This window comes from Candidatus Nitrosopumilus sp. bin_68KS (assembly GCF_054095825.1).
Window position 1 is genome coordinate 53,314 of sequence record NZ_JBSWSP010000009.1, and the last position, 109,264, is coordinate 162,577.

At 32.4% G+C, this 109,264-nt stretch carries 151 protein-coding genes and 2 tRNA genes (2 of these 153 running past the window's edge); 58 read left to right on the top strand and 95 right to left on the bottom strand.

The window, feature by feature from the left end; genetic code table 11:
- Window positions 1-1,138, bottom strand: partial view of a potassium transporter TrkG gene (locus tag ACW9W3_RS03455; protein ID WP_457764769.1) — the 5' portion only. 677 nt of this gene lie to the left of the window's left edge; only the first 1,138 of its 1,815 coding nucleotides appear in the window; it begins with the start codon at window positions 1,136-1,138; its stop codon lies off the left edge, out of view.
- A gap of 151 nt (window positions 1,139-1,289) precedes the next feature.
- On the opposite strand from ACW9W3_RS03455, the gene ACW9W3_RS03460 reads away from it, so the two are divergent.
- The gene (locus tag ACW9W3_RS03460; RefSeq protein ID WP_182128700.1) at window positions 1,290-1,715 is read left to right on the top strand and encodes a bifunctional nuclease family protein; all 426 of its coding nucleotides are present in this window, start codon (window positions 1,290-1,292) and stop codon (window positions 1,713-1,715) included.
- A gap of 58 nt (window positions 1,716-1,773) precedes the next feature.
- Window positions 1,774-1,992, top strand: a complete 219-nt coding sequence (locus ACW9W3_RS03465; protein WP_457764770.1) for a hypothetical protein — start codon at window positions 1,774-1,776, stop codon at window positions 1,990-1,992.
- Here ACW9W3_RS03465 and ACW9W3_RS03470 read toward each other — a convergent pair whose 3' ends face one another.
- On the bottom strand, window positions 1,993-2,193 hold the full coding sequence (locus tag ACW9W3_RS03470; RefSeq protein WP_457764771.1) for a hypothetical protein: 201 nt from the start codon (window positions 2,191-2,193) through the stop codon (window positions 1,993-1,995).
- A 36-nt stretch (window positions 2,194-2,229) separates the two neighbouring features.
- Between ACW9W3_RS03470 and ACW9W3_RS03475 the strand changes: the two genes are divergently transcribed.
- On the top strand, window positions 2,230-2,622 hold the full coding sequence (locus tag ACW9W3_RS03475; protein WP_457764772.1) for a hypothetical protein: 393 nt from the start codon (window positions 2,230-2,232) through the stop codon (window positions 2,620-2,622).
- 164 nt (window positions 2,623-2,786) lie between these two features.
- Window positions 2,787-3,173: a hypothetical protein gene (locus ACW9W3_RS03480; RefSeq protein WP_457764773.1), complete on the top strand. Its 387-nt coding sequence runs from the start codon at window positions 2,787-2,789 to the stop codon at window positions 3,171-3,173.
- Window positions 3,174-3,187: 14 nt separating this feature from the next.
- Here the strand turns inward: ACW9W3_RS03480 and ACW9W3_RS03485 are convergent, their stop codons facing one another.
- From ACW9W3_RS03485 to ACW9W3_RS03495, 3 genes are all read right to left on the bottom strand, one after another.
- On the bottom strand, window positions 3,188-3,448 hold the full coding sequence (locus ACW9W3_RS03485; protein WP_457764774.1) for a hypothetical protein: 261 nt from the start codon (window positions 3,446-3,448) through the stop codon (window positions 3,188-3,190).
- A gap of 181 nt (window positions 3,449-3,629) precedes the next feature.
- Window positions 3,630-3,770 (bottom strand): hypothetical protein, encoded by a 141-nt coding sequence (locus tag ACW9W3_RS03490; RefSeq protein WP_457764775.1) that lies wholly within the window; start codon window positions 3,768-3,770, stop codon window positions 3,630-3,632.
- A 381-nt stretch (window positions 3,771-4,151) separates the two neighbouring features.
- On the bottom strand, window positions 4,152-5,243 hold the full coding sequence (locus tag ACW9W3_RS03495; RefSeq protein WP_457764776.1) for a DUF1297 domain-containing protein: 1,092 nt from the start codon (window positions 5,241-5,243) through the stop codon (window positions 4,152-4,154).
- A 91-nt stretch (window positions 5,244-5,334) separates the two neighbouring features.
- Between ACW9W3_RS03495 and ACW9W3_RS03500 the strand changes: the two genes are divergently transcribed.
- The 3 genes from ACW9W3_RS03500 to ACW9W3_RS03510 are packed head-to-tail and all read left to right on the top strand — an operon-like array spanning window position 5,335 to window position 6,532.
- Window positions 5,335-5,481: a hypothetical protein gene (locus ACW9W3_RS03500; RefSeq protein WP_457764777.1), complete on the top strand. Its 147-nt coding sequence runs from the start codon at window positions 5,335-5,337 to the stop codon at window positions 5,479-5,481.
- A gap of 57 nt (window positions 5,482-5,538) precedes the next feature.
- Window positions 5,539-6,096: a UbiX family flavin prenyltransferase gene (locus ACW9W3_RS03505; protein ID WP_457764778.1), complete on the top strand. Its 558-nt coding sequence runs from the start codon at window positions 5,539-5,541 to the stop codon at window positions 6,094-6,096.
- A 7-nt stretch (window positions 6,097-6,103) separates the two neighbouring features.
- Window positions 6,104-6,532, top strand: a complete 429-nt coding sequence (locus ACW9W3_RS03510) for an SRPBCC family protein (protein WP_457764779.1) — start codon at window positions 6,104-6,106, stop codon at window positions 6,530-6,532.
- Here ACW9W3_RS03510 and ACW9W3_RS03515 read toward each other — a convergent pair.
- From ACW9W3_RS03515 to ACW9W3_RS03525, 3 genes are read right to left on the bottom strand one after another with little or no spacing between them, the layout of a single operon-like run.
- Window positions 6,529-6,759: a Sec-independent protein translocase subunit TatA/TatB gene (locus tag ACW9W3_RS03515; protein ID WP_457764780.1), complete on the bottom strand. Its 231-nt coding sequence runs from the start codon at window positions 6,757-6,759 to the stop codon at window positions 6,529-6,531. The genes ACW9W3_RS03510 and ACW9W3_RS03515 overlap by 4 nt on opposite strands.
- A 27-nt stretch (window positions 6,760-6,786) precedes the next feature.
- Window positions 6,787-7,578 (bottom strand): twin-arginine translocase subunit TatC, encoded by a 792-nt coding sequence (tatC, locus tag ACW9W3_RS03520; RefSeq protein WP_457764781.1) that lies wholly within the window; start codon window positions 7,576-7,578, stop codon window positions 6,787-6,789.
- A gap of 30 nt (window positions 7,579-7,608) precedes the next feature.
- Complete coding sequence (locus ACW9W3_RS03525; protein ID WP_457764782.1) at window positions 7,609-8,076, bottom strand: hypothetical protein; 468 nt, start codon at window positions 8,074-8,076, stop codon at window positions 7,609-7,611.
- Window positions 8,077-8,170: 94 nt separating this feature from the next.
- On the opposite strand from ACW9W3_RS03525, the gene ACW9W3_RS03530 reads away from it, so the two are divergent.
- From ACW9W3_RS03530 to ACW9W3_RS03585, 12 genes are all read left to right on the top strand, one after another.
- The gene (locus ACW9W3_RS03530; protein WP_457764783.1) at window positions 8,171-8,326 is read left to right on the top strand and encodes a hypothetical protein; all 156 of its coding nucleotides are present in this window, start codon (window positions 8,171-8,173) and stop codon (window positions 8,324-8,326) included.
- A gap of 130 nt (window positions 8,327-8,456) precedes the next feature.
- Window positions 8,457-8,648 (top strand): hypothetical protein, encoded by a 192-nt coding sequence (locus tag ACW9W3_RS03535; protein ID WP_457764784.1) that lies wholly within the window; start codon window positions 8,457-8,459, stop codon window positions 8,646-8,648.
- A 246-nt stretch (window positions 8,649-8,894) separates the two neighbouring features.
- Window positions 8,895-9,155 carry a phosphoribosylformylglycinamidine synthase subunit PurS gene (purS, locus tag ACW9W3_RS03540; RefSeq protein ID WP_457764785.1) on the top strand — a complete coding sequence of 87 codons (261 nt, stop codon included), beginning with the start codon at window positions 8,895-8,897 and terminating at the stop codon, window positions 9,153-9,155.
- Window positions 9,156-9,410: 255 nt separating this feature from the next.
- Entirely contained in the window at window positions 9,411-10,091 is a 681-nt protein-coding gene (gene purQ, locus ACW9W3_RS03545) for a phosphoribosylformylglycinamidine synthase subunit PurQ (RefSeq protein WP_457764786.1), read from the top strand.
- A complete protein-coding gene (gene purL / locus ACW9W3_RS03550; protein ID WP_457764787.1) occupies window positions 10,088-12,253 on the top strand; it encodes a phosphoribosylformylglycinamidine synthase subunit PurL in 2,166 nt (721 codons plus the stop codon). The genes purQ and purL overlap by 4 nt, the downstream gene beginning before the upstream one ends.
- Window positions 12,246-13,679, top strand: a complete 1,434-nt coding sequence (gene purF / locus ACW9W3_RS03555) for an amidophosphoribosyltransferase (RefSeq protein WP_457764788.1) — start codon at window positions 12,246-12,248, stop codon at window positions 13,677-13,679. Before purL ends, purF begins: the two co-directional genes overlap by 8 nt.
- Window positions 13,680-13,716: 37 nt before the next feature.
- Window positions 13,717-13,995, top strand: coding sequence for a DUF427 domain-containing protein (locus ACW9W3_RS03560; RefSeq protein WP_457764789.1), 279 nt, complete (start codon window positions 13,717-13,719; stop codon window positions 13,993-13,995).
- A 139-nt stretch (window positions 13,996-14,134) separates the two neighbouring features.
- Window positions 14,135-14,470, top strand: coding sequence for a hypothetical protein (locus ACW9W3_RS03565; RefSeq protein ID WP_457764790.1), 336 nt, complete (start codon window positions 14,135-14,137; stop codon window positions 14,468-14,470).
- A 44-nt stretch (window positions 14,471-14,514) separates the two neighbouring features.
- The gene (gene purC, locus ACW9W3_RS03570) at window positions 14,515-15,339 is read left to right on the top strand and encodes a phosphoribosylaminoimidazolesuccinocarboxamide synthase (protein WP_457764791.1); all 825 of its coding nucleotides are present in this window, start codon (window positions 14,515-14,517) and stop codon (window positions 15,337-15,339) included.
- Between the two features lie 21 nt (window positions 15,340-15,360).
- Window positions 15,361-15,666 carry a hypothetical protein gene (locus ACW9W3_RS03575; protein ID WP_457764792.1) on the top strand — a complete coding sequence of 102 codons (306 nt, stop codon included), beginning with the start codon at window positions 15,361-15,363 and terminating at the stop codon, window positions 15,664-15,666.
- Between the two features lie 329 nt (window positions 15,667-15,995).
- The gene (locus ACW9W3_RS03580) at window positions 15,996-16,496 is read left to right on the top strand and encodes a winged helix-turn-helix domain-containing protein (protein WP_457764793.1); all 501 of its coding nucleotides are present in this window, start codon (window positions 15,996-15,998) and stop codon (window positions 16,494-16,496) included.
- Window positions 16,497-16,648: 152 nt separating this feature from the next.
- Window positions 16,649-17,053 (top strand): PPOX class F420-dependent oxidoreductase, encoded by a 405-nt coding sequence (locus ACW9W3_RS03585; RefSeq protein ID WP_457765015.1) that lies wholly within the window; start codon window positions 16,649-16,651, stop codon window positions 17,051-17,053.
- 82 nt (window positions 17,054-17,135) lie between these two features.
- Here ACW9W3_RS03585 and ACW9W3_RS03590 read toward each other — a convergent pair whose 3' ends face one another.
- Together ACW9W3_RS03590 and ACW9W3_RS03595 are read right to left on the bottom strand one after the other, a co-directional pair.
- Window positions 17,136-17,528 (bottom strand): hypothetical protein, encoded by a 393-nt coding sequence (locus ACW9W3_RS03590; RefSeq protein ID WP_457764794.1) that lies wholly within the window; start codon window positions 17,526-17,528, stop codon window positions 17,136-17,138.
- Between the two features lie 92 nt (window positions 17,529-17,620).
- On the bottom strand, window positions 17,621-18,106 hold the full coding sequence (locus tag ACW9W3_RS03595) for a DUF4352 domain-containing protein (RefSeq protein ID WP_457764795.1): 486 nt from the start codon (window positions 18,104-18,106) through the stop codon (window positions 17,621-17,623).
- Between the two features lie 135 nt (window positions 18,107-18,241).
- Between ACW9W3_RS03595 and ACW9W3_RS03600 the strand changes: the two genes are divergently transcribed.
- The gene (locus tag ACW9W3_RS03600) at window positions 18,242-18,751 is read left to right on the top strand and encodes a dihydrofolate reductase family protein (protein ID WP_457764796.1); all 510 of its coding nucleotides are present in this window, start codon (window positions 18,242-18,244) and stop codon (window positions 18,749-18,751) included.
- Window positions 18,752-18,828: 77 nt separating this feature from the next.
- Complete coding sequence (locus ACW9W3_RS03605) at window positions 18,829-18,954, top strand: hypothetical protein (RefSeq protein ID WP_457764797.1); 126 nt, start codon at window positions 18,829-18,831, stop codon at window positions 18,952-18,954.
- A gap of 58 nt (window positions 18,955-19,012) precedes the next feature.
- Here the strand turns inward: ACW9W3_RS03605 and ACW9W3_RS03610 are convergent, their stop codons facing one another.
- From ACW9W3_RS03610 to ACW9W3_RS03730, 25 genes are all read right to left on the bottom strand, one after another.
- The gene (locus tag ACW9W3_RS03610) at window positions 19,013-19,168 is read right to left on the bottom strand and encodes a hypothetical protein (protein WP_457764798.1); all 156 of its coding nucleotides are present in this window, start codon (window positions 19,166-19,168) and stop codon (window positions 19,013-19,015) included.
- A gap of 379 nt (window positions 19,169-19,547) precedes the next feature.
- Window positions 19,548-19,697 carry a hypothetical protein gene (locus ACW9W3_RS03615; RefSeq protein WP_457764799.1) on the bottom strand — a complete coding sequence of 50 codons (150 nt, stop codon included), beginning with the start codon at window positions 19,695-19,697 and terminating at the stop codon, window positions 19,548-19,550.
- Between the two features lie 60 nt (window positions 19,698-19,757).
- Window positions 19,758-20,207: a DUF2299 family protein gene (locus ACW9W3_RS03620; protein WP_457764800.1), complete on the bottom strand. Its 450-nt coding sequence runs from the start codon at window positions 20,205-20,207 to the stop codon at window positions 19,758-19,760.
- A 128-nt stretch (window positions 20,208-20,335) separates the two neighbouring features.
- A complete protein-coding gene (locus tag ACW9W3_RS03625) occupies window positions 20,336-20,563 on the bottom strand; it encodes a hypothetical protein (RefSeq protein WP_457764801.1) in 228 nt (75 codons plus the stop codon).
- A gap of 11 nt (window positions 20,564-20,574) precedes the next feature.
- Complete coding sequence (locus ACW9W3_RS03630; protein ID WP_457764802.1) at window positions 20,575-20,823, bottom strand: hypothetical protein; 249 nt, start codon at window positions 20,821-20,823, stop codon at window positions 20,575-20,577.
- Window positions 20,824-21,004: 181 nt separating this feature from the next.
- Window positions 21,005-21,078: transfer RNA gene (locus tag ACW9W3_RS03635), tRNA-Asn, on the bottom strand.
- Window positions 21,079-21,151: 73 nt separating this feature from the next.
- A complete protein-coding gene (locus ACW9W3_RS03640) occupies window positions 21,152-21,439 on the bottom strand; it encodes a hypothetical protein (protein ID WP_048116228.1) in 288 nt (95 codons plus the stop codon).
- 17 nt (window positions 21,440-21,456) lie between these two features.
- The gene (gene rplF / locus ACW9W3_RS03645) at window positions 21,457-22,014 is read right to left on the bottom strand and encodes a 50S ribosomal protein L6 (protein WP_457764803.1); all 558 of its coding nucleotides are present in this window, start codon (window positions 22,012-22,014) and stop codon (window positions 21,457-21,459) included.
- Window positions 22,004-22,396: a 30S ribosomal protein S8 gene (locus ACW9W3_RS03650; protein WP_457764804.1), complete on the bottom strand. Its 393-nt coding sequence runs from the start codon at window positions 22,394-22,396 to the stop codon at window positions 22,004-22,006. The genes rplF and ACW9W3_RS03650 overlap by 11 nt, the downstream gene beginning before the upstream one ends.
- A gap of 6 nt (window positions 22,397-22,402) precedes the next feature.
- Window positions 22,403-22,582, bottom strand: coding sequence for a 30S ribosomal protein S14 (locus ACW9W3_RS03655; RefSeq protein WP_008300270.1), 180 nt, complete (start codon window positions 22,580-22,582; stop codon window positions 22,403-22,405).
- A complete protein-coding gene (locus ACW9W3_RS03660; protein WP_457764805.1) occupies window positions 22,582-23,103 on the bottom strand; it encodes a 50S ribosomal protein L5 in 522 nt (173 codons plus the stop codon). Before ACW9W3_RS03660 ends, ACW9W3_RS03655 begins: the two co-directional genes overlap by 1 nt.
- 4 nt (window positions 23,104-23,107) lie before the next feature.
- A complete protein-coding gene (locus ACW9W3_RS03665) occupies window positions 23,108-23,824 on the bottom strand; it encodes a 30S ribosomal protein S4e (RefSeq protein WP_457764806.1) in 717 nt (238 codons plus the stop codon).
- Entirely contained in the window at window positions 23,824-24,279 is a 456-nt protein-coding gene (rplX, locus tag ACW9W3_RS03670) for a 50S ribosomal protein L24 (RefSeq protein WP_457764807.1), read from the bottom strand. Before rplX ends, ACW9W3_RS03665 begins: the two co-directional genes overlap by 1 nt.
- Before the next feature lie 4 nt (window positions 24,280-24,283).
- Entirely contained in the window at window positions 24,284-24,706 is a 423-nt protein-coding gene (locus ACW9W3_RS03675; RefSeq protein ID WP_048116222.1) for a 50S ribosomal protein L14, read from the bottom strand.
- A complete protein-coding gene (locus ACW9W3_RS03680; RefSeq protein WP_048116221.1) occupies window positions 24,706-25,029 on the bottom strand; it encodes a 30S ribosomal protein S17 in 324 nt (107 codons plus the stop codon). The genes ACW9W3_RS03675 and ACW9W3_RS03680 overlap by 1 nt, the downstream gene beginning before the upstream one ends.
- Window positions 25,026-25,292 (bottom strand): ribonuclease P protein component 1, encoded by a 267-nt coding sequence (locus ACW9W3_RS03685; RefSeq protein ID WP_457764808.1) that lies wholly within the window; start codon window positions 25,290-25,292, stop codon window positions 25,026-25,028. The genes ACW9W3_RS03680 and ACW9W3_RS03685 overlap by 4 nt, the downstream gene beginning before the upstream one ends.
- Window positions 25,289-25,495 (bottom strand): 50S ribosomal protein L29, encoded by a 207-nt coding sequence (rpmC, locus tag ACW9W3_RS03690; RefSeq protein ID WP_457764809.1) that lies wholly within the window; start codon window positions 25,493-25,495, stop codon window positions 25,289-25,291. Before rpmC ends, ACW9W3_RS03685 begins: the two co-directional genes overlap by 4 nt.
- Window positions 25,492-26,247: a 30S ribosomal protein S3 gene (locus tag ACW9W3_RS03695; protein ID WP_457764810.1), complete on the bottom strand. Its 756-nt coding sequence runs from the start codon at window positions 26,245-26,247 to the stop codon at window positions 25,492-25,494. The genes rpmC and ACW9W3_RS03695 overlap by 4 nt, the downstream gene beginning before the upstream one ends.
- A gap of 2 nt (window positions 26,248-26,249) precedes the next feature.
- The gene (locus ACW9W3_RS03700; RefSeq protein WP_457764811.1) at window positions 26,250-26,708 is read right to left on the bottom strand and encodes a 50S ribosomal protein L22; all 459 of its coding nucleotides are present in this window, start codon (window positions 26,706-26,708) and stop codon (window positions 26,250-26,252) included.
- Between the two features lie 5 nt (window positions 26,709-26,713).
- Window positions 26,714-27,109 (bottom strand): 30S ribosomal protein S19, encoded by a 396-nt coding sequence (locus tag ACW9W3_RS03705; protein ID WP_457764812.1) that lies wholly within the window; start codon window positions 27,107-27,109, stop codon window positions 26,714-26,716.
- A gap of 44 nt (window positions 27,110-27,153) precedes the next feature.
- Window positions 27,154-27,420: a 50S ribosomal protein L23 gene (locus ACW9W3_RS03710; protein ID WP_457764813.1), complete on the bottom strand. Its 267-nt coding sequence runs from the start codon at window positions 27,418-27,420 to the stop codon at window positions 27,154-27,156.
- Window positions 27,417-28,229 (bottom strand): 50S ribosomal protein L4, encoded by an 813-nt coding sequence (gene rplD / locus ACW9W3_RS03715; RefSeq protein ID WP_457764814.1) that lies wholly within the window; start codon window positions 28,227-28,229, stop codon window positions 27,417-27,419. Before rplD ends, ACW9W3_RS03710 begins: the two co-directional genes overlap by 4 nt.
- Window positions 28,229-29,221, bottom strand: a complete 993-nt coding sequence (locus tag ACW9W3_RS03720; protein WP_457764815.1) for a 50S ribosomal protein L3 — start codon at window positions 29,219-29,221, stop codon at window positions 28,229-28,231. Before ACW9W3_RS03720 ends, rplD begins: the two co-directional genes overlap by 1 nt.
- A 204-nt stretch (window positions 29,222-29,425) precedes the next feature.
- Entirely contained in the window at window positions 29,426-30,238 is an 813-nt protein-coding gene (locus ACW9W3_RS03725) for a putative RNA uridine N3 methyltransferase (RefSeq protein WP_457764816.1), read from the bottom strand.
- Window positions 30,239-30,269: 31 nt separating this feature from the next.
- Window positions 30,270-31,007 carry an archaeal proteasome endopeptidase complex subunit alpha gene (locus ACW9W3_RS03730; RefSeq protein ID WP_457764817.1) on the bottom strand — a complete coding sequence of 246 codons (738 nt, stop codon included), beginning with the start codon at window positions 31,005-31,007 and terminating at the stop codon, window positions 30,270-30,272.
- 197 nt (window positions 31,008-31,204) lie between these two features.
- Between ACW9W3_RS03730 and ACW9W3_RS03735 the strand changes: the two genes are divergently transcribed.
- The 4 genes from ACW9W3_RS03735 to ACW9W3_RS03750 all read left to right on the top strand — a co-directional run bounded on the left by ACW9W3_RS03735 (window position 31,205) and on the right by ACW9W3_RS03750 (window position 33,352).
- On the top strand, window positions 31,205-31,576 hold the full coding sequence (locus ACW9W3_RS03735) for a hypothetical protein (RefSeq protein WP_457764818.1): 372 nt from the start codon (window positions 31,205-31,207) through the stop codon (window positions 31,574-31,576).
- A 61-nt stretch (window positions 31,577-31,637) separates the two neighbouring features.
- On the top strand, window positions 31,638-32,054 hold the full coding sequence (locus ACW9W3_RS03740) for a DUF371 domain-containing protein (RefSeq protein WP_457764819.1): 417 nt from the start codon (window positions 31,638-31,640) through the stop codon (window positions 32,052-32,054).
- A gap of 247 nt (window positions 32,055-32,301) precedes the next feature.
- Window positions 32,302-32,643 (top strand): hypothetical protein, encoded by a 342-nt coding sequence (locus ACW9W3_RS03745; RefSeq protein ID WP_457764820.1) that lies wholly within the window; start codon window positions 32,302-32,304, stop codon window positions 32,641-32,643.
- 409 nt (window positions 32,644-33,052) lie between these two features.
- Window positions 33,053-33,352 (top strand): hypothetical protein, encoded by a 300-nt coding sequence (locus ACW9W3_RS03750; protein ID WP_457764821.1) that lies wholly within the window; start codon window positions 33,053-33,055, stop codon window positions 33,350-33,352.
- Between the two features lie 80 nt (window positions 33,353-33,432).
- Here ACW9W3_RS03750 and ACW9W3_RS03755 read toward each other — a convergent pair whose 3' ends face one another.
- From ACW9W3_RS03755 to ACW9W3_RS03765, 3 genes are all read right to left on the bottom strand, one after another.
- Complete coding sequence (locus tag ACW9W3_RS03755; protein ID WP_457764822.1) at window positions 33,433-35,166, bottom strand: PEFG-CTERM sorting domain-containing protein; 1,734 nt, start codon at window positions 35,164-35,166, stop codon at window positions 33,433-33,435.
- Between the two features lie 98 nt (window positions 35,167-35,264).
- Window positions 35,265-37,382, bottom strand: a complete 2,118-nt coding sequence (locus ACW9W3_RS03760; protein ID WP_457764823.1) for a hydantoinase/oxoprolinase family protein — start codon at window positions 37,380-37,382, stop codon at window positions 35,265-35,267.
- Window positions 37,372-39,579: an FTR1 family iron permease gene (locus tag ACW9W3_RS03765; RefSeq protein WP_457764824.1), complete on the bottom strand. Its 2,208-nt coding sequence runs from the start codon at window positions 39,577-39,579 to the stop codon at window positions 37,372-37,374. Before ACW9W3_RS03765 ends, ACW9W3_RS03760 begins: the two co-directional genes overlap by 11 nt.
- A gap of 179 nt (window positions 39,580-39,758) precedes the next feature.
- On the opposite strand from ACW9W3_RS03765, the gene ACW9W3_RS03770 reads away from it, so the two are divergent.
- The gene (locus ACW9W3_RS03770; protein ID WP_457764825.1) at window positions 39,759-40,100 is read left to right on the top strand and encodes a winged helix-turn-helix domain-containing protein; all 342 of its coding nucleotides are present in this window, start codon (window positions 39,759-39,761) and stop codon (window positions 40,098-40,100) included.
- Window positions 40,101-40,513: 413 nt separating this feature from the next.
- On the opposite strand, the gene ACW9W3_RS03775 is transcribed toward ACW9W3_RS03770, so the two are convergent.
- From ACW9W3_RS03775 to bioA, 6 genes are all read right to left on the bottom strand, one after another.
- The gene (locus ACW9W3_RS03775; protein ID WP_457764826.1) at window positions 40,514-41,164 is read right to left on the bottom strand and encodes a Snf7 family protein; all 651 of its coding nucleotides are present in this window, start codon (window positions 41,162-41,164) and stop codon (window positions 40,514-40,516) included.
- 93 nt (window positions 41,165-41,257) lie between these two features.
- On the bottom strand, window positions 41,258-42,364 hold the full coding sequence (locus tag ACW9W3_RS03780) for a redoxin family protein (RefSeq protein ID WP_457764827.1): 1,107 nt from the start codon (window positions 42,362-42,364) through the stop codon (window positions 41,258-41,260).
- A 4-nt stretch (window positions 42,365-42,368) separates the two neighbouring features.
- On the bottom strand, window positions 42,369-43,103 hold the full coding sequence (locus ACW9W3_RS03785) for a cytochrome c biogenesis CcdA family protein (RefSeq protein ID WP_457764828.1): 735 nt from the start codon (window positions 43,101-43,103) through the stop codon (window positions 42,369-42,371).
- Between the two features lie 199 nt (window positions 43,104-43,302).
- Entirely contained in the window at window positions 43,303-44,433 is a 1,131-nt protein-coding gene (locus ACW9W3_RS03790; protein WP_457764829.1) for an aminotransferase class I/II-fold pyridoxal phosphate-dependent enzyme, read from the bottom strand.
- The gene (gene bioB / locus ACW9W3_RS03795) at window positions 44,417-45,394 is read right to left on the bottom strand and encodes a biotin synthase BioB (protein WP_457764830.1); all 978 of its coding nucleotides are present in this window, start codon (window positions 45,392-45,394) and stop codon (window positions 44,417-44,419) included. Before bioB ends, ACW9W3_RS03790 begins: the two co-directional genes overlap by 17 nt.
- Window positions 45,395-45,467: 73 nt before the next feature.
- The gene (gene bioA, locus ACW9W3_RS03800) at window positions 45,468-46,790 is read right to left on the bottom strand and encodes an adenosylmethionine--8-amino-7-oxononanoate transaminase (protein WP_457764831.1); all 1,323 of its coding nucleotides are present in this window, start codon (window positions 46,788-46,790) and stop codon (window positions 45,468-45,470) included.
- Between the two features lie 74 nt (window positions 46,791-46,864).
- Between bioA and bioD the strand changes: the two genes are divergently transcribed.
- The 3 genes from bioD to ACW9W3_RS03815 are packed head-to-tail and all read left to right on the top strand — an operon-like array spanning window position 46,865 to window position 48,829.
- On the top strand, window positions 46,865-47,551 hold the full coding sequence (gene bioD / locus ACW9W3_RS03805) for a dethiobiotin synthase (protein WP_457764832.1): 687 nt from the start codon (window positions 46,865-46,867) through the stop codon (window positions 47,549-47,551).
- Between the two features lie 5 nt (window positions 47,552-47,556).
- On the top strand, window positions 47,557-48,585 hold the full coding sequence (locus ACW9W3_RS03810; protein ID WP_457764833.1) for a dicarboxylate/amino acid:cation symporter: 1,029 nt from the start codon (window positions 47,557-47,559) through the stop codon (window positions 48,583-48,585).
- A gap of 19 nt (window positions 48,586-48,604) precedes the next feature.
- Complete coding sequence (locus tag ACW9W3_RS03815; RefSeq protein WP_457764834.1) at window positions 48,605-48,829, top strand: cation:dicarboxylate symporter family transporter; 225 nt, start codon at window positions 48,605-48,607, stop codon at window positions 48,827-48,829.
- A 66-nt stretch (window positions 48,830-48,895) separates the two neighbouring features.
- Here ACW9W3_RS03815 and ACW9W3_RS03820 read toward each other — a convergent pair whose 3' ends face one another.
- Window positions 48,896-49,444 (bottom strand): hypothetical protein, encoded by a 549-nt coding sequence (locus ACW9W3_RS03820; RefSeq protein ID WP_457764835.1) that lies wholly within the window; start codon window positions 49,442-49,444, stop codon window positions 48,896-48,898.
- A 37-nt stretch (window positions 49,445-49,481) separates the two neighbouring features.
- The gene (locus tag ACW9W3_RS03825) at window positions 49,482-49,604 is read right to left on the bottom strand and encodes a hypothetical protein (protein ID WP_457764836.1); all 123 of its coding nucleotides are present in this window, start codon (window positions 49,602-49,604) and stop codon (window positions 49,482-49,484) included.
- 123 nt (window positions 49,605-49,727) lie between these two features.
- Between ACW9W3_RS03825 and ACW9W3_RS03830 the strand changes: the two genes are divergently transcribed.
- Window positions 49,728-49,874 carry a hypothetical protein gene (locus ACW9W3_RS03830; RefSeq protein ID WP_457764837.1) on the top strand — a complete coding sequence of 49 codons (147 nt, stop codon included), beginning with the start codon at window positions 49,728-49,730 and terminating at the stop codon, window positions 49,872-49,874.
- 283 nt (window positions 49,875-50,157) lie between these two features.
- Here the strand turns inward: ACW9W3_RS03830 and ACW9W3_RS03835 are convergent, their stop codons facing one another.
- Both ACW9W3_RS03835 and ACW9W3_RS03840 read right to left on the bottom strand, forming a co-directional pair.
- Window positions 50,158-51,552, bottom strand: coding sequence for a hydroxymethylglutaryl-CoA synthase family protein (locus tag ACW9W3_RS03835; RefSeq protein WP_457764838.1), 1,395 nt, complete (start codon window positions 51,550-51,552; stop codon window positions 50,158-50,160).
- A 104-nt stretch (window positions 51,553-51,656) separates the two neighbouring features.
- On the bottom strand, window positions 51,657-52,367 hold the full coding sequence (locus ACW9W3_RS03840; protein WP_457764839.1) for a DsbA family protein: 711 nt from the start codon (window positions 52,365-52,367) through the stop codon (window positions 51,657-51,659).
- A gap of 698 nt (window positions 52,368-53,065) precedes the next feature.
- Between ACW9W3_RS03840 and ACW9W3_RS03845 the strand changes: the two genes are divergently transcribed.
- Window positions 53,066-54,019 carry a TackOD1 domain-containing metal-binding protein gene (locus ACW9W3_RS03845; protein WP_457764840.1) on the top strand — a complete coding sequence of 318 codons (954 nt, stop codon included), beginning with the start codon at window positions 53,066-53,068 and terminating at the stop codon, window positions 54,017-54,019.
- Here the strand turns inward: ACW9W3_RS03845 and ACW9W3_RS03850 are convergent.
- On the bottom strand, window positions 54,009-56,741 hold the full coding sequence (locus tag ACW9W3_RS03850; protein WP_457764841.1) for a polysaccharide deacetylase family protein: 2,733 nt from the start codon (window positions 56,739-56,741) through the stop codon (window positions 54,009-54,011). The two genes, ACW9W3_RS03845 and ACW9W3_RS03850, sit on opposite strands and share 11 nt — an antisense overlap.
- Before the next feature lie 4 nt (window positions 56,742-56,745).
- Window positions 56,746-58,581 (bottom strand): glycosyltransferase family 2 protein, encoded by a 1,836-nt coding sequence (locus ACW9W3_RS03855; protein ID WP_457764842.1) that lies wholly within the window; start codon window positions 58,579-58,581, stop codon window positions 56,746-56,748.
- 186 nt (window positions 58,582-58,767) lie between these two features.
- Between ACW9W3_RS03855 and ACW9W3_RS03860 the strand changes: the two genes are divergently transcribed.
- Together ACW9W3_RS03860 and ACW9W3_RS03865 are read left to right on the top strand one after the other, a co-directional pair.
- The gene (locus tag ACW9W3_RS03860) at window positions 58,768-59,067 is read left to right on the top strand and encodes a hypothetical protein (RefSeq protein WP_457765016.1); all 300 of its coding nucleotides are present in this window, start codon (window positions 58,768-58,770) and stop codon (window positions 59,065-59,067) included.
- Window positions 59,068-59,119: 52 nt separating this feature from the next.
- Complete coding sequence (locus ACW9W3_RS03865) at window positions 59,120-60,169, top strand: type II glyceraldehyde-3-phosphate dehydrogenase (RefSeq protein WP_457764843.1); 1,050 nt, start codon at window positions 59,120-59,122, stop codon at window positions 60,167-60,169.
- A gap of 1 nt (window position 60,170) precedes the next feature.
- Here ACW9W3_RS03865 and ACW9W3_RS03870 read toward each other — a convergent pair whose 3' ends face one another.
- On the bottom strand, window positions 60,171-61,424 hold the full coding sequence (locus ACW9W3_RS03870) for a hemolysin family protein (protein ID WP_457764844.1): 1,254 nt from the start codon (window positions 61,422-61,424) through the stop codon (window positions 60,171-60,173).
- A gap of 148 nt (window positions 61,425-61,572) precedes the next feature.
- On the bottom strand, window positions 61,573-62,910 hold the full coding sequence (gene thrC, locus ACW9W3_RS03875) for a threonine synthase (RefSeq protein ID WP_457764845.1): 1,338 nt from the start codon (window positions 62,908-62,910) through the stop codon (window positions 61,573-61,575).
- Between the two features lie 105 nt (window positions 62,911-63,015).
- On the opposite strand from thrC, the gene ACW9W3_RS03880 reads away from it, so the two are divergent.
- Entirely contained in the window at window positions 63,016-63,390 is a 375-nt protein-coding gene (locus ACW9W3_RS03880) for a hypothetical protein (protein WP_457764846.1), read from the top strand.
- A gap of 301 nt (window positions 63,391-63,691) precedes the next feature.
- Here the strand turns inward: ACW9W3_RS03880 and ACW9W3_RS03885 are convergent, their stop codons facing one another.
- Window positions 63,692-64,009, bottom strand: a complete 318-nt coding sequence (locus tag ACW9W3_RS03885; protein WP_457764847.1) for a hypothetical protein — start codon at window positions 64,007-64,009, stop codon at window positions 63,692-63,694.
- 101 nt (window positions 64,010-64,110) lie between these two features.
- Between ACW9W3_RS03885 and ACW9W3_RS03890 the strand changes: the two genes are divergently transcribed.
- A complete protein-coding gene (locus ACW9W3_RS03890) occupies window positions 64,111-64,854 on the top strand; it encodes a hypothetical protein (RefSeq protein WP_457764848.1) in 744 nt (247 codons plus the stop codon).
- A 13-nt stretch (window positions 64,855-64,867) separates the two neighbouring features.
- Here the strand turns inward: ACW9W3_RS03890 and ACW9W3_RS03895 are convergent, their stop codons facing one another.
- The 3 genes from ACW9W3_RS03895 to ACW9W3_RS03905 all read right to left on the bottom strand — a co-directional run bounded on the left by ACW9W3_RS03895 (window position 64,868) and on the right by ACW9W3_RS03905 (window position 66,498).
- Window positions 64,868-65,365: a pentapeptide repeat-containing protein gene (locus tag ACW9W3_RS03895; protein ID WP_457764849.1), complete on the bottom strand. Its 498-nt coding sequence runs from the start codon at window positions 65,363-65,365 to the stop codon at window positions 64,868-64,870.
- A 64-nt stretch (window positions 65,366-65,429) separates the two neighbouring features.
- A complete protein-coding gene (locus ACW9W3_RS03900) occupies window positions 65,430-65,879 on the bottom strand; it encodes a hypothetical protein (protein ID WP_457764850.1) in 450 nt (149 codons plus the stop codon).
- Between the two features lie 52 nt (window positions 65,880-65,931).
- Window positions 65,932-66,498, bottom strand: coding sequence for a resolvase (locus ACW9W3_RS03905; protein ID WP_457764851.1), 567 nt, complete (start codon window positions 66,496-66,498; stop codon window positions 65,932-65,934).
- Window positions 66,499-66,711: 213 nt separating this feature from the next.
- On the opposite strand from ACW9W3_RS03905, the gene ACW9W3_RS03910 reads away from it, so the two are divergent.
- Together ACW9W3_RS03910 and ACW9W3_RS03915 are read left to right on the top strand one after the other, a co-directional pair.
- Entirely contained in the window at window positions 66,712-66,924 is a 213-nt protein-coding gene (locus ACW9W3_RS03910) for a hypothetical protein (RefSeq protein ID WP_457764852.1), read from the top strand.
- Between the two features lie 31 nt (window positions 66,925-66,955).
- Window positions 66,956-67,783, top strand: coding sequence for a hypothetical protein (locus ACW9W3_RS03915; protein WP_457764853.1), 828 nt, complete (start codon window positions 66,956-66,958; stop codon window positions 67,781-67,783).
- Here ACW9W3_RS03915 and ACW9W3_RS03920 read toward each other — a convergent pair.
- Genes ACW9W3_RS03920 through ACW9W3_RS03930 form a run of 3 tightly spaced genes read right to left on the bottom strand, consistent with a single transcriptional unit; the run spans window position 67,776 to window position 70,157 of the window.
- On the bottom strand, window positions 67,776-68,084 hold the full coding sequence (locus ACW9W3_RS03920) for a zinc ribbon domain-containing protein (protein WP_457764854.1): 309 nt from the start codon (window positions 68,082-68,084) through the stop codon (window positions 67,776-67,778). The genes ACW9W3_RS03915 and ACW9W3_RS03920 overlap by 8 nt on opposite strands.
- The gene (locus ACW9W3_RS03925) at window positions 68,081-69,190 is read right to left on the bottom strand and encodes a thiolase C-terminal domain-containing protein (protein ID WP_457764855.1); all 1,110 of its coding nucleotides are present in this window, start codon (window positions 69,188-69,190) and stop codon (window positions 68,081-68,083) included. Before ACW9W3_RS03925 ends, ACW9W3_RS03920 begins: the two co-directional genes overlap by 4 nt.
- A 1-nt stretch (window position 69,191) precedes the next feature.
- The gene (locus ACW9W3_RS03930) at window positions 69,192-70,157 is read right to left on the bottom strand and encodes an LLM class flavin-dependent oxidoreductase (RefSeq protein WP_457764856.1); all 966 of its coding nucleotides are present in this window, start codon (window positions 70,155-70,157) and stop codon (window positions 69,192-69,194) included.
- Between the two features lie 98 nt (window positions 70,158-70,255).
- Here ACW9W3_RS03930 and ACW9W3_RS03935 point away from each other — a divergent pair, with 98 nt between their 5' ends.
- Entirely contained in the window at window positions 70,256-70,405 is a 150-nt protein-coding gene (locus ACW9W3_RS03935) for a hypothetical protein (RefSeq protein ID WP_457764857.1), read from the top strand.
- Window positions 70,406-70,415: 10 nt separating this feature from the next.
- Here ACW9W3_RS03935 and ACW9W3_RS03940 read toward each other — a convergent pair whose 3' ends face one another.
- From ACW9W3_RS03940 to ACW9W3_RS03955, 4 genes are all read right to left on the bottom strand, one after another.
- A complete protein-coding gene (locus ACW9W3_RS03940; RefSeq protein ID WP_457764858.1) occupies window positions 70,416-71,084 on the bottom strand; it encodes a nucleotidyltransferase family protein in 669 nt (222 codons plus the stop codon).
- Between the two features lie 36 nt (window positions 71,085-71,120).
- Window positions 71,121-71,357: a hypothetical protein gene (locus ACW9W3_RS03945; RefSeq protein ID WP_457764859.1), complete on the bottom strand. Its 237-nt coding sequence runs from the start codon at window positions 71,355-71,357 to the stop codon at window positions 71,121-71,123.
- Between the two features lie 139 nt (window positions 71,358-71,496).
- Window positions 71,497-71,889 (bottom strand): hypothetical protein, encoded by a 393-nt coding sequence (locus ACW9W3_RS03950; protein ID WP_457764860.1) that lies wholly within the window; start codon window positions 71,887-71,889, stop codon window positions 71,497-71,499.
- A gap of 30 nt (window positions 71,890-71,919) precedes the next feature.
- The gene (locus ACW9W3_RS03955) at window positions 71,920-73,065 is read right to left on the bottom strand and encodes a 5-(carboxyamino)imidazole ribonucleotide synthase (RefSeq protein WP_457764861.1); all 1,146 of its coding nucleotides are present in this window, start codon (window positions 73,063-73,065) and stop codon (window positions 71,920-71,922) included.
- Between the two features lie 108 nt (window positions 73,066-73,173).
- Between ACW9W3_RS03955 and purE the strand changes: the two genes are divergently transcribed.
- Window positions 73,174-73,749, top strand: a complete 576-nt coding sequence (gene purE, locus ACW9W3_RS03960; RefSeq protein ID WP_457764862.1) for a 5-(carboxyamino)imidazole ribonucleotide mutase — start codon at window positions 73,174-73,176, stop codon at window positions 73,747-73,749.
- Window positions 73,750-73,751: 2 nt separating this feature from the next.
- Here the strand turns inward: purE and ilvA are convergent, their stop codons facing one another.
- Window positions 73,752-74,960 (bottom strand): threonine ammonia-lyase, encoded by a 1,209-nt coding sequence (gene ilvA / locus ACW9W3_RS03965; RefSeq protein WP_457764863.1) that lies wholly within the window; start codon window positions 74,958-74,960, stop codon window positions 73,752-73,754.
- Between the two features lie 178 nt (window positions 74,961-75,138).
- Window positions 75,139-75,975: a hypothetical protein gene (locus tag ACW9W3_RS03970; protein ID WP_457764864.1), complete on the bottom strand. Its 837-nt coding sequence runs from the start codon at window positions 75,973-75,975 to the stop codon at window positions 75,139-75,141.
- Between the two features lie 204 nt (window positions 75,976-76,179).
- Between ACW9W3_RS03970 and ACW9W3_RS03975 the strand changes: the two genes are divergently transcribed.
- Window positions 76,180-76,980 carry an adenylate/guanylate cyclase domain-containing protein gene (locus tag ACW9W3_RS03975; RefSeq protein WP_457764865.1) on the top strand — a complete coding sequence of 267 codons (801 nt, stop codon included), beginning with the start codon at window positions 76,180-76,182 and terminating at the stop codon, window positions 76,978-76,980.
- A 17-nt stretch (window positions 76,981-76,997) separates the two neighbouring features.
- Here ACW9W3_RS03975 and ACW9W3_RS03980 read toward each other — a convergent pair whose 3' ends face one another.
- Window positions 76,998-77,144, bottom strand: a complete 147-nt coding sequence (locus ACW9W3_RS03980) for a hypothetical protein (protein ID WP_457764866.1) — start codon at window positions 77,142-77,144, stop codon at window positions 76,998-77,000.
- 137 nt (window positions 77,145-77,281) lie between these two features.
- Here ACW9W3_RS03980 and ACW9W3_RS03985 point away from each other — a divergent pair, with 137 nt between their 5' ends.
- From ACW9W3_RS03985 to ACW9W3_RS03995, 3 genes are all read left to right on the top strand, one after another.
- Window positions 77,282-77,659 carry a hypothetical protein gene (locus ACW9W3_RS03985; RefSeq protein WP_457764867.1) on the top strand — a complete coding sequence of 126 codons (378 nt, stop codon included), beginning with the start codon at window positions 77,282-77,284 and terminating at the stop codon, window positions 77,657-77,659.
- Window positions 77,660-77,722: 63 nt separating this feature from the next.
- A complete protein-coding gene (locus tag ACW9W3_RS03990) occupies window positions 77,723-78,109 on the top strand; it encodes a hypothetical protein (protein WP_457764868.1) in 387 nt (128 codons plus the stop codon).
- A 107-nt stretch (window positions 78,110-78,216) separates the two neighbouring features.
- The gene (locus ACW9W3_RS03995) at window positions 78,217-78,456 is read left to right on the top strand and encodes a hypothetical protein (protein WP_457764869.1); all 240 of its coding nucleotides are present in this window, start codon (window positions 78,217-78,219) and stop codon (window positions 78,454-78,456) included.
- 66 nt (window positions 78,457-78,522) lie between these two features.
- On the opposite strand, the gene ACW9W3_RS04000 is transcribed toward ACW9W3_RS03995, so the two are convergent.
- From ACW9W3_RS04000 to ACW9W3_RS04045, 10 genes are all read right to left on the bottom strand, one after another.
- On the bottom strand, window positions 78,523-78,936 hold the full coding sequence (locus ACW9W3_RS04000; protein WP_457764870.1) for a VOC family protein: 414 nt from the start codon (window positions 78,934-78,936) through the stop codon (window positions 78,523-78,525).
- A gap of 34 nt (window positions 78,937-78,970) precedes the next feature.
- Complete coding sequence (locus ACW9W3_RS04005; RefSeq protein ID WP_457764871.1) at window positions 78,971-79,189, bottom strand: Lrp/AsnC ligand binding domain-containing protein; 219 nt, start codon at window positions 79,187-79,189, stop codon at window positions 78,971-78,973.
- Entirely contained in the window at window positions 79,183-79,422 is a 240-nt protein-coding gene (locus ACW9W3_RS04010) for a hypothetical protein (protein ID WP_457764872.1), read from the bottom strand. Before ACW9W3_RS04010 ends, ACW9W3_RS04005 begins: the two co-directional genes overlap by 7 nt.
- A 34-nt stretch (window positions 79,423-79,456) precedes the next feature.
- Window positions 79,457-79,726 carry a hypothetical protein gene (locus ACW9W3_RS04015; RefSeq protein ID WP_457764873.1) on the bottom strand — a complete coding sequence of 90 codons (270 nt, stop codon included), beginning with the start codon at window positions 79,724-79,726 and terminating at the stop codon, window positions 79,457-79,459.
- Between the two features lie 147 nt (window positions 79,727-79,873).
- Window positions 79,874-79,947 (bottom strand) — tRNA-Phe (locus tag ACW9W3_RS04020).
- A 139-nt stretch (window positions 79,948-80,086) separates the two neighbouring features.
- Entirely contained in the window at window positions 80,087-80,521 is a 435-nt protein-coding gene (locus ACW9W3_RS04025; protein WP_457764874.1) for a universal stress protein, read from the bottom strand.
- A gap of 277 nt (window positions 80,522-80,798) precedes the next feature.
- Window positions 80,799-81,305 carry a PEFG-CTERM sorting domain-containing protein gene (locus ACW9W3_RS04030; protein WP_457764875.1) on the bottom strand — a complete coding sequence of 169 codons (507 nt, stop codon included), beginning with the start codon at window positions 81,303-81,305 and terminating at the stop codon, window positions 80,799-80,801.
- 266 nt (window positions 81,306-81,571) lie between these two features.
- Entirely contained in the window at window positions 81,572-81,862 is a 291-nt protein-coding gene (locus ACW9W3_RS04035) for a hypothetical protein (RefSeq protein ID WP_457764876.1), read from the bottom strand.
- Window positions 81,863-82,135: 273 nt separating this feature from the next.
- Window positions 82,136-82,699 (bottom strand): hypothetical protein, encoded by a 564-nt coding sequence (locus ACW9W3_RS04040; protein ID WP_457764877.1) that lies wholly within the window; start codon window positions 82,697-82,699, stop codon window positions 82,136-82,138.
- Window positions 82,700-82,943: 244 nt separating this feature from the next.
- Window positions 82,944-83,480, bottom strand: coding sequence for a cob(I)yrinic acid a,c-diamide adenosyltransferase (locus ACW9W3_RS04045; protein ID WP_457764878.1), 537 nt, complete (start codon window positions 83,478-83,480; stop codon window positions 82,944-82,946).
- 82 nt (window positions 83,481-83,562) lie between these two features.
- On the opposite strand from ACW9W3_RS04045, the gene ACW9W3_RS04050 reads away from it, so the two are divergent.
- Both ACW9W3_RS04050 and ACW9W3_RS04055 read left to right on the top strand, forming a co-directional pair.
- Window positions 83,563-84,096 (top strand): HD domain-containing protein, encoded by a 534-nt coding sequence (locus ACW9W3_RS04050; RefSeq protein ID WP_457764879.1) that lies wholly within the window; start codon window positions 83,563-83,565, stop codon window positions 84,094-84,096.
- A 6-nt stretch (window positions 84,097-84,102) separates the two neighbouring features.
- Window positions 84,103-84,327, top strand: coding sequence for a hydrolase (locus ACW9W3_RS04055; RefSeq protein WP_457764880.1), 225 nt, complete (start codon window positions 84,103-84,105; stop codon window positions 84,325-84,327).
- Here the strand turns inward: ACW9W3_RS04055 and ACW9W3_RS04060 are convergent.
- Window positions 84,324-84,575: a hypothetical protein gene (locus ACW9W3_RS04060; RefSeq protein WP_457764881.1), complete on the bottom strand. Its 252-nt coding sequence runs from the start codon at window positions 84,573-84,575 to the stop codon at window positions 84,324-84,326. The two genes, ACW9W3_RS04055 and ACW9W3_RS04060, sit on opposite strands and share 4 nt — an antisense overlap.
- A 125-nt stretch (window positions 84,576-84,700) precedes the next feature.
- On the opposite strand from ACW9W3_RS04060, the gene ACW9W3_RS04065 reads away from it, so the two are divergent.
- Together ACW9W3_RS04065 and ACW9W3_RS04070 are read left to right on the top strand one after the other, a co-directional pair.
- Window positions 84,701-85,048, top strand: a complete 348-nt coding sequence (locus ACW9W3_RS04065; protein WP_457764882.1) for a hypothetical protein — start codon at window positions 84,701-84,703, stop codon at window positions 85,046-85,048.
- A 56-nt stretch (window positions 85,049-85,104) separates the two neighbouring features.
- Window positions 85,105-86,337, top strand: a complete 1,233-nt coding sequence (locus ACW9W3_RS04070; RefSeq protein WP_457764883.1) for an ornithine cyclodeaminase, nickel-pincer nucleotide-dependent — start codon at window positions 85,105-85,107, stop codon at window positions 86,335-86,337.
- On the opposite strand, the gene ACW9W3_RS04075 is transcribed toward ACW9W3_RS04070, so the two are convergent.
- Both ACW9W3_RS04075 and ACW9W3_RS04080 read right to left on the bottom strand, forming a co-directional pair.
- Entirely contained in the window at window positions 86,329-87,066 is a 738-nt protein-coding gene (locus tag ACW9W3_RS04075) for an RAD55 family ATPase (RefSeq protein ID WP_457764884.1), read from the bottom strand. The two genes, ACW9W3_RS04070 and ACW9W3_RS04075, sit on opposite strands and share 9 nt — an antisense overlap.
- A 77-nt stretch (window positions 87,067-87,143) precedes the next feature.
- Entirely contained in the window at window positions 87,144-87,995 is an 852-nt protein-coding gene (locus ACW9W3_RS04080; protein ID WP_457764885.1) for a TrmB family transcriptional regulator, read from the bottom strand.
- Window positions 87,996-88,380: 385 nt separating this feature from the next.
- Between ACW9W3_RS04080 and ACW9W3_RS04085 the strand changes: the two genes are divergently transcribed.
- From ACW9W3_RS04085 to ACW9W3_RS04095, 3 genes are all read left to right on the top strand, one after another.
- Window positions 88,381-89,040, top strand: coding sequence for an A24 family peptidase C-terminal domain-containing protein (locus tag ACW9W3_RS04085; protein WP_457764886.1), 660 nt, complete (start codon window positions 88,381-88,383; stop codon window positions 89,038-89,040).
- A 77-nt stretch (window positions 89,041-89,117) separates the two neighbouring features.
- The gene (locus ACW9W3_RS04090; RefSeq protein WP_457764887.1) at window positions 89,118-89,492 is read left to right on the top strand and encodes a TrmB family transcriptional regulator; all 375 of its coding nucleotides are present in this window, start codon (window positions 89,118-89,120) and stop codon (window positions 89,490-89,492) included.
- 93 nt (window positions 89,493-89,585) lie between these two features.
- The gene (locus ACW9W3_RS04095) at window positions 89,586-90,533 is read left to right on the top strand and encodes an SHOCT domain-containing protein (protein WP_457764888.1); all 948 of its coding nucleotides are present in this window, start codon (window positions 89,586-89,588) and stop codon (window positions 90,531-90,533) included.
- Here ACW9W3_RS04095 and ACW9W3_RS04100 read toward each other — a convergent pair.
- The 7 genes from ACW9W3_RS04100 to aspS all read right to left on the bottom strand — a co-directional run bounded on the left by ACW9W3_RS04100 (window position 90,530) and on the right by aspS (window position 98,627).
- Window positions 90,530-91,888: a pyridoxal phosphate-dependent aminotransferase gene (locus ACW9W3_RS04100; protein ID WP_457764889.1), complete on the bottom strand. Its 1,359-nt coding sequence runs from the start codon at window positions 91,886-91,888 to the stop codon at window positions 90,530-90,532. The two genes, ACW9W3_RS04095 and ACW9W3_RS04100, sit on opposite strands and share 4 nt — an antisense overlap.
- Window positions 91,889-91,958: 70 nt before the next feature.
- A complete protein-coding gene (locus ACW9W3_RS04105; RefSeq protein WP_457764890.1) occupies window positions 91,959-93,884 on the bottom strand; it encodes an AMP-binding protein in 1,926 nt (641 codons plus the stop codon).
- Window positions 93,885-93,929: 45 nt separating this feature from the next.
- Window positions 93,930-94,193, bottom strand: coding sequence for a hypothetical protein (locus tag ACW9W3_RS04110; RefSeq protein WP_457764891.1), 264 nt, complete (start codon window positions 94,191-94,193; stop codon window positions 93,930-93,932).
- A complete protein-coding gene (gene gatB / locus ACW9W3_RS04115) occupies window positions 94,190-95,599 on the bottom strand; it encodes an Asp-tRNA(Asn)/Glu-tRNA(Gln) amidotransferase subunit GatB (RefSeq protein WP_457764892.1) in 1,410 nt (469 codons plus the stop codon). The genes ACW9W3_RS04110 and gatB overlap by 4 nt, the downstream gene beginning before the upstream one ends.
- Window positions 95,596-97,041, bottom strand: a complete 1,446-nt coding sequence (gatA, locus tag ACW9W3_RS04120) for an Asp-tRNA(Asn)/Glu-tRNA(Gln) amidotransferase subunit GatA (protein WP_457764893.1) — start codon at window positions 97,039-97,041, stop codon at window positions 95,596-95,598. The genes gatB and gatA overlap by 4 nt, the downstream gene beginning before the upstream one ends.
- Window positions 97,038-97,307: an Asp-tRNA(Asn)/Glu-tRNA(Gln) amidotransferase subunit GatC gene (locus ACW9W3_RS04125; RefSeq protein WP_457764894.1), complete on the bottom strand. Its 270-nt coding sequence runs from the start codon at window positions 97,305-97,307 to the stop codon at window positions 97,038-97,040. The genes gatA and ACW9W3_RS04125 overlap by 4 nt, the downstream gene beginning before the upstream one ends.
- A 9-nt stretch (window positions 97,308-97,316) precedes the next feature.
- Window positions 97,317-98,627 carry an aspartate--tRNA(Asn) ligase gene (aspS, locus tag ACW9W3_RS04130; RefSeq protein WP_457764895.1) on the bottom strand — a complete coding sequence of 437 codons (1,311 nt, stop codon included), beginning with the start codon at window positions 98,625-98,627 and terminating at the stop codon, window positions 97,317-97,319.
- A 103-nt stretch (window positions 98,628-98,730) separates the two neighbouring features.
- Between aspS and ACW9W3_RS04135 the strand changes: the two genes are divergently transcribed.
- Genes ACW9W3_RS04135 through ACW9W3_RS04145 form a run of 3 tightly spaced genes read left to right on the top strand, consistent with a single transcriptional unit; the run spans window position 98,731 to window position 100,229 of the window.
- Complete coding sequence (locus ACW9W3_RS04135) at window positions 98,731-98,916, top strand: hypothetical protein (RefSeq protein ID WP_457764896.1); 186 nt, start codon at window positions 98,731-98,733, stop codon at window positions 98,914-98,916.
- 51 nt (window positions 98,917-98,967) lie between these two features.
- Window positions 98,968-99,177, top strand: a complete 210-nt coding sequence (locus tag ACW9W3_RS04140) for a hypothetical protein (protein ID WP_457764897.1) — start codon at window positions 98,968-98,970, stop codon at window positions 99,175-99,177.
- A 26-nt stretch (window positions 99,178-99,203) separates the two neighbouring features.
- Window positions 99,204-100,229, top strand: coding sequence for a DUF1297 domain-containing protein (locus ACW9W3_RS04145; RefSeq protein ID WP_457764898.1), 1,026 nt, complete (start codon window positions 99,204-99,206; stop codon window positions 100,227-100,229).
- 3 nt (window positions 100,230-100,232) lie between these two features.
- On the opposite strand, the gene phnE is transcribed toward ACW9W3_RS04145, so the two are convergent.
- The 7 genes from phnE to ACW9W3_RS04180 form a co-directional block, all read right to left on the bottom strand.
- The gene (gene phnE / locus ACW9W3_RS04150) at window positions 100,233-101,018 is read right to left on the bottom strand and encodes a phosphonate ABC transporter, permease protein PhnE (RefSeq protein WP_457764899.1); all 786 of its coding nucleotides are present in this window, start codon (window positions 101,016-101,018) and stop codon (window positions 100,233-100,235) included.
- Window positions 101,002-101,832 (bottom strand): phosphonate ABC transporter ATP-binding protein, encoded by an 831-nt coding sequence (locus tag ACW9W3_RS04155; RefSeq protein ID WP_457764900.1) that lies wholly within the window; start codon window positions 101,830-101,832, stop codon window positions 101,002-101,004. The genes phnE and ACW9W3_RS04155 overlap by 17 nt, the downstream gene beginning before the upstream one ends.
- A gap of 17 nt (window positions 101,833-101,849) precedes the next feature.
- Window positions 101,850-102,944 carry a phosphate/phosphite/phosphonate ABC transporter substrate-binding protein gene (locus ACW9W3_RS04160; protein WP_457764901.1) on the bottom strand — a complete coding sequence of 365 codons (1,095 nt, stop codon included), beginning with the start codon at window positions 102,942-102,944 and terminating at the stop codon, window positions 101,850-101,852.
- Window positions 102,945-103,045: 101 nt separating this feature from the next.
- A complete protein-coding gene (locus ACW9W3_RS04165; RefSeq protein ID WP_457764902.1) occupies window positions 103,046-103,396 on the bottom strand; it encodes an ArsR family transcriptional regulator in 351 nt (116 codons plus the stop codon).
- A 9-nt stretch (window positions 103,397-103,405) separates the two neighbouring features.
- On the bottom strand, window positions 103,406-103,735 hold the full coding sequence (locus ACW9W3_RS04170) for a helix-turn-helix domain-containing protein (protein WP_048116142.1): 330 nt from the start codon (window positions 103,733-103,735) through the stop codon (window positions 103,406-103,408).
- Window positions 103,736-103,806: 71 nt separating this feature from the next.
- Window positions 103,807-104,538: a CbtA family protein gene (locus ACW9W3_RS04175; RefSeq protein ID WP_457764903.1), complete on the bottom strand. Its 732-nt coding sequence runs from the start codon at window positions 104,536-104,538 to the stop codon at window positions 103,807-103,809.
- 12 nt (window positions 104,539-104,550) lie between these two features.
- Window positions 104,551-104,766, bottom strand: a complete 216-nt coding sequence (locus ACW9W3_RS04180) for a CbtB domain-containing protein (RefSeq protein ID WP_048119174.1) — start codon at window positions 104,764-104,766, stop codon at window positions 104,551-104,553.
- Between the two features lie 122 nt (window positions 104,767-104,888).
- Between ACW9W3_RS04180 and ACW9W3_RS04185 the strand changes: the two genes are divergently transcribed.
- From ACW9W3_RS04185 to prf1, 3 genes are all read left to right on the top strand, one after another.
- Window positions 104,889-105,485, top strand: coding sequence for a DUF4443 domain-containing protein (locus ACW9W3_RS04185; protein WP_457764904.1), 597 nt, complete (start codon window positions 104,889-104,891; stop codon window positions 105,483-105,485).
- Window positions 105,486-105,520: 35 nt separating this feature from the next.
- Window positions 105,521-106,165: a DsbA family protein gene (locus ACW9W3_RS04190; RefSeq protein ID WP_457764905.1), complete on the top strand. Its 645-nt coding sequence runs from the start codon at window positions 105,521-105,523 to the stop codon at window positions 106,163-106,165.
- A gap of 64 nt (window positions 106,166-106,229) precedes the next feature.
- Window positions 106,230-107,507 (top strand): peptide chain release factor aRF-1, encoded by a 1,278-nt coding sequence (gene prf1, locus ACW9W3_RS04195; RefSeq protein ID WP_457764906.1) that lies wholly within the window; start codon window positions 106,230-106,232, stop codon window positions 107,505-107,507.
- On the opposite strand, the gene ACW9W3_RS04200 is transcribed toward prf1, so the two are convergent.
- Window positions 107,504-107,911: an HIT domain-containing protein gene (locus ACW9W3_RS04200; protein ID WP_457764907.1), complete on the bottom strand. Its 408-nt coding sequence runs from the start codon at window positions 107,909-107,911 to the stop codon at window positions 107,504-107,506. The two genes, prf1 and ACW9W3_RS04200, sit on opposite strands and share 4 nt — an antisense overlap.
- A 79-nt stretch (window positions 107,912-107,990) precedes the next feature.
- Here ACW9W3_RS04200 and ACW9W3_RS04205 point away from each other — a divergent pair, with 79 nt between their 5' ends.
- Window positions 107,991-108,587 (top strand): protein-disulfide isomerase, encoded by a 597-nt coding sequence (locus tag ACW9W3_RS04205; protein ID WP_457764908.1) that lies wholly within the window; start codon window positions 107,991-107,993, stop codon window positions 108,585-108,587.
- On the opposite strand, the gene ACW9W3_RS04210 is transcribed toward ACW9W3_RS04205, so the two are convergent.
- Window positions 108,580-108,789, bottom strand: coding sequence for a hypothetical protein (locus ACW9W3_RS04210; protein WP_457764909.1), 210 nt, complete (start codon window positions 108,787-108,789; stop codon window positions 108,580-108,582). The genes ACW9W3_RS04205 and ACW9W3_RS04210 overlap by 8 nt on opposite strands.
- Window positions 108,790-108,887: 98 nt before the next feature.
- Here ACW9W3_RS04210 and ilvD point away from each other — a divergent pair, with 98 nt between their 5' ends.
- On the top strand, window positions 108,888-109,264 hold the 5' end (the start) of the coding sequence (gene ilvD, locus ACW9W3_RS04215) for a dihydroxy-acid dehydratase (RefSeq protein ID WP_457764910.1). The gene runs 1,297 nt beyond the window's last position; 377 of the gene's 1,674 nt are visible here — the first part of the coding sequence; the start codon lies at window positions 108,888-108,890; its stop codon lies off the right edge, out of view.

A 109,264-nucleotide genomic window follows, 5' to 3' on the forward strand; every position in this document is an offset into this window, starting at 1 on the left:
ATACTAAATCCTGTAGAATTGTAGATGATGGTAGAAATCCACCTGTTGCAAGCGTGCTCATTGCTAATGAGAAATTGTCTATGATATTGTTTTCTCCAAAAACATACAATAACGATGCAACAATAACTATGTAAATAGAAAATATGATTGTAATTGTAAGAAATAATTCTTTCATATGTAATGTTCGACCTGAAATAAAACCGCGCATTGATTGTAATTTTGACTCTGGATAAAATGCTGTAATTACCAAATAAATGAAACTCATTCCCCCTACTAGCTGAGTATAACTACGGAAAAATGTAAAACTCTGGGAGAGATTCTCTGGCTCTTGAAATAATGAAATTCCTCCCGTTGTGAATCCTGCTGCACTTGAAAAAAATGCATTTGAAAATGCCTCTATACTAGTTTCATGACTTGGTAATACATACAGATAGGGAACTGTTCCAAACAAGGTTAACAAAAATAAACTACAAAATACCAGAATCGATGCCTGTTGAAGATTCAGACTTGATTTTTCTCCATAAGAATTTAGGAAGAACCCTGTTACGAGCAATAGAACTGTTGTAAGGTAAATTCCAGTAGCGATTACTGTATCTTCTAAAATTGTTGCAAGAATAGCCGGAACCAGCAATAGTACTCCTGCAAACTGCAATACGAATCCCAGATTCCCCAAAATTGCTTTTACAGGAGGACTCAAAAGACGAGGCGGTGTACCCGTAGCATCTCGAATCACATTTGCAATCGTTGTTTGAAAGATCATTCCAATTACAAAATTTTTCTTAGATATGACAGGTAATTTTCTAATCCCATTATCTCGCATGATGTGTAATGCATCTTGCAAAGTTGATTTTTCATTAATTGTGATGAGTGGAGTTGTCATGATGTCTTTTAGCCTAGTTGCTTCTGCGTAAACTGTGACATCACTTACTTTTCTTAGAATATCATCGTCTGTAACAATTCCAACTGGTAAGTTATCTGGATCAGTAACGATAATGTCATCTGTTTCATAGTGACGTAGCATTCTAGCTGCTTCTCTGGTTTGAGTTTCCATGCTGAGAATTAAAACATCTTTGTCCATGTATTTTGTAACTGATTTACTTAGAACATATGATACTGCCCGTTCCGGATTTTCCGACATTAAGCTACCCACTGCTACTGATTTTAAATAATTTGGGGTTAGGCACAAATCCTGATCGAATAAAAATAGTTTCTAAATTACCTTTTGAATTTTTGATCTGAAAAATTTGCTATCTTTATAAGCTCTAAACCGATAGTTTATGCGTAATACGATGGAAATTGATCAAGCACAAGAGCCTGATTATGAATCTGTAAAAATTGATTACGTTGGATTCGTTGACCCCTATGCTGTTGAAGGAATGGTTGTCCTAAAAGCTGATAGCGGAAAGGAATTTCATATGAGGGCATTTTCAGGCGAAGTTGCTAGACACATTTCAAGTTTTGGTGATACTGATGGGGAATCTGCACCATCAATTTACAAAATGATTGAGGAGATTTGTGAAGAGAATGAACTGGTTTTAGTCAAAGTAAAAATCTATGAAAGTGGTGAGGTCTTACGAGCAAATCTGTATTTTACGGGCAAAAAAGACCTGGTATTGAGAAATTACCGTGCTTCAGATGCTATGGCCCTAGGAGCATTTTACAACATACCTATTCTTGTTAGAAAAAATCTATTAAAAGAAAGTATGGAGGCATAAATTCTGAAATACTCTATTGATTCGAATAGTTTTTTTCATAGTAAATTTGTAAAATTATGTGAATGAGCAAGAACAATTAATGGATAATTTACTAAATGTTGACCTTGAAATTATTGATGTTGTAAGGGAACTCAGTCAAATAAAATGGGATTCTGATTCATTAAAAGCTCAAGTTGGAGATTTACTCAAAATTCGAGATGAAATGGTACAAAAACTAATGTCTGCAAAAGGTGATGATCATCAATGTGATTGCGGGCATGAACATTCTCATGAGTAACTAAATATCTCCAAAAAAATTCTCTGGGAACATTTTCTTTATTCTTAATAATTCTGAGTGGTAATTTTTAATTTTTATTTCTATCTCGTTTACTTCATTTGGTGTGGCATTTTCTTTTCTTTTATTCAAGACTTTAATTTGATTGGATAGTGTTTTGTACATTATAGAATATTCTGGATATTTTTCAGGTAGTTCTCCCATTAACTAGATTAAATATACATCTCATTAATACTGGTTATGAAATTTTTAATATTTTCCTTGTCTTTCATGTTGATTGGGATGGGCATTGCATTTGCAGATCCGATAACAACAGAAGCATCTTCTGAAATTAAAACCCATTTTGTTGATGAACAAATTATGATTGTGGCTGATATTTCGAATAATCAAGATATCCAACAAAATTTTGCGTATATTACACAAGTAAGCAATGACAATAATGTTGTAATCTCGCTATCTTGGTTAACCGGATCTTTATCTCCTAACCAATTCTTTTCTCCTGCCCAATCCTGGATTCCTAAAGAATCTGGCGTATATCATATCCAAGTTTTTGTTTGGGAAAGCATTGATAACCCTGAAGCATTATCTCCGCCACTATCTATGACTGTTAACGTTCTTGATATGCAATCCTAATTGTTTTCTAAAAATGCTTCATAATTCGGCAAACTCATCATCTATCAGTATAGCTTAGAAGGTTGATTAATCATCAGCAATTTTTAATGTAATTTCTATGCTATATTATTATCCAATTTAAAAAAATCCGAACCTTTTTGATATGATTCAACGTGCTAATCTTGATGGTTAATTTTGAAAAAATCTACCAAAGAGTGGCAAGACAAGTTATCCAAAGATGTCACGGTGCTATCAAAATTACAAAACATGGAAAAATAATTGAAGTTTACGATACAAAACGTCATATTTGGAGTCATGGATTAGCTGGACTAATTATTAAAGAAGAATGTAGGAATGTAAATCTCAAAGAATGGGAATTTTCAAATGTTAGACTTCATATCATTTCTATACTCCTTGAAGATAAAAAAGGACTACTATCTACACGATTGACCCCATCTAAAGGACGAAAGGAACCTACAAAAAAAGCAACACAAAGGATACATACCTCAACTAGAAAACCATCAACTAGAAAACCATCAACTAGAAAACCATCAACTAGAAAACCAATGTAGATAAAAATTGATTATCAATAACCAACCTTTCTAATCAAATATGGTTCTTTTAGCATAATTGTGTCATCTTTAGTTGATGATAATTCTACTTTCTTTAAATTGTGATTTGTTATTACAGTTAATGCTTCACATCTAGTACATAGGATAGTTTTCCCATTTGATCTTTCCTCTCTTACAATATTTTTCTCCAATCTGTCCTCTTTTTGACATGTTGGACAAAGTCTTGGTTCATTTAAAATAGTGATTATCTCTTTGATGAAAATAGTTTTTCCCATATTGATTTACTGATAAATGACCACAAAAGAGTTTGTATTGTTAATTGGCATCAGCAATTCAATTTTGAATGTCAAACCGCTTTAATCATTCAAAATTAGAACGAATGGTATTCTGTATATTCCCAATCTAACCAATTAACAAAATTCTAAAGTTTTCGATGAAAATATATTTTTGTACTTTTTAAAGATATTTTTCTAAAATATCGTTCACTGCTTTTGAATAACTGTATGATGGCGCTTGCTCTTTGATCTTCTTTGCTTGAATCGATCGAATTTTTTTATCAATGTTATCTGAGATCATAATTGTAACTCTTTTTGACATGAATCTATTTTTTGATCATTATATTTTAGGGACATTTTAAATTCCTTATAGTGCTAACTTTGTCTCAATCTGATAATTTAACATGCCTAACTAAAATTTACAATATTTTATTACTTTTATTCAAAATAATCATACTAAATCTTAAATAGTTATTTGTCTTATACTATTTGATGTCGTTAGTTGAAAAATCTGGCGATTAGATTGCGCTGCCCCGCAGAACGTATAAAGGCAATCAAGCGTTTCGACGTTTGACCACGAGAGGGAATCTCTCACAGTTCTGCAGTTAGGGGTTTGCGCCTTTAATTTTTCTTTGTTAAAATTTCTGTTTTAAGACATTGTCTATATTTTATAATATACAAAAATAATTTTGTAAATGAAAATCTATGTGACTATTTCATCTAGACGATTTTCTTCTTGAGCTCGTTTAATTTCCATGGCAATTCTTCTTCCAACACCAAATGTAGTTCCGTATTGATATTTTGTATATGGGCTAGTTGTTGCAACTATTGGATTTCCTGGAACCCTTAATGATACATCATATACTATTAATTCCAAATCTTTTGTAATTACACTTTGAAGTGAAAATGGTCCGATAATCCCAGGTGCATATTCTTTTTTAACAGCTGCTACAAATTTATCTCCCATCTTTATGACTTTTTCAAGTAGGGATTCTCTAATACTTGCAGGTGTATGACCAACTTCAATATTTTGTATATCTACATCAATGTCTAATTGTTGTTTAGCAGGTAATGCATTGTAATCATGAATGTTTGTTTGCAATCTTCTTTCAATTCCAATAAAATCAACTTGATCTGAAATTGGGGTGTGAAAGAAATTGAAATTCATGTATGTTCCAATTGCTAATTCTTCAATGCTTGATTTCTCAAGATCTTTTCTTGAGATTACCCCTTGTTTAATTTTTGATTCAGATTTTTCTACAAAATCTTTGTATGATGAAACTGTAAAGAATGCTCTTTCTAGTGGTCTATTTTTTTCTTGAACTTTGACTATGCATGGTTTGTTAATTTTTTTAGGATCTTTGAATAATTTAGGGTATTTTATTCTGGCTTTTTCTAACAGGTAATACTGTCCTTTTTTTGCTGTTCTCTCTTCTGCTTGGAATAATTTCCTATTCCCGAAAATCGGTACATTAAATGAATTTTCAATTGTTTTGTAACCTAGATAGACTGTAAGTGATCTATGTGGCACAATAATTGTATTTGAATCTCGTAACATTTTCTGATTTTTGGCTGAAGCCATATCTTTGAATTTGTCCAAAACAATTATCTCGTCTGCAATTCTGTCAAATCTTTGATAGGGTCCCTCTCTTCCCTTTTGGCAGAAAACTTTGGTTTGAAAATCTTCATCTTTTGCTCCATCCATTATCTCTAGTGCTGAATGACTTCCTAGAACTCCTATTTTGACATCTGAGTAATTATTGACTATTTTTTTAATCTCAGAACTTTTAATCATATTATGCCTAGATATGGGGAGGTAATATAGCTAATTTTCAAGATCGGTTTAAATCACAAGATTTTTCCTTCACTAATGTCTAATTTCAGACATGTTTTACAATTTTGAACTTCAGATGGCCGGTGTGATATTACTTACTGTCATGACTGTGGGTGGAGTTTCATTATGGATTAAGCGCCGAAAAATGAAAAAAGAATTGGAAGAACTTGCAGAATCTGAAAACCGCCAAAACATCTAGTGCTAAACATCCTTGATTATCTAATACATAAAATACTGTACATTACTAGATACATTGTTGAAATTAGTTATTGGGATTACTGGTAGTACTGGTGTTATCTATGGAATTAGGATGCTAGAAACCCTCAAGAAATTAAACATTGAATCTCACTTGATAATGTCTGAGTGGGCTGAAAAATGTATCTCTATGGAGACTGATCATTCTATTGATTATGTAAAATCCCTTGCGTCTAATATTTCTGATGAGAAAAATATGGCATCAAGTGTTTCAAGTGGAACTCACAGAATTGATGGCATGATTGTGGCTCCTTGTAGTATGAAGACTTTGGCAGCAATTGCTAATGGTTATGATGACACATTAATTGCAAGGGCTGCAGGGGTTACAATAAAAGAATCTCGAAAATTAATTTTGATGGTTAGAGAAACTCCGTTATCTGCAATCCATTTAGAAAACATGTTAAAGCTTTCTAGATTAGGAATTGTAATTTTACCTCCTGTAACTGAATTTTATACAAAACCCAAATCTATTGATGATATTGTAAATCATGGGGTTGGAAAATGCTTGGACCAGTTTAACATAGAGCACAATTTATACCCTCGATGGGGTAGCTTCTAAATTACAATTGCCAAAATTTTCTTTAGAGCGAATAGTTGACGCAAAAAGAGAATCCGTTTTCAAGATTTTTTCTAATTTTGAGGATTTTCCAAAATTATTTCCACAGCACTATCCGTCAATTCGAGTTCGCTCAGTTAGAAATGATGTCTCAGTTGTAGAAGAATATCTGAATCTAGGTGATAAAGAATTTTTAATTATGGCAAAACATGTATCTGATTCTCCAACATTACATGAGGTTTTTATAATTGGCGGAGATGCAAAAGGAAGTATCTTTAAAGAAACATTCCTGGAACTTGAGAATGGAACAAAAGTTATGGTTGAAGTTGATTTGAAGATTAAAGGAAAATTAAATATTTCAAGATTATTTGGAAAAAATACCTTTGAGCAAGATTATGGAAAAATTCTGGATGATTTTGTAAAAATTGCAGAACACTAGTCTGATTTAATTTCTTTGTCTTTGGAGGAATTGTTTACTCCTTCTTTGAATTCTTTAAGATCTTTATCTGCCTCAATTTTGCCTTTTTCAAATTCTCCTTTAGCCTTACCGAAGGTCTTAGCAAGCTCTGGAATCTTCTTTGCACCAAAAATGAATACTACTGCAATAATTATTATAAAGATCCATTCTTGACCTGCAATGAAATTTGATAATCCCATTCCTAACATTGTAATGTTATTTGATTAAATTTGGATTTAAGTGTTCAACTTTTTGCGTTCTTTACGCTCAATAACTACCATGCCTATTCCATAAAGTGCAATCATTGGGCCTGCAATAAACCACATTGTAACACCACTACCATCTGGAGTGATGACAGCTCCAAAGATCACAATTATGACAATTGCATATCTGATATTCTTTCTCCAAAAATTAGAATCAACCATACCTGAAACAGAAATGGCATACATTACTAGTGGAAGCTGAAATGAAAAACCAAATGCCAGTAAAAATTGTAAAACAAATGTAACAAACTCAATAACGTTAAGAAAAGTTACTAGACCTGCTGATTCACCATATCTGTATAAAAAATCCAAAATATATGGGATTACTAAATTATATGAAAAGATACAACCTGTAACAAATAATCCTAGGGCAGGAAGTGTGATGTTTCTGCTTACGTGAATTTCATTTTCTTTTAATGCTGGTTTGATAAATCCTACTAATTCTTTTACAATTACTGGCATTCCAACTACAATTCCTACTAATGCTGCAATGTACACTTGTGCAAAGAAAGCTTGTCCTGGGGCTGTCTGAATTAACTGAACATCTTCTGGGACAAGATTAACTTTCATATGATTTGTAATTTGAGCTGCAATATTGTTTAGGGGTTCGGGTGAAGGGTAGTAGATTGTAATTCCTGCAATTTCAATAGGCTCGGCATGAAAAGTCAAAATGAATGCTGTAATTATACCAATAACTAATACAATCCGAAGTAATCTTTTTCTTAATTCTTCTAGATGCTGATTTATCCCATCCAATTCGGACATCGGATAACTTTGTTTTCTAAACTATATCAATTAAGTGGGGATGGGCAATAATTTTGCTTCGGGCAGTCCTGCCTCTTTGAGTTGCTCTGCAGTAATTCCCCCAAATTCTAAAGAAATGATGGCTTTGGTATTAAATTTGGATTCCATATCTTTTGCCAAATCACTGATATCTTTAGCAGAATAGATTTCCTTTGAATCTTTGAGGAAAATTCTGTCTCCTTTTTCCATCTCTTTTCCATTGAATTTACCTTGAAGGAAACTGGTGATGGAAGGTAATTCTTTTCTATCAATATTGTTGTGGAAATAACAAATTCCTTTAACTGATTCATAGTCATAAGCAGTACCTTTTCTATACATGAAAACTCCGATAAAGATGGCCTCCACTTCTGGTTCTCTTACACATTTAATCTCCCAATTCAACAAATTACTTTCATCATAAGAATAACCACTCAACTCTTCAGGTGAGATCTTCCAATATCGCATTCTGCCTTTTGCCATTATGTACTATTGTAAATTATGCTGATATAAATTCCAATGCTGTAAGACCCACAAAATCTTGGATGTTTTAATAGTAGATCAAGGCATTATTTATGTGAGCAACAGAATCACTGTCGTGATGAATCCTGTAAATACAGAAAAACTTCGAAGTATTCAAGCAAAGATGATAAAGAATACGCCCTCATCTGTAAGCTTTTCACATGTACTCAACTTGGTTGTAACTGAAGGACTCAAGACATTTAAAATTTGATCAAAAAATGATTATTGTCCTGGATTAACTCTATTTCTAATAATATGGAATTTCAGAAAAAAACCCATTACATCAAATTCCAATAAATGATTATCCAAAACTTTTTGATTATGTTTTAACTGCTGATGGTTTGATCTATTTTCCTTCTTTGAAAAGAAATTACATTATGGGCAAAGATTTGACTCTGGATGAATACAATAAATTAAGATTATTGTATGTGTATTATGCAACAGCTAACAGAAATTCTGATGAAGTATATTCATGGCAAGATGTTTGTATGACACTAGATGAAAAAGGCATCGTTGAAAAAGATACGTATTAATCAAAAGAAAATTTGAAAAATAAATCATTAATTGTTATCCATCCTCAATATCATGACGGTCTTTACAGAAATATACTGAATACGTTAAAGAAAATTCTGATTCAAAGTAACCGATTCTGGGCTGGTTATATCTGCAACAATACAAGTCCTCAGAACCGGATACCTGACAAATCTCTCAAAATAAGTATAAAAGCATAAATTTTTTCGGAAGATAGATTAACCACAAATTTATTTTGCAAATTATTAATGGCAATTTTTAATGTTCATGTTACTATTGAAAACAAACCAGGGATAAGTGACCCTGAAGGCGATACAATTCTCAATGATTTGGTTCTCAAAGGAACTCAAAAATCTGTATCTAAAATAAAAACAGCAAAGATGTTAAAATTCACAATTAAAGAAAAAGATAAAAAATCTGCTCAATCAAAGGTAAAAGAGATTTGTGATGAATTACGAATTTACAATCCTATGGTTAGCAAAGTAACCATTGATGTTTTTGCTGATTAGATTTCCGGCAATGCTGTTTTTTTTAAGAATATTTTCTGAAAATTTACTTTATAAAATTTCTAAGTAAAAACACTCTTTTGTCTAATTTGTGATGATGTAACCTTGATTTGTTATTTTGATATGGATCTGTTTTGTCCAACTATATGATTACACATTCAATTTTGTCGGAGTTAGTTTATTGCGATCAAGTATTGTTAACGTGAGATTTTCCCTCGTCTCAATTCAAATTAAATATCTCTGAATATGAAAACAAATGTGAAAATTGGAGTTGTAGTTTTTCCAGGTAGTAATTGCGATCGAGATATGTATCATGTTCTAACTGATGTGTTTGATCTTGACGCACAATATTATTGGCATGAAAAACCTCTCCCAAAAAACATTGATGCTGTAATTCTTCCGGGTGGATTCTCATATGGGGATAGACTTAGGGCAGGAGTAATTGCAGCTCATAGTCCTATTATTGAAGATGTTCGAAAATTAGCTGAAAAAGGAATTCCAATTTTAGGTGTATGTAATGGATTTCAAATTTTAGTAGAGTCTGGATTGTTGCCTGGAGTTTTAATGAAAAATGAATCTCTTAATTTTATGTGTGAGTGGACTAATCTTATAGTTGAAAATAATAAAACTCCATTTACAAATCAGTTTAAACTACATCAAAAAATTCCAATCCCTATTGCTAATGGAGAAGGTCGTTACTATGCAGATAGCGATGTTTTAAAACAATTAAAGAAAAAAAATCAAATTGTTTTTAGATATAGTGAGGTAGTAAATGGCTCTACTGATAGAATCGCTGGAGTATGTAATGAAGATGGAAATGTTGTTGGCATGATGCCTCATCCAGAAAGAGCCGTAGAATCTGTGATTAACCCTATTGACAACAAACCATCTTCATTAATTTTTGAATCACTTTTAGTAAAAATGGGTGTTAGTAATTGAGTTTAGAAACTCATGAACTATCTGAATTAAAATCTAAAATTGGCAGGAACCCAACCTCAACTGAATTACAAATTGTATCTGCGGAATGGTCCGAACACTGTTCTTACAAATCATCAAAAAAACATCTCAAAATGTTGCCTATGACTGGACCTCTAGTAATTAATGAAAAAGGATATGATTCTGGTGTCTTAGATGTTGGCGGAGGTTATGTTGTAACTGCTCATATTGAAAGTCATAATCACCCATCGGCTGTTGAACCCTTTGGCGGAGCTGCAACTGGTGTGGGTGGTGTGATTAGAGATATTTTGTCTGCTGGAACACGACCTATTGCAATCTTTGATGGATTACGATTTGGCAATATTGAAAAGGATCAACAAGCAAGATGGTTATTCAAAAATGCTGTAAACGGTGTTGCAGCTTATGGAAATTGTTTAGGTATTCCTACGATTGGGGGGGAAGTTGAATTTGATGACTGTTATCAAAACTATGCACTAGTTGATGTTGCTGCAATAGGATTTGGAAAAAAAGAAAATTTGATAAAAAATCACGCAAACAAAGGTGATCTGGTTGTATTACTAGGAGGCTCTACTGGTAGAGATGGAATTGGTGGTTCTCAATTTGCCTCTGATTCTTTAGAATCTGAGGATCGTTCTGCAGTGCAAATCCCTGACCCCTTCATTGAGAAATTAATCATAGAAGCAGTTTTGGAGGCTAGAAATGAGAAATTAATTCATGCCATGAAAGATCTTGGTGGTGGTGGGCTCTCCTGTGCAATTTCAGAGACAGCTGACGCATTAGATATTGGAATAGAGATGGATGTTCAAAAAGTTCATACTCGTGAATCTGATATGCATCCTGATGAAATCATGGTTTCTGAATCTCAAGAAAGAATGCTAATTGTTACCGATAAAATAAAATTAAAAAAACTTGAGACCATATGTAAAAAATTCCATATTGAATGTTCTGTCATTGGTCATGTTACATCTGATAATCAAATGCATGTAAAAAAAGGCAAAAAGACATTTGCTAATTTACCTACTGATGTTGTTGCTAATGCCACCTTACTTGATCTTCCCTCAAAAAAACCTGAATATCTGAAAACTATTGAGGATGAAAAAAAACTCAAAGAAATTTCTAATTATTCAAAAATACTGATGAAGTTACTATCTTCACCAAATATTGCAAGTAAGATGTGGGTTTATGGTCAATATGATCACGAAGTCGGAATTAGAACTGTTGTGAAACCTGGTGGGGATGCATCTGTTTTAAGATTGGATAATGGAAAATTTCTTTCAGCAAAGATTGATGGGAATCCCAAACAATGTTACATAAATCCAAGAGAAGGTGCAATTGGCTGCTTTGAGGAGGCTTGTAGAAATGTTGTGTGTACCGGAGCAAAACCAATTGGAATGCTTGATCACCTTCAATTTGGAAACCCAAAAGATCCTGAAATCTTTTGGACATTTTTAGAATCATTAAAAGGATTGACTGATTTTGCTAAATATTTTGAGATCCCATGTGTTGGTGGGAAAGTTAGTCTATACAATGAAACTCCCGCAGGACCAATAAAACCAACTCCTGTAATTGGTGTTTTGGGGCTAATTGAGAAAACACCTCTAATCCCTCAAAAAATATCTGATAATGATTACCTTGTAATTATTGGAGATACTAAGGATGAGATGGGTGGCTCTGAATATTTTGAATATATTCACAAATTCATCGGAGGAAAATGCCCTGTTGTTAGTTTTTCAGAATCAAAGAAAAACATGAAATCTGTTTTAGATGTAATTGACAATGGTCTCTTAAAATCTGCTCATGACTGCTCAAAGGGGGGACTGGCAATTGCCGTGTCAGAATTATGTATGAAAAACATGATCGGATGCAAAATATCTTTAGAAAAAGTACCTGGAGAAAAATTGGATATTGATAGAATTCTTTTTTCTGAAAGTCATTCTCGATATCTGCTATCTCTTGATATGAAAAATCTGAAAAAATTAGAAGATTTGCTAAGAAAGAACAACATTTCATTCAAAGTAATAGGTCAATTTGGAGGAAACCAAATTCAATTTGTAAAAGGAACAAAAACAATCATAGATCTAAGAGTTGATAAAGCACAAAAAACTTGGTTAAATTCGTTAGGAGACTTGGTACTTCATGGTTAAGGAAAATTGTGGCGTTGTTGGAATCTTTAGTCTTAGTGGAACTAATGTGGTTCCTATGGTAATTGACGCATTAAGGGCCCTTCAACATAGAGGACAAGAAGCTTGGGGTCTAGCAATTCCAAATAAACCTCCTCTAAAGAAATTAGGATTGGTTTCTGCTGCATCATCTGAATTTAAAAAAATAACTCAGGAATATGCATCTCCTGCAGTTATTGGTCATGTTCGATATTCTACAATGGGTAGGAGTTCATTAGAAAATGCACAACCACTCAAAGTAAAAGATCTTTGTATTGCACACAATGGAACAATTGCAAATGTGCAAGAACTATCTAATCTAGTAGGTGGGTGTTCATTCACTCCACAAAATGCAAGTGATACTCTAGTTGCTGCTCAAAGACTAGTTGCATTAATTTCAGAGAATGGTCAAATGGGAAAAGCACTTTCAATTCTCAAAAATGAAATGGTTGGTTCTTATTGTTTTACATTTATCTCTGATGATAACTCTGTTTATGCAGCTCGTGATCCTAAGGGATTTCGTCCAATGGTTCTAGGTTACAAAGAATCGGATAATACTTACATTGTAGCATCAGAATCTTCTGCAGTATCTGCAGTTGGTGCAAAATTAGAACGAAATGTAAATCCTGGCGAATTAATAAAATTAAGTAAAAATGGTTTAGAAACTGAACGTTTCTCTGATGATCCAGAACGTGCGCATTGTTCTTTTGAATTCACTTACTTTGCACACCCATCCAGTAACATGGAAGGAACTAACATCTATGTTGCAAGAAAGAATATTGGGAGATTTTTGGCAAAGAAATTTCCAATTAAAGATGCCGATTTAGTAATTCCTGTGCCTGATTCTGCAAGACCTGCTGCGTTGGGATATGCCCAAGAACTTGGTGTTTCTTTTGATGAAGGTCTTCTAAAGGATAGATATAGCAAGAAAGGTCCTTTACGAAGTTTCATTGAACCTCATCAATCTGACAGAATAGAAATTAACCGATGGATTATTCCTATAAGGGAAATAATTGAAGGCAAACACGTTGTTGTAATTGATGATAGTTTGGTTAGAGGAACTAGCTCCAAAGCAATTATCAAAGCATTGCGAAGAGCAGGGGCTAGAAAAATTAGTATGGTGATAACTTACCCTCCAATTAAATTCCCATGTTATGCTGGAATTGATTTTCCTTCCCAAGAAGAACTTGCAACATTTTCCAATGGCAAAGAAATGAATCAAGAAGAAACCACAGAAATGGTTCGCCAAAGTATTGGTGCTGACTTTTTAGGATACAATGATGCTGAAAATCTTGCAGCTGCTGTTGGAATTCCAAAAGACTCTATGTGCTTTACTTGTTCTTCAGGAAATTATGAATCACTTGGTATAACTCCTGAGTTTAGAACTAGAGAAGAAATGAAAGGAGAATAGGGTATTTTTTTAAATATGGTGAATCGATTAGAATATCATGCAAGCAATATGGAATGATGTGGTAATTGCTGAAAGTGATGATACTGTAGTAGTTGAAGGAAATCATTACTTTCCAATTGAATCTATAAAAAAAGAATATTTTGAAAAGACTGATTTTACATCTTTTTGTGGGTGGAAAGGAATGGCCAATTATTATTCTGTTTCAATACATGGTAAAACCAACAAGGATTGCGCATGGTATTATGAAGAACCAAATGATGCTGCCAAAAAAATTAAAGGAATGGTGGCTTTTTGGAATGGCGTTAAAGTACAATAAATATTCCTAGAAATCAAATAATTAACAAATTAAATTTTTGAGTATGTTATTTGATTATTCTTATTTATTAGAAAATTAATTCATTATTGATGAAACAGTACCTGCAATTATTTTTTTAGGTGTTGGTGCCATAGTAATCATGACAGTAATTTTTGGTATGGATATTTTGAAATTATCTGTATCTACTCAGGATTATGCTATTTTTGTTGATCCGATATTAGATAAACAAAGTCTTTTTGTAATGGGACGTATAACTATCCAAAATACTGGTTACCAACCACTTACCAATGTTCATGTGAATTTTGGTGCAGGGGATACATTGGAATTGGGCACCATTGATGCTGGAGAAAAAGTTATTGTTTCTCCACCTTCTGAGAATCCTATGGAATTTGTAATGATAAGTGCCGATAATGATATTTTTGTAAATAAAGCATACAGAGAAATGCCCAAGATGGTGGGGATGATGGGATCCTAGTTTTTCCTAGCAGTTAAATTCAATTAAATTCAGTAAATGATTGTTTGAAGTTTCTAACTAGTGGAAAAGTAAAGGATCTATATGATGTTGATGAAAACACACTACTCTTCAAGTTCTCTAATAGAGTCTCAGCATATGATGTAAAATTCAAACAAGATATCCCTAGAAAGGGGGAGATATTGTGCAAATTTGCAGAATTTTGGTTCAATGAATTATCTATACCAAATCATTTTGTTAGACGGAAATCTGATACTGAAATTATTGTAAAAAAAATGAAAATGTTACCTATAGAATGTGTTGTGAGAGGTTACTTTTATGGTAGTCTAGTAAGTAGATGGAAAAAAGGTGAGATCATAGTACCTGAAGGAACAAACACTATCTTAGCTGCAAAACTACTTGCACCTCTTTTTGATCCTACTACAAAATCAGAACATGATATTCCAATTAACAAAGAAAAAGCATTGGAGATGAATTTGGTTACTGGGGAACAATACCTATGGTTGGAGAGAACCTCTGTTGAAATTTACAAAAAGATGGCCTTGATTGCAGATAACGCTGGATTCATTTTAGCTGATTTGAAATTAGAGTTTGGAATCTTGGATGGAAAAATTACTTTAGGTGATTCTATTGGTCCTGATGAATATCGTTTATGGCCAAAGGATTCGTATAAAGTTGGAGAAATACAGGAGGCATATGATAAACAACTTTTACGAGATTGGTTAACTGCTCAAGGATATCAAAAACAATTTGATGCTGAACGTGATGCTGGACGTGAACCTATTGCACCTGAAATTCCAAACAACATCATTCAGAAAATGACTGAGCGTTATGTGATAGCATATGAAAAAGTAACTGGAAATGCTCTTTAACGATAAATTGTTGTATAAACTATGGATGCAATAGAAGATAAAAAAGAAATTGAAACATTGCTGAATATTGTGATTAACCAAATACCTTCTTACACCAATATGGTCAACTCTGAACATTGGGATGTTAATTTAGATGATTGTATTTTTGGAATGGTGTATCACTCTTTTGTTGCAAAAGCAACTGAGTATCTAAATAACAAACTTACTGATACTGAGCAAGAAAATAATGCTGAATCCACTTTCAAAATGATGAGTTTGATATCTGAGGTATTCAATGAGCGATTGGCAGATGTCAAACAAGAGATTGTATCTTCACTAAACTCCTAATCTACGCATAGTATCTTTCTTTCAACTCGAATTGCATTTTTCATAATTCATAAAATAATGTCTTAATGGCTATTTTCTGACATTAATATCCTGATTTTCCTATTTTTGATATTTTTCTAAAATTTTAAATCCACTACAATTATTATTCAACCGATGCTATAGCTATTGTACTGGTATCAAAATACTGTTAGTGGCTATGATATATTTTGTAGTGGTAATGGTGCATTTGATAGCGGTCCAATTTTGATTAAAGTAAACAAAAATTGATGCTATTAGACAAAAAAATATGATACACGGATCTTTTAGATCGGATTGGAAGGTAATTTTGTATGTCAACGTTACTAGAAAAGCAAATCAAAGTTAATCGTATTGTTACGACAAGTATTGGACATGCACGTGCAATTGACGACCCTGCACGAGCAAAAATTGTAGAAATTTTATACCATCAAGCATTGTCTGCTGACCAAATTTCAACTGCTCTAAAAAAGACAGGATATAAAAAAGCCTTGACCACTGTGCGCCACCATCTGGAAATTCTAAAAGAATCTGGATTGATTGAAATTGCACGAATTGAAGAGTCTCGCGGTGCCATAACAAAATATTATAGTACATCAACAAAGCTATTAGATTTTCAAACTCCTGAGGATTTTGACTCTACGTATTCAAAAATAATCAACAACACATCCACAAAAATTGAAAAAATACTCAAAGGTCTAACTCCAAAAACAAAATCAAAAGGAAAAAAATCTGAAGACTATTCACAGTACTTAGTAATGGAAATTATGAATAGGGCGATGACAAATGTACTTGAAAAATCTAACAACAAATAGAATTCAATTGATTTTTCATGTTCATGAATCATCAAATGCGATCAAAAATGTATTTGCTGATTATGAAGAATTTCATGAAAAATCAATAGAAAACACGTTAAATTGTGAATGTCATGAATACAACTTTGGATTATTGGTGAAATGAAAAAATGATTGATGAAAAAGTTTTAAATTTATTTTCTAAGAAAAATCTTGTCTTCATTGCAACTGTCATGAAAGATGGCTCTCCTCAAGTCTCTCCTGTCTGGGCCAATTTTCAAAATGGACATGTTCTTGTAAATACTGCAGAGGGTAGATTAAAACACAAAAATGTATTACGTGATCCTCGTGTTGCAGTCTCTGTTGTATCAAAAGATAATCCTCTTGACATGACAACAATTCGTGGAACTGTTGAGGAATTAATTCCAGATTATGAATACGAACATGCAGACAAACTCACACGGCAATACATGGAAAGAGACCATTATCCATTCAAACGTGATGGTGAGAAGAGAATCATCCTAAAAATTAAACCAAACAAAGTTTTTGTTTTGCCTGAATTAAAGATGAACGACTAGCAATTTCAAATGTTTCTAAACTCGAATTTAGAAATATGATATACCAAACATGTAAAATAAGAAAAAAGATAGTATAGACAGCTTAACGTCGACGTTTAGCTGCCTTTCTCTTTGGAGCGGCTCTGCGTTTAGGAGCAGCTTTTCTTTTTGGTGCTGCTTTCCTCTTTACTGCCTTTCTCTTTGGAGCTGCTTTTTTAGCTGCAGTTTTTCTCTTTGGAGCGGCTCTGCGTTTAGCTGCCTTTCTCTTTGGAGCTGCTTTTTTAGCTGCAGTTTTTCTCTTTGGAGCGGCTCTGCGTTTAGCTGCCTTTCTTTTAGGAGCTGCACTGCCAGCGTTTTTCCTTCGAGTTGCTGCTGCCTTTCTCTTACGATCTGCTGCTGCTTTTAGTGCCTCTGCTGCTGCTTTAGCTGCATTCCTCTTTCGAGTTCTTGCTGCTTTTTTAGCTGCTTCGGCTCTTTTGGCTTTGGATACTGCCATAACTTTTTGCAAAAATCATGTGTGTTATATGGTAAAAGTCACACAATATTACACTAACTATAGAAAAATTTGACACAATTCTTGTTCTCCGATCAACAATTTGTTAAACAAACAACTGCTGTATCTACTGTTGATTGATCTTTTTGCGGTCTAATAATTATCTTGTATTTTTTTTCTTCATCATATGGAATGTCAAACTGTGTTGTTCTCTCAATTGGTTTGTTTGGTTCTAGCGTTTCTAAAAACAAATCTTTTGATGAAAACTCTCCAAATACTGCTTCATGTTTTTGATCTTTTTCATCAACAATGTAAAATTGTCCTCCTGAAATGATTGTTTTTTCATTACTGGTATTTTTTGCAATAATTCCTATTTTCACAAATGTATTTTCTGGGGATACTTCTTTACTTCCTTCATGTGTTCCTTCAAAAGTAATGGTGTATTCTACAGGACCTACCATGATTGGCTTTCCTACTATTGCTTCAATGTAGTTTGTGGTATATTGTGTATACATGTAATTTGCAACAACCATTGAAGCTATAATGGCTCCAATCACAATAATTACCCCCATCCCTGCCATGAATTTGCTGAATTTTTTTGGTATATAGTTGAAACGGCAGTACTCTGCAAAAATATCTGCTCAAAAAACCACCCCTATTTTGACCAAATATGAAAAGAAACTTGAAATTATTAACTATGCATTCATATGATTTCTATGAGAAAAATCATCCTATTCATAGCATCAAGCTTGGATGGATATATTGCAAGAAATAATGGTAATGTGGATTGGTTGCCAGTAAACGTATCTTCTGGATATGATGATTTTTACAAATCTGTAGATACCGTAATTATGGGTAAAATAACATACGACCAAGTACTAACATTTGGTACATACCCGTACCAGGATAAGAAATCATATATATTTACTCAAAATAGTGATCAAAAAAAAGATGATAATGTCCTGTTTGTAAGTGATGTTGAAAAATTGGTAAAAGATCTTATTTCTACTTCTGGAAAGGATATTTGGTTGGTTGGTGGCTCAAAAATAATTTCCACTTTTATGAATCTTGGATTTGTGGATGAAATAATTATAACTATAATTCCTGTCTTTCTCGGTAATGGTATTCAGTTATTCAAGGACATACAAAAAGAAATAAAATTTGAGTTGGTTAAAACAACGGGTTATGGTACTTTGGTTGAATTACATTACAAAACTTTGAAATAAATTCTTCAATCCATTTGACCATTTTTTTATTGAACTGCATTTTTTTAATGACTTTTTAGGGGGTTTAGCTTTTACGCTTGACAATAAAACTTGGGGCATCAATAGATGGTAGATCTTGGTGGTTTTGTGGTTGCATTTCATATTCAGGCACAAGTGTTACACCCCCCCTCCAAATGCCTGTTTTTGGAAAAATCATCTTGTGAGTAAATACACAATTTTTTAGGGGGGGTTTAACGCCTAGGCTTGTTTTGATAAAATCTATTATTTTAGAATATTATCAGTAATCTGTGTTACCCAATCAAATATTTGAAAAAAAAGAATTGACGATAATTCTCTAAACTCATCAAAGATATTATTTGTGGATGCAAATGTGTGATTGATTACTGATTCATCAATCTGTAATTCTATTTTTCTCATCATTTTACTTGTTCAAAATTTGATTTTATGGTATGTGTGCATTTTTGAACACACATTTTATGTCTGATAAGGGGGGTTTATCCCCCAAAAGAGGCATTACACTTACCTACACTTCAAATTGTTTCAATTCTTTTTGAACTGTTTTCACAATGAAATGTATGGCTAGTGCAATCCCCATTACTTTGAAAAAATTACTCATGGTGGTTGACCTTCTGTTTTTTCGTATACTTCTAGAATCTCTCCTATGATTTCAAATATGTTCAATTTTGGATAACCTCCAATCTTGATGTTGTATTTTCTAGTCTGAGTCTATTGACATTGATGCTGACATTGATCTCATAATTCTTTGCGGTGTGTTTGAATAATATGTTGAAAATACTCATTTTATAACCACCATTACTGTTGCAATTGCTGTCAAAATGAATACTTTATTCTTTGAAGCCTTGAATTTCAAAATCTGGTTTTCTAAAAAATTTCCTTTTGAACTCTGTCTTTTTGTATTTTTTTTTGGAAAAATTGTTGTTTTCATACCATATGCTGGTGAATTTTAGATATAAGACCCGCGTAGAACTGATAAATCATCTATTTTTTAAAAAGTCTTTAACAGAAATCTCGACGTCTTTTCATGTTTTTCAGATACGCTCTCTATTGCATCAAAAACTGTTTGCTGATTAATATTTTCTTTGTCGTCAAGAACAACATATACTCCAATTTTCTGTTTTCCATCTTCTGTAATGTTCTTGTTTATTGCTTGAATTGAGTGACAATAATCTGTAACTTTTTTTTCAAAATTTTCTTTTTCTTGTTGATTAAATCCCAAATATCTTACAATTTGGTTATTTTTCATTATAACTTTGGCGCCTATTACTAGAATGCCTGGTTGTCCTTTTGGTTCAAATATTTCTATTGGGATGCCTGTTTGACCTGCATGCTTTACTAAAATCTGAAAAGAATTCTCTGGATTTTTTATTTCTTCAAATGAAAGTCCTTCGTGGATTAACCATCTTTCAACACTATCTCTTAATCTTAATGCACTCATGTAAAACAATCAAAACTAGTTCTATATGATTCTAAATTTGTTAGGTGACTACTATAGAATAACTATGTTTCTAAATTCGAATTTAGAAATATTTTAAATTGCCTCATGTAAAACAATGTTATCTTTACTTAGACATTGACATTGAATCCGGAATCTATGCCTGGAAATGTTGCAGCTACCAAAATATTGAATATGATTCCAATTATCATTAAAACAATTCCAAGATACAAACAATTTTTTGCTTTACGAGGATCATCGTGACGTAAAATAAAGAATGCGACAATCCCGCCGATAATTCCTAAAAAAACAGGTAACAAAAACCAAACATTACTTCTTGGTTTTTCTGTATGTTCCATGCTTTATCCAATTATTTTGCAGTTATTGATTTTTTCTGTAACTGTGTAATCTCTATCTCAACTGTTTCAAGCGGGTCTTCCACTTGGTTGCGTCTAATTGAAAACATTTTGGGTTTTTCAAAGTCATCAGTACAATCGGGACACGCATAAACTAAAACTCTGTGTTCATTTGGTGCTTTTGGATTAGATAATCTTGGGTAATACACTAGTCTGGCGCCACAATCAACACAATATCTGTTGGCCCTTCTAGTTCTGACCAATGTAAACCTCCTGCATTATTCTAGATATGCGATCATCTATTAGATCTATGTTGTCTAATTGTCTAAACTAATTACTATCAACCGATCAATATTTCTAAATTCGAATTTAGAAATATATTCTATTTAGTTCTTAGAAACGTAAAAAATAATGTTTCAGAACTCGAGTTTAGAAATAATAACGCGCCTCCCACCAGACTTGAACTGGTGACCAACCGGTTAACAGCCGGTTGCTCTACCACGCTGAGCTAGGGAGGCACAAGTTTAGACCTTGGCAAAAGTGATTTAATCTTTCCGACTATGAATTTTAGAGCAAAATATGTTGGAAAACTTAATTGAATTTGGAAAAAAATTCTTTGATTTCTTTTGCATGACTTTCAACTAACTCAATAATTTCTAGATGCTCATCTGCTGTTGGCTCTCTTTGGTGTACAATTTGAAATGCGCTAAGTGCTGACCCTACCATCTCTCCTACAAAAAAACCACACAAAAAATCCCCAATGTTTTCACAATCCCATGTTTCTCCAACCCTGGGAGATGCACCAGCTGCTTTGTATAATTCGAGTGTCTGGGTTATCAAATCAGTTGTTTGCTTAAGAAATTCAGGATCAAGAGTCATTAGAAAAACTTAGGATTTTATTTTTCTATGCCTTTGTTTTTCTCAAATGCGTATATGCCATCAAGGAAAACTCTGTGGTCTTTATTTTTCACTTTACTTTTAAGTTCAATATTGGCTGCAGTTTGAGTAATGTCTGTCCATACTTCTCCAGTTAAAATCACATCTTCTCCTTTAGGAATCACTTTGGTGTTTCCTACACTTTTTGTGACTCTTGGTGCTCTTTCTCCTTGAAAATTTTCAATTAGAATTTTTTTCCCTTCTACTTTTACTGTGATTGGAAAGTGTGAATAAACAATTTTCATTTTAATTGTATAGCCTTCAACCAATCCTTCACAAATATTTCTGATGATGGACCTTGCGGTGTGTAAAATTGCATAGTCTTTTTTTCTACTTCCTATTGCATTTAGGATTACTTTGTTTTCTGCAATCTCTATGTTCACTGGGATGGTTCTAAAACTCTTGTGGGTTTTACCCAGAGGTCCTACAAAAGATAACATGTGTTTGTTTAGTGTAAGTTTGACTCCTTCAGGGATGATTACCTCATCCTGAAATTTCTCCATTTGCTTAGTAGACATACCCTATCAAAAATCCTCCAATTCCTTTCTCTGATGCATCATGATGTGACATGACTCCTTGGTTTGTTGTAACTAACAACATTCCTCTATCATATGCGGGCAAATATTGTTGCTCCCAATTATTATATTCGTCATTTTTTACTTTAAATCTTGGTGAGATTGCACCACATTTTGTAATTTTTGCCAATAATTTAATTTTGAATTTGCCTCCTCTTTTATCGTCAATATGTTCGAATTCTCCAATATATCCGTCTTTTTGAAGTGTTTTTAGAACTTCAATTCCTAATTTTGATGTTGGGAGAATTACGCAGTCTCCTTTTCTTCTTGCTTCATTATTGTATAGTGTGACGAATAGATTTGCTAAAATGTTAGTTGCTGGCATATTGTATCACTTATTTTTCCTGAACCCTAAAGATGTTGCGACTTCTCTGAAGCATCGTCTACATAACATTAAATCGTATTTTTGAATAACAGCTGTATAATCTCCGCATCTTTTACACCATCGTGAACCTCTTCCAAAGTCGTGTTTTTTTCTACCCGTTGCTTCGTATGATCTGTCTTTTGCCATTATGCTATTGACACTCCAAATTCTTTTACTAGATAATCCTTTGCTTCTTGATTGCTGATAATGTGTTTTTTTCCAACACTTGCTTTGTGTTTACTTCTATTTCGAATTCCATATCCTGGTCTAGTAAGTGTAATTGAAATTCCTAGACCTAAAATTCCTATCTGTGGATCATACTTTACTCCTGGGATGTCTATGTGTTCTTTAATCCCAAATGAATAATTTCCAAAATTATCAAATGATTTCCCATTAACTACATTACCTTTTGCTTCTAACAATCTTTTTAGTAATTCTTTTGCGTCATTACCTCGAATTGTTACTGCTACGCCAATTGGTTCTCCTTTTCTAACTCCCCAATCTCTTTGAGTTTCTTTTGCAGCTCTTGATGATGATTTTTTTCCAGATATTTGATCAAGTGCTTTTTTAGCAATGTTGATTATGTCTCCTGATTTTCCAACCCCCATGTTGAGGACTACTTTCTCAAGAGAGATTTTTTTCATTATTGGTTCTGTTGTTTGAGACATATGATCACTTTATTTGAATAATTGGTTCTCCTTTGCCAATTGACATAATAATGTCTGCCGGAATCTCGATTTTTCTGTCTTCTAGTGCTAGGATAACTCTTTTTGGAAGAATGAATGTGCCTTCTTCTATAGTTTCAATCTTCCCTACTTTCCCTGTGTTATTTCCACGTGTTACTAATCCATGACTGCCTACTTCTAATTTTATAATTTCAAGAATTTTTACTTCTGGAATTTGAATCAAACATGTATCTCCAACACTTACTTTACTATCTGAAATAATTGAACGTCCATCATGGAAACCTATCTGCGTTTGTCCTTTATTGATTGTAGTTTTACTAGTTACTCTTACTAATTTTTTTGATTTCTCTGATTCATTGATCTTGATTGGTTGTAACAATCTTTCTTCAGTTGGAACTAGACGATAAATTTCTGAAACGTTTTCTAATTCTACCACATCCATTAATCCTATTGCGTGATGAAGTGATTTTCTAACAATTCCGTCTACTTTTACCTTTCCAGAATAAATTGAACTTTTTGCCTCCCTAAGACTGGTGACAATATTTAACATATCTCTTAGAAATACTGCTGATGGTACTGCATGACTTTTTTTATGTGGACCTGGTTTCACAGTAATTACAAATCGCTTGTTTTTTCTGTTAATTCCCCAGAATTGTGGGGCCATTTGTCGTTTGAGTTTTTTACTGCCTGCTATGCTTACCATTAATTCTCATCTTCCTTTTTTTCAATTTTTTCTTCTACTTTTGTTTCTTTAGGCTCTTCTTTTGTAGGTGTTTCTTTTACTGGGGTTTCTTTAGGTTGTTTACTTGGATTCTTACCCTCAAGTTTTGAAATTCTCCACTTGTCATTAGTACTAAGTGAAGTTACTAACAGATTGGATGTGTGGATGTAAACATCGAACTTATCCCCTTTTGTTTTTTCTTTTTTTACACCTTCAATTGCAACACTACTTTTTTGAGTAGATATTTTGGATATTTTTCCTTCAACACCTTTGAATTCTCCTCTGAGTATTGTTACACTGTCTCCTTCAATAGCGCGAACACTTCTCTTTCCATATTTTTTACGAAGATCTTTTGATAATGAGCTTCCAAGTTGTTTACTTCTAGTTTGGAATGTTGCACGAAAAATCATATTGTTGCGCATTTTTGTTGGTTTCATTTTATTATACCACCATTGATGCCAAGTTAGCTACTCTTGGCCATTTTTCTGAAGCTTCTGCTGCTACTGGTCCTTTGATGTCTGTTCCTTTTGTTTCTCCTTCAGGCGTAATTAATACTGCTGCGTTATCCTCAAAACAAACTCTTACCCCATTTAATCTCCTTACTGCATATTTTTGTCTAACAATAACTGCTCCGTAAACTTGTTTTCTTAATTCTGCTGGACCTTTCTTTACTACCACATTACAAAAATCACCTACTGCTGCAGCAGGAAGTCTTGACACTCTTGTTTTATGTCTTGGAACATTGATGACTTCTAAAATTTTAGCGCCAGAGTTATCTGCACATACAATATTTGCACCGACAGGAATTGAACGAGTAACATATGGTCTAAATTCTTCTACTCCTTTACCTGCTTGCTTTGCCATTATGCTTTAACCTCCACAACAACATATGATACTGATTTTGAAATCGGTCTGCATTCTGCAGTTAAAACATGATTTCCTGTTTCAACATCAATACATTCAGGAACATGTGCGTGAATTGTACTTGTTCCTCTTGCATATCTCTTAAACTTACTAAAGTAAATTGGTGCATCTTTTTGTAGTGTGATAGTTTGTTTTGCTTTACTTCCGGTAACTTTACCATCAAAGAGTTTTCCTCTAATTGATAAATTACCGTGAAATGGGCAATGCTTGTCTGTGCATTGTTCTTTTGGTTCTTTTACTTTTAACCCTATATCTCGTGTCATGCTTTAGCTCCTAATCTATCAAAAGATCTTTTTGCAATTTTTGATCCGTCAACTATGATGTCATTATTATCAATTGAAAATTTCCAACTGTTGGTTGATTTTGCAATTGATTTATCTCCTTTTTCTGTATTTATTGTGAACATTGATTTTGTTTCATTAATGATTCTTCCATTTAATCCTATTACTTGAGGATTGGTAGATTTTACAATTTCTGTATTTAATCCTATGAATTCATGTGATATGATGTTATCTGTAGTGATCATTTTTCTTTTTTCATCTCGTTTATTCTTGTTAGCATTCTTGCAATGTCATGACGTAGTGGTTTTAATTTCCCGCTTTCTTTTCTTAATGTGCCTTTAGAAGCATCAACTCTAAGTTTTGCAAGTTCACTACGTGTTTCTTGAATTTTACTCTTCAGATCTTTTTCATTTAATTGCTTTATTGTTTTCATACTTATTCGGGTCATTTCAATTGTGCCTCCTCTTCTTCAAGTGTTTCAAGCTCTTTCATTTTTTCTTCCTCAAGTGCAATTTGTTCTGATTCTGTTCTAGCTTTTATTTCGGCTGCTGTTTCGTCTCTCATTTTTCCTGTTCCTTCGTCTTTGACTTGTTTTGTGTTAATTGCTTTTTCAGTTTTCATTTCAAATTCTGGAATTAGTTTAGCTTTATTTGCAATTCTTATTCTAATGCCAATTAGCCCCATGGCTGTTTTCACATGAGCAATATCTTCTGCAACAATAACTTCTGCATGGTGTCCTGCTCTAGGTAATATTCCTGCTGTGTGTTTTTCAAAAGCAGAACGATCGCCTCTAAGTTTACCTGAAATTGTAATTTGAACTCCCATTGCACCATTTTCCATTATTTGTTTTAATGTCCACATAGTTGCTCTTCTAAATGCAGTTCCCCTTTCAAGATGTGCTGCCATTCTGTTACACATGACACTTGGGGCTAATTCGGGTTTTTCAATTTCTACTACTGAAATTTGTGGATTTTTTAATCCGAAATCTGATGCAAGTTTATCTGTAAGTGCTCTGATTCCAGAACCTTTTCTTCCAATAACAATTCCTGGTCTGGTTACATGTAGTGCAACTCTTGTACCTACTGGTGTTTTTGAGATTTCTGCATGTGAAAATCCTGCATCTTTAATTGCTTCTCTAAGATAATCTTTGAGAAGCATCATGTTATAGTTATCTTTAATTACATTTTTGACTGCTGACATATCTAAATCTCCTGTGCCACCAATTCTACGTGAGTTAATACATTGTTTTTGGGAGTTGCTCTTCCCATAGCTCTTGGAATGAATCTTTTTACAATAACTCCTTTGTGAACAGTGGCATTTACAATTCTTAATCTATCTAGATCCATTCCTTTGTATTCTGCATTTGATTCTAAATTATCTAAAACTTTAATGAACTCTTTTGCAGTTTTTTGCGGATAACGTCCTGACATCATTCCAGGATCTGCTTTATGCCCAACTTGATTTTTATATCTTCTAAATGCTACTGCTCTTTTTTTGTTAATTACTGCAAGAAGATAATCTCTTGCTTTTTCAATTGATAGTCCTTTGATAGAAATTGCTACTTCACGTGCATGTTTGTGTGAGATGTCTTTTTCTCTTAATGATGAACGTACATGTTTTGTTGCATCATAATTTTGGAAAGCGTAATCGAATCTACCCATAATAATCACTTTAGTGGTACGTAGAGACTGGATCTTGATGCACCTACACCTGGGGCACCGTGTGAAACTCTCTTGTTTGTTATTACATATTCTCCTAAATAATGTCCAATCATTTCTGTTGTAATGTTTACTGGACGGAATTCTTTTCCTGAAAATACATTTACTGTAATGCCTACCATATATGGTAAAACAATCAAATCTCTGACATGAGTTTTGATAGGGTTTTTCACTTTACCTGCTTTTGCAGATTTGATCTCCTCAATTAATTTCCTTTTTCCATCCGTAATTCCCCTTGTGAGAGATCTTCTTTGTCTAGAATTGAATAATAAGAATAATTTTTCTAAGGACAAACTGTCAAGCTCCTCTTTTGGAATGCCTCTGTATAGAAATTCTTTAACCAATCTTCTTCTCCTCTGTTAATGTACTTCGAGTTTTCTGGTCCATATTATAGCATTCCTATCTTTGTTGCCAAATCTCTTGCTTTTTCAGTATTTTCAAATTGAACAAATGCTTTTTTGCCATAAATTGTTCTTGCAGTGTTAACATTAGTGACATTTTGATTGTAAAGTGCTTTTACAGCTTCAGCAATTTCTGGCTTGCTTGCAGATCTTTCTACGATAAAACAAATTTTACTTTCATTTTCTACCATGGCAAATGTTTTTTCTGTAATGTATGGTTTTAGAATAATTTTATTTGCTTGATCTACATTCATTGTGTTTTCACCATAACCTCTAGATGTGTTGATTTTATTTTTCCAATTTCCTCAATTGCGGATTTGGAATATACTGTTAGCCTTATTGGATCAGAACCTGGTGCTAAATCAAGTACGCTCAAATCTTTAACACTTCTTGCTTCTACTCCTGGTAATGTACCAATTGCTCTTTTGATATTTGAATCATCTTTGGTGACAAACAAAACACTCTTTCCAACTTTTTTACTTCTTCCTCTAAGTCTTGATTGACCAGAACGTGGTTTTCTTGCTTCCAATCTTTTTACATCCTGTGTAAGTTTTAATGCATCTAGGATTTTTGTCATTTCATTTGTTTTTGAAATAGATTCGATTTCATCTGATACGATAATTGGGAATGATTCTATGCCTTCAATTTTGTGTCCTCGTAGACCTATAAGATCTTTTGATGCTGTTGCGGCAATTGCAGAACACAATGCCAATTTGTTTTCTTTTTTGTTTAATTTTTTGTAAATTACTTTACCTACAATTGGTGGATGTGCTTGTCTTCCGCCTCTTGTAGATGCTACTTCTGCACCCTGGCCTTGTCTTCCACCGCCACCACCGGTACTTCTTGCAACACGAGAAACACCTTGACCTGTTGGTGGATCATTGGAATCTGCAACCACATCTTGACCTGCAGATGGATGTCGTCCTTGTGGCTGGAATTTATGAGATGTTAAATTAGTGAAAGCTTTGTGAATTAATTCTCGTCTAAATGGAGTTGAAAATACTAATGGTAGTTCTATCTCTCCATCTTTTGTTCCCGTTGTAGTGTGTACTGCTGTTTTCATTAGATAACTACCTCCAAAATATTTGGTTTGTTGACTTTAGCTGGAACATTTCTGATTTGACTTCTTAGTTTGATTAATCTTCTATATGTTCCTGGAACTGATCCTTTTAGAATAATGAAATCTCCTTTAACAAGTCCAAAGTGCTTGAATCCTCCGTCTGGATTAATTTTAATTTGTTTGTCATCAGCATTACCCATAATCATTATTCGTTTATCGTATTCTATTCTTTGATGAAATCCCATCTGACCTGCTCTTGGAACTGTGTACATGACACTTTGTGGTGAGATTGGACCAAGTGAGCCGACTTCTCTAACTGTCTTTCTTGATTTGTGTTGTTTCTTTTTTACCCCCCATCTTTGAATTACACCTTGCCATCCTTTACCTTTAGTAATTGCTGCAACATCTACACTTGCACCTGTTTCAAATATCTGATCAATTTTGATTTCTTTTCCGAGTAATTCTTTAACGTGTGCAAACTGCTTTGGTATATCTCCGCCACTTACTGAAGCTTCAAAAATGTAAGGTTTTTTCTGTTCTAGTCCTGCAGCTCTAGGTGAGACTGCAACAATTGCAAAGATTTCTTTTATTCTTCGAAGGGATTTCTCTGCATTGTCTAATGCACCTTCTTTGTTTTTTACTGTAATTTCTTTTGAAATGTATTTTGGAATATCATCTGCATAGACATCAAATTCTGCATGCATTCCGTCATGATCTTTTGAATATCCTCTAATGCCTAAAATCAACACTGGTGGTGTAACTAGAACCGTTCCTAGACTAACAAGTTGTTTTCCTGCATTTGGAACTTTTTCTCTATCATCAATACTTACTATCTGAACACATCCAGCTTTGAATCCACAATGGGCTAAAATTTTTGGCTCTTCAGAATTTAATTTTGGCCATGTTCTAATACGGGCCTCCATACTCTTAGCACGTACTCTTGGTGAATATGCAAGACTTCCTCTACGTGGTTGATGGTTTTTTCTAGCGCCCATTGATAAATCGCATCTCGAATTCCCTCTATTAAACCATGTGAGACATCGTTAACCATAAAAAAAATTCAAGTTAACGATAAGTGCCTAAAATGTTATGGATTTAACAAATCTAATGCCATATTCAAAATTGTTATTCCACCAATAATGATTCCTGCAACTCCTAATGCGATGGCAAATAATAGGAAATTTTTTCTTTCTGGCATTTTACGAAGTACTTTGCGCATTAATTATGGCTAATGTTCCAAGTAATGCTTCTTCTAGCCGTACAGTTTCAGTAGCTTGATTGGGAAAAAAGTTCAATGATTTTGCATTTTGAACATTTTTCATTTTACCGCCAAGTATTTCATGGATACCTTTTTCAGGAGATCCAAAAACTACGAGTGTAGGTTGATCTGATTTTACATATTTAGAAATTTGCTCTTTAGTTGCAGTTTTGCCTTTTCTTGATGTTATGATTATGTTTCCTTTCCATTCTGCTAATATTGAAAATAAATTCGCTCTCTCCTTTACAGAATATCCCCAATATGACTGAACTTCAGTTTTATCTATTTCTTTAACCGACAATTTTGGATATCCTTCTTTGAATTGCACTGTGACTCTTTTACCTATGGATGTTTTGCCAAAAAATGGAATTAATTGATTAATTCCTACATCTACAAATCGTTTACCTTTCATGCTGATTACAATTCCCTCTCTAACATCCCCGGGACTTATTTTTTTAGAATTAACTGGCGTAATATGACTTGGGATTTTTAGTGGTTGTAACACTCCTGCAAATTTTAGGTCATTCATCTTTGGAAATAACTTCCTTCTCAAAAATTGAGGTGTCTCTAAATACTTTAAAATCATTACCATTAAGCTTCCATCATTCCTGTTGTTTCCTTCTTGGTAAACAAATATTGTATCAATTTTAAAAATTGCACATGCTCGTGCCAGAACAGAAATTTTTCTGGTTTTATCTATCTTAAGTGATTCATCAGATAATGCAGACTCTGGAATGGCTACAGATAATTTCATTTAATTTATTCTCCTAGGACCACTTGTATGATTATTTTTGGTCGTGTGGATATTTTTCTTTTGCAGTTTTTGCATAGTTTGCAATCTGCTCATCTGAAACTAATTCGTATAACCCAGTTTCTGTTTTAATATGTGCCATTCTGATATGACTAGTACTTTCTTTATCCTCACTTGATAAATAAATTCCAGCAGAAGCTAAAACGGCAGCATCATCTAATGAAAGATCATCTTTGTATGTTTTTTCTAAAAAGTCTGTAACTTGATCAGAACCTGAACCAATTGCAATTGCATCATAAGAGATGTAAGTTCCACTAGGATCAGTTAGATACAACTGTGGTGTATTATTAACAACTCCACCAAGAATTAATGCGACCCCATAAGGTCTCACACCTGCATATTGGGTGTATTGTTGACATTGATCAGCTAAATGTTTGGCAATAGTTTCAACTTCCACTGCTTCATCATAGATCATTTTGTTACTTTGAGAGAAGAATCGTGCATTGTCTACTTGGCTTCTTGCATCTGGGATATATCCTGCTGCTGCAACTCCAACATGATCATCTATTTGAAAAATTTTTTGAGCGGTATTTGAAATTTGTAATTTTCTTGGTTTTTCTTCTACAGCAATAATGATTCCATCTTTACATTTTACGCCAACAGCAATTGTTCCTCTTCGTACTGTTTCAATTGCGTATTCTACTTGGTATAATCTACCATCAGGAGAAAATACTGTGATTGCTCTATCGTAACCTTGTTGTGCTGGAAGCATTTGATTCCAATGCTCTGAATGTACAATTTAAACCGTACTTTCTCTGAGGGTGATTTTTGGTATTTTCAATAGGCTCAAAAAATACTGATCGTAAGTTTATTTTTTATGAATATGGGATTTTGCATATAATCTCCTGTTTATCAAAATAAAATATCCTGTATTTTATTAGAATTATTGTGGCATTATAGATCTAGAAAATGAATCCTATGTTTGGCTTTACTATTGGTGGTTTGATGATGATTGCAGTAATAATGGTTCTAGCATTTTCAATTATTGGCTCCTTTACTTCTGTATCTTCAGAAAAATCTTTGGTAAAAGAAGTAAACTCTGCATTGCGAATGGATGAACCAGATATGTGTCTAAAGTTTGACAATTCCCAAGAATGTATTAGTAATTTTGCGTATATGAAAAAAAGTCCTCAGACATGCTTGTCATATATTGAAGATGAAGAAAATCAATATGAATGCCTAAGTAAATTCTTTAGAAAATTCCAAGATAGAGTTTGTAATTATGTAAATGCTGATTTTTATGATAAATGCATTATTGAAGCACAAAAATGGAAACAATGAATTTTTTAAATGTAAAACAGTACTTGTAAAGTTTAATTTGAGTTTTTAAATATAAATGACTATGAAATTTGAAATTCATTTTTCAGGACATGAAAATATTAGATCAAATCATAAAAATACCATTGAGATTACAAAAGAATCTCATTTAACACCACGGGGTGACTGTATTATTGGTGTTAATGCAACTTCTAGCTGTGCAGATTTACCTCTAGAATTAAAAAAACAATTAAAAAATTCTGATTTGAAAATCAAATTTTCTATTCGTGTTGATGACAAAGAATTTGTTTTAGAGGGAAAGGGACATCCTGAATTAACTCTTTCTCATACCGAAGATATTGTAATTCGAAAAAGTGATTTTATTTGTCCGAGAACTTTGGCAATTAAATGTGATAAAGCATCTGATCTATTGCCTAGGGATATGGTTGTGTTGCTGCAAGATCCAAAAACAAAAGGAACCTTTACTATCAGTGTTGATTAAAACTGTCACAATTTTATAACCACTAATTTGATTATTAATGTGGGTCTTAAAACTAAAATTTTCATTTTAATTCCATTGGCAGCTTTTGCTGCAATTATTTTTGGATTTGGAATATACAACACATTATGCAAAAATGCCAACATCCCTCTTAATTGCTAAAATAGTGTCAAAAGAATTCTATATTTCTCCATTTTAGTTAATTCTGATTTAGCATGATTCTCTTAAAGCATTAGAAACCAGATCATGTATGGTTAAAATCACTGTTGAATTACCAATTTCAGATAAACCGTCTGATGCAGAATTAAAAAAATTAAAAGAATATTTCAAAGAAATGCCAGTAAGTGAGATTCTCACTGGATTAAAATTTGCGAAAAATAGGTGGTCTGCAAAAGATGCAGGAACTCTAAAGGTAGGTAGAAAAAGCATTATCCAAAAAGAAGTTCATTCCGTAACTACTGAGCAAGCTCAATGGAGATTAAAAAACTGGAAGATGATGATAGCAAATTATCGTCGAAGAGGCTACAGTTATCCTACAATTTCTAGAATAAAGAAAATTTTAGTTCAAAAAAGTAAAAAGAAATCTAAGTAAATTGAAGATTTCATTTCTTTGACCCGATACCCGTCCGTTGTTAAATAGTCATGTGATGCATCTCTAAAATGGATAAAATTCCACTAGAGTATTAAAAAATAGAATCATTGGAAAATTGGGTGTTGACCAAAAAGTGCCAATAGAAATACTTCCATGGTCGGATAAGTATGAAGACTATTGTATCCCAATTGTTCCAATGATTAAGTCTTGAATGACTTGTAAGGCATGATAGACCACCATGCAAGACCAACATCACTAATATTCTCAAATTATTATAGATGTCTGGAATTATCTTTTCTTATTTCATAATGTTAGATTTATGACTTTATATTATTTTTAATTTAAAAATATAGAATAAAAAAATGTAATCAACGCCATACTTAATATCAAATTTATAATTATCAAAAACATGAATCAAGAAACTAAACCTTGGGTACTAGTTAGTAGTATTGGAAAAGAAACCAAATCAATTGATCTTGAAATGATCACCCCACAAATATCAAACCTTGTTGACGAATGGCAATCACAGGGGAGAATTATGTGGTCAGGTGCATTTGACAATCAAGTTTCGTCCATGGCAGTTTTTGAAGCCACAGAACAAGAAGCAAAGGATTTTTTCCAAAAATATGAAAATATTTGTTCAGGAATACTGACATACGAACTGTATCAATGGGATGCAATGCCTATTCTATCAGTTTTATCAAAATAACCGGATAGAAATTTTTAATTTTTTTGAAAAATGAATAAAAAATGTTATAGTTTAAAGAAAATAAAAATAGAAAAGAAAGTCTAAACTCTTAGACTGATTCTAGACTTTGCAGTTATTGCAACTATGCTTATGATTGCAACAGCTAATACCATCATTGCAACAGTTCCAAATTCTGGAACAACTGTGGCTATAGTATCCATTTTTTCAAGAATTGCATCTACTTGTGAATTTACTTTAGAGACTGGTTCGCCATTTTTAATCATGTTGCGAAGATCTTCTCTAAGCATCACCTCTACTTCCTCCATGAGTTCTTTTTGATCTAGTTCAATGAGGGGAGCTTCGAGGAATTCATAGTTATCCAGATATGCTTTGGTAGCAAGGCTTAGTGCCAAGTCAACATCACCATTTGCATATTCTATTTTGGTTTGCTGTAGTAATTCTTGTATGTTTTCGACATAATCTAATAGGTTATTTTCTTCACCTTCAACTCCCAAGATTTCATCAATTTCATGAATGATTCCACCTACAAGTGTTTCAACTTGGGAAGGATCTGCTCTTGCATCATATGCTGCCCAAAGATCTGTGTATAGTTCATCAATCTCTTCTGCCATATGATGATCAACATCAGATTCTATTTCAGAAAATATCTGCTGTGATCTCCATACAAATGCAGAACCATCTTGGAATTCAGCCATCTCACCGATGACTCCATCAGATACTGCTTCAGCATATTCTGCTATTGATGTATCAAGTAAGACTTTCATCAATTCCACCTTAAAGGCAGTTTCTTTACTCAATACATCTCCAACAACAGTGGAACGTGCTATTGCAACTACGCCTTTTGCATCATCAATTGCTTGCTGAGCTTGTGCTCTTGATACATCAGTATTTGCTCTGTTTTTCAACTCCAATAATGTTTCCTGAACTTGAGCATCAAGGTTAGGATTTGATGCCTTTAGTACAGGTTTCATGGAATCGTACAGTTCTGAAATTGGATGTGTTGCATGAATCAATGCAAGTTCAGCATTTTTGTCATCAAGATTTTGTTCTAATGCCCAAAAATGTCCAAGTGTTTCCTCAAGGGAAGAAGCAAATTCTATTTTTGACTCATTAGTTTCATCAATCTCATGAATTATATCTCTAGCTATAGTTTCAACTTGGGAAGGATCTGCTCTTGCATCATATGCTGCCCAAAGATCTGTGTATAGTTCATCAATCTCTTCTGCCATATGATGATCAACATCAGATTCTATTTCAGAAAATATCTGCTGTGATCTCCATACAAATGCAGAACCATCTTGGAATTCAGCCATCTCACCGATGACTCCATCAGATACTGCTTCAGCATATTCTGCTATTGATGTATCAAGTAAGACTTTCATCAATTCCACCTTAAAGGCAGTTTCTTTACTCAATACATCTCCAACAACAGTGGAACGTGCTATTGCAACTACGCCTTTTGCATCATCAATTGCTTGCTGAGCTTGTGCTCTTGATACATCAGTATTTGCTCTGTTTTTCAACTCCAATAATGTTTCCTGAACTTGAGCATCAAGGTTAGGATTTGATGCCTTTAGTACAGGTTTCATGGAATCGTACAGTTCTGAAATTGGATGTGTTGCATGAATCAATGCAAGTTCAGCATTTTTGTCATCAAGATTTTGTTCTAATGCCCAAAAATGTCCAAGTGTTTCCTCAAGGGAAGAAGCAAAGTCGGCTTTGTCTTGATAAGATTCTGCAGATACTACTTGTGAAAAAGTAGCAGTAAGCAGAACAGAAGTTATTAGAAGTGTCAATGTTGTAACTTTTGTCATTAAAACACTGAACCAGAAAATGTTGATTTAAAGGCTGGGGGAATTCTTTGAGTTTATTCTAAAAGAGTAGAATCAAACCTAATTTTGATGTCAAATTATTATAATTCAATAACAATTGCAGCACGTTCATTTTCAGATAGTTCTTGTTGGACAGCATTGAGAATGTGAGATGATAAAGTCAAACTAGAATAATCAATCAGTTTCAAATCATTGATCAAATATACCTGTGGGGCAACATCATTATTTCTAGATTCTAGAAAATCATCTAATTCTTCAAGTATGGTGATTTTTCCACCTTGAAATATTTTTCCATTCTTCATATGTTTTTTCATCTTACCAAATCTGTCAAGTACCAAAAGTGGATGACGATGTTTTTTACTAAAAAGATGTTTTTCTGTAACATGTCCTGAAAATACAAGATAATGATCAGACTCAAAACTAAGATCAGTTAGTTCTTCAGAGATTTGAAGAATTTCGCAAGCTCTTCGCTTTGCTTCCACCAATGTAAATACATTTTTTGTAGTTTCAGCACTATCAAGTTCCACATTTCCAATTGCAGTTACTCTTAAAATAGATCTATCAGGAATATACTGGCTATCAATTACAATGGATTCAGGAACTGCTCCTTTACCAATCATTATGGCATGAATTTTTTTATGAGCTTGGTTAATCTTTTCAGGAGTTGGATCAATTAGAGTATGTTCGATTTCTTCTTGTAACATAGATGATGCAACACCAATGGATGAAATGACTTCGGCATGTTTTGCTTTTTGATATTGTAATTGTAGTTGTTTTGCAACAAATGGTGCCAACACAGATGCACCGCCCCCCCCACCAATAATTTTTGTTGTTTGAGAATTTAATTTGAATTCTTTTATGATTTTACTGATTGTTTTCATTATTTCAAATGAGGATGTTTGGATGATAGATTGAGCAATTTCGATAAATGTTACTCCTAGTTTTTTTGCCAAAAGATCAATTGCGATTTTTGCAGATTCCTTGTTTGCATATGCATAATCATCCTCTTCAATCATGCCTAAAGCGTTAGCAGCACAGGTGTTTGTAATGGCATATAGTTTCCCATTGCATTCGATTGCAACGTATTCATCATCGGCTTCTTTTGGTCTCACCATAATGATTTTTCCAGTTTTTAATTCCTCAGGATCAGCAAAACAAGAATATTTCATTCCCGCAATATGGGCACTTCTAGGACCAACTTTCCATACCCTATTATCTTTGAGTCGGACCATACTACCTCCAGCAACTCCCAAGATTCTCACATCCATTGAACGAACACATGTTGGATGATCTTTTATGGTGACATACTGAAATTCTGGCTTTCCATTTTTGATTATACAAATATTGGTACTAGTTCCACCCACTTCGACAAAAATTCCATTAGTAATTTTGAGATGTAGCAGTGCTCCAGCTACGCTTGCTGCAGGACCAGATAAAATTGTAAGAACAGGTTTTGTCTTAAAAGTATCCATGCTTGTAACTCCACCATCACCTTTCATTATCATTAATGGTGCATTAATTCCAGCATCTCGGATTGCTTTTTCTACAAAATTTGCAACTTGGAAAGTTTTAGGCAATACACTAGCATTTATTGCACCAGTTAGCGTTCTTATTTCAAGTCCATAAGTTCCTGATATCTCATGCGATGCAGTTGATGGTAAATTAAGGTCTGCAGCAGTTTTCATCACAAACAATTCATTTGAAGGATCATCTACACTAAAAGACTCTGTTGCAACAATGACTTTAGCACCTTTATTTTGCAGCTCTTTGATTGCATTCTTTACTTCTTCTTCTGAAATTAAATGAGATGTGTCTAAAAATGTATGACAAGACTTTATGTCTTGGTCAGAATTAATTTTGGTATCTTGTAAATTGGTACGTTTGATGACATCTTTTTTTTCAGGACCAACGCCCATGGCAATTATGCCAACTTTGGATGTGTCAGATTCTAACAATGCATTAATTGCCTGAGTGGTACTATGAGAAATTAATTCAATGTCATCTAAATTGATTTTAGATTCATTTAAAATATTTGAGATGGTTTGAACTATTCCTTCAGAAACCCCTCTTTCAGAAGAATGCGTGGTAGGAACAGTGGATTTTGAAACAATTGAGCCTGTTTTGACATCTATCGCGACTGCTTTTGTAAAAGTTCCTCCAACATCAATTCCAACTCTAATTCTTTGTTTATTCGACATTTTCAACACCTCTAGATTTTCTCATTAATGCCAATTGTTTTTCTTTATTGGGTCGCAATACCAAAACGTAGGATGATGCAAATAAATAAACTCCCAACAATATTACTTGTGCAATTACAGTTTCCAGTGTTGGATAAATTCCAGTCATTGCTGCAAGATTGATGTCTAATCTAGGAATAATCCCAATCATACTAGTATATGGAACAATGTCTAATATCTGAAGTTCACGTATTGCATTTCCTAGAAATGCAATTGACAGATATGCACCTACTCCCATAGTCAAACCAAACAACGCACGTAATGGTAATCTTTTCCCAAGTTTTTTCATCACAAAATACAATCCTAAAAGTGAAACAATACCAAGAATAAAGCCCAAACTAACATACACTTCCATGTACTTTGCAAAACCAGACATGGCTTGATAGAATAGAACAGTTTCAAATCCTTCGCGATAGACAGTAAAAAATGAAAGCATTACAAAGACCATAACACTTCCAGTTGTAGTTGCCTGCCAGACTTTGGCCTTTACAAATTCCATCCATTTTTTATGCTCAATTTTATTTAATACCCAGAAACTCACGTAAAACAAAACCGCAGTTGCAGATAAAGCAGCTATTGCCTCAATTAACTCCCGATTAGCTCCGGAGATTTCAATTACATATGATGCAATAATCCAAGTAATTGCAGTTGCTGCAAAGGCTGCAATCACACCATAATAGATGTATTTTTTTAATTGGTTATTCCTTGATGCCTCAAGATAAGTCATTATTGCACCTAGGATCAAAACAGACTCTAAACCTTCTCTGAAAATTATTGCAAAGGATGATGTAAATGCTATTGAAGGTGCTAAAGAGCCTGTTCCACTAACCAGTCTTTCAGATTCATCCAGATTTCTATTAATTGCAATCACAACCTCTCTGACTTTTTCTAAATCCTCTTTGTTATCGATAAGATTACGAAGTTCGGCAAATTGATATTCTACTTCTAAAGTGAAATCAGGCGCTATTGTCCTTAGAGGGATTTCTACATGTTCATAACTATCCAGATAAGCTGTTCGTGCTGTCGCATATGCAGACTTAAAATCACCATTTTCATAAAAAATCACCACATCATCTAAAGAATCCCTGATAAAATCAACCTCATTTCTTACAGTAGATTTTGCCTCTTCAGTAGAGTCACCCATTTGTTTATGATCATCATCGAGAATTGGAGCTTGAGTCAACACGGATGGATTTGATGTTAAGTGCTCAGAAATTAGTGATTCAGATTTATTAAGATCTGGAATAATTTTTTCATCTAAGAATTGTTTTATTTCATTTGTGGATTTTTTATCTTTTATCATATCACGTAAATTTTCACGCATATCAATCTCAAGAGTATAAAGTAAATCCTTGTCTACTTTTTCAATTGCAGGTTCTAAATATTCAAAATTATCAAGATATGCTACGATTACATGTTCTTCTGCCATAGAATAATCTCCTGTATCCAGAGATACTAAAAGTTCGTCATACAGTTTGTAGATGTTTTGATATATTTCTAATTGATCAAATGCAACTGTTTCAGTACCCAAAACATCTTTTTGTATTACGGTAATCAAATTACCAACTTTAACAAAGTCTTCTTTGTTTTCAGTAAGATTGTCAAGTTCATCAAAGAATGATTTGATCTCAAGATCCAGTCTACCATCAAAATTTGTTTCAACAAGCAAACTTTCAGATTTTTGGATTAACTTTAGTGAAATTTGGTATGATGCTTCATTGTTGTTCTGAATTCCATTTTGATATTTCTCATCTGCTATGGATAGTAAATTAACAATTACATAATCTACAGAAGTTTGTTCATATTGGATTTTTCGGAGTAAGTTTTGAAGTTCATCAATGTCTGATAATATATCAGAATTTGTATTGATTTTTGAATTTAGATCCAATAATAAAATATGAATTTCATCAACATGTTTAGAATCAGTCATTCTCAATATTTGGAGATATTTGCCAAAAACTTCTGAAGAAAAAGCAGAGTATTTTTTTGCATCCTCCAAATTATTAGAAATTATACTATCTTTGGTTTGATCAAGTCCCAAAGAAGTTGCTACTATGGCAGTTCTAATGTCAGCAGAGTTTGAATCTGCATATAACTCATCAATAGCAGATACAAATGTGAAAAATATCAGAAATATTGCTACGATTTTAGTTTTCATAAAGAACTAGTCGAAAATTCTATAGAAGGTATTTAAATTTCTGATTAATTCTACAACCATAGAATGAAAATATTCTAAAAGTATGATTAAGATTCTAGGGATTTATTCTAAAACCAAGTTCTATGCTTTTGAAATCACTAGTTTTTTTATTACTCAGAATACAATGATATTTTTTTAAGATGAAAAGAATGGGTGCTTTGGCTACAGAAAAATTTGACATTACTCATAAGATATTTCAAGAGTTGTCGGATTTAGAATCAAGGCATATTTTATTTTCAATCATCAATAAATCCAAAAGCATAATGGAAATATCAAAAGAACTAAATATTCCTCGTAGTTCAGTGTATAAAAAAATTCGATCTCTTGAAGAAAATGCATTAATTTCTTCTGAATTAATATTTGCAAAGAACAAACACAAAACAAGGTTATATCAAAGTAGAATAACTGATGCAAAAATCATGATTTCCAAATTTGAACCTATAATTATATTTCAAAAAAATCTAAAAAACAATCATGAGTAAATTATCTACAATCAAAATTTGTATGCTATGTAGTAGTATCTTTACAATTTATCCGATTACTCAGCCTAAAGACAAGTGTCCAAAATGCAATGGACTTTTAATTCCCTGAATTGGCTTGTAGAGGAATTTGTGAAAGATATCGCTCTGTACGAAAGAGATACACTTCAAACACAAAAAGATGTACTTCATGTGATGTATATCTAGAATATGAAGGAATTCAATGTCCGTGTTGTAGAATTCAGTTACGTGGAAAACGAAAAAGTAAATGAGATCAAACTAATTTCCCAAGGATCCATTTAGTATACGACTAAAAAAATGATGACTGTTTTTTGTTGGTTTAAAGCATAATTTGATATCTTTACAATTAATTGAATAAACTAATTGTACATTTTATGATGTTTTAAAAAATTTTCCTAAATGAAAATGTCTGTTTTTTTCTCAACAATTTGTTTTTTGAGACTATCTGGAACATCTGGAATGGATGATTTTGTCTGACCTGCAATTACATTGTGAGCTTCTTCGAGAATTGCAAGAGTGTCTGCATTTGTTTCAACGCCTGCACTCATTGTATCTCCCATATTTACTGAGGATCCTGACATTACATCACCTAGTATCTGTGACAAATCTTGCATGGAAGCATTAGCTTCTGGCATAATTCCACTAAGTGATGGACTGAGACCTTTAATGATTGACATACATGGACTAAGAGTTACTACAACATCTCCCAATTCTGAAACAGTATCTAGTCTGAGCTTAACTTGCTCCATTGATAGTTTAGCTCCACTAACCATGTTTTTCATTTTTCTTACTTGAGTTAATTCTCCGGCATATGCCTGGGCATAACTTGGTTTGTTGTTTCTTTGGGCATTTACAATTTTTTCAAAGATAACATCATGTTTTTTCTGTAATTTTTCATTAATAGATTCTAATTTTGTGATTTGAAATTGTAATTTCTTTTGTGCAAAGTCAATTTTGTTCTTTAATGGTTCATCAGGCTTTACCCTGCCCATTACTTTTTGAGAGATACTTTCTCCTTCTGCTTTATTCCAAGAATTACTGATCAAACCTTAATTTCCTACTCTGACTGAAAATATTTCTTTTAAAGAGATTTGTCCTCCCAGCTAGTGTAACTGGAGTTACACTACACATTGGTTACATTATCCGAATGTGAATGTAAATATCTGAAATCCTTTACCTTTTACCTTGATTTCAAGTGTATGTGAAGCACTATTTTCACTGTTGATGATGTTGTATAATCCAGCTTCTGAAACTGTCAGTATGTTGTCGTGAGTTATGTCTTTTCCAGCATATTCTATTGGAAGTGGTTTTCCATCCAGAAATATCTCTAATTCTGCATTGTTTTCTGTGACAATGTTTACTTCTTTTGCATTATACAATAGTTTGATGGAGCCATTTTCTGATACTAGTTCCATACTATCTTCAAAGTTTTCCCAATCCCCTATTGGGTAAAATTTGTGCAAATCAATTGTACTAGGTTCGGAATACTTTACAATTTTTCCTGGTTGAAATCCCTCGCTACTTCCTAATTGGTTTCTATTTTGAGCAAAATTATGCCCAAAGTATAATTCCGGCGTTCTAAAAATTGTATGTTCAAACTCTTCTATTTCTACAAGAGATGTCTCTGTTGACATTTGAATTCCAAGTGATGATGCTCTTTCTTCTAATAATTGCTGAATAATTTTTTCAGTTTCTTGATATCCGCCTTCACCAATATGATCATATCTGATGTATCCTTCATGATCTGCAATGTATTTTCTTGGCCAGTATCTATTTTCAAATGCTTTCCACGTTTCCATTTCATTATCCATTACAACTGGATAATCTATACCGTGTTTGTCAATTGCCATTTTAACATTCTCTGGATTTTTTTCAAATTCAAATTCAGGTGAATGAATTCCAATGATTAACAATCCTTCTTCTTCATATTTGTCATCCCATGCGGTAATGTATGGGAGTGTTCTTACACAATTAATGCAACTGTATGTCCAAATATCATATAGAACAACTTTGCCTTTGATTTGTTCTTTGAGTTCTTCAGGTGTAGTGTTGAGATAATATGCAATTCCTACTAAATCTGGTGCAATTTTAAATCCTGATTTGTCAATTTTTGCCTTTGTGTTTGTGTCTTGAGTGGTAATTGTTTTTGATTCTTCATCTAGAGTAGACAATGTAATACTTGTAATTCCTAGGCCTACTGCAATCACAATACCTAAAATTAATGCAGTTTTTATTTCTGATTTCATTTATTCACCCTAAAAAAATTAACTCGTTGAGAAGTGGGAAATTTGCAATATATGCTAATTGATTTGTGAATACTAGAATTCCTAAAATTACAATAAACCCTCCCAATACAATGTTGTAATATTTTAGATGTTTACTCATAGAGCGGATAATTCTATTTGCCCTAGAATAAAACACTCCTATCAAAATAAATGGAATTCCTAAACCTAGTGAGTAGACTAGCAGTAAATTAAATGCAACAGATGGAGTAGTAGCTGCCAATGTAAGAATTGTTCCCAATATTGGTCCAACACATGGTGTCCATCCTACTGCAAATGCAAGTCCGAAAACAAATGACATTGGATAGCTAGCTTTATTGATTTTGGGAAAGAATTTTTTTTCCATGTTTAACTTGTTGATTTTTGTTGATAACAGCAAGAAAATCCCAAAACCTATGATAATTATACCTCCAATCTGATTTAGTGTGTCTACAAATTCTCCTGCTGCAGTCCCAAGAACACTATTAATTATTACTCCTAATATGGAAAATACAACTGAAAACCCTAAAACAAAAAATATTGAATTTAATACAATATTTGTTCTGTTTATTGCGATTGTTTTGTAATTTCCCTTTTGATTTAATTCAGTAAGTGTAGTTCCAGAAATATATGCTAGAAATGCTGGAATCATTGGTAAGATACACGGTGCAACAAATGATCCTAATCCTGCCAGTGCCGCTACTGCAAGTGTAATTTCAACCATGAAATAATTCAACTATTTTTCCTTTAAAGCATTCTTCCATATCTGTACCAAAAGTTTACAATCCGTTTTTATCTGGGATTGTGTAAGTTTTCATATGAATAAGCGATTCATTATCGTGGGAATTGCCTTGGGAATTGTTATTACCATTGCTGTGATAGTTGGTTCTCCTGCAATTGGCGGATTTGATTCCATGCGCTAGTTATCTAAATTCTCTATAAGCTTTCTCAAAAATTTCAAGTGATCTATCAATATCACTATCGGATAGCCATGCAGTTACTGAAATTCTTAATCTAGCTTGGTTTTTTGGTACAGTAGGGTATCTGATTGGCTGTGCAAATATGCCGTCATCCATTAAAAATTCTCCAAATTTCATTGCTTTTTTCTCATTTCCTATTATGATTGGAATTATGTGAGTTGTGGAATTTATTTCAAATCCAATGCTCTTTAATCCTTTGATTAATTGATTGGTGTTTTTTTCTAATTTTTTCTTTTGTTTTTCTCTGTTGGATTTGAATCTTTTAATTGAATATTCAATCAAAATTGATGGGAGTGCCGATGTATAGATGAATGATTTTGATTTATTTACACATAAATCGATTACGTTATTTTTTGATGCAACATATCCTCCAAAAGATCCTAGACCCTTACTTAGGCTACTAATATACAAATCAATTTTTTTTCCAACATTAAAATAATCTGGAGTTCCTTTCCCATCTTTTCCAACAACAAAATCCCCGTGTGCATCATCTACTACTGTAATTGCATTTTGTTTTTCAGATAATTCTGTGATTTCTTTTAATGCTGAATAATCCCCATCCATACTGAATATTCCTTCAGTAATCACAAACTTGTTTTTTGCTTTTAATTTTAATTTTTTTTCTAAATCTTGAGTGTTGTTATGCTTGTAAACAATAACTTTGGCATCAGATAATTTACATGATTCTATAATGCTTGCATGGTTTAACTCGTCACTTAGTATGACATCGCCTTTTTTTGCAATTGTAGTAATTGCTCCTAAATTTGCCATGTATCCTGTAGGGTAAACAAGGCTATTTTGCTGTGATTTGTGTTTGGCAAGAATTTCTTCTAATTTGTTATATGATTCATCATTACCTGATACCAGTCTTGAGCTAGATTGAAGTTGGTTAGTTTGAATTTCTTCAGCTGGAATTCCTAAATAATCATTTGAGCATAAATTTAGAAATTTTTTATTATTGATGGTAATATGAGCACCTTTGGATTTTCCATATCGTAATTTTCTATAGAGATTCTGTTTCTTTAAATTCCTTAATTCAGAATCAATAAAATCTAGTTTATGATTGGAGGCCAATTTTCTCTATTAATTCACGGTCTTTTTTAGCCTCGTTTCCACCCATTGTTAAGTACCCTTCAGTAATTATTCCATTTGCACCACTTTGCAAAAGTTCTTCGCCAGAATCATTTAGTTTTGATTCCCTACCTCCAGAAATTTTGATCACTGATTCTGGTAGTAAAAATCGTATAACTGAAAAAATTCTTACTATTTCTGAATTTGGAAGATCTGTTTGTAATTCTAATGGCGTACCTGGCATTGCAACTAGAATGTTAATTGTCACTTCTTCAGGATACAACCTACCTAATTCAAGAATTAATTCTAGTCTTTGCTCTCTTGTTTCTCCTAACCCAATAATTCCGCCTGTACATAATTCTAATCCTGCTTCTCTTGCAATACCTAAAGTCTTTAATCTGTCCTCGTAAGTATGGGTCGTACAAATTTCTGGAAATTTAGATTTTGCAGTTTCTAAATTATGGTTATATCTTTTGACTTTAAGTTCTTTTAATTTAGTTGCCTGTTCTTGTGTTAAAAAGCCTAAACTACATTCTACAGTAATTCCAACTTTGTCATTTATTTCAGAAATAATACTGCAAACTTTTTCAAAATCTTTTGATGATGGCTCTCTCCATGCAGCAACAAGGCAATAAGATTCTGCACCATCATCTTTTGCTTTTTGTGCTTTGATAACAACTTCTTTAGGTGATGGTAATTGATATGTCTCTATTCCTGTATCAAAGAATGCTGACTGTCCACAAAATGTACAATCTTCACTACATGCATTTTTTTTGATATTATTTAATTGCTCAACATCAACTTTTCTTCCGTTATATTCATGGGTAATTTCATTTGCGCAAGATGCTAATTCTTTTAAATTTTCTTCTGGAACATTCAATAATTTTTCTGCATCATCCGATGAAATACCAATTCCAGAAAATACTTTTTCTTGACACTCTTTGATGAATTCTAGAGCACTCATAATGGGAATTATAATTAATCCATTTATAACAATAATGGAAATGTTAACCTAATTGCATCTTGGGGGTTAACAGTCAAATAATTTTGGATTTTGCAGATTCTATGGTAGCTATGGTTTTCTCCAAGAGTAAATTCAGTTCAGATTCAGTTATTGCTAAGGGGGGAACTAGCATGACTATGTTTCCAAGAGTCCTGAGATAGATTCCGTTCTTCTTTCCTTCTTCAAAAAATACTTTGTTGATTGATTTTTTAGTCGCAATTGGGGTCTTTTTGCTTTTGTTTGATACTAACTCTATTCCCATAAGCATTCCTTTGTGCCTTATGTCTCCTACAATATCGATTTCTGAAATTTGTTGATAATATTCTTCAAAAACTTTTGATGTCTTCTGAATTTTTTTAATTAAATTATGTTTTTTGTACATCTTGAGATTTTCTAACGCAACCGATGATGCAATGGGGTTTCCTGTGTATGTGTGACCGTGGAACAGGTGTTTCCAATCATCAAATTCTCCTAAAAATGAATCATATACTTTCTTATTTGTTAATGTGGCCGCAAGTGTGAGATAACCTCCAGTTAACATTTTACCATATGCCACTATGTCTGGAATGCTTTTTTGTTCTTCATATTGAAACATAGAACCAAGTCTTCCAAAACCTGTAGCAATCTCATCTAAAACAAAAAGTACATTGTATTTCTTACATAGTAAACTTATTTTTCTCTGAAAATCTTTTGGATAGATGATTACTCCGCCTGCAACTTGTGCTCCACTTTCCATGATAAATGCTGCAATGTTATTTTTTTCTGAAAATTTTTGCTCAATTTTTTCTAAACAATGATTTTGATAATCTAATAAAGCAAATCCTTTTGGAACTCTGTATTTGTTTGGTACTGGGAATTGTAATGTTGTAAATAACTGCTTTTTGAATTTTCCAAAAAATTCTGGAACATACCCTACTGACATTGCACCAAATGTATCTCCATGATATCCATTTTCTAGAGTTGCGATTCTTGTCTTATTTCTCTCTCCAATATTTTTCCAATACTGTAATGATATTTTGATGGCTATCTCCATTGCCGATGAACCATTATCTGAATAAAATACCTTGTTCATTTTTGGAGATATTTTTACAAGACTTTCTGCTAGTTTTTCGGCAGGTTCGTTAGTTAGATTGAACATTGACGAATGCTGTAATTTTTTACTTTGAGTAGTTATTGCATTTACTAATTCTGGATTTGAATGTCCCCAAACATTGCACCACATTGAACCTACTGCATCAAGTATTCTGTTTCCTTTAGAATCAGTTAACCATACTCCTTTTGCACTCTTTATTTGATCAAAAGATCTCCATTCATTCATCTGTGTGTTAGGGTGCCAAACAAAACTAGTTTTCTTCAAACAAATCTATTATTTCTAATCTTCTTAATAACCAAACGATAAGATTAATCAATTACAATTTTTGATAATCCTTGTTGAATTCTATCTTCATAACAGGAACTGATACTGATGTTGGTAAAACATACGTCACTGCTGGATTATCTGTGACTTTACGGAAAATGGGTATTGATGTTGGTGTGATGAAGCCATTTGCAGCTGGGAATGCTCAAAAGAAGGGATTCAAATCCGAAGATGTAGAAATTTTATCCAAAGCTGCACAAGTAAATGATCCTGAGAATCTAATGAATCCTCAATTCTTTCCAATTCCTGCATCTCCGTATACTGCATGGAAAACACTCAAGATAAAACCAAAAATCAATTCTGTCTTGACAAATTTCAAAAAACTCTCAAAACTTCATTCAATGTTACTAGTTGAAGGAATGGGTGGACTAATGACTCCAATTCTCAAGGATTACTTTGTTGCAGATTTGATTAAAGACATGAAAATTCCTACAGTAATAGTTACTAGAACTAGAGTTGGAACAGTAAATCATACTATTATGACAGTAGATATGTGCAAAAAGTACAAAATTCCAATAAAGGGAATCATCATCAATAATTTTGATTCAGATGGATACAAAACAAAAGAACTTACACGTGATTTAAAGAATTTGACTGGAGTGCCAATAATAGGCGTAATTCCTTTTATCAGAGACATGAGTGATTCTTCCATGTATGAAATTTTTAAGAAAAATCTTAGCATGAAATTAATTTTAAAGTGAATTAAATGACATTTAAAAATTATATTTTCAAAAACTTGTGGCTTCAAGTTATACTCTCTTTGATAATTGGATTGGTAGTAGGATTAATTTTGGGAGGTGATGTTGGCGTTGGCCTGGATGATGACACTTTGGATTCTTTATCATCGTATCTTAAAATCCCTGCCAACATATTTTTGAGTATAATTTTGATGATTATTGTTCCACTAATTTTTACTTCAATTGTTGTAGCTATAACTAATTTAGGTGCAAAAGATAAATTAAAAACTCTGGGATTAGGCATTGCTACGTATTTTGTAATTACTACAACAATTGCAATACTTGTAGCAGTATCACTTGCATCAATTATAGCGCCAGGGAGTATTTTAGACCTTACTGCACTACAAGAAACACATGACTTTTCTGAAGATGATTTAAAAGTTACAGAAGGTTTTTCGTTAGATGACATTCCAAATGTAGTATCAAACATTATTCCAAAAAATCCAATTTCTTCATATCTTGAAGGGCAGATGTTTAGTATTTTGGTAATGGCACTCATTGTAGGATTGTCGATGGCAGTTCTTCCAAAAGAATCAGTCAAACCTCTGCTAGATGTACTAGAATCAATTCAAAAAATAACATTACATATTTTATTGATTTCCATGAAAATTGTACCGTTTGCAGTTTTTGGGTTAATTGTTGGTATGGTTGCCCAAGTTGGAGTAGAAACAATGGTTGGATTAGGGGCATACATGGGAACAGTTGTCCTAGGTCTTGGCATCATGTTGCTGATATATGCATTGATCTTAAAGTTTGTAGCAAAGAGGCCAATATCTTCTACATTTTCAAAATTCCGTAATCCACAAACTTTGGCTTTTTCAACAGCCAGTTCAATGGCAACAATGCCTATGACATTAAAGACTGCAGAAGAGGATCTTAAGATAGATACCAGAGTTTCAAAATTTGTAATTCCACTTGGAACTACTGTGAATATGGATGGTACTGCCTTGTATCAAGTAATAGCTGTCTTTTTTTTTGGCACAGCTTTTTGTAATTGAATTGAGTATGCTGTCCATATTGGTAATAATCATAACTTCCCTTTTGGCTTCTATTGGAACTCCTGCTGTGCCTGGGGCTGGTGTAATTGTCTTGTCTACAATACTCATAACAGTTGGCATCCCTCCAGTTGGAATTTTATTATTGCTTTCTGTAGATAGAATTTTAGATATGATTAGAACTATGGTTAATGTCACAGGTGATCTTACAGCTAGTTGTGTGTTTGATAAACTAACCCGGGACTAGAATGTCTAAACCAATATACTAAAACCATGTTTTGCACATGTGTTTTTAAATTTAATATCTTTTTATCTAAATCCGTAATATTTTGAATTTACTTGTGCCACTTACATTACTAAACTGTGCAATCTCAAAGATAATTTTTCTAAAAGAGTTATTTTCTTTAGATAAAATAAATGATTTTTTTGAAACTGGTATATTTTTTGACAATACTATCCAAATGTTTTCTTTTTCATGTTGGATTTTTTCTAATTGTGAAATCTTATTTTTGATTATGTTTGTATCTGAAGACTTTGGTATGCATATTACTAGTGATTTTTTTTGATCTTTTTCTAATGTTTTAATATCTGGAATTACAATATCTATCTCAATTCCTTGATAGTTAACTTTCCTTTGGCTTGGAATTAACGCATTTGTTAATAAATAATGAAGTGCCCCGGTTGCTAAAATCCCCACTGCTTCATCTTTTTCATCCATTGAAATTATTTTGTCGTAACAATTATCGATAATATCATCAATTATCAAATCAAACTTTTTCTCAGAAATTAATTTTGGGATTAATTCTGATTTTTCAATATATTCAAATATGTGATCTTTAATTGGACTTGATTCATCTGACATTGTAATGTTTTTCTTAAAAACTCACTTGTATTTGGATTTACCCTGAAATTAATTCTATTTTTCCTATGGGGTGTTTTGAAAGATCATTGTGGATTGTGGCAATTGGCTTTTCTTTAAAAGTCAAATCACATCTGTAACATTTCCATGCAATAGAATTCATGATTTAACTATGACTTTTGTTATAATAAACAAGTGTGTGTACAATAAAACAAATTGAATTCTGGGGATAATTATTTTCTAATCTATGATAGGCTTAATTTAAGACCAATATTACACCTGATTATTGACTAGTATTGAGAATAAAAGACATCAGGAACTACTAAAACAAAAAGAAGATCTAGAAAAAAATCGTCCACATGATATTGATGCTATGAGAGGTTGGAAGCATTCTATGAGTAAAATCCTTCAAGAATTAGAATTATTCAAGTAACAACATGCTTAAGTCAATAACAAATTCAGATTATCATGAACTGTCACCAAAAAAGTGAAGCCCATGTTTGGAGATTTTCAAAGCATACTAAAATGCGAAGATGTCTAAAATGCAAATCTAGGATTCCCATTACTAGAGACGAATATGAACAAAAATGGGGAATAGTAAAACCTCAACTCAAATAGGCTAATTTCTTTTTTTATCTAAAACGACTCTATTTTTTCACGATTATTGTGTTCGTTAACTACTGTTAACCTCTAACTTAAAATTATTTTTAGAACATCTATTCATTAAAGATATAGCGTCTTTCGCCTCTAGATTCTTTTTCTGTATTTACATTAACTAGTACAAACTCTTTCTTTGAATGAACCATGGATTCTTCAGGAAGTAGTTTGTTTTCATGTAATTCTTCATATTCTTCCCATGTCAATCTCTTTCTATCTCCAATCTCTGCTTCTAAATTCATATCTTTTACAATCTCTTTGTATTCTGGCTGAATTACTCCACTGAATACCATTGCACTACTTCCACTTCCATAAGATCCAAATCCTACTCTTTTAGATTCTAATTCAATTCCTTTTTGGAATTCATATTCCAAACTACTTCTAAATCCTAAATACAATGATGCAGTATACAAATTTCCAATCATACTTGATGCAATTAAAGAACTTGATAGTTTTGATTCATACACTTCTTGATATTCACGTGTTTTTGTAAAAAGTTTGGTAAATTCATGATCTTTTGCCATAAATTCCTCATCAGCTAAAACTGATTCAATTGTACCGCGTGGATCTTTTGGTCTTGGCTCTTCTACACCTATTTCTTGTAGAATTCTTTTCCATCTTGGTAGTTGTCGCCATTCATGTCTAACTAAATATGCTAGTGCCTTTTTCCCCATATTACTATATGGTAAATGCATATGGATGTAATCCATATGATCTAAAATTGTTTCACCTGGTTCTATTTTGATTAATCCTGATGAAATAACTTTCTTCTTGTATGATTCAAGTGCTTTTCTAACTTGAATCATGTATAATAAATTAGAATATTGTCCATGTACAATTGGTGTTTCTTTTCCAAATGGTCTGTAAAAATCATATTCATCTTTAATTGATGTTGCGGTAACTTTAGGATCAAATGCTAATAATCGTGGATTATCATTAAGTAACATTACAACAGCTCCTGCACCCTGAGTCATTTCGCCACTAGAACCCATATCGTATTTTGCAATATCTGATACTACAACTAGTGCGTGTTTGCCTTCAGCTTCTCCTGCTCTAATCCAATTTGTATTGTCATATAGTGCATATGAGCCACTAACACATGCAAATTTAGTTTCAACCCCGCCACAGTGCTCAAAAGCACCTTGACCATAAACTTGTTCAAGCATTCCAATTACATATGAGTTCATTGCTTTTGATTCGTCAAATGCAGATTCTGTTGAAACATATAATCTGCCAATATCTTCTGGAGAGAGTTTATTTTTTTGCATTATTTTTAAACATGCATTTGCTGCCAAGCATGCAGGGTCTTGATTTGCATCGACAATTGACATTTGAGATACTCCTAGACCTTTTTGTAATTTGACTGGGTCTAGGCCTCTAGCTTTTGCAAAATCAGATGCGTCAATATACAATCGTGGGATGTATATTGCAATGTCGTCAATACCAGCTGCCATAAGCTTCGCTCCGATATTTCATTAATAAGGTTATTGTGTAAATTCTAACTAACTAGGAAGGAAATTTTCCTAATTTTTCAAATTATTTATAAATAATTTGATCGCTATTTTGATTTTTCCAGTTCTACTTCAAAAATATTTTCAAACACTTCAAAAGGCTGAGCTCCAAAAATACGCGTAGTTTTACCATCAGGACCAATGACAAAAAATGCAGGCGTCCCTGTTAATTCAAGAGACCTTGCATCTTCATTACTTGCAAGAATTATTTGTGAATGTTTTTGGTTATTCATGCATTCAGACCACTCGTTCATATCCAATCCTATTTCTTGCGCAAATTTTACAAGATTGTCTGATGAGGCCCATCCATTATTCTCTCCGGTCCAGTTTGAATATAAAATATCATGATATTCCCAAAACAATTTTTGATCATCTGCACAATGAGCTCCATGAGATGCTGCAACTGAATCTGGACCAATAATGTTGTAATCTTTGAAAATCATTTGTACTTTGCCTGTATCAACATAATTTTTTAATATTTTATCCTCAGTTGTATGAAAAAATACATTACAGAAATGACATTGATAGTCTCCAAATTCTACTAGTGTTACTGGAGCATTTGAATTACCAAGAATTGGTGAACCATTTGACAAAAATGTGTTCATTGTAATTTTTGCTGGCCCTAATTCTTCAATTTGAGGGGTTGACTCCATTGTTAATTCTGACTGATTAGTAATTCCTTGAAGTCCTAAAAATATGACAATTATTACTGCTGATGCAATTACTGCCCCTATTCCAAGTGATGGACCGTGTATCAATTAAAAAAATAAAATTCTTGACCCATTTAGTCTTTTGTGATGTAATGATTATGATGATTTTCTATTACTGGATTGTTTGTCTAAATTAAATACTTGTAATAATTTTGAATTTTCATTTTCTGTAATAATTGTCTCTATTAGTGTCTCTTTTTTAGAATTTTCTGGAATATGATGTTCTGTTTGAAAAATCTCATTCTTATTAGTAATTCCATTAGATGAGAAAAACCCTTACTATCTTCATTTACTGTGGCAACTTCGATGTTTGTATTTTGAATTTGTCCACAATTTTAATAATAATCATTTAACTTGTTTTGTTTTTTGTCAAAAATTCTGATATTTAATTTCATAAATTTTTCTGAATAAACCCTTTGAGTGTATTGAACTAAAATTGCAAGATCCGACTGTTTTTCAATTTCATTTTGAGTTTCTATGGGTTTTTCTATAATACTTAGATTGACATTACCCTTAATGAAAATAATTCCTTTAGAATCTCTCTTTTCTTCAACTATTTTTGAATAAGTTTTGTATTGGATGTATCTTAGGAAATCTACCTATGCGTGAACATTATTCATTGAAATTATTGAGCCTGCCAATATTATGAGTATTATTTATATCGTACAACAATTCATTATTATGCCAATCTAAAGGATCATTATTTTATAAACAATTATTATCATTATGATTAGTCGGAATTTATTATGCAAGCAAAAAATCATGTTGTAATTGTAGAGGATAGTCCTGCCATTGGATTTCTTTTAAAAAATTATCTTGAAAAATTGGGCTATAATCAAATTCATACTTGTGATACAGGTGCCGTTGCTATGGCTACAATTAGCGATTTAATCTCTCAAAATCAAGTTCCGATTGTTTTACTTGATTATATGTTACCTGACATGGATGCACATTCTTTATTGACTCAAATTTTGGAAAAACAACCTGACATTCGTGTAATTTTAGAAACTGCAACTGAAAAAAGTGATGAAGGAATTAAAGATCTTATACGCCTTGGGGTCTGTCATTATATTGAAAAACCAATTAGATTTGAAAATTTAAAATCTATACTAAATACTATTGAAAAAGAGGCTTCATTCTTTTTAGATGGTTCCACATCTTCAATTAATTCTACTAATTTGGGCAACGAGAACTTTACAGTTGAAGAACAAATTGAAAATGCTATGATTAATGTAAAACAAGCAAGTGTGAGCAAAATTGAAGAGATTGTAGGTAAAAGTAATCTAATTGTAAAAAATCATCTTGAAAAATTAGAAAATGATGGAAAAATTATTACAATTGATCAAATAAAAGAAATTGCGTGTAGTAGTTGTAATTCTACTAATACTGAACAAAGATTTTTTTGCCCATCATGTAAAAGTTCAGATTTCAAACTAGGGAAATTGATCGAACATTATGACTGTGGAAATATTTCTGAAGAAAGTACTTATGAAAAAGATCTATGTCCAAATTGTAAAAAAGAAATTAAAGCATTAGGCGTTGATCATAGAGTAATGCAAAATCATTACATTTGTAATGACTGTAATGATTTTCATTCAGAACTATCTATTGAATATGTTTGTTTAAAATGTGATAATAAATTCCCTCTTGAGCAATGCAAATGGAAAACAAGTAAAATCTACAAAGTTGTTAGTATGTAATAATACCGTTTTTAACCAAATATTCTATCCCTTGAACAAACGTCTTATCGTCTATTGTGCCCTCTGCCCACCATCCAGCGTTATTTTTTATCCATTCGGGGACGTCTTTCATACCTGTTTGTAATTGAGATTTTTCTGAAACTTTGATTATTTTCTGTTTAACCAAATATTCTATCCCTTGAACAAACGTCTTATCGTCTATTGTGCCCTCTGCCCACCATCCAGCGTTATTTTTTATCCATTCGGGAAGCAAGATTATCAAATTGGAATTTATTTTTCCAATTGGTACTATTTTGTACCCCTTATCCTTGAATTCTATGATTAATTTCTCCAAGTCATTAATTTGTTCTTGATTAATTGAATTGACATATGTTGAATTTGTTATTGTTGAAAATTCTTGTGGATGAATAGAAATTACTGTAAACCCATAATTATTGATACTTTGATCCGCCTCTACAATAATAATGTCGTTTGAAACTCTCTCAAAAATATTTGACGATGGATTGTATTTTCCAGTTGATGTGATTTGTGGAAATCTATAAAAATTTTCATTTTTAAATTCAAATGGTGGTTCATCCCCATTAGTTAAACTAGAGCTGATATGTGTGATATTATTTTCTTTTAATATGGTAAATGTATCATCGTTAAATTTGTTATTTGGTGGGAGGAATACTTGAGGCCTAATATCTAAAATTGATTCAATTATGTCAAGTGATTCTTTAAGATTTTCACTTTGTTCAATTTTACCATAACTTGTAAATGGGTTTAATCCAATTCCTCTAGTTGCTATTTCTAAATAACTCGCTTTATTTTTAGTGGCATTTTCAATAAATCCTGTAATTTTTTGATCGTTACCAAATGCGTTTGCAATAATTCCGATTGTCAGTGGGGTTTTATTTTCAATAAATGTCTCCATGATGCTCATTTGAACATTATTCAGCCAATAATCTTGAACATCATCCAGTCTAAACGCCACGCAGTTGCATGAATCAATTTTTTTTCCAAAGATTACTTCTGTAGTTTCCCCATTGATTTCTATCTCTGTACTTTCTATTTGTTCAGAAGTTTGGTTTTGATTAAGTTTAGCAGTTTTAGGTATGACTTCTGTTAACTTCACCAGTTTGGCATCTAATTGTGAAACTTCATCTAATAGTAATCCTAATTCAGCAAGTGATTTTTGATTGGGAATGCTGTATTCTCCTTCTTCATTTTGAGAAAATTCTTGAGGATGCATCATTACTATGGCATACCCTTTATCATCTACGCCTTGAATAATTTTTTCTTTGATGTGATCTTTATCCTGTAATTTCCAATTCACATTATTTAACAAAACACCCGTTTCTGTAATTGCTGGAACAATAAAAAAAACATCATCTATATTTTGAATTTTAGTATTTTGAGTAATATGTGAGTTTAAATGTGTGAATCCGTTTCTTTTTAAAATATTTACTGTGTTATCATTATAGAGATTTTGTGGAGGTATGAAAGCTTTTGGGGTGACTCCAAACACGTCAAATATTTTTTTATTCGTCATTACTATATTGTCTTCTTGAATTTTTTCATCAAAATTTGTTAATACATCATTATTCCAACTATGATTAACAATCTCTATGTTGTTATTTTCCAAATTTTCTTTTAATACTGAAACGATTTTTTCATCTCCTCCAATTAAATTTCCTATCACACCAACTGATAATGGAATATTTTTTTCTGCAAACAAATTGATTATTTCTATCTGAGCATCTGCTAACCAATAATCTTGAACATCATCCAGTCTGAATGATATACAATCACACGAATAGAATGGTTTTTCTTTCTTGAGAACTTGTTCAGAATTTTTAAAAATACTAAACTTGTTTGTATCTCCAATTATCTGAATACTATTTTGAGGCCATAATTTGTCATCTATTTTTTTGTCTGAATTTATTTTAACCGTATATACTCCCGTTTTTAGGTTTGAAAATTGTGCATCCCCTCTAAAACTTAGATTGGCTGAATCTACCTGATTTCCGTTTTTATCTAATAATACCACTTGGTAATTTCCGTCTTTTGAGGTTATTTTTTTAGAACCCTCAAATAGATTGATTATGATTAATTCCTCAACTGTTTCTGAAATGTTAGTAATTATTTTTTGATCAACTGCAAGTCCTGCTTGAACTTTTATTGGATAATAAGATGTGAGAAATATTTCATCTAAATATACATCTGCAATATAATGATCCCCTTCTTTGGTTGTGGATTGAATCCAATATCGTGTTGTTTCACCTTGATCATTGGTTATATCTCTCGCTAGTTCTAAATTATTTGGTGATTTCAAAATTAGTGTAGCTCCCCTAATGGGAATTTCACCATTTTTATAAAATACTTCGAATTGAATTCCCCCTGATATTGGAATTGATATTGTAACTTTTTTAGAATCTTTTTCAAGTTGTACGTATTCAACATCTCCAAATACTCCATTTGAATAAACTTCAATCTTATATCTATGATTTTCAGGAACTGTGATAAAATCTGGATTACTTAGCATGTTTTTTTCTAAAAGTGGTTCTTTATTGAAGTCTTGATAGACTACTAATTTCATTCCATTAAAATCTGCTCTGTCTCCATTGGTGTATTTTATTTCAACTTCAATTGTCTCTGATTCTTGTGCAAAAACACTATCTGTATAATTTACAAATAATAAAACTGAAAAAACTATACTAAACATAATCACTTTATTCATCAAATCAAATCCCTACTCTTTTTGCACTTGTCCATGTTGCTTTTTTATTTCGTAATTGCTCTATTATTGCTTTTAGTAGTAATGCATCTATAATTTGTTTAAACCCAAATACTAAAAATCCTGCGTGCCACAATAATTTAGGATCTTCGCCATCGATTCTGATGGCCAATGCTGTCATTAGATAATGTACTATTGTAAAAATTAATGATATCTGAAGAACATATAACCAGTCTCCTAAAACAACACCTAAAATTGCATTTATTGCAGAAGTAAATCCTATGATTGGTGTAATTACCATTCCTAAAAATAAATATGGTAGAGCCAATCTTTGCAAATATCCAAATCTTGGATTTGTCAAAGCATCTGCATGTCGCTTTAATACTTGCATGTTGCCCCGATACCATCTCTTCCTTTGTGCAAAAAAGTCTTTGAAAGTATTAGGTGCTTCAGTATAAGCAGTAGCTTTTGAACTAGCTTGAGTAATTAGACCTGCTTTCAATAATTTTATTGTTTGATCAAAGTCTTCTACAATCGTATCTTTTCCATATGCACCTGCTTCTGTCAAATATGATTTCTTAAAAGCTCCTAATGCTCCTGGCACTATAGTAATTGAACCAAACACGTCAAATGCCCTTCTAACAATCTGAATTCCAGTAATGTATTCAAGTGCCTGACATTTTGTTAACCAATTAACCTTATTTCTGACTTTGATATTGCCTGCTACTGCTGCAACGTGCTCGTTTACTTGGAATCCTTTTACGATTTCTTTTAATGAGTGACGTCCAATTATTGTATCTGCATCAACAATTACTATGATTTCCCCTGTGGAATAGACTATTCCGTAATTTAGAGCAGATGCCTTTCCACCATTTTCTTTGTGTAAAACTTTGATTTTATCTTTGAATTGATTTGCAATAGTTAATGTATTGTCTGTACTTCCATCATCTACAAAAATTATTTCTTTTTTTGGATATTTTGTCTCAATCATTGCTTCAATTGTATGTTGAATTACTTTTTCTTCATTATATGCCGGAATTATTATGCTGATTTTTGGATATGATTTGATTTCTTCTTGAGTATCTTCACGATATTTACTCAATACCGCCATTGGTACAAATAGCATTGTAGACCAAAATGTTATGGTCATTGCCCAAAGTAGTATTATTCTAACTGGTGATTCAAATAAAGAATACCCTTCATACGCAATCATTGTTGCAATTAAAAACGGAGATCCTAACAAAAATAATAAAAATACAGACGGAGTCTTACTTGCGTAAACATTTTTAGAAAATAATTTACCACTTGCCCCAATCATATGATATACTGTTATTGCTCCACCTAATCCCATAGCTATCATGCTTATAGGTCCTAGTAGAAAAAATACTGAGCCAATTAAAACTGTAAAGATTGATCCGGTAAGAAGAATTGAGATGGGGTCAATTCGTTTTTTTGTTTTACTTGTTTTATTTTCTTCTGAATTACGTCTTTCTGATTTCTCAAATTCTAAAATTGGTTGAATACAATTTGCATGGTGCCATTTTTTTTTATATCTTATTGATTTTTCAACAAATTTAATTTCTTTATCACATGTAGTACATTTTATCAAATTTGGATTAAGAAAAATTGTCTTGTCTTTTTTAGGGATTTTTTTAACTGGTCTTGAATCTTTTATTTTTCCTGAAATAGTTATTCCTAAATAATTTTTAAGATATTCTTTATCTGAATTTGAAATCTCTTTATTTTTGTTAATCACTCTGATTAGATATCTATTTCTTTCTGGATCTCCTTTTGATGATTTTATGGCATCTACCAGTTTTTTAATTAATAAAATTTTATCCAATGTTGGTTATAGTTAATCTTCGAATTATGATTATATGTGATTTAGTCATCAAAACTTTCCTTTCGGTCTACTTTTTTATCATGCCTAATTCTTTCTAAAAATGCATAAAATCTTGCCCTTCCATTTCCGATTTTTCTAATTATAACCGTAATGAACATACACTAGTGAATTACATCATTGGTTACGATGATTTCTTTTGAATATAGAATTCTTAGCGAATTTAAAATTAAAAAAGCAAAAATTGATACCTTATCTAGTTTTATTTCCAATTACAAGGATCCTAAAAGCATGGAGGTAAAGGATGCTTCAGAATTTCTCGATGTCTTGATTGATGAGATTGATAAATTTTATGTCTTACATAGTGAAATACTATCGAAAAATGGAAAAAAACCACATCATTGTTCGCATTTAGCTGAAAATGAAAAATGGAATGAGAATGTGGAGATTTTTTATGAAAAAAATCCTCGAAGACGACCTAGAAAATAAATCATAATCTCATTGAACTAATCTAAATAAAAGGGTCAATCATAGCGGAATTATGAAGAGAGTATTTGTTAACGGATATGGCTCCATAGGAAGTAGAATCACTTCATTTCTAAAAGATGATCCTGAAATCACTGTTATTGGAATAGGCAAATATTCTCCTGATGAAAAAGTAGATGTCGCCATTTCAAAAGGGCTTGAAGTATATGTTCCAGCCAACAAAATCACATCGTTCTCAAATTATAAAATTGCAGGTTCTATTGAATCAGCTCTTGATGATTGTGATTTGGTGATTGATGCTTCTCCTGGAGGTTATGGTTTCAAAAATAAACTAAACCTCTATGAGCCAAAAAATATTCCTGCTATTTATCAGGGAGGTGAAACCGTTGTTGGAGATGAATCTGTTTCTGATTTATTGTTTAATTCAAGAGTGAACTATGATCAAGCATTAGGGAAGCATCACGTTATGCAAGGAAGTTGCAATGTTACTGGAATGGGCAGAATTTTAGAACCATTACGTGCAAAATTTGGAGAAAAAATAATTCGTTTTGATGTGACTTTGATAAGAAGGTGGGCCGATATTGAACAAACAGAAAAAGATGTTACAGATACAATAGAAATGTCTGAAAAACCCCATCATGGAGATGATGTAAAAATGTATTTTGGAAAAGATGCGCCACTTTATGTTAGGGCCATCAAAGTTCCCTCAAGACAAATGCATTTACACATCATGGATATAAGATTCAAAGATATTGCTCCTAAACCTTCTGAAATCCATGACCTTTTTACAAATGAATTTGGCGTAGCTACTATTTGGACTGCAAAAGGAACAAAAGATATTCGAGATTATGCTAAAGATATGGGTTTTAATTTCACTGATACAAACATGATTCACATTCATGCAAACATGACTACATCTATTGGCGATACCGTTCAAATGATGTATTCAGATGATCAAACAGGCATAGTTATTCCTGAAAATCATATGCTTTTACAGGCAATGTTGTTTGGTAAATCATATGAAGAATCATTTGCTCATACTGAATCAATTTTTCATATGAAAGAAAAAAAACAGAAATTACAAGAGCGTTTTGCTAAAGAATAAATTATTTTGTCATACGTTCTATTCTAATTTTTTCAGGGAGGTTCTTTACAACTTTTTCAACAATTATACGCACTTTACCTAATTCTAATTTGTCTCCCTCTTGAGGAATATCTTGTAATTTCTCATGTAATAATCCGTTTAGTGTACTGTAATCATCACCTTCAGGTAAATCTGATTTAAAAATTTCATTAATTTTTTCGATTTCAATATCTCCTGTTGTGATTATTGTGTCTTTATCTATAGAGTGATATTTAATTGATTGAGGCGAATCTGTTTCATCTTCAATATCTCCAAGAATTTCTTCAATAAGATCTTCTAATGTTACTAGTCCTTCTACTCCTCCATGCTCATCAATCACTATTGCCATGTGTGTTTTTCTACCTTTCATTTCTCTTAATAATGCAGTAACCATTTTTTCTTGAGATACAAAAACAGGTTTTCTTGAAATTTGCTCTAATGTCTTCATTTTATTATCAGATTCAAGTTCTCTTAACACATCTCTTACATGAATAAATCCTACAATGTCATCATGTGTTTCACCATAAATTGGAATTCTGGAATGAGAATTCTGATTAATTATTGGTAATGCTTCAAATAATAGCATCTTTGCAGGAAGTGACTGCATTTTCATTCTAGGGGTCATGACAGCACGAATTACTGTATCATCAAATTCTAATGCCCTATGAAGTAAATCACGTTCATGTGATTCTAATGCTTCATCTCGATGTCCCTGATCAATAATTCCTCTGATTTCATTTTCAGTTAATGCTGGTGGGAGATAATCACTTCCAGTAATCTTGATCATCACTCTGGTAATTCTCTCCAATGTCCAGACTACTGGATATGTGGCATAACTAAACATTAGCAGAATCCCGCTTGAACGAAGTGCAACTTTAGTTGCATTGGCATTACAATATGTTTTTGGCGTAACTTCCCCAAAAATAATAATCAAAAATGTCATAATTCCCACTGCAATCCCAAGCCCACTATCTCCGAATAATTTTATGGCAACTACAGTTGCTAATGCTGATGATCCAATGTTTACTAAATTATTTCCAAGATTTACAGCTGACATCATCCATCCTGGATTTGATTTGAGTTTTTGAAGAGCTTTGGAACCTCGTCGTTTCTCTTTTACTAATTGTTCTACAGTAGCCTGAGTGGTACCTACTAATGATACTTCTAAACCACTAAAAAAACCAGATAATCCAATTAATCCTGCTAATGCGGCAAGCTCCATCCAAAGTTCTACCATTTTATTGCCTTCCCGAATATTTTAGAAATACACGAATTACTCATTTTAGTTATTTTGCACCATCTTTTGGTTGCAATATTTCTGTAATGCATGGATTTAACTCTTGAGATGTCAAAAACTAAATTGATATTTGAGCCTAATTCTAGGTTTATTTTTTTGGAGGTATTGCAAAAATATTATTTGGGTTTTGATGATACTCTACTGGCAGCATGGCGTCTTTTTGTCTACCTGTAAGAATACCTACTACAACATCATCTTTTTTAATAATTTCTTCTCCGATGAGCTTCTTTATTCCCACCACTGATGCTCCTGATGCCATTTCACAATCAAATCCGTTTAATCCAACTACTGACATCCCATCAAGCATATCTGAGTCTGAAACTGTGGTGGCCACACCATTTGTAAACTCTAATGCACGTAAACCCTTCAAAATATTTGCAGGCCTTCCAATTTGAATTGCAGTTGCTTTAGTTTTTGGTTTAATACCTTCTTTATCTAAATGATCATAATATCTAGAAATTAATGCCGTATTGGGCTTTCCTTTATTCCATCTGAGTTCTTCATTTTCAAATTTTCCATTATACAAATCTGATAATGTACTTGCACCGTCTGAATTAATCACAGCTATTCTTGGAATTTTTTTAATCCAGCCCCATTCATACAATTCCATTAGTGCTTTTCCACAACTTGAAGTATTTCCCAAAGCCCCACCTGGATAAACAATCCAGTCTGGAGATTCCCAATTGAGATATTCTAATGCTCTAAATGGAATTGTTTTTTGACCTTCAATCCTAAATGGATTAATTGAGTTTACAGTGTATCCTTCATGATTTTGAGCATCATCCAATGATTGTTTTAATGCCTCATCAAAATTACCATCTACTTGTAAAATTTGTGCTCCAAATTGATATGCTTGGCTAAGCTTTCCAGGCGCAATCTGTCCTGATGGAATGTATACATCGCAATCAATTCCCTCGTTTGCAGCAAACATTCCTGCAGATGCAGAAGTGTTTCCTGTAGATGCACAAACAATTTTTTTTGCTCCAACCATCTTTGCATGTGTTACTGCTGTTACCATTCCATTGTCTTTGAATGAGCCACTTGGATTGTATCCTTCTGGCTGTAGCCATAAATTTTTTGTTGAAATTCCTATGAATTCTGCGGCTTTTGACATTTGATATGGTTTTGATTGTCTCCCTTCTGCACCATCTAATGAAACCAAATATTTTGAACATTCCTCAAGATTTTCAGTATCTATTTGGCAAAAATTTAGTAATTCTCTAAATCTCCAAACTCCACTTTCATTAAAAATACTCCCTTCTGAATTACGCCTCTTGTAAAATACTTCTTTTAACTCTGTTGGAGGTTTATTTTTGTATTTTACATCTAACAGGTGACCCTCTGTACATTGTACATTTGTACTCTCAACTGGATATTCTAAACCACATTGAGGGTCAATACACTTTAGATACGCATCTCCCTGCATTGTCATTTCAAATAATTTGTGATAATTTAAAGCAAATGTGTAACTTTTAGACCTAGTAAAGCTATTTTTCCTAAACTTTAGATTAGATACAACTTACAACTATTTGTGGTAACCTATAACGATCATCTGAAAAATATCTTAATCCAGATTCTTGAATCCTATAATCACCTCAAAGAAATTCAAGATAAACCTGGAGATCTAGAATATATCAAAAAAGAAATGCTAAAAATTAATGGATTTCTTAAAGTAATTGGTAATAAAATGGATGTTGAGAAGATCCCGTCATCGGATTTTAAACCATTAAAATCTAAATTTCAGCAATATTTACAAAACTATTCTTTTGAACAAGAAATCGAAACAATGATGCCAATATATGCAGATGATGTTCATAGAATAAAAAATATGAGATTTAAAATATTGGAGGCACTTGAAGATAAAAAAATGATTGATGATACCGAAAGTTTGATTGAAAAAATATGACTGCTGGAAAAAAATGTATCTTATGTGGATGCAAAGATCATAAATTATTTGGATGCTCTAGACACATTTCAAAAAAATGTAGCTGCTATAAAAAACTCGATTCATCTTAAAACATATTATTTTCTTTTAGGGCCTGATCTTTCATGAAAATTCAAACAACATTTACATTCTTTTTCACGACATTCTGATTCGCTATGATGTCCACAGATACCACATTCACAGCTTTTTGACATAATTACAATTATCTGATTTAGAATATAATTTATCCCCCAAATTTTTATGAGTTTATAGTCAAATGAGACTATTTTTTAGATTTTGATTTTTTAACAGGTTTTTCTTTTGCTTCAAGTTCTTTTTTAATTTCATCGGCTTTACTATCTACTGCTTTGATGATTTCTTGAATTAATCCATCCAGATCACTGTCTTCTGCTGGTGGCTCTACGGTGCTTGCTATTTCGTTAATAGTACTTGAAATTTCAGAACTCACATCTTCAAAACTTTCAGGGTCTTCATATGCTGCATTATATAGTGATTTGAGGTTATTTACGTGACCGATCACTTGTTCTGTTAATACTATTTTATAATCTGTCCCATTCACGTCGAATTCTTTTGAACTCATAATGGTTTTCAAATTCTTTTGTTTATAATGTTTTTCAGATATTCAAAACCAAAATACTGAATATCTAGGAAATTTATAGAATCATGATATATCGTAAATAATTGACTGATAATTCTGACAAAATACTTCCAAAAGACATTGATTCTGATCATAGTTTGCCTGGACGCCTAGAAGAAAGTAATTCAGATATTTTTATTTCAGAAGAAATCCAATCAAAATCAAACAGCAAAATATTTTTTTTAATTATCGTAATTTTCATTGCGGTTTCATCTGGATTCTACTTGTTTTATTTTGTGAATCAAACTGATATTGATTCACAAATTATTGAAAATACTCTAAATTTGACTCCTGAACAAATATTGGTAAATCAATATGGTGTTGGTGAGTATGGAAGTGAGCACTCACATGCTGCAATTGCAGTAATTATTGACAATACAAAACTAAACTTTGGTCTTTCACAATTCCAGCTCTCTAGCAAATACATTCACTTTGAAAATGATAATCCATATCTTATTCATAAACATGCAACTAATGTCCCTCTTGTAATGCTTTTTGAATCCTTTGGATTGGAATTATCCTCGGATTGTATAATGTTAAAAAATAATGATTCTAGTAAAAATAAAAAATATTGTGCCAATGAAGATTATTCATTGATTTTTTATGTAAATGGTGAACAATACCCTTCAGACATTACACAATATGTGTTTCAGCACAATGATAGAATTTTGATATCTTTAGGAGATGAAAAATCAATATTAAAACACTTAAAATATTTAGAATCTCTTGAAATCTTTGAGATTCCTAAGAGAGTTCCTGAATATTCTGAAAGCACTATAACCATATAGTAATGATTGTGTTTTACCACAATCTACCATTCTTTTTTAATGCTGTTTTTGCATTACCTGAAATAGTATCTAGTGTATGTATGTCATAATTTGTGTTTGTAAAATCAGCTGAAGTAAAAATTGCCCCTTCAAAGTTTGTATGCCTAAGGTTAACTCCGCTCAAATCGGCATTTCTCAAATCGGCATTTCTCAAATCTGAATAAAACAAGTCAGCTCCATTAATGTCAGCTCCTACAAGATTTACTCCATACATTTCAGCATCCCATAGTTTTGCATTAGAAAGATTGACTCCCCTCATATCAGATCCTCTTAATTTTACATAAAACAATATGGTATCACTTAGGTCAGCTTCTCTCAAATCAGTACAACTCAAATCTGCATTGTGGATATCTCTATTTTTCAGATTGACTCCCCTCATATCAGAATCTGAAAAGTTTCTTCCAATCAACTCTTCATAATCAAAATTTACTTTAGTGAGATTTCTTTTGCGAAAAACATCTGAAGAATCCATTCTAAATTTAAAATTGGAATCGATACATTTGAATTTTACATGAATGATTTAATTTATTCTTTAATTAAAAAACAATGTAATCTAATGCTGCTGCATCACTGATCAATCTAGTGTGCTTTGATCCTACCACATAACCATTTTTTACATCACTTGCAGGAATCCATCTATTAGTTGAAGTATAATGTCTTTTTTCAGCTAATTCTCGTTCAATAGCCTCTATGTCAAATTCTCCTTCCTCAACTTGTTGTGTAGTGAGATGTTTTATAGTTACAAGAATTTTTGTTACTTTGACCCGATCCCCGAACTTCCATTTTGATGGGGGATTTTCATCCGACACTTCGAGTACCTTGATTTTCATTTGTTTATTTCCAAATGCATCATGACTAATCAATATCCTTTCATCGGTAAATTCTTCAAAACTAATGCGAGAATTCACTTCTGCATCTGACACTGTTTCAAGCAATGCATCAGAACTTATCTCATTTGATTCTATGTTGGATTTATCATCAGTCAATACATTTGATTGCGTCTTATCCTTAAAAAATGATTTGCAAAAATGTGTGGATTTAGGCACTAGTTCTTTGTTTTGTCTTAAAGGGCATATTGCATTCTTTTAGGAATAGTTCTTTTCTTTTACCGTCTATTTTTGCAAAAAATTTACCATCATAACTACATACACAGTCAGTTATCTCCAAGGATTCGTCCCAAATCTTGAAAAATTCTCTTAGTTCTCGGCTTTCATATTTTCCTATATCGATCCTTTTTTTTGATAGGAATTTAAACGCCAAAATGACATTTCTTTTTTTGTAAATGTCAAAAGTCTTAATCCATGACAAACATCTTTCAATTTGATCTGCAGGAACGGGTAATGATGTACTAGTACCTGATTTTGCCTCTATTGTAAAAATTGTACTATTATCGGTATTGACAGCCAACACATCAGGTAATGCGATGCTTGGTGATCCTAGGCGAAATGCTTTCCAGTTATCTGTTTTATTAAATCGTTTAACAATGGTGTCTTCCCATTGATATCCCCTCTGTCTTCTTGTTCTGGCAGCTTTTTGATTATTTGTTGTTGTTTCTTTGATACTTTTTTGCTTGGTAATTGTAATTGATGATGTTTTTCTTCTCATACTCGTATTACTCCGAATATAGATATAGAAAAGAAGGTAATTACATAATAACTCAAAAAAATGTCAGATTAAGGTCATTTTCATATTAACATTTTTAAAAAATACAAAATAACTAGAACTGATTCAGAAATGAATTTCGGTGGCTATTGTTATTCAATGATTCTGAAGTCATCGAACATTCTAATTCATAAATACGCCTAATTTTTAGATTTATTGCTGACAGATTTAACCATTGAGAAATTATTTGAGCAACGTGATTTTTATCTAAATACTATCAAGCATTTGGAATTTCAATTAATAATGGATCCTACCGATGATGAAATTAAACATAATGAACAATTAACAATTACTACCATTAATGAACTCAAAAAAGTAGAAGATGAAATTCGATTAATTTTATCAAAAACGAATTTAAAGTCACAATGAGTTTATCTGTACCCTTAATTTTAGAAAAATAATGTTAGATGAAATTACATCAAATTTGATTAAAATAAAACAAGAATTTGCAAAAAATTATGTGGGCAGTGCTCATATTCAAGAGGTAATCCCTTCTTCTCCATCTAGTGAATTTCCCATAGATGAAAATCATTTGAAATCTTTACATGAGTTTGCTCAGAAAAATCCCATTTACTTTAATTCATTTGAACAAGAAATTACAGGAATTCAATGTATAATCTATGAAGGCGATATTAATGAATACTGGTTAAACAGCATTAAACATGGCACTAGCTGTCAACCTTTCTACCCAACATGGATCATGTCAGCTTATGTCATGTCTAATTTTGCAAAACATTTAGGATATGCTGAATTAGTTGATATTGGTTCAGGTGATGGGCGAATTGCTTTTTGTGGAGCACTTTTAGGATTAACTTCACATAGCATTGAAATTGATGATGTATTAGTAGAATTACAAGAGAGAATTTGTAAATTAACAAATCAAAATTTTAATCCTAAATGTATTGATGCTTTAGAATTTGATTATTCACAAATCAAATTAACTCATCCAATTTTTTTCATTGGAGGTTTACCTCAAATGGGAGGGGATGTTTTAGCCACAAATATAATTGAAAAAATTAATTCTACTTCTGATCTAAAATACAAAACCGGTTTAGTATTTGCAGGAACACATTCTAAAAGACAACTATCGGGTAATTTGGGTAATGGGGGATGGAGTTCACTTATAGAAAAACACCATCTTGATGTAACTCATACTGTTTCACTGCCTACTGTGTGGACATTTGATCAGAAAACTGAAACCCCTTACATCTATACAAAATTCAAGTAATTTCAAAAAAATAACCCTCATTAGAGATTCCAGCTTTTATTATTTTTACAATTTTTCCAATCTCGGGAATATTTGACATTTTAGCCATTACTCTAATTTGATTTTCAAATTCAACTAGGCAGAAATATACTTCATCTTTGCGTGAAAATTCAATTATTTTTCCATCTGAAATTTTTCTCCTAAATGTAATTTCTCCAAAACAATGATTGCAAAAATCTGATGGTGGCCAAACAATTTTTGAGCATTTCACACATTCTGGAATGTAGAAATTCCCTTGAGATAACTCTGATTCAAAATTCATTTTTCTAAAACCAACACTGTTGAGGATGTTGCAGCTGCAGACATGTTGTGAACTAATCCTATATTTGCATTATCAACTTGACGTTTATTTGCTGTTGATTGTAATTGTTGAGTGATCTCTATAGTTTGAGCAATACCTGTTGCTCCCAGTGGATGTCCTGAACCAATTAACCCTCCTCTAGGATTAATTTTGAAATTATTTGTATCAAGTAATTCTTTAACCGTATTGATGCCTTTTCCTGATTTAGAAAATCCTAGGGATTCTAATGCAAGGGGTTCACAAACAGAGAATGCATCATGGATTTCTGCAGTATCCATATCTGAAATTGTTCTGTTTGCCATTTTTAATGCAGTTTTTCCTGCCAATTTAGTTGACTCCATAGAACTTAATGACATATTTTTAGTGAAACCTGCCGAAATTGTTTTTTGACCAATCCCTGTAATCCATACTGGCTGATCTGTATTTTTTCTTACAATATCCTCTGAAGCAAGTATAATTGATGCACCACCTGTACATGGTCTTGAGCAATCCAACAACCGAATATCATCTGTTAATTTTTTAGAATTAACTACATCTGAAATTGAATAGATTTTATCTGATATTGCATTAGGATTTTCTTTTGCTTGTTTGTGATTTTTAACTGGTACAACTGCTAAATCTTCATCTGTAATTGAGAATTCACGTTTGTATGATTTTGTAAAAATTGATGCCCAATAAATTGGATGTTTATACTCTCCTCGAGAATTATCCCATTCTAATATTTGTCCTGGACTATCGTATCTTTCTGCACCTGAGATAAGGACCATTTCTGCTAAACCTGAGGAGATGTATGAATATGCAGAAACTATTGAATTCGTACCTGAATTGCATAAACTTTCAATTGAATGTGCAATTTTTGGTTGAATGCCTGCCATTTCTGATAAAACAGGTGATAGGTACTTTTCATTATTGTTTGTAGATACTAAAACCGCATCTATATCATTTCTATCCATATTTGAATTATTTTCAAAAAGATTTTTTGTAGATTTTAGTAAAACTGATTCTATTTTCTGATCCTCTTTTGTGAAAGGTGTTATGCCATATGCTATGATTGCTACTTTTTTCATATTAATCCTCTAGAAATGTTTTTTTGAATAAACTAAATGATTTTGATACATTACCTATTGGATTGAATTGCATTATTGGTAAGTTTATCCCTGCATCTCTAAAGTTTGTAAGTTGTTTTTTACATTCTTCGGATGTTCCAGCAATTGTTAATGCTTGTAACATTGAATCTGAAATTAATTCATGATTTGTTTTGAAACCTGATTTTTTATATTCTTGATATACTGCATCTGTTTCATTTTTAAATCCATTTTTTGCTAAAAATCTTCTATATATTTTTCCTACAGAAATATAAAATGCCAAAGTTTTTTTTGCTCGTTTAATTGCATCATCTGAATCATCTGAAACACTAGTTATTATTTGACATGTTACATCAATTTTTTTCTTGGATTGCATTTTTGAAATTGTATTTTTCATTTCATTTATGGGTCTTAAATAAAAAATCACACCATCTCCTGCATTCCATGCCAAATCAACCATTTTTTGATTTATTGCTGCTAGATAGATTGGTATTGATTGCCTCTTCGGTTTTATTAACAATGTGAAATTCTTTAAATTGAAAATTTTTCCATTGTAATTTACTAATTTTCCAGACAAAATTAATCTAATAATTTCAACATATTCTTTCATTCGTTGTAATGGTGTATCAAATGTACTCCCATGAAAATCCTCTACAATAGGTAAACTACTTGTTCCAAGTCCCAGTATCAATCGTCCATCTGATAAAACATCTACAGTTGCTGCACCCATTGCAATTGTTGCAGGACTCCTTGAGTAGATGTTGATTATTGATGACCCTATTTTTTGATTTTTCGTTTTATTTGACACTGCACTAAGCATAGAAAAATTCTCCATCCCCCATGTTTCAGGAACCCAAATGGTATCCACTTTAGTTTTTGCGAGACTTTCTGAGCATTCCAAAACATTGGTTATTGAAAGCAATGAGCCTAAACTACATCCAATACGCATGAAAATACTTCCATTTGGCAGATATTCTAGTGTATCTGTTTACAAATAAGTTAATTTTCATTGAGGTGGAGTATTATGAGAATAAATAATGAGTCAAAATGTTGACGGAACAATCATTTATTGAAGAACCCTCCAAAGTTCCAACATTTTGGAATGATGCTACAAAATACGCATCTGTAAGTAAAGATGAGTCATTTGTCGAAGAAGTAGCATACATGATGGTTACTCTTCACAGAACAGGCGCATAAAATTACTATTTTATTTTATTATTTTTTCTATTTCTAAAGAACATTCTTCCATATCTTTGAATGAATCAATAGAATACCATTTAACATTTTTAAATTTAACCGTGTTTAGTTTTCCTTTTTTAGCATAATCTGGAAAGACTGTTTTTTCTATATCTCCTTTATTGGGCAAGTCTTTTAGAATTTCTTTTTCTAGATGATATATTCCTGCATTCATCCACGAATCTATAATTTCTTTTTTCTCTCTGAACTTTATTATTTTATTATCTTTTGTTTCCAGTATCCCAAAATTAGTTCGTAATTCAATTGATGCTATGGAATTTGATTTTTCTTTCAATTTATTCAAATCAATATTAGTTATAGTGTCACCGTTAATTACAAAAAATGATTTCTCATTAATCATTTTTCCTGCTTTTTTAATAGCCCCCCCTGTACCCAATGGCGATTTTTCAACTGAAAATTTTATTTTAATTCCTATTTTTTTTACATTTAGATAATTCTCAATTGTTTCTTGTTTGTATCCTGTACAGATTATTATTTCATCGATCCCAAATTTTTTTAAATATTTAATTTGCCATTCAATGATGGGAATATTTTTTATTGGAATCAGGGGTTTTGGAACATAATCTGTTATTGGTCGTAATCTTTTCCCACGTCCACCTGCTAAAATTATTGCTTTCAATATAATTGGCTTATTTTTAGAGTATATGAAAATTCTCTATTTTGATTTTTTCACTTCATCTTTTTTTACAATCTCTTCCATTTTTGTCGCAAATTCATTGTAAATTTTTTCAAGATCTTTTAGAGTCATATCTATTCCAAGCATTTTCATTGTTTTCTTCCACGATTCAATGTATTTCTCATCATCCAAACCTTTTCCAAGAGTTTCTGCAATAGAATGAACTCCTTCTGTTTTTCCTAATGCATAAATTGCGATTTCTCTATCTGTTGGCATTATCTTAGTCCTTTTCGGTTAGATAGTAATGTAATTCCGTATAACATTCTACACAATATTCTTGAAAAGCGGTATGATCACAATCATATACTTTTTTGACATCATTTTCACATTTAGCACATGTTGGCATTATTTTTCTTTAAGATTTTTTTATTTTAAGTATGCCTAATCCGATTTGTATTAGTCCTGCAATAATTAACGGGATTGTTTCTGAAAGAACATTACGTCCGGTTGATTCTGATTCAGTAGGATCTGCATTACCAATAACTACTACGCCACCCAATATGATTAGAATCCCTGCAATAATTATCATTATTCCGAGAGGTTTTGAAGATTCTTTTCTTGAAATGAAATATGCTATAATTGGTAAAATTAGTGCAGGAATTCCCAATCCCATTCCTCTTGTTTTATGATCAAATGGGATGAATCCCTCACCACTTTCAGTACTATAGCCTACAATTACATCCATGCCATAAACTACCAATAACGCAATAGCAATACCAGTTATGATTAATGCAGGAGTTAAAGCCATAAACAATTTTGTGGTCTTCAATAAATAAATCTATTCAGATGCTTTGACAATTGTTTTTGGTTTAATTGATTGTAGTTTTTTCAATAATTCATCAATCGATTCATTATTTTCTCCAACTATGTTAAGATGACCTAATTTACGTAATGGTTTGGAAATTTTTTTGCCATACATTTTCAAATACAATCCATCGCCAGATACATTTAGCGGCATATATTCTCCTGTAAACGTAGCATCTCCCAAAATGTTATACATTACAGTATTGTGAATTAATTTTGTACTACCTAACTTTAATCCCAAAATTGCTCTCAAATGTTGTTCAAATTGTGATGTTTCACTAGATTGTAAAGTATGGTGTCCTGAATTGTGGACTCTGGGAGCTATTTCATTAATTATGACATCATCGTTTGTTGTGACAAACATCTCAATTCCAAATATTCCTGCACCCTTTAGCACCGACATTGTTTTCTCTGCTATTTGTTCTGCCTTTTTTGAAATATTCTCTGAAACTCTGGCAGGAGCAATCGTTTCTCTCAAAACACTTGTTTCGTGTATATTTTCAACTACTGGATATGTCTTAATTTGACCGGTGGTGTTTCTAGATGCAATTACTGAGATTTCCATTTTAAATGAGACAAATTTTTCCAAGAGTAAAGATTGCCCTTTAAAATATTCATATGCTGTTTGTATTTCATCATCTGAATTAATTTTATAATTTCCCCTGCCATCATAAGCATCACGACGTGCTTTCAACATTGAAGGAAAACCAAATTTTTCCAATCCTGTTTTTACATCATCAATATTTTTTATTTCGAGAAAATCAGCAACAGGAATATCATTTTTTAATAAAAATGATTTTTGTAAGAATTTATCTTGGATAATTTTTAATGTTTCAGGAGATGGATTGATTTCAGATTTGTCTTCAACTGATTTTAAGACATCACTGTCTCCTGATTCAATTTCATAAGTAATGATATCTACTTTATTTGCTAAATCAATTATGGCATTTTTATCCTTAAAATCAGCAATAATTTGCTCTGCACCCACCTGTGATGCAGGACAATTTGGTGTGGGATCTAAAACAATGATTTTCGATATATGTTCTGGCATTTTTTTTGCAGCCTCAGTTATCATCATACCAAGCTGACCTCCACCAATAATGCCGAGAATTTTATCCATTATAACACCATTCAACATCGATTAAAAATAGGTAATGTTGATTTGAACAACTTTGTTGGATTTTTTCTAATAGTTATAGATAATTAGTCTCCTGTTTTTTCTATAATTATGACATATTCCAAAAAACCATTAGTTGGAATTATCATGGGATCAAGTTCTGATAGTAGAGTTATGCAAGGGGCATCGGAAATACTAGATCAATTTAAAATCAAACATGAAGATCAAATTGTTTCTGCACATCGTACTCCTTCTAGATTGGCAGAATATGCACAACATGCAGAAAAAATGGGATTTAGTGTAATTATTGCGGGCGCTGGAGGTGCTGCACATTTGCCTGGTATGATTGCATCACACACAGTAATACCCGTAATCGGAGTTCCGATACTTGTGTATAATGATAAACATCCGAAAAAAAATAACACATCAAAATTTTCTGCGTTTGGAGGATTAGATTCATTACTATCTATCACTGAAATGCCATCAGGCTCTCCAGTAGTAGCTGTTGGAATAAACAAATCTGGAAACGCAGGAATATACGCAATGAAAATTCTTGCTAATGAATTTCCAGAACTAAAAAAGAAGCTAAAACTACACAAATCAACACAACATGACTCTGTAATGAAAGAATCTGAACAATTAAAGAAAGAAGGTCTTTCTAAATTTGCCAAAAAAAAATTCAAATAAAATTATGTCATTAATTTGAACTGGATATTTTTTTTCTTTAAAGATTCAATTAACAAATCAGCTTGTGCTTGACCCTGCGTTTCTAGACTCAGAGTTACCCCTGCAGAACCTGCATTGATGTGAGAGCTAAGTCTGTCATGAACAACTTCTACAATATTTGCATTTGCAAGCGTTATTTCATCTACAATTTCCTTGAAAGCTCCTGGTCTATCTGGGAGTAATATTGTTAATTTCAATAATCTGCCCATTGCTGCAAGCCCTTTGTCTACAATTTGACCTAAAAGATACATGTCGACATTTCCACCTGCTAAAATTGCTACAACTTTTTTTCCAGGAGATGGTTTTTTTGAAATAAGATATGCCAAGCTAACTACTCCAGCTGGCTCTACGACAAATTTCATACGCTCCATTAATAGAAACATCGCTTTTGTTATTTCAGTATCATCCACTAGAACAATTTCATCAATTAATTCTTTGATTATTCCAAATGTTAACTGTCCTGGAACTTTTACTGAAATTCCATCAGCAATAGTGCGTGCACCTCCACTTGACGTAATCGAGCCTTGTTTTAATGAATCATGCATTGAAGGGAATGATCTTGATTGAACGCCTATAACTTTAATGTCTGGATTTTTTTCTTTTATTGCAATAAGAGTTCCTGCAGCTAATCCGCCACCACCTATTGGAACATACACTTCATCAACATCAGGTAAGTCTTCAAGGATTTCTAATCCTATTACTCCTTGTGCAGCAATAATTTGTGGATCATCAAAAGCATGTATCATAGTAGCTCTAGTTTCTTTTGCAATCTCATGGGCTTTAGCTGAAGATTCATCATAATTTACTCCCTCAAGGATTACCTTAGCACCATATCCTTTTGTTGCTGCTACTTTTGCAGGTGATGCATTTTTTGGCATTACAATAGTGCAAGGTATTTTTTCTAATGATGAAGCAAATGCGACTCCTTGTGCATGGTTTCCTGCGGATGCAGCAACAACACCGAATTTTTTTTCTTCATCTGACAGTGATTGGATTTTGTAATATGCCCCACGAATTTTAAATGATCCTGTTTTCTGTCTAAATTCTGCTTTTAGATAAACATCTGATTCAGTTAATTCACTAAATGTACTTGAATGTATTAGAGGTGTCTTCCTAATGTCATTACCTCGTAATGAACTTGCCTTTACAATTTCATCATATGATGGATTCATTGGAAATGTTGCTAATGAAACGCCGTATTTGACTTCTTCTATAGAAAAATTACAATTTTAGTCAAATTTTATGGTGGAATTTGTAGGAATGCCTAAATAGTTCTAAATTTGTGTTCAAAACATATCAAGGGATCGGAACTCCCCTTTGAGAAAATTCTCATTCTCCGGTTCCTTGATCTTAATTTAAAATCCTTTCAAATTCCTCTATGCGTTTCAAAATGTTTTCTTTTACAGTGTTTGACATTTTTCTAGGATCAAATAATCCTTCTTTTATTTCATTTTTTACAAATTCCAAATCAATTGTACATAGACAACCTTCTTCACCTGAAACTAATCTGGAATCATCAATCATCACAGGACTTGTTTGATATGTTTCAACTAAAAGAGAATCTAATTCATTAAACAGCATAGTCTTTTTTTCAGATAATTTTTTAAAATCTACCCCTGCATCTTTTTCTATTTCTGCATACACTTTTTCTCTAAACTCATCATTTTCATAAAACACTTCAAATAATTTTTGATGATCAAAATCTCTGTAACCCATTTCTTTTAATTTATTCAACACAAATTGATCACTGTTATCTGAGAGTTCTTGTTCTTTATTTTTAGTCAAATCTACAATCTCAGCTAATTCTTTTTGTGAATCAATTACCCTTTGGTCTGGTTTGTAATATAACAAAACATGAAACTGTAATGATATGTGACCTGAGATCAAATAACTTCCTTCCATAATCTCGAATTTTGTAAAGATTCTTCGCAAATCCTCATTATTTGAAATTGACACATCATGTACAGACCACTCTTTGAGTGAGTCATTGATTTTTTGAAAATAATCTAAAATAAGTTTAGGATCAAATGTTTTCTGCTCTGTAATTGTAGAATCTCCAAGCATCACTTTTGTATCGATCATTTGGGTAAGGGATGTAATCTTATCAAGGCATTTTTTTTGAATTACTTCATTTTTTTGATTTAGTAATTGTATGAAATCATTGGGAGATCTTGTTCCTAAACGCATAAAAATTAACAAAATATTACTCTCCTTAAACCTTCATCAATCTCTAAATATTCAAAATGAGTATTTCAGGCATGGTAAAAATTCTCACTCTGTGCATTCATTGTGCTAAAGAGATTACTGAATATTATGACGAAACCTATAAGGGCATTAGAGGTAAATGCGTATTCTGTGAGATAGATTTCCCATTAGAATGATGATATTTAGATGACTGAAAACACCGATAAAAATCAAGTATCTGATAAAGCATCTCAAAATAGTGATGTGGTAGATATGCTTCTAAGCAAAAATGAGGGTAGTGTAGTTGATTTTGAAACAATGATTTTAGAAACTCAAAAACGTGTTTGGGGATCTCTCAAAAAAGGATACGAGTATTCGGGAATGGCAGATGAATCTGAAAAATTTCTAAGAAAAAATGTATTTGTAAAATTAGATATGGTTGTTTTGTATGTTGATTTGGTTGGTTCTACTACTATGACGTTAGAAATGCCTGCTGAAAAAATTGCAATAATTGTTAGTTCGTTTTCACAAGAGATGGCATCAGTAATTAGACAACATCAAGGATATGTACTAAAATTTGTAGGTGATGCAGTAATTGGATATTTTGTTGCAGAAGGTAATTCGTTATTAGCAGCTGATAATGCTGTAAACTGCGCTAAATCCATGATATCTGTAATTCAAAAAGGAATTAATCCAATTTTAAATCAATATGATTATCCAGATTTAATGGTCAAGATTGGAATAGATTTTGGTCAAAACATTGTTGTAAGATATGGTGCCGATGCAGAAAACTCTCATGTTGATTTAATGGGACCAGCTATGAATATTGCAGCAAAAATTCAAGGCATGGCAAAACCTAATCAAATTCTAATTGGAAGTGATGTATATCAAAAATTACATCCTACATCACAAAAACAATTTCTGGAAATCGTTTGGAGAAATAATGAATGGCGATTTAGATCCCGATTAACTGGAGAGATTTACAAAGTTTATGAATTAAAAGGATAAATTTTTCTAAAAAAATCTTACACAGTGAATTTGTCTGGACATTCAACATGCTCATAGTGGTGCTCGGTAAATTTTTGTTGAACCACATAAATTACAATTTTATGAAGATCTTTTTCCTCGATGTCTTTTTTACATCTTAGACACGTCTTTTTCGAATCAATCATGCGTATATGCGATCAAAATACCGAATCTATAAGGATCAGCGATCAGCTCAATTTGAGCAAAAACGCCTGAGGTTTTACAAAACAGTATATCAAACGCCTAAAGTAATGCAGAAATATGGCAAATTAGGTGAATTTGTGTGGATGATATAGCAATAAAACACTTGCAAGACCTTTATGGATTAAATCCGAATATCCCACATATGGCATTCCTATTTCCAAGATTGCCTCCAGGTCTTACAAATCCAATGTTCAAAATTTACCAAAATCCCACTAAAGAACAATTTCTAAAGAATGCAGAAACAATAAACCAAAAACTTCAAGGATTTCAACAAATGTATCAACAACATGCAGCAGGATTACTTACAATGAATTCTGGAATCATTCCTCCAGGTCACCCCCTATACACTAGACAGAATTCTGTGGAAACACTGCAAAATGAAAATGATAAATTATTAAAAGAAAACTTGGAATTAAAGAAAAAATTAGATAAAGAATCAAAACCCAAAAATCATTAAAATAAATTCCTAATTCTAAATTTCAGTACGAATCCTTATTAGTTTCGTTTATCAAATCGGTTTATGGTAAAAACTCCTGCAGATAAATGGAAAGATGCCATAATAAAATATAGGAAACAATGCCAAAATATTCTAAAAATATCTAAAAATATTCGATATGCTGGTGTTGTTAATGTATACGGTAGAACACTAACCGGTATGGTTAAACCCGATCTTAAACCATTACTAAAATCCGAACAAGTAAAAAATGAATTTTTTATCATTTCAACATTAATGTCATTAAGAAAGGAAACTGTAAGTACTGTTGGAAAATTAGAGCATGTGATTTTACAACATCAAAAAGTCACTATTGTAATATTACAAAAAAATAATGTGACCTTTTATGTTTCCATTGATAGAAAAGAAAAAGGATTAGAAAAAATTCTTTTAGGTATTAAAAAAGTAATTTAGTGTATCTTGTGTAATAACCAAAATTTTGAATAATCATGAATAAATATTTAGGAGATTACAATATAGCAAAGTCATCTTCGAACAACATAAGAAACATTGTGTGGACAATGAAAAATCCTGAAAAATCAAAAAATAATAAAATAAATTTGAATAAAAAATCATCAACGAATATCATTTACGATAACAATCCACAAGAAAAATTACATGTGAAAAAAGTTATTAAAATTTATCAAGAAGTAAATATAGAAAAATCAAAAAATAATAAAAATAATTTAGATAATAAATTTGAAAAAGCATCTGCTGAAAATTGCAACATCCAACAAGGTTTTAAAAGACCTGGACGCTAATATCATAAAATTAATTTTCTTGAAAAATAAAAGATTCAGATTAATCTTTATCTGAAAAAAGATAATCTAAGATGGTGTAAATCCGTGGTATCCGCCAGTTTGTTGATCCTTGTCTGCAAAGTTTGGTTCAAACAATGATATTAGATAGTCATCAGGATCTAAAATTACGGCATTTTTTCCTGCTTCACGATCAACAATATCACGATGAATTCTGACACCTTTTTCTTTTAACTCATCTACTGCTGATTGAACATCTCCTACAAGAAATCCGATTGTGATTCCATTATCAATGGAACTTCCAACATGCTGTGCAGTCAATGATGCTGGATGTAAACTCAACATGGCTCCAGAAGTACCTAAATCAACCCAAGATCTTCTTTGATTTTTGATTGGTAATCCTATTAGTTCATGATAGAACTGTATGGATTTGTCTATGTCTTTTACAGCCAAAATGACATTTCCAACTTTTTTGATATTCACAGATAGTCTACCTCAAAGTTGTTTAAATCCATTGTCATTGAACTTCCACCATGGTTTCAGTCCTCTCAACCCCGCTGATTTTTTGAATAACTGTGGCTACTTCTTTTATCTGGCCAAGTTCTTTGACATCAATTATGGCAACTGCATCAAATTGACCGCTTGTTGGGAATGAATCTGATATTGATGATATTTTTCGTAGTCTGGCAGCAATGAGTTTTTTTGGAGATTTTACTAAAATTATTGCCCTCACCATCCAAGATTCACCTCCACTTCGATTAGAGTCTCAGTTGTCACAATATCTTTTATTTTTTTAAAATCAATTACCATCCCATTTATTTCATCAAAATTTCCTTGTAAAATCACACTAATGTCTGCCCTTCCTGTTACGATCATTACTTGCTTAACAATTTTCCTTTTTTTCTTTAATATCTCTACTACAGAATCAACCTTCCCAGGTTTTACTGTTATTAGACATAATGCACGCATATAGAGTATATGTTAAAGGATCGGATAAAGATTCCTAGTCAAAGGCTTCTTGAGATCTTGCTTCTTCGAGATAGGCTCTTCTTTCTTCATTCACTTTCTCTTGATCAATTTCAATATCATCATCAACTATTACGATTCCCATATCGCCCATGGGCTCTTCTTTAGCTTTTTTGCCCTTTGATTTTGTAGTTTTTGCTTTTGATTTAGAAGTTTTTGCAGTCTTTGCTTTAGGTTTTGTTTTTGCAGTTGTTTTCTTAGCTGATGCTTTTTTTGCATCTTTTTTTGCTGCTTTTTTTTCAGCCATGAATGTCGAAAAACAAGAGTTTGCCTTGTTTTTAAAGATTTTGTATGATTGGATAAATTTTTAAAAAATTAACAATATGATACTCTGCTGATTTTTTCAACAGTGGATTTTCAAAATAATGAAAATAGTCCTAATAATTTGAAAAGATGCCAGGGGCGGGATTTGAACGCGCGACAGCCCGGTCTTCAGCCGAGTGCTCTCCCAGGCTGAGCTACCCTGGCACTTAGAAAAATCCATTCAATTGAGGAATTAAAGTTTGTCCATTTGACTCGATCTACGATGAATGATTTTCTGGAACAAGTTAATTAGACATAATTATCAACAGCAAGATTGAAGATATCTTGATTCTCAAATAATTTCTCATATTGTCAACATTGGACATTTTAGATGTGAATAAATATAATTTACAGTACTATCATGATATATTTTTTCAGGGTTAATTTTAGATGATTTTCCCATTACAATAAGATCTATTTTATGGGATTTTACAAAAGATACTACACATTCGGAGGCTACAGAACAATTGGAAATTGATACCTTACATTGGATATTTTGTTTTGATGCAATTTCATGTAGTTTTACAGTTTTTTCACACATAGCACTGTGACGTTTTTTAATATTTTTCTTATCTGATTTTGTTTCAAAAAAACCCCATGTTGATTCACGTTCAATACAGGACAAAATTGTAATTTTTGAACAAAATTTTTTTGCTAATTGGATTGCTCCGTCAAAAGCCCTGTCACCAGTTTTGGTGCCATCATATGGTACTAGTATATTATTAAAAGATAATTTCAATATAATCTCTATTCCAAACATTCCCAAAATTAAATCCTACAAAAATAATGGATGTAGAAACCCACATAATTGTTATAGTGCCATAATTTTTCAGAGTTTCATCTTCTTGTTTAATGTTTTTTGTTTTCTTTGTGATGTTTCTAAGCGTTTTTCTTTAGTAGACTGTTCTATCAACTCTGTTTGTTTTTTATTTTTTTCGTTTTTATTTCTAATTCTTTTACATGCTTGTTCAATTTTTTTGTTTTGTTTTTTTCAAATTCTAAAAGAATACCCATGTCTAATGTATCATCAACTTAGATTTTGCAGAAATTCCAATAATGCTAATTATAGAAACCACTAGAATCATCATTACAATTGTTCCAAATTCTGGAACGATTTCCTTATCCATATTTGGATCAAACACCCCTTCAGCAATATCGCTTGAAACGGTAAATTTTAATTGAGTTTTTTCTTTTAAATCTTCTTGACTTGCCTCTACAGTGTATACTCCATCATTAAATTTAGGCATTGGGGCAGTAATCATGTATTTGAATATACCATCACCATCAATTGATACATCTGGTTGATAAACAATATTTCCTGATGGATCATAAACTACTAGTTTTATTGGATTAAATGATTGGAAATCCCCCTCTATAGTTCCCATTATGAGTAATCGGTCAGTTGGACCTACTATTGTATCATAAGATGAAAGTGAAATTTCTGCAAATGCATCAATGTTAAAACTACCAATTGTAAACAGAGCAACCAACAATGCAAAAATACATGTGAATTTTTTATGCAAAACTAGAGTCCTGATGGACTCGGATACTACTACCGTTAATTTGAAGATAATTCAAAAAAATCATTCATATTCATTTGTCTTAACTTGCTATTAAGAAGTTCTTTTAGGTTTAGATTTTTTGAATCAAAAAGGACTGTTATTCAGTAGATGTATGTGACAAATTAGTGGTGCTTACTAAAATTAGAAAAATATTCCAAAACATCAACTAGAGTAAATTGTGTTTTCTGAAAATAATCAATATCGTTCTATGTGTAAAGAATTATGTTCTATGGATCATTCAGATTAGACAGTACTCTTTCCAGATCTTGTTTTTCATATCGTAAACTTTTAGCAGTTACATCATCTTGAACTAGGGTCATCGAGAACTTTTGTAACATATGTTTATTTTCCTCAGAAAGTTTAGATGACAAAATTACGTCTTTTAGAATTTTTGACTGTTGCGCAAGTTTTCTTGAATCAATTTTTGTATCTGAATTTTTTGCTAAGGAAATCTGATTGGTCAACTCATTTCCAATCTCATTTAAAATTTCAGATAATGAATTTGATACAAGTGACATACATTTTACTATCTTTTCTAGTTAATTAACCTGTAAACCATCACATGATACCGCCAATATTTTTAGATACAATGACAAATCTGCTATGAATCCATCTCATAGTAATATCAAAACAAGGTAATTTTTACAATTTTTTCTGAAATATCATGCCTGAGTTTTGAAGTTTTTCTTAAAAAATGTCGATAAAAATTTGTCCCTTTGACTAGATCAGTACTTTATTTCTTCCAATATTCCAGAATTTGCAATCAATATCAAAAGTCTAGTTTTCATTTTCTACTCCACAACCTCAACATTAGTTCTGGTTGCTTCTGCATGTGGAGTGCCTGTAAAGGATTGCCATGCAAATACCTCTATGGTGTAATTTCCAACAGTTTCAGGCGACCAGTAAGTCCCTACAAACTTTGTCTGGTTGACCATTATGACGTCATGATGCCAAGAGCCTACAACCCACTTATCATCTGAATCATGAACCTGAACATACATGACATATTCAAGCAATGGAGGAAAATCGGCAATTCCAGTAGGTCTGGTTACAGTAGCAGTTACGGAATATCGTTCTCCAACCTTAACAGCATCAATTGGAACCAATTCCTGTACTGCAGATGCAACAAATGTTTTTGTTTCAAGTGTCCAAGGACTTTTTCTAATATCTTGCTCAAAAGAAATATTTCCAAACGTGTCGGTATAATTTTTCAAGGCAGATTGTAGTTGAGTGTTGTTTTTGGTTGTCAGTTGTATTTGTTCATTCAAAAGAATATTTTGAGCGTAAAAAAATATGCCAATACCAACAGATATTGTAAGTATGATTATCAAGAAACTAGTTTTCATCGCCAACATACTAGTTTCTCACAGCTATAAGGGGCTGTGCATTAGTTCGAGATTATACCATACAATGACTGATTGTTGAATGAAAATTTGAACCTTAATTTCTGGAATCCATACAATGTTAATCAACAAATGTCGATAAAATTTCTGCTGAAATAAAGCATAAAAAAAAGTTGTAATTTTTACAACATTTTCTGGAATCTCATGCCTGAGTTTTGAAGTTTTTGTTAGTAAAAGCGATGTAAAGTTTGTCTTTTTAGATCTTCCAGAGTATGTCGTCTTTATTTTTTCGCTTGTTGATTAAACGACTAACTACAAAAAGTAAATCAGATAATCTATTAAGATAAATTATGCAATTTGAATTGATTTCATCTTTTTCACTTAACTGAACTACATGAGTTTCTGCCCTTCTAACAATAGTTCTCACATAATGTAATTGGGCAGCTGCATTTTCTCCGCCTGGCAAGATAAAGTTTGTTAAAGGAGGTAATTCTGATTCAAATTTATCAATAGTGGATTCTAAATTTTGAATCATTTCCAATGAAACTCTATTTTTGATATCATTTAGATTAGGGTTTGAAAGATCAGATCCTACTAAAAATAGATCATTTTGAATTAGTGTCAAAAGATTGGCAATATCACTATCCAATGAATGTGTTAAGACAATACCCAATGAAGCATTAGCTTCGTCCACTGTTCCATATGCAATTATTCTAGGGTGAGATTTGGATATTCTTAAATTTCCTTGAACTCCAGTGTTTCCATCATCTCCTGTTTTAGTATAGATTTTCAATAACATTTCATGTCGGAATTACCTATTATGTTATTCGAAAAATATGAAAATTCATTAGTAGAATCCCAAATATACAAAATCAATGGTATTGGATTTTTTAAAAAATGTTGCAAATCTAAAAAAGATATCAAGACAAGGGTGGATTGACAAACTTTCCATAGACAAACCAGAATCAGTTGCAGATCATTCGTTTTCTATGGCACTTATGGGAATGGTAATTTCAGATATTAATAATTATAATTCAGAAAAAATTCTCAAAATGATATTACTTCATGACTTGGCTGAATCAAAAATTGGTGATTATACTCCTAATCAAATAAGCAAAGGAAAAAAGAAAGAATTAGAAAATAATGCGTTTGGTAAAATAATTAAAAATTTACCTGAAAATATACAAATAAAATATTCTGAAATTTGGAAAGAATATCAAGAACATATTTCATCTGAATCAAAATTAGTACATCAATTTGATAGATTGGAAATGGCACTACAAGCCAAAATATACCAAAAGGAAGGTTATTCTGAAGAAAAATTAGAGTCATTTTTTCAATCTGCTAAAAACGATATTGTTGATCAAAAATTAAAAGAATTATTTAAGCAGATTATTAACGACAATTAATTGAACATGCCTGAAAGAAGTAAAGATGAACTAATTGATGCACAAAAACAAGTGATAGGAGTCTTGTTTGAAGTAATTAAAAGATTTCAAGCAAACAATGATCTTGATGAAGAATATTTTAAGATAATTTCAGGAGATGGCAAAAATGAAACTCGTCTTAAAGAAATTATTGATGAAAGAACAGAAAATGCAAAGATTGCAGGAAGACTATTAGAACAGCTGGAAGTTTAAGTTCCACAACCACAATCATCATCAGAAATTATTCTTAGATGTGCAGTTTGCTGATACTTGTCTTGAACATAACTTGAAAGATTAACTATTCTAATTCTAGATTCTCTAGTAGTCCAACTACCTTCGTTTTCAAACCAAAATTCAATTTCATCAATATCGTATCGCTCATTATTTTCAACAAGTTTTTGAAAAATTGATTTAATTTCAGTAACGTCTGATTCTGTTAATTTTGATTTATCTTCCACCATAGTTGTAATCTCATTTAATTTTATGATCACATTATTGGTCAAAGGCATATTATCAAAAAAGATAAGATTCTATAACTATCTTTTGAAGAGACATTGTTTTTATAACAAATCGATAATTTGAGAACATGCAATATTTTCAGGCTCTAAAATTAGGACAAAAACGAGTTGCAGAAGCTAGGGAGTATCTCAATAAATTGACTGATGGACGTGCAATGCCTGCATTGGCTTTATCTGATACAAAATCCAATGTATGGCAACCTGTAGGTGAGGAAAATTTGTATGCCTTTGTAGATGAATCTGCAGGATTTGTATTAACTGACAATAGTGGATACATACTAGCTCTAGTGGACAAAACAGGTGCTTCAAAAACCATCGTGCAAGGAGTCACTCAGCAACAAAAAGAAAAGTTAGAAAAAGCATTCAAAGAAGACAATGTATCAAAATTTGAGGGAAAAGTAATTCTTCCCGTATGAGAATAGCCTTAAAGAAAAACGTAACCTTTAGTTATCATAATATGGTTTGAAATAAAATGAGCAAATTTTCCCAAGAAATACAAGTTAGTGGCCATTTGATTGATTCCTCTATTCTGACTAAGATTTTTGATAAAATTATGGACCTTCATGGAGAATTCCAAGTGGAGGAAATCAGTATTGGTAAAAGAAAAAAAGATCAGTCTTTTGTAAGATTACTTGTTACAGGAAAAAATCAAAAGCATCTAGATGAGATTTTAGAAACTGTGTATAGAGAAGGAGCAGTATCAAAAATACAGCAGGAAATTACATTAAAAAAAGCTCCAAAAAACTATGTCATGCCAGATAATTTTTACAGCACGACAAATAATCACACTCAAGTTTTCTATAAAAAAAAATGGATTCAGGTTGAAAATATGATGATGGACAAGTGTATCGTTGTAAAACAAAACAGGGCATTTTGTGTACCTGTAAGAGATGTAAAAAAAGGAGATCAGATCATTGTTGGTGAAAAAGGAATTAAGATCACCCCTCCTGAGCGTCCAAGAGAAGGAGTAAATGTTTTTGAATTCATGGGAAGTTCAAGTTCCAGTGAACGTCCAACACAACACATTGCAAAACAAGTTGCAGATGACATATACAACACCAAAAAGAATGGGGGAAAAATTGTCATCGTTGGCGGCCCTGCAATTGTACATACTGGTGCCGATGATGCAGTATCCGAATTGATCAGGGCCGGCTATATTGATGGTGTTTTAGCTGGAAATGCGCTTGCAGTCCACGATATAGAATATGCAACATTGGGAACATCTTTGGGTATGAATGTACATAATGCAACTTTAGCATATCATGGACATAGAAATCACATGGATACAATCAATGCAGTATTCAAAGCTGGTTCTATCGCAAATATGGTCAGAACCAAGAAACTGAAAAAAGGAATAATGTATGAATGTATTAAAAATAAAGTTCCATTTGTATTGGCAGGATCAATTAGAGACGATGGACCATTACCTGATGTTATCACAGATGTAGCTGAGGCTCAAAGAGAATATAAAAAAATTGTAAAAGATGCAAGTATGGTAATAATGATTTCAACAATGCTTCACTCTATTGCAACAGGCAATATGCTCCCTGCAAATGTCAAAGTAATTGTGGTGGATATCAACCAACCAACGGTAACAAAACTTATGGATAGAGGAACCTGGCAAGCTTTAGGAATTGTTTCAGATGTTGGAGCATTTTTACCATTAGTTGCAGCACAACTCAGAAAAAAGAAACAATCAAGGTAAAAGTCTAGGGTGTAGCAAATGTATTCCATCTGAATCAAATTCAACAGGATGAATTTGTTCACTATGTTTTACTCCTCGCATTTTTGTAACTTGGATTGTCCTCTCCATGGAATCCCCTGATCTACTATGACGTAGTTGAATTATTCCCGAAGTTACAAACCATTCTAAAGGAATATCATTATGTTCAGAATTTTCAGATAAAATCAAACTAGTGACCCCAAAGTTTTCTAATGCTTGAACCATTGCTTGTAATCCCTGTCTCATACTAAATTTATCAGAGTATTGCAGTGATAGGATTGTAACAGAGTCAATTACTACTCTTTTTGCATCAATTCTTTTAATGCTACTAAGAATTAATTTCGTTAAATGCTCAAACGGTAATTGTTCTCCCCTGTATAGAGAATCATCTTTACCAATTAATTCATCTTGGATTTTAAAGGGTCTTGCATCAACCATCAAAATTTTATCATCAGATATCAGATTGTCAAAATCCCAACCATATGATATGCAGTCATTTTTGATTTCTGAGATATTTTGAGACAATGTGACATAAACACCTGGCTCATCAAAGTCTTTGGCACCTGAATAGAGATATTGTAATCCAAAAGTGGTTTTGCCACTTCCCGGAGGCCCTGAAACAGTAACTGAACGCCCTGCTTTCATCCCTCCTGAAATGACAGTATCCAACCCTGGAATTCCTGTCTTTACTTTGGAGTATGTAGATTCCATATCTATGATGATAAAAGGTAAATTTTCTATATAAAGAGGGGTACTAGTTTGAGTCTGACAAAAATATTTCTAGAATACTACAAATGAATATTCTTGGAATTTGTCCACAACGATTCAAATAATAATTTCATTGCATATACCATAGAATTAGAGTTTGTCCACATAGCAAAGGGTTCATCTGGAGACATGGCATTTTTAGTAAAAAACAACATCTCACAATTATCTTTTAAAATAAAACACAAGTGGTTTTCTATATCATTATGTAATTTTTTTATATTCTTTCTTTCTAAATCATCAAAAATGTATGCGGTTTTGTCTGAACATCCACTAAGCAATCTAAATTTTTGCTTTGATTTAACAAAGGATTCAAGAAAATCTCCGTGGTATAATTTAAGGTAGTCTTTTTCGGAACCTAGAATCAAGAATTCATCATTATGGTTGTCAGTCATTTCTGTTATTTTTGAATGAATTTGATTTGAACCTTGTAGCATTTGGAATTTTTCTTCGACATCTGTATGTAGGGAATCAAATGTAGGGATGTTGTCCCATAACTTTGATAATCCTTGCTCCATTCGTTCAAGAGATTTTACTCGCTCTTTTTCAGAATTTACTAAAATCCAAATAGCTTTCTCTAATGGTAATGCAGTGAATTGGATGGGGTGTTGAAACGTAGCAGAAACAATACCTTTGTTTTGTAATGCTGAAAGTAAATGATATGTTTCAGTCCTGGGTAATTTCAAAGATTTACAAACTTCTGGAGCAGTCTTTGAGCCATATTTTCCAAGATAAATGAAAACTTTACTTTGATTTGACGTTAATCCAAATTCCAATAATTTTGTTTGAACTTTTTCTACTGATAGTTTATACTCGTACATTTTAGAATCAGGGGCTGAGTCAAATACCGATGCTTGAATGTTATCTTTCACCATCTTTTTTCAGGATCCTCATTAAGAAATCACTAAACTATATTGTAGTAAAGCTAAATTTGTTAGATCGACTTGATCGTTTTTATCAATTTTTACCATAAAACAGGCTCAACTTAGGCATAAATTATGAAAATATTTTGTTATTTTGATTTTTTCTATCAAAATAGTGCTTATTCTTAGATCTCTGTAACATTAAATCAATACAATGCTGATTTTTTCACATGTATGATGACATCTAGAAAAACATAGCCTCAATTATTATTCTGTTTTTTGAATGAATAATTAAAAATTTGACTAAAAGAAAAGTCTTTTTCATTTCATTTCAAATATAGTTCAATAAATCAGAAATTACTAGATGGAGTTATTCACAGATTATCATATTATTGGAATGAGTCTGGCCGTTGTCATGTTGGGAGTTGCATCAGTAATTGATGTATGGAAAAGAGAAATTCACGATTATTTTTGGATTATCTTTGGAGTAATTGGATTTTTACTCATATTCTTGAGCTCTGATCTAATTTCGGATTTATTCACATTAGGATTTGCCTTAATCATAGCCCCAATTGTAATAATAATGTGGAGAGTAGGATTCTTTGGAGGTGCTGATGCGTTTGCATTAATCGCATTAGCAGTAATTGCTCCAATGGCCACATTGAGTGAAAACCCAATAACTCCATTTACAACATTGTCCAACGCAGTTATACTATTTGTAATTCCATTTGTTGTAAATGTTTTAAGAAATGTAATAGCTCAAATTAAAGGTGAAAATATTTTTGAGGGTTTTGAAGAGACTACAGGAAGAAAAATAATTGCAGCCCTAATGGGATACAGAGCAAAAAATCCAAAATTTGCCTTCTCCATAGAAAAAACAAAGAAAGGGAAAAAGAAACTAAATTTGAAATTACATCATGCTGAAAATCAAGACTTTTGTACAAAACCCGATACCTGGATCACTCCTGGAATTCCCTATCTTTTACTAATTACAGGTGGCTTTTTAATTCAATTATTTTTTGGAGATATTCTCCTAGGCAGATTTTTAGGTTTGTAGTGATAGGCTCAAAATATACTATGTAATACTAAATTACATACATCTGTTAATGTAAAAATTAAACTCATACTTTCTTAATGGATGGGGATAAGGGGAAAACATTTACAGAAACCGTGGAGAACACCATTAGTAAACTAAATCTTATGATAATAGATTACTATTTTTCTGCTAATGAAACAAAAATTTACTTATTTTTAAATAAAAACAGCATAGAAACGGCCTCCGAAATATCAAAAGCGATGAATATTCCAAGAACAGAAACTTATAGATTATTATCATCATTACAACGAAAAGGCGTAGTATTTTCAACATTTGGGAAACCTACAAAATTTAGTGCAGTTGCCATTGATGAAGTATTGGAGATCTTATCAAATAAAATTAGAACTAAAATTAGTCAATTGGAGGCAGAAACAAGAAAGAATCATCTAACAATTGATAATAGATGGGAATAACAAAAAATAATTTTATGCATTTAACTATTACTTAGAAAAAAATCGAATGAATGATACGCTCGTTTTAAATCAAAAAAATAGTTTATTTTTTGTATGATGGGCAAAAAACTATCTCATTACACTGTAGGGCTATTTTCATTGTTAATTATCATCAACACAACTCCAGTATTTGGTGAAGTTACTAATCTTCAAGTAAATTCTAATTCATTTTATCAAGGAGATCAAATAACATTTTCAGGAAATGTTGAGAAAGATTCAGTAGGTCTAGTGACAATAGTTATTCGTGATCATAATAATGATTTTGTACAATTAATACAAGCAATAATCAACCATGATGAATCATTTGAAAAAATTATCAAAATCAATGACAATTTTTCTGAACATGGGATGTACAATGCAACTGGATTTATTCTCAATATGACTAAAGGTGTTACAACTAGTTTTGGTGTTTCATTAAATGGTGTGCCAATTAATTTAGAAATTAGTGAGGATAAAAATGAAAATCAAATTAATGAAATAATTGATAATATTGAAGAAATAGAGGAAATCCCAATCAACATGTATGCGGATTTTGTTGATCCAAACAAAGATCCTCAATACTATATTGATAGATACTACAATGAGGTAGCATACAAGTCATGGTTTGACAGAAACTATCCGGGATTAACTATAGAGGAAGCAGTAAATCCCAATGGGAATGATATCAATTCTGTAGTACACGAATTAATTGATCAAGAAATAATTCCAGAGGCAGAGGCATCATCAATTGTTCAAGACATAAAAACAAAAGATGGTAATTCAGAAATTGCAGAGATTTCGCTTGCAATTGCAAGTATAGCAATATTATTTGGTGCAGTGATTGGAATAAAGAAAAAAGTAGATACCAATACAAATCAAATTTCAATCAACAAAGATGTTATTAGAAAGAAATTGATTCAGCCAATTATTGGAAACAATCCTAAAGAAATTTTACAAATAAGATTGGCAAAAGGGGAAATTAATTTGGAAGATTATGAGAAATTAAAATCCAAACTAGATTAACTAGTATTAATTAAAGAATTTTTTTGATTTAGGGAATTATTCAAAGATGTTTTTTTGATATTTTCAAAAAACTTTGTAATCATATCTATTCCTGCCACTACTTTTGGGGCATTATTTTTTACGAATTCTTCTTTTTCAGAAGCAGTTATGGGTTTCTTGTCAAGATAATTTTGATAAACTTTAGAACCATCATAATCAACATAAGCGATTCTTGCGCTAAAATCAGTTCTTTCTAAAACCAGGCTATCACCCCCCACAATTGCAGTGTGGTATGGATGGATGATCAATGATTCAGATAATTTCTGAGATGTAAAAATTTTGGCTTTTTGTAAATCTGTTGCGTAATAATTGAAATCGGCCAAAAGATAGAATGTTGCATCAGGTTTAGTGGCTACGACTCCTTCAATTGAGGACAATGCTTTGTATGTATATTCACCCATTATTTGATGAATGTTACGAGTAATCTGAAAATATTCATCCATTTCTTTACTTATTTCAAACCCTGCCACTGCAGCATGTTGGATTGGAGTTGAAACTGCAGTATATTCAGTTGCAAGAATCTTTTTGAATTGTGTTTTAAGATCTACTGCATGCTGTGGAAAAACCACATACCCTAAACGATAACCTCCCGCAGCATGTGATTTTGATAAACCATTTGTTACAAATGTCCCTTCAGGGTAAATCTTGCCCATACTAACAAATTTTGAAAAATCATATGTTGTCTGTGCATAAATTTCATCGGAAATAACTGTAATATTTTGCTCTCTACAAACATCAGATATTTCTTCTAACTCTAATTTGTCATAAAGCAACCCTGTAGGATTATTTGGGTTGTTCAGAATCAATATCTTTTGTCGATCATGTAATCGTAATGCAAGTCTTCTTAAATTATTGGGGGATATTTTTTTGTTAGATCTAGTTGGCAACATATGGTAATTTTTCTTTAAAAATCTAATTTGTGGTAGATACCCTAACCAAGCAGGCGTTGGCAAAATTACTGTCCCATGTAAAATCTCTAAGAGATTAAAGATTAATTCTTTTGTTCCAGGTCCCACATGGATTCTTTCTGGTGCAACATCCATTCCAAAATAATGTTTGTTGTATTTTGATATGGCATTACGTAGTTCTGGAATTCCAGAAATTGGAGCATAAGCTCCCTTGTCAGCATTTTTCACTAGTGCTTCTTGAATTAATTTAGGCACAGGGAAGGGAGACTGACCAAATGCAAAACCATAAAATCCAAAACTACATTCTGGATGGGGGCAATCTGAATGAAATTCCTGTAAAAACGTGTTTAATTTGAGATTTTCTGGCATCTCAATGTCTTCTACTTGTTGATCAACTACAAATTTCAATAATTTTACTAATCTGAATACAATTTAGATGCTTCGCGTGAAATAGTGAATATCAACAAGTGAGATTAAATCAACCTAATTTTGTAATTTCATCTAAAACATTTGGATTTTCCAGAGATGACAAATCCCCCATATCCAATCCCAGTAATTTTGATTTTAATAACCGACGCATTATTTTTCCGGTTCTAGTTTTTGGTAAATCTGACAGTTGAAAAACAAATTTAGGCTTTGCAACTTTGCCAATCTTTTCAGATACAAAATTTGATATTTCTGATTCAAGATCTGTTTCGGAGTTATTATCTGTAACAAAAAATATTACAATTGCCTCACCCGTTATCTCATCAGGGATTGCAATGGATGCAGCATCAGAAATTTTTTCATGAGAAATAACTGTTTGTTCGATTTCAGCAGTACTCATTCTATGTCCAGATACATTGATCACATCATCAGTTCTACCACGCATATACCATAAATTATCCTCATCAACATAGACATAATCTCCATGAAACCAAGTGTTTTCAAATCGTGACCAGTAAGTTTCAATGTATCGTGCATCATCATTTAACAATCCTCGAGTCATTGCAGGCCACGGGGATTTTATTACTAAATACCCATTTTCATTTCTTACAGTGTTACCATCATCATCAAATACATCTAGATTCATACCCGGAACAGGAATTCCTACACTTGATGGTTTTAACTTCATTCCAGGAAAAACTGATAACATGGCACCACCAATTTCAGTTCCACCAGATAAATTCATTATGGGAATTTTTTTGTTACCCACTTTATCAAAAAGCCACCACCAAGAATCTTCATCAATAGGTTCCCCTGTTGTAGGGATGTTTTTTATTTTATCTAAAGAAAATATTTTTCTAGGCTCTACATTATTTTTTTTGAATAATCGTACTGCCGTAGGAGATATCCCAAAAATGGATACATTGTACTCAGATAAAATTTGCCAGATTCTATCAGATGTGGGATAATCTATTGCACCATCATAAATTACTGCACTAGCCCCCATTATCAAAAGCCCATAGACATTCCACACTTGGCCTGTAATCCATCCGATATCTGCAGGCCAGAATAATATGTCATTCTCATGCGTATCTATTAGGTATGCAGATTGATGTCCTGCAAAAACGGAAAATCCACCATGACTGTGAATTACTCCTTTAGGATTACCTGTAGTTCCCGAAGTATATAGAACAAACAAAGGATCTTCTGAATCCATTATTTCAGTATTACATGAATCGCTCTGCATGGACATAATTTTTTCAAACGATACAACATTTTCAGATTCTACATAATCATCAATTCCTTTGTATGAAACAAGGATTGTTTTTTCTACATTGGTGTTTTTTATCGAAGTTTCCATTATCTCTTTTTGAGAGACAGGTTTTCCTTTACGAAAAAACCCATCTGAAATAAATAAAATTTTTGCCTTACAATCTTGTAATCGTATATGTAATGATTGTGAGCTATACCCAGAGAAAATTGTAGTTTGTATAGCCCCAATCTTAGATGCAGCAAGAATTGCCAATATTGCCTCCTCAATCATTGGAAGATAGATTGCAATCACATCCCCTTTTTTTACCCCCATAGATTTTAGACCGTTTGCAAGTTTTGATACTTTAGAATCTAATTCAGAATAGGAAATTTTAGAGGTAGATCCATCTTCAGATATAAAATGATATGCGATTTTTTGGGGATGTATTTTGACAAATTTTTCAACAGAAGATTTGTAAATGTTTGTCTTACCATCAACAAACCATTTTGACCATGCAATACCCTTTGAAACATCTAATGTTTTTGTATACGGTTCATCCCAAACTATTCCTATATCTTTATCAACAGATTCCCAAAACCATTCTAAATCTATTTTGGCTTTTTGAGATAATTCTTCCAATGTGGATATTTCATGTTTTTTCATAAATTGAAAAATATTAGATTCTCTGATTTGTTTATCACTTGGAATGAATTCAAAATTAGACAAGATTCAATCTTTAGAAAACTAAAGAGTGTAAAAAGATTTTTAGATTTACGATATATCTATTCCCAAACGTCTAGCACATGCAATTGCTGATTTACCATCATCTTCCGATATCCCTGCTTTTTGGAATTTTTCAGTCCAATTTGATTCAGCATTCATAGTGTTTTCAAGATAATATTCTCTTAAAATCACGCCTATTTCTTGCTCCAATCTCAATTTAGTTGCATCATTCATACCTTTTTGAAGAATAGATGCATCAGAAGTTGCAAGAATTTTGATAAATTCTATATCTTCCAAAGATAATTCAGTCATGAGATTCCAATTTCTTTTTTTAATAAATCCAATGTTAGTGTAGGATCTGCTTTTCCTTTTGTTTTTTGCATGACCTTTCCTACCAAATAGTTGATTGTTTGGGGATTGCTTTTTGCTTGTTCAACAGCTTGTGACTCTTCAGAAATTACTTTTTGAATAATGCTAGATAGTTCTGAAGCATCAGAAACATTTCCTAAATCTAATTCAGAAATAATCACAGGTAATTCTTTTCCAGTTTTAACAATTTCACATAATGCATTTTTAGAAGAATTTTTAGAAATTTGTCCTGATTGAATTGACTCAGCTAATTCCTTTAAATGAGTAGCAGTAAGTTTTGATGATTCACGTTTTTCTCTTGTATCAACTAGGCCCATAAGATCAGTGGTGATAATATTTGCTATTTCTTTAGCAGTTGTTTCAGTGTGTGACTTTTCAAATAAATCTGAATAAAATTTGTCAGAAGATAATACATCAGCAACTTGGGCTGGAATATTATACTTTGAAACATACCTCTCTTTTTTAGAACTTATACTTTCAGGCATTTCTAATTTTAATTGTTGTTTAATTTGAGGATCAATTGCTATCCAGGGTATATCACCTTCTAAGAAATAACGATAATCAAGTTCTTCTTCTTTAGAGCGAGAAGAAACAGTAATTTTTCTTTTATCATCCCAATGGCGTGTTTCTTGTATGATTGGAATATCACGAGAATTCAAACTTTCTTGTCGTGTTATCTCAAAATGAACCGCTTTTTCTAAATCATGAAAAGACCCAATATTTTTAATTTCAACTTTTTTACCTCCTTTAATTGAAACATTTGCATCAGCTCGCATTGCACCCTCTAAGCTAGGATCTGCAACACCTAAATTCTCCAATAAATCAGACAAAATATTTAGAAAATCTCGTACTTCTTTGGGCGTCTCAAAATCAGGTTCTGTAACAATTTCTACCAGAGGAGTTCCTGCACGATTATAATCTACAAGTGTAATTTGGTTTTTTGATGAACTTCCCTCGTAAATCAGTCTTCCAGGATCCTCTTCTAACTGAATTCTGGTAATTCTAATTTTTTTATTGCCAACCATTATGGAACCAGTGCCACCAACACTCGTATCACCATAAATGTTAAGCTGTGTTATTTGAAAATTTTTTGGAAGATCAGGATAGAAATAGTTTTTTCTAAAAAAAGCAATTTTATCAGGAGTAGAGCAGTTTAGAGCCATGGCAATAATTGTGGCTTTTTTCACTGCCTCTTTGTTTAATCTAGGCAAACTTCCAGGCAATCCCATGCATATAGGACAAATGTTTTCATTAATTTCAAACTCTCTATAGTTTGCTTTACATGAGCAAAATAATTTACTTTGTAAATTTGTCAATTGACAGTGAATTTCTAATCCTATCATAGTCAAAATGGGGTCTCCGGTAGAGTGACAGTCTGTTCTAATGCATAAGCTGCTTGAAGTAATAATTTATCCTGATTTGAATCTGCAAGAAGTTGAATTCCAATTGGCAATCCATTTGAATGTGAGAAAGGTATTGAGATTGCAGGTTTTCCTGTAAGATTTGCAGTTACAGTGTTAATATCTACAAGAAATAATGAAACAGGATCATCAATTTTTTCCCCAATCTTAAATGGAAGTATTGGTACTGTTGGTGCAATCAAAAGATCAAATTTCTTAAACGCCTTATTAACTTCTTTTGTAAGTTTATTTTTTACTTTTAATGCCTTTAGAAAATATTTTCCTGCATGGCCTGCTGAAGGAACAAATCCACCAAGAATCATTCTCCTTGTAACTTCAGGACCAAAGTTACGTCTTGCTTTTGAAATGTATGAATTAAATTCATAACCTTCAACTGGGAAATCATAACCATATCTCAAATTATCATATCTTGCAAGATTACTTCCTGCTTCTGTTGCAGTAATTGTATAATATGCTGCTACCGAATATTTTACCATGTCAAGAGATACCTCTTCACAAATTGCTCCTAATTTCTCCAGTTTTGATATGGCCTCTTTTGTAGCAGATAATACTGCAGGATCTATCCCATTCCCAATCATCTCTTGGATGATGCCTATTTTTTTCCCTTCAATACCGGAATCTATGCCTGAAAGATAGTCTTCATTGTTGTTATCAATTGTTGTATTGTCATTAGGATCAATTCCAGAAATTAAATTTAGAAGAAACGCTGTATCTTTAACAGTTCTAGTAAGAGGTCCAATTTGCTCTATACTATTAGCATATGAAATTAAACCAAATCTACTAATCAATCCATATGTTGGTTTGTATCCAACTGTTGAGCAAAAACTTGCAGGATTTCTAACTGATCCGCCAGTATCTGAACCAAGGGAGGCCACACATTCAAAGGCACTAACAGATACAGCACTACCCCCAGAAGAACCACCTGGGACATATTCTGTATTCCAAGGGTTTTTGCTAGGGCCAAATGCACTAAATTCTGTAGTTAACCCCATTGCAAATTCATCCATGTTAACTTTTCCAATAAATATCGCATCTTGCTTTTTTAATTTTGTAATAACTGTAGCATCATATGGAGCAACAAAATTTTCTAACATCTTAGATGCGCATGTAGTTTTGCTTCCCTTTATACACAAATTATCTTTAATTGAGATTGGCATTCCGAAACAATCGCCAACTTTTTTACCAGATTTTATTTTTTTATCGATTTCTCTTGCCTGATCAACCGCATCGTCATTTACAGATAAGAAAGCATGTAGTTCATCATCAACTTTTTTAATTTGATCAATAGTTGAAACAACAAAATCTTCCGCAGAAATATTTCCATTTTTTACACCTTGAATGTAATCAAGAGCAGAGATTTTTAGATTCATGAAGACATCTTTGGCGCTCTAACGTATGTTCCTTTATAGTGATTTAATTTTTCAATTAGTTTTTCAGGAAATGAGAGGTATTCATCGTCACGTAAATTTGAAATTGAAATTTCTTGCATGGAAATTTCTTCTGATTCAACTCCGGCAGAATCTAAAATGTCAAAATAACTAATCATCGTATTTACTTTCTCAACATATTCTTTATGATCATCAATAGTAATTTTCATTAATTTTGAAACATGTTCTATTTCTTCTTCAGTAACCATTCAACACACCTACGGTGTTAACCTGTCAACATCTCTTGGATAAAATGTTACATCTCGAATATTTTCCGTGCCTGTAAGCGCCATAATGAGACGTTCAAGTCCTATTCCACAACCTGCGTGTGGCGGAACACCATAATCAAACGCTCCTAAATGATATTCAAATGCATCAGTTTTCATACCTTTATTCTTCATTCTCTCGGAAAGTTCATCTCTTTTTTCAATTCTTGTACTTCCTGAAGATAATTCTAAATCACCATACATTAAATCAAAAGATTCAGAAACTTTGGGATTTGATTTACTATCCTTAACATAGAATGGTTTTGGTGCAAGAGGCCAATCTTTGATAAAATAGAAACCTTCAAGGCCTATTTTTTTCAAATTTGAAGGATAAAGATCATCGCCCCACTCTGTTTTTGCCCCAGCTTTTTGCATTTTATCAACTAATTCATCATACGAATATCTTGGAATGGTTTCAGGAATTTTAGGTATTGTAAATTCAACATTTGAATTATTTTTAACATAGTCATTTACTGTCTGAATTGAAATTTTTATGATGTCTTCAATTCTATTCATCACATCATTATAATCAACAAACGCCTCTTCCAAATCAATAGATATCGCTTCAGCAAGATGTCTGTTTGTTCTTGAGGGTTCTGCTCTAAAAATAGGAGCAATCTCAAATACTTTTTCAAAACTCATCGTTAACTGCTCTTTATACAATTGCGGACTCTGAGCTAAAAATGCTTCTTTGTTGTAATAAAATATTGGAAATAATGCAGCCCCCCCTTCAGTCGCGGTTGCAATCATTTTTGGAGTATTGATTTCAATAAATTTTTGATTGGAAAAGTAATCTCTAATTGATTCTAAAACTAAACTCCTTGTTTTGAAAATATGTTGCAATATAGTTCTCCTAAGATCAATTGGCCGTACCTCAAGTCTAGTATCAATATTTTTCACAGTTTTTGCAGTTGGCTCAAAGGGAGGAATTTTTTCAACATTTGAAAATACTCTTAGATCTGTGGGGATTATTTCAAATCCACTAGGTGCTTTTTCAGAAGATTTTACATTTCCAGTAACAGCAATAGATGAATGTGATTTTAGAGAAGAGATAGTCTCACGTATTTCATCAGGGCAATCTCCTTTTTTAGCTACTACTGAAATTTCTCCATTTTTGTCACGAATCGTTGCAAAACTGATATTTCCATGCCCTCGTACAGTCAAAACCCATCCCATAACTGTAACCTGCTTTCCATCCATTGAAGAGGCAATTTCATCAGAGTAATGTGATCTACGTAAATTTCCTAATTCAGTTTCTATCATAATTTACTTTATTGCATATTTTATGGTGTAATTAATTTTTACACGTAAGAATGAATAATTTTCATAATGCTTATAGCCAACAGGAATTCCACATCAAAATAAGATGAATATCCTAATGGGACTCGTTATTGCCATGTTTATTGTTACTGCAGTGTATGTCGGATATCACGCAATGCAGCAACCTGTAGAAGAGGGAGAAGGGCATAATATTGAACTAGAATTCTTAAACGAAAATTCAGGAATAACCCAAGCACTTTACAATACCATAATATTCAAAGTAATCATATAATTTCTTTTAAATTAGATTTACATTAAATTACCAATATTTTCTTAGAAGGTTATGTCTTTGAATGATAAAGAAAAAATGATAGCAATTATCTCAAATAGCATAGCCGTATTTTCACTTTTACAAGAAAGGAACAGTCTGCCCAAAAATACCACCATGTATGATTTTATTTTAAAAGTAGTCCCAGCAGATATCAAACAAGAATTGAATATTGAGTTGATTGACGAAGTATTTCAATACGTATCATCCGCACATAGTTCATAAGGTACAAAATCTAATCAATTACATCGTTGGTAGCCATAGCAACACTAGGATCTCATTGTGCATTACAGGTACTAAAAGGTGCTAAAGATGAAGGGCTTAAAACTATTTTAGTGTGTGAAAAGAAACGTGAAAAACTTTATCGAAGATTTCCATTTATCGATGAATTAATTCTAGTAGACTCTTTTAAAGAAATTTTAGAACAAAAATGTCAATCCATTTTAGAAGAAAATCAAGCTGTGTTAATTCCTCACGGTACATTAATTGCTCAAATGAGTTCAGAGGAGATTGAATCCATCAAGACCCCCATATTTGGAAACAAATGGATTCTACGATGGGAGTCCGATAGGGAGATGAAAGAAAAACTAATGAGAGAGGCAAAACTTCCAGTTCCAAAACCAGTCACAGAGCCTCAGGATATTAAAAAATTAGTTATCGTCAAAAGACAAGGTGCTGCAGGGGGTAAAGGATACTTTATGGCTGCAAATGAGGAAGATTACAATACAAAAAGAAATCAATTGATTGCAGATGGCATTATTTCAAAAGATGAAACATTATACATCCAGGAATATGCGGCAGGTGTTTTAGCATATTTGCAATTTTTTTATTCTCCATTAAAAGATGAATTAGAATTTTTTGGAGTTGATCAAAGACACGAATCAGATATAGAAGGTCTTGCCAGAATTCCTTCAGAACAACAACTAAAATCAACCAAAGTCCCATCCTTTAATGTAATTGGAAACAGCCCACTTGTTTTAAGAGAATCCCTTTTAGAAGAAGTCTACAATATGGGAGAAAACTTTGTAGAAGCATCAAGAAGAATGGTATCTCCTGGAATGAATGGCCCATTTTGTATAGAAGGTGTTTATGACGAAAATGCAAAATTTACATCTTTTGAATTTTCAGCAAGAATTGTAGCTGGCACAAATATCTACATGGATGGATCACCCTACTATTCACTTTTGTTTAATGAATCAATGAGTATGGGGAAAAGAATTGCAAGAGAGGTGAAGATTGCAGCAGAAACAAATCAATTAGAAAAAATTACCACATAGAAATTATTTTGCGGAAACTTCCATACCGTGCTGAGATTTTATGATGTATTTGTCTCGAATCTTCACACTAACCCAATCTATGATTAACACTGTTACTAATACAACAATCATAAAGATTGCAGCTTTTCCATACTCAAAGAATTTGATATAATTGATAATGTAAAATCCTATACCGCCAGCTCCCACAAGTCCCAATATGCTTGTTTGACGAACATTGTAATCAAACATGTATAGTATTTGACTAAGAAGATGAGATGCAGATTCAGGTATGACGACATTTCGAATCAATTGAAATTTTGAAACACCTATAGAATTAATTGCATCCATGGGATCCGAATCTATAGTCTCAATTACCTCATATTGTAATTTTGCAATAAATCCAATTGTGTACATGATTATAGCTAAAACACCTGCAAATGGACCCAATCCAACCATGATCACAAACAATAGTGCCCAAAGTATAGATGGAAATGTTCTAGTGGCTGCCAACAATGCTCGTGTTGGTGCATAGACATACTTGCTGTTTAAATTTCGTGCAGCCAACATACTAAGAGGCAATGCAATTGCAACACCCACAACAGTTCCAATAAACGCCATCTGAATTGTTTCAAACATTGCCCAAAGTGCAGTAGGGATATACTTTGGCTCAACTTGAAGCATTTCATCTACAACTATGGCAAGATTAGGCAATCCGTCCACAAACTCAATTGGATTTGCATCTACATTATATGACGCAACAACTAGTAACGCAACAATTATTCCAATAATGATATTATTTTTTGGAGTCATCAGCATACATCTCCATAATTTCATCATTGTTCATATCACCTGTTTGAAAATCAACAATAGTGTCACCTTCAACACCAATTTCTAAAATTTTTTGTCCTTCCTTAATCACAGCAACTCTATTTGCATATTCTAATGCAAGTTGTATATCATGATGTACCATAATTGCTGTAAGATTCATTCTTTTTTGAGCTTCAGTAATCAAATCCATAATCTCACGTGAAGTTACATGATCTAATTCTGAAACAATTTCATCAGCTAACAAGATAGTTGGTTTTTGCATCAGTGCTCTAGCAATTGCTACACGTCTTTTTTCACCGCCACTTAACATGTATGCTTTGCGATTTTCCTTCCCTGTTAATCCGACTTGAGTAATAATTTTCATTGCCTCTTTAATTTCATGTTCAGGAAATTTATTCAACAATGATTGAATTTTATTTAATCGTGGTAGTGCACCAAGCAAAATATTTTCAAGAACTGTACTATTTTTTACCAATCCTAGGCTCTGAGGAATATAACCTATAGTATGCATCATTTTTTTAAATTTTTTATTATTGATATCAGGTGATACATAATCAATTTTGATAGTGCCTTTGCTTGGAATCATCATACCATTCATTAATTTGAGTAATGTAGATTTTCCAGAGCCTGATTGGCCTACAATCGAATAATTTGTCCCTCTATCAATAGATAAGTTAATTTTCTCAAGTGCAAAATTTTTAGAATCATAAGATGTAGAGACATCATTCATTTGAATAATTTTATTCGTAGAAATTAATGAAAAAGAGGGATTTTTGATCATCTGAATTTGTTTCATTTCAAGATGACCAGTTTTTATTTGCTCTTGTCAAAATTGGATTTATCCAGAATGAGTTGATCAAGACCTGTCAATGAATCAATATAGGTTCCAAACTCACCGATATGCATAGTAGTGGTAGTTGGAACTAATGCTTCAGCGCCATACAAGTCCTTCAAAATATAGTTATTCTCATCATAATTGAGTTCAACTAGTGCATCAACAAGTGCATCTTTGGTGGATTCTGACATATCAGAACTCACCATAAAGACATGTGATGGTACAGGTCCTATTGTAGTAACTGGACGTAATTTTACTTGATCTTCTAATTCAAGATATTTTTGTGGAGCAATATCTGATCCAAATGCGACATCCACATTTCCATTAAGGAGTAATTGTAATGCAGCCTTGTAACCTCCTGCAAACGTATAACTTTCAAAGTTGTTTGCAAGTGCAGATTCTAAAGCAACTATATCATCACCCTCAATTGTAATGTGACCATCAGTAACTAGAGTTCCCATAGGTCTCACAAAACCAGATGAGCCAGTAATACTGGTAAATGCTACACGTTTACCTACTGTATCTTCTAATGAATGAATGGAGTCATTATCTGCCAAAGCCCAAACAGTTGCCTGATAATTTACTTTACCTGCAACAAGTTCAGCCAATACAGCTTCTGCGCCGGTTCTTTGATGGGTAATCCAACCAGGACCTGTATCCATAAAGGCAGCATCAATATGACCAAATCTCATTCCTTCAATAATTGTTTCATAATTTGTTGGAACTATTACTTCAACGTCAATACCCAGTTTTCCCTCTAGAAATTTTTCTAGTGCTTGTGCCTTTGATGTTAATTCATCAGCTTTTTCAACTGGAATAAAACCAATGGTCAGAGTATCAACGTCAACGCTATTTGATTCAGATGAAACGTCAATGACACCGCTTTCAACTAGGAATTTTATCCCATTTAGGAAAGTTGCATCATCTACGGTACCATCAGCCCACCAACCAGCATTTGATTTAATCCATTCTGGAACTAAAGTTTCTGCTTGAACGTTTTGGGCCAAGGGGACAGATACAACACCGATTGCTACAACAATAGCAATCAATGTTATTGTGATGTGTCGTTTCATGATTTACAAAAATCTTAGGATAAGCTAAGTTATTTAAAGTAGGTTTTCATTCCATATTTTCATTCCAAATCTATAGAATGAGAATGTTAAGCATGATTTTATTATAAATTAGATTTAGGGTTTTCAGTATTTGGGTATAAATTCAAACTTGGCTCCAAATTATCCAATGTGATTTCAACTTTACCTATTCTACTACGGTATAATTTTATTTTTTTGCCTTCAGGAGAAATGACGTACTTGTCCACTTCGGCTAATGCAAGATCCTCTAAGACAGATAGTGTTTTGTAAACTGTTGAAAGAGATATTTTTAATTCATCTGCAATCTGCGTTGCATCCTTTGATTTGTTTTTTACTGAAAACAAAACAGCTCTAGTACACACATTTGTTAGAGATTCAATGATTTTTTGGGTTATATCAAACTCAGATAATTGAATAATGTTAGATTTTGACATTAAATCACATCAATTCGATACCAACGTCAGAGTAGGTTCAGGTTTTCTAATGGAAATATCTGCTTTACTGATTCTACTACGATATACCTTGTATTTTCTTCCCTTATCAGATAGCAACCATTTTTCAACTTCAATTAATGTGAGTTCTTCAAGATCTCCTAATTTTTTATAAACTGAGCTGAGAGGAATTTTTAGTTTGACTGAAAGTTCAGCGGCAGTATTACCTTTTTTAATTATTGAGAATAAGATTGCTCGAGATTCAGAATCAGCTAATGCTTCTATTACTTTTTGAGTTATATCATATTTTTTTAATTGAGGTAAAGTAATTCTTCTTGACATGCAAATACCCAAAAATACTTTGGGATATTTAAACGAGATGATAAGATTCTCATTCTAAAGAATTAGAATAATTAGTTATAATGTGGGGTGGTCTCTTTATGAGATTCAAATTTATTCCAAAACAACCCCAAAATCAAGCCTACTGATACCCAAAATGATGTGACGCCCAAAACAGACATCAATCTGAATTCATTTACTAAATTCATAGGAGCAGTTATCTCATCAGGGTTTTCGGGCATTACCAAAAATACTACAGATATGAAAACGGCATAACCAACTAAAGATACAAGTTTTTTCTTGTTTTGAAATTTCTTCGATAATTTGTAAAAAGCAACTGCACCAAATCCAGATATTGCAATAAATGAAAGATATAGAATTGCTCGTAACACCACAGTTTCCCCATCTCCCACAGTAGGAGGGTTTGCAGGATATTTGAGAAATGGTATAATGTAAAGAGTTAACCACATAACACCTGCAAGTACAAGAGTCTTTTTGACATCATTATTTCCAGGTAATGAATGTCTAGATAATGCAAAAACAATTCCAAATAATGCACCTACAGACGTTCCCAGAATAACACCTGCAAGTATTTGTCCACTTTTTTGCCAAATTCTATATCCTTCATACTCTACCCAGAATTCAGGGGCATCTTCTTCTTCACCTGAGTCAAACAGATTTTGATTTTCAATACCAATTGCTTGATCAAGATATGGCTCTACAATTGCAAAATTAACAGCGCCATGGATAAGTCCTGCAAAAGCCCCAGATATTAACACAACAATAATAAAAAGAAATGTTTTCATGAAAAAGAACTCCTAGTGACAGGGGAAGCCTGCAGCATGTCTCATATCATGAGTGAGTTCATGGATATAGAGATCAGTGAATGCTTGTTCTCCATAAACTAAACTAAAGATATGTCCTTGATCAAATCCCACAACAAACAATCCTGCTGCAAAGATTATAGCTAGTGCTACTATTGCTAGTTTTGAAACACCAGTCTTAGACACATTAATTTGTCTTAATTCAGACATGATTGAAAGCAATATCTGAATATATTTAAGCACTTGGATAATTTATCCAATTTATAAAAGATTTAGAACCGCAACTTATCAGAAAAGATCTGAAAAAAACCATTCAAATTTTACAAAATATTGTGTCAAGGAAAGGATCCAGTAAAGTCTTAACATTTAGCATCCCCCATGTTTTCAAAGCACTTCAATTATTATCAAAAGAGAAATTTGTTAGTAGAGCAACATTTGGAAAAGAGATCCATTTAGGAGAAGGCGCAGTCAAAACTTTGATTTCACATCTAAAAGAGGCAAAAATTATAGAAACTACAAAATCAGGAAGTTTCCTTACAGAAAAAGGTAAAAAGATATCAAAACAAATTCACGATGTTATTCAAAATGAATGTAAAATTAAAAAATGCGGAGTTGTAACAGGAAAAAATAACCATGCAATTATTCTAAAAAATTATGATTTTTCAATTAACTCAGGATTGGAACAAAGGGATTATGCTATTTTGTATGGGTCTTCAGGTTGTACAACAATTCTGTTTAAAGAAAACAGATTTGTGTTTCCTGGAGACAGCAAAGATTGTTTCAGAGAAGATGAAAAGACAAAAAAATACATTTTAAAAAATTTGGCTCCCGAAGAAGGAGATGTGATAATTATTTCATCATCAGATGATCCTTTTGTTGCAGAAATTTCAGCAAAGAATTCTGCATTGTGGACTTTGGCTACAAATTAGCGAAGATATTTAGTTGTAACAATTTTTCTCAAAATATGGCAAAAATATACCTATTAACAATCCCCGTAATCATAGGAATTATTACAGGAATGTTTATGGTGTTTTTTCCTGAAACTGAAAATGATTCAAAATTACTTACAACTACTAAATTAATCAATAACGGTTCACCAATTTTAGGTGAATCTAATGCGCCAATTACAATTTTAGAATGGGGAGATTATCAATGCACATTCTGTTACAAATTTCACGAAAATACTTTAGATATAATTTATGAAGATTTTATTAAAACTGGTAAAGTAAAACTAGTCTTCAAAGATTTCCCTCTCAATGGTCCTGATTCATTATTAGCTGCAGAAGCTGCGTATTGTGCAAATGATCAAGAAAAATATTGGGAATACCACGATGAGTTATACAAAAATTGGGGAGGTGAAAGAACAGGATGGATTACAAGAGAATCTCTAGAGAAATTTGCAGTTTCCACCAATTTAGATATTAAAGAATTTAACAAATGCCTAGATGATAAAAAATACCAAAACAAAGTCATCACTCTGCATGAATTTGGCAAAGAAATAGGAATTGATGCTACACCCTCATTTTTAGTCTTCAATGATCAAAAAATAATCAAAATTAGAGGGAATCAACCACTCGAAGTGTTTCTAAAAACATTTGATGAATTATAATCTGGAAAAAAATTATAATGAATTCAATCAAAATTAATATTCGCATGATCTGGAGTAAGCACGAATGAAGAAAATAGATGTAGAAAAACAAGACTCAGTCAAACTCTACAAAATTAGAAAAACACTAGAAGAATTATCTCAAAAATCAGGACGGGGAACTGAACTAATTACAGTATACATCCCAAAAGGAAAACAACTTCACGAAATCATCGGCTCCCTTCAACAAGAACAAGGAACTGCAGATAACATAAAATCAGATCTTACAAGATCACATGTGGTTGATTCGTTAGGAAAAGTTGTACAGAGATTAAAAATGTACAAAAAAACACCCGAGAAAGGTCTTGTTGTTTTTTGTGGAGCATTGCCACCTGAAGGCGGAGGTCCATTAGGAAGTGAGGTGGTAACAGTATGGGAGATTGAACCACCAAAAGATCTAAATCAGTATTTGTATAGATGTGATGATCATTTTCATGTAGATATTCTAAAGGATATGCTAAAAGACGATAATTTGATTGGCTTTCTAGCAATTGATGCAAAAGATGCAGGGTGGGGATTGTTACATGGAGACAAAATTGAAGTTTTAGCACAAACAGGTTCAGGTGTTGCAGGAAAACATAGACAAGGAGGGCAATCAGCAAAAAGATTCCAAAAACTCAGAGAGATGGAATTAACATATTATTTTAACAGAGTTGCAGAAACTACAAGAGAATATTTCATCGATATTTATCCAATCAAAGGACTAGTTATTTCAGGCCCAGGACCAACAAAAGAAGATTTTATCAATGGTAGTTATCTAGAATACAGATTACAAAATATGATCATCAACACAATTGATGCGTCATATTCAGGTGCAGAGGGAATCAGAGAAGCTTTTGCAAAATCATCAGACATTCTAGGTGATTTTAGAATGGTAGAAGAGAAAAAATTTGTCGAAGATTTGTTTAGAGAAATAAATACAAATTCTGGAAAAGGATCATATGGATTACAAGAAGTGATTGAATTTCTAAAAAATAATGTTGTTAAAGTTGTGTTAATTACAGACAATACAAATTTACATCGTGTAGAAGGTAAATGTAAAAGATGTAAGCATTTCCAAGAAGAAATTGTAGAAAGACCACTAGTTATTCCTAAAAAAACAGAATTTGCAAATAGTCCTTGCCCAGGATGTAATTCGATGGAAGTTGAAGTAAATGAACAAGATATTGTAGATTATCTAGAACTATTAGCTGCAAAAACAGGATCTCAGTTAGAAGTGATTTCAGGAAGTGCAGAACACGGCAATATGCTTGCAAGTTTAGGAAAGATTGGCGCTATTTTGAGATATAATCCAGGTCACGGTTAAGTAATAAAACTACGAATATTTTTTGAAAGTTCAATAAGTTCATCATCAGTTGAAATTTGTCTTTTAGTCCATATGGTTCCCTTGCTGTTATATCTCGGAATTATGTGTATGTGGACATGAGGAATAATTTGTTTTGCAGCTCTACCGTTATTTTGACCAAGACTAAATGCATCAGCACCTGTTGCTTTTAAAATTGCATTGGCAATTTTTGGTACAAGTGAAAAAATTTTTCCAACATCTTCAGAGTTCATATCGGTGATTCGTTCATGATGTTCTCTAGGAATGATCAGGCTATGACCTACATCAATTGGATATTTATCTAAAAATGAAATATGATATTTATCTTCATAGAGTAAATGGCCGTCTCTTTTTCCATCCAAGATTTCACAAAAAATACAACCCATATTGATCAGCGTTTTCTGATTTTATTTATTGTTTTTATCGAATGGTTAATTAGGGCAAATTTCAAACGCAAAACATCCTATGGGTCGAAAAGAAAGAAGAGAGCGTGAACAAAAACGTGATAATTATGCTACAAGACATTCAGCAGAAAAAAGAAAACAAAATCTCATTGCAGTAGGAGTATTAGCTGTAATTGTAGTGATTGTAGGATATGCAGGATGGATATTTGTCAATATGACAGACAATGTACCAGGAGGACCTGAAAACGCAGGCGCATTAGGCAGTGAGCATGCACACGCAGGAATTCTAGTTTCAATTTTTGGTGACGAATTTGATTTTTCAGCACCAGCTTATCAAATTAAATCAAGTTGGATTCATTTTGAAGGAAGAGATGGTACAACAGTTCACAAGCATGCAACAGGGGTCACTTTAGGATATCTCTTTGAAACATTATCATTAGGACTAGATGATCAATGCTTTGTTTTCCAAGATGGGCGAAGTTTCTGTACAAATGAGGATTACAAACTTGTATTTTATGTCAACGGAGAACAATTACCAGATATCCGAGAACTTGAAATTCAAGAAGATGATAAAATTCTAATTGCATATGGTGGAGAAACTCCTGAAGAAATAGATGCATTATTGTTAAAATTAGAAAATAGAGAATTAGTCAAGTAGACCTTTCAGACTCTTCTTTTGTTGTGAATTGAGCCATTTTATCAAAGAACATGTAATACCCACATTTTGTGCAGCGTAAAACAGTTAGTTCGGTTGTAAGAAATTCTTTGTCTTCAAATCGTCCACTCAATTTTACATTTTCTCCAGCAATTGTTGCTTTGTTACTTTTACAAACAGGGCATTCTAGAGCTTTTTGTTCCATAATTTTCTCAAATACGTTTACAATTTAAACTCAATGAAAAATTCTCAATCAATAATCTCAATAAAGTCTAAATTATACCAATTTAGAATTTACACAACTTGGAGATTTCTAGTAAAAACGTAGTAGAAGGTACATCTCGTGCACCACAAAGAGCAATGTACAAAGCTATGGGACTAAATGACGATGATTTATCTAAACAATTTATCGGCGTTTGCCATACTGGAAACGAAGCAACACCATGCAACATTCATCTTCCAAGATTAGCTCTCAAAGCTAAAGAAGGGGTGTCAGATGCAGGTGCAACACCTAGAGAATTTTCAACCATTGCAGTAAGTGATGGAATAGCAATGGGTCATGAAGGAATGAAGTCATCATTAGTTTCTCGCGAAGTTATTGCAGATTCAATTGAATTAATGGTTAGAGCACATCAGTATGATGCACTTGTTGGGATTGCAGGATGTGACAAAAGTTTACC

Bases quoted from the DNA above. Each gene is read 5' to 3' on its own strand.
- rplD (WP_457764814.1), bottom strand. From the start codon at position 28,229: ATGAAAACAGCAGTACACACTACAACGGGAACAAAAGATGGAGAGATA.
- prf1 (WP_457764906.1), top strand. From the start codon at position 106,230: ATGAAGAAAATAGATGTAGAAAAACAAGACTCAGTCAAACTCTACAAA.
- ACW9W3_RS03730 (WP_457764817.1), bottom strand. From the start codon at position 31,007: ATGCTTCCAGCACAACAAGGTTACGATAGAGCAATCACAGTATTTTCT.
- ACW9W3_RS04010 (WP_457764872.1), bottom strand. From the start codon at position 79,422: ATGCGTGCATTATGTCTAATAACAGTAAAACCTGGGAAGGTTGATTCT.
- ACW9W3_RS04210 (WP_457764909.1), bottom strand. From the start codon at position 108,789: ATGGAACAAAAAGCTCTAGAATGCCCTGTTTGTAAAAGTAACAAAGCA.
- ACW9W3_RS03560 (WP_457764789.1), top strand. From the start codon at position 13,717: ATGCAAGCAATATGGAATGATGTGGTAATTGCTGAAAGTGATGATACT.
- ACW9W3_RS03595 (WP_457764795.1), bottom strand. From the start codon at position 18,106: ATGGCAGGGATGGGGGTAATTATTGTGATTGGAGCCATTATAGCTTCA.
- ACW9W3_RS03490 (WP_457764775.1), bottom strand. From the start codon at position 3,770: ATGTCAAAAAGAGTTACAATTATGATCTCAGATAACATTGATAAAAAA.
- ACW9W3_RS03755 (WP_457764822.1), bottom strand. From the start codon at position 35,166: ATGACAAAAGTTACAACATTGACACTTCTAATAACTTCTGTTCTGCTT.
- ACW9W3_RS03640 (WP_048116228.1), bottom strand. From the start codon at position 21,439: ATGACTCTTGATCCTGAATTTCTTAAGCAAACAACTGATTTGATAACC.
- ACW9W3_RS03990 (WP_457764868.1), top strand. From the start codon at position 77,723: ATGGTAAAAACTCCTGCAGATAAATGGAAAGATGCCATAATAAAATAT.
- ACW9W3_RS04200 (WP_457764907.1), bottom strand. From the start codon at position 107,911: ATGGGTTGTATTTTTTGTGAAATCTTGGATGGAAAAAGAGACGGCCAT.
- ACW9W3_RS04070 (WP_457764883.1), top strand. From the start codon at position 85,105: ATGAGCAAATTTTCCCAAGAAATACAAGTTAGTGGCCATTTGATTGAT.
- ACW9W3_RS03700 (WP_457764811.1), bottom strand. From the start codon at position 26,708: ATGGGTAGATTCGATTACGCTTTCCAAAATTATGATGCAACAAAACAT.
- ACW9W3_RS04170 (WP_048116142.1), bottom strand. From the start codon at position 103,735: ATGTCAAGAAGAATTACTTTACCTCAATTAAAAAAATATGATATAACT.
- ACW9W3_RS03820 (WP_457764835.1), bottom strand. From the start codon at position 49,444: ATGTCAGATGAATCAAGTCCAATTAAAGATCACATATTTGAATATATT.
- ACW9W3_RS03955 (WP_457764861.1), bottom strand. From the start codon at position 73,065: ATGGATAAAATTCTCGGCATTATTGGTGGAGGTCAGCTTGGTATGATG.
- ACW9W3_RS03865 (WP_457764843.1), top strand. From the start codon at position 59,120: ATGAAGAGAGTATTTGTTAACGGATATGGCTCCATAGGAAGTAGAATC.
- ACW9W3_RS04035 (WP_457764876.1), bottom strand. From the start codon at position 81,862: ATGTCACTTGTATCAAATTCATTATCTGAAATTTTAAATGAGATTGGA.
- ACW9W3_RS03655 (WP_008300270.1), bottom strand. From the start codon at position 22,582: ATGGCAAAAGACAGATCATACGAAGCAACGGGTAGAAAAAAACACGAC.
- ACW9W3_RS03770 (WP_457764825.1), top strand. From the start codon at position 39,759: ATGAAAAGAATGGGTGCTTTGGCTACAGAAAAATTTGACATTACTCAT.
- ACW9W3_RS03995 (WP_457764869.1), top strand. From the start codon at position 78,217: ATGAAAAATCCTGAAAAATCAAAAAATAATAAAATAAATTTGAATAAA.
- ACW9W3_RS04055 (WP_457764880.1), top strand. From the start codon at position 84,103: ATGCCTGAAAGAAGTAAAGATGAACTAATTGATGCACAAAAACAAGTG.
- ACW9W3_RS03850 (WP_457764841.1), bottom strand. From the start codon at position 56,741: ATGAATAAAGTGATTATGTTTAGTATAGTTTTTTCAGTTTTATTATTT.
- ACW9W3_RS03785 (WP_457764828.1), bottom strand. From the start codon at position 43,103: ATGGTTGAAATTACACTTGCAGTAGCGGCACTGGCAGGATTAGGATCA.
- bioB (WP_457764830.1), bottom strand. From the start codon at position 45,394: ATGAGTGCTCTAGAATTCATCAAAGAGTGTCAAGAAAAAGTATTTTCT.
- ACW9W3_RS03760 (WP_457764823.1), bottom strand. From the start codon at position 37,382: ATGTCGAATAAACAAAGAATTAGAGTTGGAATTGATGTTGGAGGAACT.
- ACW9W3_RS04015 (WP_457764873.1), bottom strand. From the start codon at position 79,726: ATGGCTGAAAAAAAAGCAGCAAAAAAAGATGCAAAAAAAGCATCAGCT.
- ACW9W3_RS03935 (WP_457764857.1), top strand. From the start codon at position 70,256: ATGTTGACGGAACAATCATTTATTGAAGAACCCTCCAAAGTTCCAACA.
- ACW9W3_RS03610 (WP_457764798.1), bottom strand. From the start codon at position 19,168: ATGAGAAAAATAGAATTACAGATTGATGAATCAGTAATCAATCACACA.
- thrC (WP_457764845.1), bottom strand. From the start codon at position 62,910: ATGCAGGGAGATGCGTATCTAAAGTGTATTGACCCTCAATGTGGTTTA.
- ACW9W3_RS03590 (WP_457764794.1), bottom strand. From the start codon at position 17,528: ATGGCAGTATCCAAAGCCAAAAGAGCCGAAGCAGCTAAAAAAGCAGCA.
- ACW9W3_RS04110 (WP_457764891.1), bottom strand. From the start codon at position 94,193: ATGACTGAATTATCTTTGGAAGATATAGAATTTATCAAAATTCTTGCA.
- ACW9W3_RS04080 (WP_457764885.1), bottom strand. From the start codon at position 87,995: ATGGTGAAAGATAACATTCAAGCATCGGTATTTGACTCAGCCCCTGAT.
- ACW9W3_RS03975 (WP_457764865.1), top strand. From the start codon at position 76,180: ATGACTGAAAACACCGATAAAAATCAAGTATCTGATAAAGCATCTCAA.
- ACW9W3_RS03475 (WP_457764772.1), top strand. From the start codon at position 2,230: ATGAAATTTTTAATATTTTCCTTGTCTTTCATGTTGATTGGGATGGGC.
- ACW9W3_RS03825 (WP_457764836.1), bottom strand. From the start codon at position 49,604: ATGAATTCTATTGCATGGAAATGTTACAGATGTGATTTGACTTTTAAA.
- ACW9W3_RS03920 (WP_457764854.1), bottom strand. From the start codon at position 68,084: ATGAATTTTGAATCAGAGTTATCTCAAGGGAATTTCTACATTCCAGAA.
- rpmC (WP_457764809.1), bottom strand. From the start codon at position 25,495: ATGACCCGAATAAGTATGAAAACAATAAAGCAATTAAATGAAAAAGAT.
- ACW9W3_RS04205 (WP_457764908.1), top strand. From the start codon at position 107,991: ATGGGTCGAAAAGAAAGAAGAGAGCGTGAACAAAAACGTGATAATTAT.
- ACW9W3_RS04125 (WP_457764894.1), bottom strand. From the start codon at position 97,307: ATGGTTACTGAAGAAGAAATAGAACATGTTTCAAAATTAATGAAAATT.
- ACW9W3_RS04135 (WP_457764896.1), top strand. From the start codon at position 98,731: ATGAATATCCTAATGGGACTCGTTATTGCCATGTTTATTGTTACTGCA.
- ACW9W3_RS03860 (WP_457765016.1), top strand. From the start codon at position 58,768: ATGATTTCTTTTGAATATAGAATTCTTAGCGAATTTAAAATTAAAAAA.
- purE (WP_457764862.1), top strand. From the start codon at position 73,174: ATGACATATTCCAAAAAACCATTAGTTGGAATTATCATGGGATCAAGT.
- ACW9W3_RS04075 (WP_457764884.1), bottom strand. From the start codon at position 87,066: ATGGAATCTACATACTCCAAAGTAAAGACAGGAATTCCAGGGTTGGAT.
- ACW9W3_RS04160 (WP_457764901.1), bottom strand. From the start codon at position 102,944: ATGAAACGACACATCACAATAACATTGATTGCTATTGTTGTAGCAATC.
- ACW9W3_RS03710 (WP_457764813.1), bottom strand. From the start codon at position 27,420: ATGAATGTAGATCAAGCAAATAAAATTATTCTAAAACCATACATTACA.
- ACW9W3_RS03600 (WP_457764796.1), top strand. From the start codon at position 18,242: ATGAGAAAAATCATCCTATTCATAGCATCAAGCTTGGATGGATATATT.
- ACW9W3_RS03470 (WP_457764771.1), bottom strand. From the start codon at position 2,193: ATGGGAGAACTACCTGAAAAATATCCAGAATATTCTATAATGTACAAA.
- ACW9W3_RS04140 (WP_457764897.1), top strand. From the start codon at position 98,968: ATGTCTTTGAATGATAAAGAAAAAATGATAGCAATTATCTCAAATAGC.
- ACW9W3_RS04155 (WP_457764900.1), bottom strand. From the start codon at position 101,832: ATGAAACAAATTCAGATGATCAAAAATCCCTCTTTTTCATTAATTTCT.
- purF (WP_457764788.1), top strand. From the start codon at position 12,246: ATGGTTAAGGAAAATTGTGGCGTTGTTGGAATCTTTAGTCTTAGTGGA.
- ACW9W3_RS03575 (WP_457764792.1), top strand. From the start codon at position 15,361: ATGGATGCAATAGAAGATAAAAAAGAAATTGAAACATTGCTGAATATT.
- ACW9W3_RS03780 (WP_457764827.1), bottom strand. From the start codon at position 42,364: ATGAAATCAGAAATAAAAACTGCATTAATTTTAGGTATTGTGATTGCA.
- ACW9W3_RS03930 (WP_457764856.1), bottom strand. From the start codon at position 70,157: ATGCGTATTGGATGTAGTTTAGGCTCATTGCTTTCAATAACCAATGTT.
- ACW9W3_RS04090 (WP_457764887.1), top strand. From the start codon at position 89,118: ATGGATGGGGATAAGGGGAAAACATTTACAGAAACCGTGGAGAACACC.
- rplF (WP_457764803.1), bottom strand. From the start codon at position 22,014: ATGTCTACTAAGCAAATGGAGAAATTTCAGGATGAGGTAATCATCCCT.
- ACW9W3_RS03845 (WP_457764840.1), top strand. From the start codon at position 53,066: ATGCAAGCAAAAAATCATGTTGTAATTGTAGAGGATAGTCCTGCCATT.
- ACW9W3_RS03835 (WP_457764838.1), bottom strand. From the start codon at position 51,552: ATGGCAGCTGGTATTGACGACATTGCAATATACATCCCACGATTGTAT.
- ACW9W3_RS03620 (WP_457764800.1), bottom strand. From the start codon at position 20,207: ATGAGTGCATTAAGATTAAGAGATAGTGTTGAAAGATGGTTAATCCAC.
- ACW9W3_RS04190 (WP_457764905.1), top strand. From the start codon at position 105,521: ATGGCAAAAATATACCTATTAACAATCCCCGTAATCATAGGAATTATT.
- tatC (WP_457764781.1), bottom strand. From the start codon at position 7,578: ATGTCCGAATTGGATGGGATAAATCAGCATCTAGAAGAATTAAGAAAA.
- ACW9W3_RS04040 (WP_457764877.1), bottom strand. From the start codon at position 82,699: ATGTTGGCGATGAAAACTAGTTTCTTGATAATCATACTTACAATATCT.
- ACW9W3_RS03660 (WP_457764805.1), bottom strand. From the start codon at position 23,103: ATGTCTCAAACAACAGAACCAATAATGAAAAAAATCTCTCTTGAGAAA.
- aspS (WP_457764895.1), bottom strand. From the start codon at position 98,627: ATGATAGAAACTGAATTAGGAAATTTACGTAGATCACATTACTCTGAT.
- gatA (WP_457764893.1), bottom strand. From the start codon at position 97,041: ATGAATCTAAAAATCTCTGCTCTTGATTACATTCAAGGTGTAAAAAAT.
- ACW9W3_RS03945 (WP_457764859.1), bottom strand. From the start codon at position 71,357: ATGCCAACAGATAGAGAAATCGCAATTTATGCATTAGGAAAAACAGAA.
- ACW9W3_RS03950 (WP_457764860.1), bottom strand. From the start codon at position 71,889: ATGGCTTTAACTCCTGCATTAATCATAACTGGTATTGCTATTGCGTTA.
- ACW9W3_RS04005 (WP_457764871.1), bottom strand. From the start codon at position 79,189: ATGGTGAGGGCAATAATTTTAGTAAAATCTCCAAAAAAACTCATTGCT.
- ACW9W3_RS03495 (WP_457764776.1), bottom strand. From the start codon at position 5,243: ATGATTAAAAGTTCTGAGATTAAAAAAATAGTCAATAATTACTCAGAT.
- ACW9W3_RS03895 (WP_457764849.1), bottom strand. From the start codon at position 65,365: ATGGATTCTTCAGATGTTTTTCGCAAAAGAAATCTCACTAAAGTAAAT.
- phnE (WP_457764899.1), bottom strand. From the start codon at position 101,018: ATGACTCCAAAAAATAATATCATTATTGGAATAATTGTTGCGTTACTA.
- ACW9W3_RS04165 (WP_457764902.1), bottom strand. From the start codon at position 103,396: ATGTCAAAATCTAACATTATTCAATTATCTGAGTTTGATATAACCCAA.
- purS (WP_457764785.1), top strand. From the start codon at position 8,895: ATGGCAATTTTTAATGTTCATGTTACTATTGAAAACAAACCAGGGATA.
- ACW9W3_RS03650 (WP_457764804.1), bottom strand. From the start codon at position 22,396: ATGCCAGCAACTAACATTTTAGCAAATCTATTCGTCACACTATACAAT.
- ACW9W3_RS03485 (WP_457764774.1), bottom strand. From the start codon at position 3,448: ATGGGAAAAACTATTTTCATCAAAGAGATAATCACTATTTTAAATGAA.
- ACW9W3_RS03500 (WP_457764777.1), top strand. From the start codon at position 5,335: ATGTTTTACAATTTTGAACTTCAGATGGCCGGTGTGATATTACTTACT.
- ACW9W3_RS03580 (WP_457764793.1), top strand. From the start codon at position 15,996: ATGTCAACGTTACTAGAAAAGCAAATCAAAGTTAATCGTATTGTTACG.
- rplX (WP_457764807.1), bottom strand. From the start codon at position 24,279: ATGAAACCAACAAAAATGCGCAACAATATGATTTTTCGTGCAACATTC.
- ACW9W3_RS03870 (WP_457764844.1), bottom strand. From the start codon at position 61,424: ATGGTAGAACTTTGGATGGAGCTTGCCGCATTAGCAGGATTAATTGGA.
- ACW9W3_RS03885 (WP_457764847.1), bottom strand. From the start codon at position 64,009: ATGAGTTCAAAAGAATTCGACGTGAATGGGACAGATTATAAAATAGTA.
- ACW9W3_RS03695 (WP_457764810.1), bottom strand. From the start codon at position 26,247: ATGTCAGCAGTCAAAAATGTAATTAAAGATAACTATAACATGATGCTT.
- ACW9W3_RS03745 (WP_457764820.1), top strand. From the start codon at position 32,302: ATGGTTAAAATCACTGTTGAATTACCAATTTCAGATAAACCGTCTGAT.
- ACW9W3_RS04095 (WP_457764888.1), top strand. From the start codon at position 89,586: ATGATGGGCAAAAAACTATCTCATTACACTGTAGGGCTATTTTCATTG.
- ACW9W3_RS03750 (WP_457764821.1), top strand. From the start codon at position 33,053: ATGAATCAAGAAACTAAACCTTGGGTACTAGTTAGTAGTATTGGAAAA.
- ACW9W3_RS04065 (WP_457764882.1), top strand. From the start codon at position 84,701: ATGCAATATTTTCAGGCTCTAAAATTAGGACAAAAACGAGTTGCAGAA.
- ACW9W3_RS03525 (WP_457764782.1), bottom strand. From the start codon at position 8,076: ATGGCAAAAGGCAGAATGCGATATTGGAAGATCTCACCTGAAGAGTTG.
- ACW9W3_RS03980 (WP_457764866.1), bottom strand. From the start codon at position 77,144: ATGATTGATTCGAAAAAGACGTGTCTAAGATGTAAAAAAGACATCGAG.
- ACW9W3_RS03740 (WP_457764819.1), top strand. From the start codon at position 31,638: ATGAAATTTGAAATTCATTTTTCAGGACATGAAAATATTAGATCAAAT.
- ilvA (WP_457764863.1), bottom strand. From the start codon at position 74,960: ATGAATCCATCATATGATGAAATTGTAAAGGCAAGTTCATTACGAGGT.
- ACW9W3_RS03460 (WP_182128700.1), top strand. From the start codon at position 1,290: ATGGAAATTGATCAAGCACAAGAGCCTGATTATGAATCTGTAAAAATT.
- ACW9W3_RS03565 (WP_457764790.1), top strand. From the start codon at position 14,135: ATGACAGTAATTTTTGGTATGGATATTTTGAAATTATCTGTATCTACT.
- ACW9W3_RS03725 (WP_457764816.1), bottom strand. From the start codon at position 30,238: ATGAAATTATCTGTAGCCATTCCAGAGTCTGCATTATCTGATGAATCA.
- ACW9W3_RS03915 (WP_457764853.1), top strand. From the start codon at position 66,956: ATGTTAGATGAAATTACATCAAATTTGATTAAAATAAAACAAGAATTT.
- ACW9W3_RS03720 (WP_457764815.1), bottom strand. From the start codon at position 29,221: ATGGGCGCTAGAAAAAACCATCAACCACGTAGAGGAAGTCTTGCATAT.
- ACW9W3_RS04085 (WP_457764886.1), top strand. From the start codon at position 88,381: ATGAGTCTGGCCGTTGTCATGTTGGGAGTTGCATCAGTAATTGATGTA.
- ACW9W3_RS03905 (WP_457764851.1), bottom strand. From the start codon at position 66,498: ATGAGAAGAAAAACATCATCAATTACAATTACCAAGCAAAAAAGTATC.
- ACW9W3_RS03665 (WP_457764806.1), bottom strand. From the start codon at position 23,824: ATGGTAAGCATAGCAGGCAGTAAAAAACTCAAACGACAAATGGCCCCA.
- ACW9W3_RS04050 (WP_457764879.1), top strand. From the start codon at position 83,563: ATGGTATTGGATTTTTTAAAAAATGTTGCAAATCTAAAAAAGATATCA.
- ACW9W3_RS03735 (WP_457764818.1), top strand. From the start codon at position 31,205: ATGAATCCTATGTTTGGCTTTACTATTGGTGGTTTGATGATGATTGCA.
- ACW9W3_RS03925 (WP_457764855.1), bottom strand. From the start codon at position 69,190: ATGAAAAAAGTAGCAATCATAGCATATGGCATAACACCTTTCACAAAA.
- ACW9W3_RS04180 (WP_048119174.1), bottom strand. From the start codon at position 104,766: ATGTCTGAATTAAGACAAATTAATGTGTCTAAGACTGGTGTTTCAAAA.
- ACW9W3_RS03970 (WP_457764864.1), bottom strand. From the start codon at position 75,975: ATGCGTTTAGGAACAAGATCTCCCAATGATTTCATACAATTACTAAAT.
- ACW9W3_RS03625 (WP_457764801.1), bottom strand. From the start codon at position 20,563: ATGGAACATACAGAAAAACCAAGAAGTAATGTTTGGTTTTTGTTACCT.
- ACW9W3_RS03480 (WP_457764773.1), top strand. From the start codon at position 2,787: ATGGTTAATTTTGAAAAAATCTACCAAAGAGTGGCAAGACAAGTTATC.
- ACW9W3_RS03810 (WP_457764833.1), top strand. From the start codon at position 47,557: ATGACATTTAAAAATTATATTTTCAAAAACTTGTGGCTTCAAGTTATA.
- ACW9W3_RS03765 (WP_457764824.1), bottom strand. From the start codon at position 39,579: ATGAAAACTAAAATCGTAGCAATATTTCTGATATTTTTCACATTTGTA.
- ACW9W3_RS03615 (WP_457764799.1), bottom strand. From the start codon at position 19,697: ATGAAAACAACAATTTTTCCAAAAAAAAATACAAAAAGACAGAGTTCA.
- ACW9W3_RS03515 (WP_457764780.1), bottom strand. From the start codon at position 6,759: ATGTTAGGAATGGGATTATCAAATTTCATTGCAGGTCAAGAATGGATC.
- ACW9W3_RS03675 (WP_048116222.1), bottom strand. From the start codon at position 24,706: ATGGCAAAGCAAGCAGGTAAAGGAGTAGAAGAATTTAGACCATATGTT.
- ACW9W3_RS04060 (WP_457764881.1), bottom strand. From the start codon at position 84,575: ATGGTGGAAGATAAATCAAAATTAACAGAATCAGACGTTACTGAAATT.
- ACW9W3_RS03680 (WP_048116221.1), bottom strand. From the start codon at position 25,029: ATGACACGAGATATAGGGTTAAAAGTAAAAGAACCAAAAGAACAATGC.
- ACW9W3_RS03685 (WP_457764808.1), bottom strand. From the start codon at position 25,292: ATGATCACTACAGATAACATCATATCACATGAATTCATAGGATTAAAT.
- ACW9W3_RS04175 (WP_457764903.1), bottom strand. From the start codon at position 104,538: ATGAAAACATTTCTTTTTATTATTGTTGTGTTAATATCTGGGGCTTTT.